The sequence below is a fragment of the Actinoplanes sp. NPDC049316 genome (assembly GCF_040677315.1).
Taxonomy (GTDB): Bacteria; Actinomycetota; Actinomycetes; order Mycobacteriales; family Micromonosporaceae; genus Actinoplanes.
Genome location: NZ_JBFAQM010000007.1, coordinates 1 through 113,468 on the forward strand (window position 1 = coordinate 1; position 113,468 = coordinate 113,468).

General features: G+C 73.3%; 104 protein-coding genes, 1 pseudogene and 2 riboswitches (1 of these 107 running past the window's edge). Of the genes and pseudogenes, 55 read left to right on the plus strand and 50 right to left on the minus strand.

Features of this window, described 5'->3' with window-relative positions; genetic code table 11:
* Positions 1-179: 179 nt before the first annotated feature.
* Both AB0K03_RS12865 and AB0K03_RS12870 read right to left on the minus strand, forming a co-directional pair.
* Positions 180-1,817, minus strand: a complete 1,638-nt coding sequence (locus AB0K03_RS12865; protein WP_364683752.1) for a PAS domain-containing protein — start codon at positions 1,815-1,817, stop codon at positions 180-182.
* A 78-nt stretch (positions 1,818-1,895) separates the two neighbouring features.
* Complete coding sequence (locus AB0K03_RS12870; protein WP_364683754.1) at positions 1,896-2,819, minus strand: hypothetical protein; 924 nt, start codon at positions 2,817-2,819, stop codon at positions 1,896-1,898.
* A gap of 208 nt (positions 2,820-3,027) precedes the next feature.
* Between AB0K03_RS12870 and AB0K03_RS12875 the strand changes: the two genes are divergently transcribed.
* A complete protein-coding gene (locus AB0K03_RS12875; RefSeq protein ID WP_364683756.1) occupies positions 3,028-4,131 on the plus strand; it encodes a hypothetical protein in 1,104 nt (367 codons plus the stop codon).
* On the opposite strand, the gene AB0K03_RS12880 is transcribed toward AB0K03_RS12875, so the two are convergent.
* Both AB0K03_RS12880 and AB0K03_RS12885 read right to left on the minus strand, forming a co-directional pair.
* The gene (locus tag AB0K03_RS12880; RefSeq protein WP_364683758.1) at positions 4,065-4,784 is read right to left on the minus strand and encodes a DinB family protein; all 720 of its coding nucleotides are present in this window, start codon (positions 4,782-4,784) and stop codon (positions 4,065-4,067) included. The two genes, AB0K03_RS12875 and AB0K03_RS12880, sit on opposite strands and share 67 nt — an antisense overlap.
* 90 nt (positions 4,785-4,874) lie before the next feature.
* On the minus strand, positions 4,875-6,545 hold the full coding sequence (locus tag AB0K03_RS12885) for a protein kinase domain-containing protein (RefSeq protein WP_364683759.1): 1,671 nt from the start codon (positions 6,543-6,545) through the stop codon (positions 4,875-4,877).
* A gap of 34 nt (positions 6,546-6,579) precedes the next feature.
* Between AB0K03_RS12885 and AB0K03_RS12890 the strand changes: the two genes are divergently transcribed.
* The 4 genes from AB0K03_RS12890 to AB0K03_RS12905 all read left to right on the plus strand — a co-directional run bounded on the left by AB0K03_RS12890 (position 6,580) and on the right by AB0K03_RS12905 (position 11,352).
* Positions 6,580-7,515 carry a DUF2332 domain-containing protein gene (locus AB0K03_RS12890; protein WP_364683761.1) on the plus strand — a complete coding sequence of 312 codons (936 nt, stop codon included), beginning with the start codon at positions 6,580-6,582 and terminating at the stop codon, positions 7,513-7,515.
* A 106-nt stretch (positions 7,516-7,621) separates the two neighbouring features.
* The gene (locus AB0K03_RS12895) at positions 7,622-8,662 is read left to right on the plus strand and encodes an ROK family protein (RefSeq protein ID WP_364683763.1); all 1,041 of its coding nucleotides are present in this window, start codon (positions 7,622-7,624) and stop codon (positions 8,660-8,662) included.
* 128 nt (positions 8,663-8,790) lie between these two features.
* Complete coding sequence (locus AB0K03_RS12900; protein WP_364683765.1) at positions 8,791-10,740, plus strand: PPC domain-containing protein; 1,950 nt, start codon at positions 8,791-8,793, stop codon at positions 10,738-10,740.
* A 237-nt stretch (positions 10,741-10,977) separates the two neighbouring features.
* A complete protein-coding gene (locus tag AB0K03_RS12905; protein WP_364683767.1) occupies positions 10,978-11,352 on the plus strand; it encodes a VOC family protein in 375 nt (124 codons plus the stop codon).
* Positions 11,353-11,382: 30 nt separating this feature from the next.
* On the opposite strand, the gene mraY is transcribed toward AB0K03_RS12905, so the two are convergent.
* The 3 genes from mraY to zwf all read right to left on the minus strand — a co-directional run bounded on the left by mraY (position 11,383) and on the right by zwf (position 14,569).
* Positions 11,383-12,486 carry a phospho-N-acetylmuramoyl-pentapeptide-transferase gene (mraY, locus tag AB0K03_RS12910; protein WP_364683769.1) on the minus strand — a complete coding sequence of 368 codons (1,104 nt, stop codon included), beginning with the start codon at positions 12,484-12,486 and terminating at the stop codon, positions 11,383-11,385.
* A 76-nt stretch (positions 12,487-12,562) separates the two neighbouring features.
* Positions 12,563-12,895 carry an STAS domain-containing protein gene (locus tag AB0K03_RS12915; protein WP_199512874.1) on the minus strand — a complete coding sequence of 111 codons (333 nt, stop codon included), beginning with the start codon at positions 12,893-12,895 and terminating at the stop codon, positions 12,563-12,565.
* 180 nt (positions 12,896-13,075) lie between these two features.
* Positions 13,076-14,569, minus strand: coding sequence for a glucose-6-phosphate dehydrogenase (gene zwf / locus AB0K03_RS12920; RefSeq protein ID WP_364683771.1), 1,494 nt, complete (start codon positions 14,567-14,569; stop codon positions 13,076-13,078).
* Between the two features lie 159 nt (positions 14,570-14,728).
* On the opposite strand from zwf, the gene AB0K03_RS12925 reads away from it, so the two are divergent.
* Complete coding sequence (locus AB0K03_RS12925) at positions 14,729-15,670, plus strand: exopolyphosphatase (protein ID WP_364683773.1); 942 nt, start codon at positions 14,729-14,731, stop codon at positions 15,668-15,670.
* Positions 15,671-15,818: 148 nt separating this feature from the next.
* On the opposite strand, the gene AB0K03_RS12930 is transcribed toward AB0K03_RS12925, so the two are convergent.
* Complete coding sequence (locus AB0K03_RS12930; protein WP_364683775.1) at positions 15,819-16,646, minus strand: DUF1775 domain-containing protein; 828 nt, start codon at positions 16,644-16,646, stop codon at positions 15,819-15,821.
* A gap of 81 nt (positions 16,647-16,727) precedes the next feature.
* On the opposite strand from AB0K03_RS12930, the gene AB0K03_RS12935 reads away from it, so the two are divergent.
* The 5 genes from AB0K03_RS12935 (at position 16,728) to AB0K03_RS12955 (ending at position 21,209) form a co-directional block, all read left to right on the plus strand.
* Positions 16,728-16,937, plus strand: a complete 210-nt coding sequence (locus tag AB0K03_RS12935; protein ID WP_364683777.1) for an RNA-binding S4 domain-containing protein — start codon at positions 16,728-16,730, stop codon at positions 16,935-16,937.
* Between the two features lie 116 nt (positions 16,938-17,053).
* The gene (locus AB0K03_RS12940; protein ID WP_364683779.1) at positions 17,054-18,418 is read left to right on the plus strand and encodes a sugar ABC transporter substrate-binding protein; all 1,365 of its coding nucleotides are present in this window, start codon (positions 17,054-17,056) and stop codon (positions 18,416-18,418) included.
* A gap of 9 nt (positions 18,419-18,427) precedes the next feature.
* Positions 18,428-19,387: a sugar ABC transporter permease gene (locus tag AB0K03_RS12945; protein WP_364683781.1), complete on the plus strand. Its 960-nt coding sequence runs from the start codon at positions 18,428-18,430 to the stop codon at positions 19,385-19,387.
* The gene (locus AB0K03_RS12950) at positions 19,384-20,268 is read left to right on the plus strand and encodes a carbohydrate ABC transporter permease (RefSeq protein WP_364683783.1); all 885 of its coding nucleotides are present in this window, start codon (positions 19,384-19,386) and stop codon (positions 20,266-20,268) included. The genes AB0K03_RS12945 and AB0K03_RS12950 overlap by 4 nt, the downstream gene beginning before the upstream one ends.
* A gap of 59 nt (positions 20,269-20,327) precedes the next feature.
* Positions 20,328-21,209: a hypothetical protein gene (locus tag AB0K03_RS12955; protein WP_364683785.1), complete on the plus strand. Its 882-nt coding sequence runs from the start codon at positions 20,328-20,330 to the stop codon at positions 21,207-21,209.
* A 120-nt stretch (positions 21,210-21,329) separates the two neighbouring features.
* Here AB0K03_RS12955 and AB0K03_RS12960 read toward each other — a convergent pair whose 3' ends face one another.
* Positions 21,330-21,698, minus strand: a complete 369-nt coding sequence (locus tag AB0K03_RS12960) for an FKBP-type peptidyl-prolyl cis-trans isomerase (RefSeq protein ID WP_364683787.1) — start codon at positions 21,696-21,698, stop codon at positions 21,330-21,332.
* Positions 21,699-21,854: 156 nt separating this feature from the next.
* On the opposite strand from AB0K03_RS12960, the gene AB0K03_RS12965 reads away from it, so the two are divergent.
* Positions 21,855-22,799: a lytic polysaccharide monooxygenase gene (locus AB0K03_RS12965; protein WP_364683789.1), complete on the plus strand. Its 945-nt coding sequence runs from the start codon at positions 21,855-21,857 to the stop codon at positions 22,797-22,799.
* Positions 22,800-22,811: 12 nt separating this feature from the next.
* Here AB0K03_RS12965 and AB0K03_RS12970 read toward each other — a convergent pair whose 3' ends face one another.
* Positions 22,812-23,720, minus strand: a complete 909-nt coding sequence (locus tag AB0K03_RS12970; protein WP_364683790.1) for a TIGR03619 family F420-dependent LLM class oxidoreductase — start codon at positions 23,718-23,720, stop codon at positions 22,812-22,814.
* A 200-nt stretch (positions 23,721-23,920) separates the two neighbouring features.
* Between AB0K03_RS12970 and AB0K03_RS12975 the strand changes: the two genes are divergently transcribed.
* Positions 23,921-24,532, plus strand: a complete 612-nt coding sequence (locus AB0K03_RS12975) for a sigma-70 family RNA polymerase sigma factor (RefSeq protein WP_364683792.1) — start codon at positions 23,921-23,923, stop codon at positions 24,530-24,532.
* On the opposite strand, the gene AB0K03_RS12980 is transcribed toward AB0K03_RS12975, so the two are convergent.
* Positions 24,529-27,249 carry an AAA family ATPase gene (locus tag AB0K03_RS12980; RefSeq protein WP_364683794.1) on the minus strand — a complete coding sequence of 907 codons (2,721 nt, stop codon included), beginning with the start codon at positions 27,247-27,249 and terminating at the stop codon, positions 24,529-24,531. The two genes, AB0K03_RS12975 and AB0K03_RS12980, sit on opposite strands and share 4 nt — an antisense overlap.
* 107 nt (positions 27,250-27,356) lie before the next feature.
* On the opposite strand from AB0K03_RS12980, the gene AB0K03_RS12985 reads away from it, so the two are divergent.
* Genes AB0K03_RS12985 through AB0K03_RS12995 form a run of 3 tightly spaced genes read left to right on the plus strand, consistent with a single transcriptional unit; the run spans position 27,357 to position 30,323 of the window.
* Positions 27,357-27,935 carry a hypothetical protein gene (locus tag AB0K03_RS12985; protein ID WP_364683796.1) on the plus strand — a complete coding sequence of 193 codons (579 nt, stop codon included), beginning with the start codon at positions 27,357-27,359 and terminating at the stop codon, positions 27,933-27,935.
* Entirely contained in the window at positions 27,919-29,763 is a 1,845-nt protein-coding gene (locus tag AB0K03_RS12990; protein ID WP_364683798.1) for a hypothetical protein, read from the plus strand. Before AB0K03_RS12985 ends, AB0K03_RS12990 begins: the two co-directional genes overlap by 17 nt.
* On the plus strand, positions 29,760-30,323 hold the full coding sequence (locus AB0K03_RS12995) for a hypothetical protein (protein WP_364683800.1): 564 nt from the start codon (positions 29,760-29,762) through the stop codon (positions 30,321-30,323). The genes AB0K03_RS12990 and AB0K03_RS12995 overlap by 4 nt, the downstream gene beginning before the upstream one ends.
* Positions 30,324-30,327: 4 nt before the next feature.
* On the opposite strand, the gene AB0K03_RS13000 is transcribed toward AB0K03_RS12995, so the two are convergent.
* Positions 30,328-30,621 carry a peptidoglycan-binding protein gene (locus AB0K03_RS13000; RefSeq protein ID WP_364683802.1) on the minus strand — a complete coding sequence of 98 codons (294 nt, stop codon included), beginning with the start codon at positions 30,619-30,621 and terminating at the stop codon, positions 30,328-30,330.
* Between the two features lie 131 nt (positions 30,622-30,752).
* Positions 30,753-31,160 carry a hypothetical protein gene (locus tag AB0K03_RS13005; protein WP_364683804.1) on the minus strand — a complete coding sequence of 136 codons (408 nt, stop codon included), beginning with the start codon at positions 31,158-31,160 and terminating at the stop codon, positions 30,753-30,755.
* A 187-nt stretch (positions 31,161-31,347) separates the two neighbouring features.
* Here AB0K03_RS13005 and AB0K03_RS13010 point away from each other — a divergent pair, with 187 nt between their 5' ends.
* Complete coding sequence (locus AB0K03_RS13010) at positions 31,348-32,223, plus strand: trypsin-like peptidase domain-containing protein (RefSeq protein WP_364683806.1); 876 nt, start codon at positions 31,348-31,350, stop codon at positions 32,221-32,223.
* Positions 32,224-32,318: 95 nt separating this feature from the next.
* Here the strand turns inward: AB0K03_RS13010 and AB0K03_RS13015 are convergent, their stop codons facing one another.
* A complete protein-coding gene (locus AB0K03_RS13015) occupies positions 32,319-35,819 on the minus strand; it encodes an ABC transporter ATP-binding protein/permease (protein ID WP_364683808.1) in 3,501 nt (1,166 codons plus the stop codon).
* Between the two features lie 160 nt (positions 35,820-35,979).
* Positions 35,980-36,234 (minus strand): annotated as a pseudogene (locus tag AB0K03_RS13020) (M1 family peptidase); the annotation flags it as partial.
* 186 nt (positions 36,235-36,420) lie between these two features.
* Here AB0K03_RS13020 and AB0K03_RS13025 point away from each other — a divergent pair.
* The 3 genes from AB0K03_RS13025 to AB0K03_RS13035 are packed head-to-tail and all read left to right on the plus strand — an operon-like array spanning position 36,421 to position 42,855.
* Entirely contained in the window at positions 36,421-40,893 is a 4,473-nt protein-coding gene (locus AB0K03_RS13025; RefSeq protein WP_364683810.1) for a glycoside hydrolase family 2 TIM barrel-domain containing protein, read from the plus strand.
* Positions 40,893-41,468 (plus strand): acetoacetate decarboxylase, encoded by a 576-nt coding sequence (locus AB0K03_RS13030; protein WP_364683812.1) that lies wholly within the window; start codon positions 40,893-40,895, stop codon positions 41,466-41,468. The genes AB0K03_RS13025 and AB0K03_RS13030 overlap by 1 nt, the downstream gene beginning before the upstream one ends.
* Before the next feature lie 40 nt (positions 41,469-41,508).
* Positions 41,509-42,855 carry a gluconolaconase gene (locus AB0K03_RS13035; protein WP_364683814.1) on the plus strand — a complete coding sequence of 449 codons (1,347 nt, stop codon included), beginning with the start codon at positions 41,509-41,511 and terminating at the stop codon, positions 42,853-42,855.
* On the opposite strand, the gene AB0K03_RS13040 is transcribed toward AB0K03_RS13035, so the two are convergent.
* Positions 42,834-43,751, minus strand: coding sequence for an SDR family oxidoreductase (locus AB0K03_RS13040; RefSeq protein ID WP_364683816.1), 918 nt, complete (start codon positions 43,749-43,751; stop codon positions 42,834-42,836). The genes AB0K03_RS13035 and AB0K03_RS13040 overlap by 22 nt on opposite strands.
* Positions 43,752-43,867: 116 nt before the next feature.
* On the opposite strand from AB0K03_RS13040, the gene AB0K03_RS13045 reads away from it, so the two are divergent.
* Complete coding sequence (locus tag AB0K03_RS13045) at positions 43,868-44,428, plus strand: TetR family transcriptional regulator (RefSeq protein ID WP_364683818.1); 561 nt, start codon at positions 43,868-43,870, stop codon at positions 44,426-44,428.
* A gap of 200 nt (positions 44,429-44,628) precedes the next feature.
* On the opposite strand, the gene AB0K03_RS13050 is transcribed toward AB0K03_RS13045, so the two are convergent.
* The 4 genes from AB0K03_RS13050 to AB0K03_RS13065 all read right to left on the minus strand — a co-directional run bounded on the left by AB0K03_RS13050 (position 44,629) and on the right by AB0K03_RS13065 (position 47,554).
* Entirely contained in the window at positions 44,629-45,810 is a 1,182-nt protein-coding gene (locus tag AB0K03_RS13050; protein WP_364683820.1) for a metallophosphoesterase, read from the minus strand.
* 23 nt (positions 45,811-45,833) lie between these two features.
* On the minus strand, positions 45,834-46,544 hold the full coding sequence (locus tag AB0K03_RS13055; RefSeq protein WP_364683822.1) for a nucleoside/nucleotide kinase family protein: 711 nt from the start codon (positions 46,542-46,544) through the stop codon (positions 45,834-45,836).
* A 44-nt stretch (positions 46,545-46,588) separates the two neighbouring features.
* Entirely contained in the window at positions 46,589-47,239 is a 651-nt protein-coding gene (locus AB0K03_RS13060) for a hypothetical protein (protein WP_364683824.1), read from the minus strand.
* Positions 47,240-47,305: 66 nt separating this feature from the next.
* Complete coding sequence (locus tag AB0K03_RS13065) at positions 47,306-47,554, minus strand: hypothetical protein (protein WP_364683826.1); 249 nt, start codon at positions 47,552-47,554, stop codon at positions 47,306-47,308.
* 194 nt (positions 47,555-47,748) lie between these two features.
* On the opposite strand from AB0K03_RS13065, the gene AB0K03_RS13070 reads away from it, so the two are divergent.
* The 3 genes from AB0K03_RS13070 (at position 47,749) to AB0K03_RS13080 (ending at position 50,019) form a co-directional block, all read left to right on the plus strand.
* Positions 47,749-47,979 (plus strand): hypothetical protein, encoded by a 231-nt coding sequence (locus AB0K03_RS13070; RefSeq protein WP_364683828.1) that lies wholly within the window; start codon positions 47,749-47,751, stop codon positions 47,977-47,979.
* Positions 47,980-48,100: 121 nt separating this feature from the next.
* Positions 48,101-48,913 carry a polysaccharide deacetylase family protein gene (locus tag AB0K03_RS13075; RefSeq protein WP_364683830.1) on the plus strand — a complete coding sequence of 271 codons (813 nt, stop codon included), beginning with the start codon at positions 48,101-48,103 and terminating at the stop codon, positions 48,911-48,913.
* Positions 48,910-50,019, plus strand: a complete 1,110-nt coding sequence (locus tag AB0K03_RS13080; RefSeq protein ID WP_364683832.1) for a glycosyl hydrolase — start codon at positions 48,910-48,912, stop codon at positions 50,017-50,019. The genes AB0K03_RS13075 and AB0K03_RS13080 overlap by 4 nt, the downstream gene beginning before the upstream one ends.
* Here AB0K03_RS13080 and AB0K03_RS13085 read toward each other — a convergent pair.
* A complete protein-coding gene (locus AB0K03_RS13085) occupies positions 50,009-50,893 on the minus strand; it encodes a tetrahydrofolate dehydrogenase/cyclohydrolase catalytic domain-containing protein (RefSeq protein WP_364683834.1) in 885 nt (294 codons plus the stop codon). The two genes, AB0K03_RS13080 and AB0K03_RS13085, sit on opposite strands and share 11 nt — an antisense overlap.
* Before the next feature lie 15 nt (positions 50,894-50,908).
* A riboswitch (ZMP/ZTP riboswitch) is annotated at positions 50,909-50,992 on the minus strand.
* Between the two features lie 140 nt (positions 50,993-51,132).
* Here AB0K03_RS13085 and AB0K03_RS13090 point away from each other — a divergent pair.
* From AB0K03_RS13090 to AB0K03_RS13100, 3 genes are read left to right on the plus strand one after another with little or no spacing between them, the layout of a single operon-like run.
* A complete protein-coding gene (locus AB0K03_RS13090; protein ID WP_364683836.1) occupies positions 51,133-51,774 on the plus strand; it encodes a TIM barrel protein in 642 nt (213 codons plus the stop codon).
* Positions 51,771-52,874, plus strand: a complete 1,104-nt coding sequence (locus tag AB0K03_RS13095) for a Gfo/Idh/MocA family oxidoreductase (RefSeq protein WP_364683838.1) — start codon at positions 51,771-51,773, stop codon at positions 52,872-52,874. Before AB0K03_RS13090 ends, AB0K03_RS13095 begins: the two co-directional genes overlap by 4 nt.
* Complete coding sequence (locus AB0K03_RS13100; RefSeq protein WP_364683840.1) at positions 52,871-53,449, plus strand: hypothetical protein; 579 nt, start codon at positions 52,871-52,873, stop codon at positions 53,447-53,449. The genes AB0K03_RS13095 and AB0K03_RS13100 overlap by 4 nt, the downstream gene beginning before the upstream one ends.
* 101 nt (positions 53,450-53,550) lie before the next feature.
* Here AB0K03_RS13100 and AB0K03_RS13105 read toward each other — a convergent pair whose 3' ends face one another.
* From AB0K03_RS13105 to AB0K03_RS13130, 6 genes are all read right to left on the minus strand, one after another.
* Positions 53,551-54,141: a TetR/AcrR family transcriptional regulator gene (locus tag AB0K03_RS13105; protein ID WP_364683842.1), complete on the minus strand. Its 591-nt coding sequence runs from the start codon at positions 54,139-54,141 to the stop codon at positions 53,551-53,553.
* Positions 54,142-54,156: 15 nt separating this feature from the next.
* Positions 54,157-55,059: a hypothetical protein gene (locus AB0K03_RS13110; RefSeq protein ID WP_364683844.1), complete on the minus strand. Its 903-nt coding sequence runs from the start codon at positions 55,057-55,059 to the stop codon at positions 54,157-54,159.
* Positions 55,056-57,629: a hypothetical protein gene (locus tag AB0K03_RS13115; protein ID WP_364683846.1), complete on the minus strand. Its 2,574-nt coding sequence runs from the start codon at positions 57,627-57,629 to the stop codon at positions 55,056-55,058. The genes AB0K03_RS13110 and AB0K03_RS13115 overlap by 4 nt, the downstream gene beginning before the upstream one ends.
* A gap of 112 nt (positions 57,630-57,741) precedes the next feature.
* Positions 57,742-59,133 (minus strand): glycosyltransferase, encoded by a 1,392-nt coding sequence (locus AB0K03_RS13120; RefSeq protein ID WP_364683848.1) that lies wholly within the window; start codon positions 59,131-59,133, stop codon positions 57,742-57,744.
* Entirely contained in the window at positions 59,130-60,095 is a 966-nt protein-coding gene (locus AB0K03_RS13125; RefSeq protein ID WP_364683850.1) for a glycosyltransferase, read from the minus strand. The genes AB0K03_RS13120 and AB0K03_RS13125 overlap by 4 nt, the downstream gene beginning before the upstream one ends.
* A gap of 81 nt (positions 60,096-60,176) precedes the next feature.
* Entirely contained in the window at positions 60,177-61,118 is a 942-nt protein-coding gene (locus AB0K03_RS13130) for a glycosyltransferase family 2 protein (protein WP_364683852.1), read from the minus strand.
* Positions 61,119-61,690: 572 nt separating this feature from the next.
* Between AB0K03_RS13130 and AB0K03_RS13135 the strand changes: the two genes are divergently transcribed.
* The 6 genes from AB0K03_RS13135 (at position 61,691) to AB0K03_RS13160 (ending at position 66,602) form a co-directional block, all read left to right on the plus strand.
* On the plus strand, positions 61,691-61,831 hold the full coding sequence (locus AB0K03_RS13135; protein WP_364683854.1) for a hypothetical protein: 141 nt from the start codon (positions 61,691-61,693) through the stop codon (positions 61,829-61,831).
* Between the two features lie 168 nt (positions 61,832-61,999).
* A complete protein-coding gene (locus tag AB0K03_RS13140) occupies positions 62,000-62,953 on the plus strand; it encodes a sulfotransferase (RefSeq protein ID WP_364683856.1) in 954 nt (317 codons plus the stop codon).
* Positions 62,954-63,014: 61 nt separating this feature from the next.
* Positions 63,015-63,929: a hypothetical protein gene (locus AB0K03_RS13145; RefSeq protein WP_364683858.1), complete on the plus strand. Its 915-nt coding sequence runs from the start codon at positions 63,015-63,017 to the stop codon at positions 63,927-63,929.
* Between the two features lie 446 nt (positions 63,930-64,375).
* Positions 64,376-64,726 carry an S-adenosylmethionine decarboxylase gene (locus AB0K03_RS13150; RefSeq protein WP_364683859.1) on the plus strand — a complete coding sequence of 117 codons (351 nt, stop codon included), beginning with the start codon at positions 64,376-64,378 and terminating at the stop codon, positions 64,724-64,726.
* A 4-nt stretch (positions 64,727-64,730) separates the two neighbouring features.
* Positions 64,731-65,519, plus strand: coding sequence for a hypothetical protein (locus AB0K03_RS13155; protein WP_364683861.1), 789 nt, complete (start codon positions 64,731-64,733; stop codon positions 65,517-65,519).
* 108 nt (positions 65,520-65,627) lie between these two features.
* Positions 65,628-66,602 carry a serine/threonine-protein kinase gene (locus AB0K03_RS13160; RefSeq protein ID WP_364683863.1) on the plus strand — a complete coding sequence of 325 codons (975 nt, stop codon included), beginning with the start codon at positions 65,628-65,630 and terminating at the stop codon, positions 66,600-66,602.
* Between the two features lie 63 nt (positions 66,603-66,665).
* Here AB0K03_RS13160 and AB0K03_RS13165 read toward each other — a convergent pair whose 3' ends face one another.
* Entirely contained in the window at positions 66,666-67,535 is an 870-nt protein-coding gene (locus AB0K03_RS13165; RefSeq protein WP_364683865.1) for a universal stress protein, read from the minus strand.
* Positions 67,532-68,992, minus strand: coding sequence for an amino acid permease (locus AB0K03_RS13170; RefSeq protein WP_364683867.1), 1,461 nt, complete (start codon positions 68,990-68,992; stop codon positions 67,532-67,534). The genes AB0K03_RS13165 and AB0K03_RS13170 overlap by 4 nt, the downstream gene beginning before the upstream one ends.
* Positions 68,993-69,234: 242 nt before the next feature.
* On the opposite strand from AB0K03_RS13170, the gene AB0K03_RS13175 reads away from it, so the two are divergent.
* The 6 genes from AB0K03_RS13175 to AB0K03_RS13200 are packed head-to-tail and all read left to right on the plus strand — an operon-like array spanning position 69,235 to position 76,341.
* A complete protein-coding gene (locus AB0K03_RS13175; protein ID WP_364683869.1) occupies positions 69,235-69,585 on the plus strand; it encodes an STAS domain-containing protein in 351 nt (116 codons plus the stop codon).
* A 17-nt stretch (positions 69,586-69,602) separates the two neighbouring features.
* Complete coding sequence (locus AB0K03_RS13180; protein WP_364683871.1) at positions 69,603-70,595, plus strand: alpha/beta hydrolase-fold protein; 993 nt, start codon at positions 69,603-69,605, stop codon at positions 70,593-70,595.
* Between the two features lie 12 nt (positions 70,596-70,607).
* Positions 70,608-71,843 (plus strand): hypothetical protein, encoded by a 1,236-nt coding sequence (locus tag AB0K03_RS13185; RefSeq protein ID WP_364683873.1) that lies wholly within the window; start codon positions 70,608-70,610, stop codon positions 71,841-71,843.
* A gap of 52 nt (positions 71,844-71,895) precedes the next feature.
* A complete protein-coding gene (locus AB0K03_RS13190; protein ID WP_364683875.1) occupies positions 71,896-72,393 on the plus strand; it encodes a DUF5990 family protein in 498 nt (165 codons plus the stop codon).
* Positions 72,390-75,596 carry a DEAD/DEAH box helicase gene (locus AB0K03_RS13195; protein ID WP_364683876.1) on the plus strand — a complete coding sequence of 1,069 codons (3,207 nt, stop codon included), beginning with the start codon at positions 72,390-72,392 and terminating at the stop codon, positions 75,594-75,596. The genes AB0K03_RS13190 and AB0K03_RS13195 overlap by 4 nt, the downstream gene beginning before the upstream one ends.
* Positions 75,589-76,341, plus strand: coding sequence for a hypothetical protein (locus AB0K03_RS13200; RefSeq protein ID WP_364683878.1), 753 nt, complete (start codon positions 75,589-75,591; stop codon positions 76,339-76,341). The genes AB0K03_RS13195 and AB0K03_RS13200 overlap by 8 nt, the downstream gene beginning before the upstream one ends.
* Positions 76,342-76,354: 13 nt before the next feature.
* Here AB0K03_RS13200 and AB0K03_RS13205 read toward each other — a convergent pair whose 3' ends face one another.
* The gene (locus tag AB0K03_RS13205; RefSeq protein ID WP_364683880.1) at positions 76,355-77,302 is read right to left on the minus strand and encodes an RICIN domain-containing protein; all 948 of its coding nucleotides are present in this window, start codon (positions 77,300-77,302) and stop codon (positions 76,355-76,357) included.
* A gap of 214 nt (positions 77,303-77,516) precedes the next feature.
* Here AB0K03_RS13205 and AB0K03_RS13210 point away from each other — a divergent pair, with 214 nt between their 5' ends.
* The gene (locus tag AB0K03_RS13210) at positions 77,517-79,355 is read left to right on the plus strand and encodes an alpha/beta fold hydrolase (protein WP_364683882.1); all 1,839 of its coding nucleotides are present in this window, start codon (positions 77,517-77,519) and stop codon (positions 79,353-79,355) included.
* Between the two features lie 45 nt (positions 79,356-79,400).
* Here the strand turns inward: AB0K03_RS13210 and AB0K03_RS13215 are convergent, their stop codons facing one another.
* Both AB0K03_RS13215 and AB0K03_RS13220 read right to left on the minus strand, forming a co-directional pair.
* Positions 79,401-81,725, minus strand: a complete 2,325-nt coding sequence (locus tag AB0K03_RS13215) for a VIT domain-containing protein (protein ID WP_364683884.1) — start codon at positions 81,723-81,725, stop codon at positions 79,401-79,403.
* Positions 81,722-82,363, minus strand: a complete 642-nt coding sequence (locus AB0K03_RS13220; protein WP_364683886.1) for a MerR family transcriptional regulator — start codon at positions 82,361-82,363, stop codon at positions 81,722-81,724. The genes AB0K03_RS13215 and AB0K03_RS13220 overlap by 4 nt, the downstream gene beginning before the upstream one ends.
* A 94-nt stretch (positions 82,364-82,457) precedes the next feature.
* Between AB0K03_RS13220 and AB0K03_RS13225 the strand changes: the two genes are divergently transcribed.
* Entirely contained in the window at positions 82,458-84,077 is a 1,620-nt protein-coding gene (locus AB0K03_RS13225) for a sensor domain-containing diguanylate cyclase (protein ID WP_364683888.1), read from the plus strand.
* A 33-nt stretch (positions 84,078-84,110) separates the two neighbouring features.
* On the opposite strand, the gene lexA is transcribed toward AB0K03_RS13225, so the two are convergent.
* The 4 genes from lexA to AB0K03_RS13245 all read right to left on the minus strand — a co-directional run bounded on the left by lexA (position 84,111) and on the right by AB0K03_RS13245 (position 86,128).
* The gene (gene lexA, locus AB0K03_RS13230; RefSeq protein ID WP_364683890.1) at positions 84,111-84,755 is read right to left on the minus strand and encodes a transcriptional repressor LexA; all 645 of its coding nucleotides are present in this window, start codon (positions 84,753-84,755) and stop codon (positions 84,111-84,113) included.
* A 241-nt stretch (positions 84,756-84,996) separates the two neighbouring features.
* Positions 84,997-85,353, minus strand: coding sequence for a nuclear transport factor 2 family protein (locus AB0K03_RS13235; protein WP_364683892.1), 357 nt, complete (start codon positions 85,351-85,353; stop codon positions 84,997-84,999).
* Positions 85,350-85,814, minus strand: coding sequence for an SRPBCC domain-containing protein (locus AB0K03_RS13240; protein WP_364683894.1), 465 nt, complete (start codon positions 85,812-85,814; stop codon positions 85,350-85,352). The genes AB0K03_RS13235 and AB0K03_RS13240 overlap by 4 nt, the downstream gene beginning before the upstream one ends.
* Complete coding sequence (locus tag AB0K03_RS13245; RefSeq protein ID WP_364683896.1) at positions 85,811-86,128, minus strand: metalloregulator ArsR/SmtB family transcription factor; 318 nt, start codon at positions 86,126-86,128, stop codon at positions 85,811-85,813. The genes AB0K03_RS13240 and AB0K03_RS13245 overlap by 4 nt, the downstream gene beginning before the upstream one ends.
* A 96-nt stretch (positions 86,129-86,224) precedes the next feature.
* Here AB0K03_RS13245 and AB0K03_RS13250 point away from each other — a divergent pair, with 96 nt between their 5' ends.
* The 4 genes from AB0K03_RS13250 (at position 86,225) to AB0K03_RS13265 (ending at position 89,239) form a co-directional block, all read left to right on the plus strand.
* On the plus strand, positions 86,225-86,716 hold the full coding sequence (locus AB0K03_RS13250; RefSeq protein ID WP_364683898.1) for a VOC family protein: 492 nt from the start codon (positions 86,225-86,227) through the stop codon (positions 86,714-86,716).
* Positions 86,717-86,740: 24 nt separating this feature from the next.
* Positions 86,741-86,808: riboswitch (guanidine-III (ykkC-III) riboswitch) on the plus strand.
* Positions 86,809-86,817: 9 nt separating this feature from the next.
* Entirely contained in the window at positions 86,818-87,132 is a 315-nt protein-coding gene (locus AB0K03_RS13255; RefSeq protein WP_364683900.1) for an SMR family transporter, read from the plus strand.
* 170 nt (positions 87,133-87,302) lie between these two features.
* Entirely contained in the window at positions 87,303-87,815 is a 513-nt protein-coding gene (locus tag AB0K03_RS13260) for a hypothetical protein (protein ID WP_364683902.1), read from the plus strand.
* 242 nt (positions 87,816-88,057) lie between these two features.
* Positions 88,058-89,239, plus strand: a complete 1,182-nt coding sequence (locus AB0K03_RS13265; RefSeq protein WP_364683904.1) for an MFS transporter — start codon at positions 88,058-88,060, stop codon at positions 89,237-89,239.
* Here AB0K03_RS13265 and AB0K03_RS13270 read toward each other — a convergent pair.
* The 4 genes from AB0K03_RS13270 to ngcE form a co-directional block, all read right to left on the minus strand.
* The gene (locus AB0K03_RS13270; RefSeq protein ID WP_364683906.1) at positions 89,232-90,320 is read right to left on the minus strand and encodes a Clp protease N-terminal domain-containing protein; all 1,089 of its coding nucleotides are present in this window, start codon (positions 90,318-90,320) and stop codon (positions 89,232-89,234) included. The two genes, AB0K03_RS13265 and AB0K03_RS13270, sit on opposite strands and share 8 nt — an antisense overlap.
* 91 nt (positions 90,321-90,411) lie before the next feature.
* Positions 90,412-91,263, minus strand: a complete 852-nt coding sequence (locus AB0K03_RS13275) for a carbohydrate ABC transporter permease (RefSeq protein WP_364683908.1) — start codon at positions 91,261-91,263, stop codon at positions 90,412-90,414.
* A complete protein-coding gene (locus tag AB0K03_RS13280; protein WP_364683910.1) occupies positions 91,264-92,169 on the minus strand; it encodes a sugar ABC transporter permease in 906 nt (301 codons plus the stop codon).
* A 2-nt stretch (positions 92,170-92,171) separates the two neighbouring features.
* Positions 92,172-93,581, minus strand: coding sequence for an N-acetylglucosamine/diacetylchitobiose ABC transporter substrate-binding protein (gene ngcE / locus AB0K03_RS13285; RefSeq protein WP_364683912.1), 1,410 nt, complete (start codon positions 93,579-93,581; stop codon positions 92,172-92,174).
* Positions 93,582-93,714: 133 nt separating this feature from the next.
* Between ngcE and AB0K03_RS13290 the strand changes: the two genes are divergently transcribed.
* A complete protein-coding gene (locus AB0K03_RS13290) occupies positions 93,715-95,517 on the plus strand; it encodes a glycoside hydrolase family 3 N-terminal domain-containing protein (RefSeq protein WP_364683914.1) in 1,803 nt (600 codons plus the stop codon).
* A 46-nt stretch (positions 95,518-95,563) separates the two neighbouring features.
* On the opposite strand, the gene AB0K03_RS13295 is transcribed toward AB0K03_RS13290, so the two are convergent.
* Positions 95,564-96,544, minus strand: a complete 981-nt coding sequence (locus tag AB0K03_RS13295) for a BadF/BadG/BcrA/BcrD ATPase family protein (protein ID WP_364683916.1) — start codon at positions 96,542-96,544, stop codon at positions 95,564-95,566.
* A 45-nt stretch (positions 96,545-96,589) separates the two neighbouring features.
* Between AB0K03_RS13295 and AB0K03_RS13300 the strand changes: the two genes are divergently transcribed.
* Positions 96,590-97,525 (plus strand): MurR/RpiR family transcriptional regulator, encoded by a 936-nt coding sequence (locus AB0K03_RS13300; protein ID WP_364683918.1) that lies wholly within the window; start codon positions 96,590-96,592, stop codon positions 97,523-97,525.
* Positions 97,522-98,451: an N-acetylmuramic acid 6-phosphate etherase gene (gene murQ / locus AB0K03_RS13305; RefSeq protein WP_364683919.1), complete on the plus strand. Its 930-nt coding sequence runs from the start codon at positions 97,522-97,524 to the stop codon at positions 98,449-98,451. Before AB0K03_RS13300 ends, murQ begins: the two co-directional genes overlap by 4 nt.
* Here murQ and AB0K03_RS13310 read toward each other — a convergent pair.
* From AB0K03_RS13310 to uxaC, 8 genes are all read right to left on the minus strand, one after another.
* Positions 98,444-99,235 (minus strand): isocitrate lyase/phosphoenolpyruvate mutase family protein, encoded by a 792-nt coding sequence (locus AB0K03_RS13310; protein ID WP_364683920.1) that lies wholly within the window; start codon positions 99,233-99,235, stop codon positions 98,444-98,446. The genes murQ and AB0K03_RS13310 overlap by 8 nt on opposite strands.
* A 38-nt stretch (positions 99,236-99,273) precedes the next feature.
* The gene (locus AB0K03_RS13315) at positions 99,274-100,311 is read right to left on the minus strand and encodes a hypothetical protein (protein WP_364683922.1); all 1,038 of its coding nucleotides are present in this window, start codon (positions 100,309-100,311) and stop codon (positions 99,274-99,276) included.
* A gap of 57 nt (positions 100,312-100,368) precedes the next feature.
* Entirely contained in the window at positions 100,369-100,542 is a 174-nt protein-coding gene (locus tag AB0K03_RS13320; RefSeq protein ID WP_364683924.1) for a hypothetical protein, read from the minus strand.
* A 111-nt stretch (positions 100,543-100,653) separates the two neighbouring features.
* Complete coding sequence (locus AB0K03_RS13325; protein WP_364683926.1) at positions 100,654-101,316, minus strand: STAS domain-containing protein; 663 nt, start codon at positions 101,314-101,316, stop codon at positions 100,654-100,656.
* The gene (locus AB0K03_RS13330; RefSeq protein WP_364683928.1) at positions 101,313-102,101 is read right to left on the minus strand and encodes an ATP-binding protein; all 789 of its coding nucleotides are present in this window, start codon (positions 102,099-102,101) and stop codon (positions 101,313-101,315) included. Before AB0K03_RS13330 ends, AB0K03_RS13325 begins: the two co-directional genes overlap by 4 nt.
* Before the next feature lie 116 nt (positions 102,102-102,217).
* Positions 102,218-102,892 carry a DedA family protein gene (locus AB0K03_RS13335; RefSeq protein WP_364683930.1) on the minus strand — a complete coding sequence of 225 codons (675 nt, stop codon included), beginning with the start codon at positions 102,890-102,892 and terminating at the stop codon, positions 102,218-102,220.
* 108 nt (positions 102,893-103,000) lie between these two features.
* Positions 103,001-104,299, minus strand: coding sequence for a mannitol dehydrogenase family protein (locus AB0K03_RS13340; protein WP_364683932.1), 1,299 nt, complete (start codon positions 104,297-104,299; stop codon positions 103,001-103,003).
* Complete coding sequence (gene uxaC / locus AB0K03_RS13345) at positions 104,296-105,693, minus strand: glucuronate isomerase (RefSeq protein ID WP_364683934.1); 1,398 nt, start codon at positions 105,691-105,693, stop codon at positions 104,296-104,298. The genes AB0K03_RS13340 and uxaC overlap by 4 nt, the downstream gene beginning before the upstream one ends.
* 159 nt (positions 105,694-105,852) lie before the next feature.
* Between uxaC and AB0K03_RS13350 the strand changes: the two genes are divergently transcribed.
* From AB0K03_RS13350 to AB0K03_RS13380, 7 genes are read left to right on the plus strand one after another with little or no spacing between them, the layout of a single operon-like run.
* Positions 105,853-107,187, plus strand: coding sequence for an extracellular solute-binding protein (locus AB0K03_RS13350; RefSeq protein WP_364683936.1), 1,335 nt, complete (start codon positions 105,853-105,855; stop codon positions 107,185-107,187).
* 12 nt (positions 107,188-107,199) lie between these two features.
* Positions 107,200-108,120, plus strand: coding sequence for a sugar ABC transporter permease (locus tag AB0K03_RS13355; RefSeq protein WP_364683938.1), 921 nt, complete (start codon positions 107,200-107,202; stop codon positions 108,118-108,120).
* Positions 108,117-109,052 carry a carbohydrate ABC transporter permease gene (locus AB0K03_RS13360; protein ID WP_364683940.1) on the plus strand — a complete coding sequence of 312 codons (936 nt, stop codon included), beginning with the start codon at positions 108,117-108,119 and terminating at the stop codon, positions 109,050-109,052. Before AB0K03_RS13355 ends, AB0K03_RS13360 begins: the two co-directional genes overlap by 4 nt.
* A gap of 11 nt (positions 109,053-109,063) precedes the next feature.
* Positions 109,064-110,038 carry a Gfo/Idh/MocA family oxidoreductase gene (locus AB0K03_RS13365; RefSeq protein ID WP_364684325.1) on the plus strand — a complete coding sequence of 325 codons (975 nt, stop codon included), beginning with the start codon at positions 109,064-109,066 and terminating at the stop codon, positions 110,036-110,038.
* Between the two features lies 1 nt (position 110,039).
* Positions 110,040-110,867 (plus strand): sugar phosphate isomerase/epimerase family protein, encoded by an 828-nt coding sequence (locus AB0K03_RS13370; RefSeq protein ID WP_364683942.1) that lies wholly within the window; start codon positions 110,040-110,042, stop codon positions 110,865-110,867.
* The gene (locus AB0K03_RS13375; RefSeq protein WP_364683944.1) at positions 110,864-111,874 is read left to right on the plus strand and encodes a Gfo/Idh/MocA family oxidoreductase; all 1,011 of its coding nucleotides are present in this window, start codon (positions 110,864-110,866) and stop codon (positions 111,872-111,874) included. Before AB0K03_RS13370 ends, AB0K03_RS13375 begins: the two co-directional genes overlap by 4 nt.
* A complete protein-coding gene (locus AB0K03_RS13380) occupies positions 111,871-112,725 on the plus strand; it encodes a sugar phosphate isomerase/epimerase (protein WP_364683946.1) in 855 nt (284 codons plus the stop codon). Before AB0K03_RS13375 ends, AB0K03_RS13380 begins: the two co-directional genes overlap by 4 nt.
* Positions 112,726-112,733: 8 nt before the next feature.
* Here the strand turns inward: AB0K03_RS13380 and AB0K03_RS13385 are convergent, their stop codons facing one another.
* On the minus strand, positions 112,734-113,468 hold the 3' portion of the coding sequence (locus tag AB0K03_RS13385) for a LacI family DNA-binding transcriptional regulator (RefSeq protein WP_364683948.1). The gene runs 267 nt beyond the window's last position; only the last 735 of its 1,002 coding nucleotides appear in the window; the start codon falls outside the window, past its right edge; it ends in the stop codon at positions 112,734-112,736.

Below are 113,468 nucleotides of genomic sequence, written 5' to 3' on the forward strand. Positions count from 1 at the left end.
CAGCACGACAGCGCTGACGGCGGAAAGGGAGATCAAAAGACGACGCATCGGAACTCCTTGCGACGAGGACGATGACGCAGGTCCGAAACTTTCGGAATTCTTCCGGAAGCAAGACAGGAATCTATGCATCATCGCTCCGGGCGGTCAAGAGACCCGGCCCCGGACGGGGCGAATGGAGGCTAGTAGCGGAATTTGTCCCGGACGCTGCGGCGGTTCACCCGGGCCGGCAGCTCGTCCAGATTGTCGCGTCGGGCCATCCGCTCGTCCGGCTCATGGCCCTGGGGGAAATTTCGCATCGTCACCACGAAGCCCTGGACCAGGCGGTCCGCGCGCAGATCGCGGTACGTGACTTCGACCAGCACCTGGCTGTCGTCGGGCCGCAGCAGCGCGCAGTACACCACCCCGTCGCCGGAGCCGCGGAAGGCCTGACGCAGCTGGACGCGGTCGTCCGGATGCACCAGGTCGTCGAGGGTGGCCAGCGGCGGAAGGTCGTCGACGCCGAGCAGCTCGCGCAGCGACGGGCTGGCGTACCGGATGCGCTGGTCCTCGTCGATCACCACCGTGATGTCCGCGCTGTTCCGGATCACCGCGCGCAGGTAGAGGTCGCTGTCGCGGCGGCCGACCGCCTCCACCAGCGAGATGCGGTCCAGCGCGAGCGCCGCCTGACCGGCGAGCACCTCGAGGGTGTCGCGGGTGGCGGTGAGGGTGTCGCGGCGGCCCACCAGGATCAGCGCTCCACCGCTGGGCCGGGCGACGGCGAGCGGTTCCAGCCGGAGCGGACAGACCAGGGTGGCGTAGTCGGGGTCCGGGTCGTCGATCCACCAGCTGCGATGCGCCGGGCCCGCCTCGGGTCCCGGCATCGCGCCGGGCGTGAGCTGGCCGTCGTCGACGGCGAAGACGGTGCTGCGGACGGCGTCCGGCGGCATGAGCTGGGCGACCGCGGCCCGGACGGCCTCGTCCACGGCCGCTGTGTCGGCGGCGGCGACCAGCGCGGCACTCGCCTGCCGCAGGGCGCGCTCACGCGTCAGCGCCTGGCCGTTGAGGGTCACCGAGTCGGTCAGCCGCGTGATGGTCAGGAGCAGGGTGATCGCGCCGGCCACGGCGATCACCACGCCGTCACCGACCGTGCCGTGGATCGCCTCGATCAGCAAGACGATCGGCGGGGTGGCGACGGAGACGCCCAGCAGCGCCGCCCAGCGCCCGCGCCACGGGCTCGGCCGCGGCGCCGCCGGATCGGTGAGCCGGACCATCGACGGGTGCAGCGCGGCGGCGCCCCAGGCCAGGTAGAGCACCACGAACCCGGACTCGCTTATCCGGCCCGGCCACAGCGGCTGCACGATGTCGCTGACCAGAACGCCCACCGCACCGATGACGAGCAGCACGGCCGAGAGGTTCCGGCCCACGGCGACCAGCAGGCGGGCGACGACCGCGAGAAGCAGCAGGGCCCCGATCACGTACGCCCCGGAGACGTCGCCTATCCGGCCCGCGTCGCCGATGACGAAGACCCAGACCACCAGCAACGTCGAGCACGCGAACGCGAGCAGGTCGATGAGCCGGGCCCGGTCGACGAGAATCGCACCGACCCGGGTCAGCTGCAGCAGGCTCCAGGCGATCAGCGCGATCATGACGTAGAAGCAGACGTCGGCCACGCCGGGCCGGTTCAACGCGGTCGTCACGTCGCCGGCGGCACTCGCCACGATGGCGCCGGCCAGCAGCAGCCAAGGGCCGGTCCGCGCGGGTCGGTGACGACGGACGCCGTAGACGATGGCGGCCGCGCTGCCGATTCCCAGCACGATCCATTCGAGGGCCCTCAGCACGCCCAACTTAGTACCAGCGGCGTTGCTGAGTGTCCATGTCGTTATATACGTACCGCTATGTTTTGCACCATCCCCGGCTCATCGCAGGTAGACGACCGGATGTCCGGGGCTGCCGTCGTCCGGGGTCGTCGTGCCGGCCAGGTCGCCGCGGTCGTTCAGCGCGTTGACACTGGTGACGCCGAACGAGGCCAGATGGGTCACCCGGCCGGCCCGCCACAGGAACGGACCCCCGTAGCCGTCGCTCAGCACCACGCCGCGGTTGTTGAGGTCGATGGCGTAGCTTCCGACGCCCAGGTCGGTCACCACGCCCGACCGCAACAGATAGCCGTGTTGCGTCATCGTCTCGTCGTAGCCGTTCCCGGCGATCCATCCGGCGTTGTTGATCGCCGCCGCCGACGGGAAGCCGAGCCTGGTCACCACGCCCCGGTCCCACAGCACGTCGTCGCCGACGACCTGGCCACGATCGTTGGCGTCGGCGACCCGGAACGGCCCGAGGTCGGTCATCACGCCGCGCTCCCAGCGGAACGCGTGATGCTCACCCGGGGCCACGCTGCTGCTGCCGAAGACCTGGCCACGATCATTGATGGCGAGGGCCACGCTGTCCTCGCCGCCGAGCGTGCCGAGGTCGGTCATCACCCCGTGATCCCACAGGAACGCATGGCTGTTCACGTCCTCGTCACCCCACGCGACAGCGCTGTCGCCGACCACCTGACCCCGGTTGTTGATGTCGCGGGCGTACGCGAACTCATTGGCCCCGGACCGCAGGGCGCCGAGATCGGTCAGGCGACCGTGCTCCCAGAGGAACGGGTGCCACTTCAAGTCCTCGTTGATGAAGCTGCCGGTCACCTGCCGCACATTGTTGATGTCCTCGGCCCAACCCTCCACATTCAGCTCGACGGCACGGTAGCCGCCGGCCGCCTGGACGGGCGACCCCACGAGTGCCGCGCCGGCAGCCAGCAGCGCGGTGGCGAGGATGACAGAACTTCGCGTGCGGATTCGCATGGTTTCCCTCCCCGGGTCAGCGGGCCTACCGCCGCACTTTCGGCGTACCGCGGAAAGGGGCGGGAACCGTAGGGCTGAACTTCCTCGGCGGAGGGTCGCAGGTCACCGGTCGGAGGCTGCCGCGTGCCCGTACGGAGGCTGCCCGAGCGGCGCAGAAGACTCGAACCGGCGATTGCGGCCGTGCGGTTCTGATGGTGTGGTGAGCGGCGTGCCCACGAACGACGCTCCGGAAGCAACTGACGTGACGTCCTCCTCGGCTGGTATGGCCGTACGCGTCTCCAGGCTCATCGCGATAGCGGTGAGTTTTCTCTCGGGTGTGACGGTGAACGTCGTCAGTGATGACCTCGGCTACCGATGGGCCGGTGTCCTGTGGATCGTCACGGCTCTCCTGGTCGGAGGGTGGCTACTGAGCCGCAACGTTCCCGAGTCCCGGGCCATCGGCTGGTTCAGGTGGGTCTGCTGCGCCGGCGCGCTTTCGACCGCCGTTGCTTCGTTGCTGCTGCCCGAGCGGTGGGTCGCGTACCTCTTGATCGCCGCAGTGGCGATGGGCTGTGCTGCCGCACTGGCCACCCCGGCCGATCTGCTGGCGCCGTCGACGATGGGCATGCTTCTGACGGCATCCGGTGTGGCCTTCTGCGCACATGGAGTCGGTGACCAAGGCACCGCGGCAGCAGTACGGAGCGCCTTCGGCGCCGGCGTCGCCGTAGCGGGCATCGCGCTCATTCTCGGACGGATGCGCCTGGCCGGATCGATAGTCACGGCCTTGGGAGCCGTGAGCTTCGCCGTAGCGATGCTGTTCGTCCAGCTCGGCGGCTCGGCGTTGCTTCTCGTGGTGGTTTTCGGAGCCATGGGCGCGAGCGGGATTCTCATCGGTACGGCTTTGATCAAACGTCCGGACAACGTCCAGGAGGTCACTCAGGCCGCGATTCGGCCGACGGCGGGCAGCCTGGCTCTGCTCTATCTGGCGCTGGGCGCCGTTGCGTTGCACGACAAGCGCATCTTGTTGGCCATAGCCGACATCGGAGGGGCGCTCGTGGTCGCCACAGCCATGGTCAGGTCGTACGTGCGACCGGACAGCGATATCTTCTCGGCACTCCTGGCTCTCGGGCCGGCCCTTGTCGTCGACGGCGCAGAGACCGCAATGAGGGGTCAGCAATTGAGTGGCGTGGTGGAATGTGTCGGCGGAGTCGTGGCGGTGGCGATTCTCGCCGTACGACTGAGAGGGATCGGCGCGACGCTGTGGCGTTACGCGATGGATTCGCCGATCGGAGACGCGCAGGCGTCACCGGCCCCCAGCGACGGAGACGGTTGAACCCTGGAAGTGTCCTGACGGGACAACTTGTCCAGGTCACGCCTGCAGAACCGGTGATGAGCCCATTCCTCGTTGAGCACAGTGCCGAGGCATTGCCGCACTGTCCGCCCCTTGGCGTACGGGGGCCATCTGTCGTCGTCCGGGACCGGCGCGGTCTTCGCGAGCTGATCAGGCGTGACCTCGGCCAGCCATGTCTCGATCTCCGAAGCCTGCCGGGCTCGTACGGCGAGCGCCTCGTCGAGGCTCGGCCGGGCGGACGGGTCGCGCCCGTCCTCCTGGTCCACGGTGAACGGTGGACCCAGTCCCATGGCCGTGAACGGCTCGGTGAGCCCGAGCACGCAGCGTCGGAACCACGAGTCGTGCACGAAGACGAGGTGGCGCAGGGTTTCGACCATCGACCACTCGCCGTCGACGCCGTGATGCTCGCTGTTCCGGGGCATCGACCGAACTCGCTCGGCGGTCGTCGCCCAATCGTCCTGCAGCTGCCGCCAGGCCTCTCGCAGGTCGTCCGGCTGATCCGAGCGGATCAGCAGCCGTACCGGGTGCCGACGGTCGAGCTCAGCCTCGACGTACGACATCACCTCGACCCCGTTGACCACGAGATGGGTGACCAGGCCGTCGATCTCGGCGTTCTGCATGACCACGCCGACCATCCGCGCTCTGCTCAGGTCGCATTCGCGGAATTCTGCGCCGGTGAGGTCTCATCGTGGAAGCGTCGCATGCAGACAGGTTAGGTGGTCGGGTCACCAGGCCACGGTGCCCTGTGGGCTCGGCTGGAGGGTGCCGAGCTGCAGCGAGCTCATCGTGATGTCGCTGTCGACGGCCGCCGGGAAGCCCTCCAGCGTGGCGACCACGCCGCGGCTCGACGGGTCGAGGCTGCCGCGGAGCGTGTTGCCGGTCGGGCAGTCCGCGTCGCTCTTGTCGCACGCCTGCCACTTGATGCCCTGGAACGCGCCGCCGCCGGGCCGCAGGACCATCTTCACGGCCTCGCCGGGCTCGTTCACGCCCCGCGTCGGGACCGGCACCGCCTCGTCCGCGGCGTTGTAGAGGCGGATCGTGAGCCGGCCGTCGACGCGGCAGGACGCGTCCGACGTGTTGGAGACCGAGACGAGCGCTTTCTGCGTACCCGAGGTCGTCGGGTTGTCGCTCTGCGCCGTGACCGTGACGCTGGTGTCGGCGTTGCGGCACGTCCGCACGGCCTTCGTGCGGGGCGGTGAAGGGATCACCACATCGTTCTCGTATTCGCCCGGGGCGGCCGAGGCGGTGGCGCTGCTGCGGGTGGGCCCGGCGCTGCGGCGCGGTGAGGTCTGCCTGCTGGGCGTCGCAGTAGTGCCCGATGGGGAAGCGACCACCGCCGGAACCTCCGCCGAACCGAACAGCACCTCCCGGGCCGGCGTCAGCGTGAGCAGCCCGGCCGCGGTCGCGACGACGGCCGCGGCCGCCAGCGCCGGTGCCGTACGGCCCCACCGCCGCGAACCGACGCCGGTGTTCCGCTCCCGGGCCGGCCGGGCGGCGGTCTGCTGGGCGGCCAGGGCCGCGCGCCGCAGCTCGGGACCGTTCGCGAGGGTCGTCGCGGCCGTGGCGTCCGGGGTCCCGGCGGCGAGCAGGAGGTCGAGCAGTTCGGCCGCGGTGGGCCGGCGCGCCGGGTCCTTCTCCAGGGTCATGGCGACCAGGTCGCGCAGCGGCGCCGGCAGCCCGTCCAGCCTCGGCGGCTGGGTGAGGATCGCGCCGGCCGTGGCGGCGGCCGAGTCGCCGCCGAAGGGCGTCCGGCCGGTGCCCGCGTACGCGACGACGACACCCCACGCGAAGACGTCCGCGGCCGGCCCCACGATCCGGGCGGAGTCCGCCTCGAACCGCTCCGGCGCCATGTACGCGACCGTGCCGACCATCTGATCCGTACGGGTGTGCCGGCTGGTGGCCTCGAACGCCCGGGCGATGCCGAAGTCGATCACCTTCGGGGCGCCCAGCGCGAACAGCACGTTGCCCGGCTTGAGGTCCCGGTGGATCACCCCGGCGCCGTGGATCGCGGCGAGCGCCGTCGCCACCCCGACCGCGACGCTGTACAGGTTGCCGCCGCTGAGGGGTCCCTGGTCGGCCACCACCTCGGCGAGGCTGGGGCCGTCGACGTACTCGACGACCAGGTACGGCGTCTCGTGGTCGGCGTCGGCGTCGAGCAGCTCGGCCGTGCAGAACGGCGGCACCTGCCGGGCCCGGTTGACCTCGCTGCGGAACCGGGCGCGGAACTCCTCCTCGTCCGCGTACTCGGGTTTGACGACCTTGATCGCCACCGGCCGCCCGTGGGGGTCGCGCCCCAGGTAGACGGTGCCCATGCCGCCCTGCCCGAGGCGGCTCTCGATGCGGTACGCGCCCAGCCGGCGCGGGTCGGTCGGCCGCAGCGGCCCTCGTGTCGCCATCGAGGCGGATCTTACAACCGGCATGATGGTCGGCGTGACGGTCGCCGACGTGTACGCCGCCTTCGCCACGCACGAGGCGCGCGGCGTCTCACCCGGTTACGAACGGCTCGCCCGTGCGGTGTCCGAGGACGACGGGCTGCTGCGCCTCATCGGCTCGCTGCCGCCGGACAAGTGGCAGCCGAACCTGCTGTTCGCCGTCGTACGCCTGCTCGGCGGCCCGGTGGAGGACCCGGCGGCGTTCCGGTCGTTCGTCCGGGATCGCTGGCCCGCCGTGTCCGCCGAGGTCCGGCGGCGGCTCACCCAGACCAACGAGGCCGGGCGCTGCGCCGTGCTGCTGCCCGTGCTGGCGGCGCTGCCGCAGCCGCTGGCGCTGCTGGAGGTCGGCGCGTCCGCGGGTCTGTGTCTCTACCCGGACCGGTACGCCTACCGCTACGGCGAGCACCGGGTCGGCGCCGGTTCGCCGGTCCTGGACTGCGCGGTCACAGCCACGCCCCTGCCGCGGATGCCTCCCGAGGTCGTGTGGCGCGCCGGCCTGGACGTCAACCCGCTGGACGTCACCGACCCCGCGGACGTGGCCTGGCTCGACGCGCTCATCTGGCCGGAGCACGCCCATCGCCGCGACCGGCTGCGCGCCGCGGCGGCGATCGCCGCGGCCGACCCGCCGGTGCTGGTCCGTGGTGACCTGCTCGACGACCTTCCCGCGCTGGCGGCCCGCGCCCCGGCCGGCGCCACCCTCGTCGTCTTCCACACCTCGGTGCTCTACCACGTGCCCGGGCCCCGCCGCGCCGCGTTCGCCGAGGTGGCGCGGGCCCTGCCGGGGCACTGGGTGGCCAACGAGGCCGCGGACGTGATCGGCTACGACGGCCTCCCCGGCCCCCCGGACGGGCCGCTGTGCAACGTGCTCGCCCTGGACGGCGTGCCGCTGGCCTGGACCCGGTCGCACGGGCAGGCCATGACCTGGTTCGGGTGAGCCGGCGGGCCCTCGGCCCGTCGCTGCCGGGGCAACAGGCCCGCAACGGCACGCAATCCGCCCGCACCCGTCGCGTCCGCGCCCGCGCGGACGTACGCTCGGCTTCGTGGATCACATCGATGCGGTACGGACCCCCGCGTCCTGGGTCGTCGTCGGGCTCGACAACGGCGGCACCTGCAACAACGCGACAGTGCTCGACGCGACGGGCCAGTTCCTCGTCGACCGGCTCGTGGAGAACCCGAGCCGGGTGCAGGACGGGCCGGAATCGGCGGTCGAGGCGCTCGCCGAGGCGTTCACCGGCATTCTCACGCTGACCAGCACCCCGTCCAGCCTGGTCCGCGCGGTCGGCCTGGACACCCCCGGCCCGGCCAGCGCGGACGGCGTCATCTCCTCGAAGGGCTCGACCAACTTCTCCCAGGTGTCGTGGCACGGCTTCGACATCCGGGGCGCGCTCGAGGCCCGCATCGGCCTGCCGGTGATCTACAACAACGACGCCAACGCGGCGGCCCTGTACGCCCACCACCGCCACTTCGGCGCGGACGCCGCCCACCGCTCCTCGGTCGCCGCGATCGTCGGCACCGGCCTGGGCGGCGGCGTGGTGGAGTGGGGCAAGGTCGTCAGCGGCGCGGCGGGCATGGCCGGCGAGCTCGGGCACGTGCAGATCCCGCTGCACGGCGTGCTCGAGGAGGACCAGCCGATCCCCGTGTGCAACTGCGGCTTCGAGGGTGACGTCGAGAGCGTCGCCTCGCTGACCGGCATCACCAAGAACCTGCTGCCGTACTGGCTGTCGCGCTACCCGGACCACCCGCTCGCGGCCGAGCCGATCGGCAAGGCGGCCAAGATGCTCCGCGGGTACGGCGAGAAGGACGACCCGATGGCGCTCGCGGTCTTCGGCCAGCAGGCGAAGGCCATCGGTAAGCTGTTCACCATCGCGGCCAACTTCACCGACCCGGCGGCGTACTTCCTCGGCGGGGGAGTGGTGGAGGCGGCGCCGCACTTCCGGCAGTGGTTCCTCAACACCGTCCGCGAGCACACCCAGCTCCGCCGCGAGCAGCAGGCGGCAGCCACCTTCGCGCTCGTGCCGGACCTCGACATGGCCGGCGCACGCGGCGCGGCCGTGGCGGCGCTGGAGACCGTCACGCCATGATGACTGCCCTAAAGGGACACACACCTGTTAAGGCTCATCGAGATCCCTAGATATTGATCACCCTCTTCAGTAGCGTCCCCCTTGCCGTTCGTGGCGGGGGCCCCGGACGCGCTGAAGGGGGATACCTGATGCGACGAAGCATCGCGACCGTCGGTGCGGTCGTGCTCGGCCTGGCAACCCTCCTGCCGGGCGTGGCGCACGCCGCTCCCAACCCGTCCGATCCGGGGCTCAGCCCCGCCGACCAGGCCTCGCTGGCCGCCGGCCTGCCGGTGGCTCCGAAGGCGGCCCCGGGCAAGAAGCCGGCCGGCCCGAACCCGTTCCTGTCCCTGCTGCCCGACGCGAGCAAGGCCGACTACAGCGGCTGGGCGGCGTACCTGAACAAGCAGGCCGTCGCGAAGGCCGCCGCCCGGCTCAAGGCGCAGGGGGCGCCCTCGGCCGCGGCGAAGGCGGCCGCCGCCGTCGTGGTGGACGAGGACGAGCCGGACGGCACGCTCGGCTCCAACGAGAACCCCGCGAACGCGCAGCGGATCTCCATCTTCGGCACCGGTGCCGGCCAGAACTCGGCGATCCGCATCCTCGGCTCGCTCGACAACGAGTCGGTCACGCCGGTCACCCGGGCCGCCACGCCCGAGGACGACGGCTCCATCCCGCTCGCCGGCGACACCGGCATCGGCCCGAGCCGCCGCGCGATCGTCACGTCGGCGCAGATCGGTGACGGCCCGCACGGCTCGGCGGGCACCGGCACCAACGACTTCGACTTCTACAAGGTCACCGCGGCCGCCGGGCAGACCATCACGGTGGCCACCGACACGCCGACCGGCGACCTCGACACGCTGGTCGCGCTCTACACCGCCGACGGTACGGTGGTCGCCTCCGACGACGACTCCGGCCCGGACTTCGACAGCCGCATGACGTATTCGGTGCCCGCGGCGGGCACGTACTACGCGGTCGTGGCGGCGTACAGCGGGCTGCCGGCCGACCCGTTCGACCCGGCCAGCGGCGACGGCGGGGCGGGCGAGGGCCCGTACACGGTGACGATCTCGGCGGCCGCGGCCGACCGGGACTTCTTCGCGGTCAAGCTCAAGCCGGGCGACGTGCTCGGCGCGTCGGTCAAGGGCGCGCCGTCCTACCTGACGGTGTACGACACCGTGCCGCGTGAGGTGCACGGCTCCAACCAGGACGCCACGTTCATCTACCCGGCGGACTCCAAGCTGCCGGGCGGCGGCAAGGCGGCCACCGACTACGTCGCCACCAAGGCGGGCTGGCACTACGTGGGCGTCGCCGAGGGCAGCGGCAGCTACGACATCACGGTGGAGGCCTACCGCCCGCCGCTGCAGGGCACCCGGCCCAACCAGACGCTGTTCCTCGACTTCGACGGCGCCCGGGTCAACACCGGCATCTTCGACGGTACGGGCAACGTCACGCTGAGCCCGTTCTCGGCGTTCCTGGCGCGCTGGGGCCTCACCCGGGCGCAGGAGGACGAGGTGATCGACGGCATCGTCGCCAGCGTCACCGAGAACATCAAGCAGGACCTCATCGCCAGCGGCCTCAACAACCGGTTCAAGCTGAAGATCCTCAACAGCAAGGACGACCCGGACCCGTGGGGTCAGAAGAACGTCAGCCGGATCATCATCGGCGGCACGATCGAGGAGTCGGGCGTCAGCACGATCGGCATCGCGCAGAGCATCGACCCGGGCAACTTCGAGACCGAGGAGACCGCCCTGGTCCTGCAGGACGTGCTGAGCGACCCGGCGGGCGGGCCGGCCTCGCTGAACACGTACCTGACCGACGCCAGTGACCGGGTCGCCTTCGTCAGCCAGGCGATCGGCAACGTGACCGCGCACGAGGCGGGCCACTTCTTCGGCGACTGGCACACCGACAACTCCGACGACGTGCCCAACCTGATGGACTCCGGCGGCGCCAACTTCGACGTGCTGTTCGGCGTCGGCCCCGACGGCGTCGGCGGCACGGCGGACGACACCGACGTCGACTTCGGCGACGACCGGTTCAGCCCGGCCGAGGGCTTCATCGGTACGGAGGACACGCTCGGCCGGATCGTCTTCGGCCTCACCAGCTGATCCTTCCCGCACGCAAGGAGGCGCCCCGGGGGTTCCCCGGGGTGCCTCCGCATCCGATAGGGTTTCCTCCGTGAACACCGGACCGGCGATACGCCATTCACGGACGGGTCATCCGGTGGACAGCTGACCCCACGCGGGGCGCGCCCGGCGCCCCCGGCCGTTTCGGCACGCGGACCTCCCAGTGCTTCGAGCACCGAGCGTCCATTCCCGTACCGAAGCGATCAGCGAGGTTCACCCGTGACAGTCACGTTCAACCACACCATCATCGCGTCCAAGGACCGGGCCGAGTCGGCCGGCTTCTTCCGGGAGCTCCTGGAGCTCCCCGAGGCCCCGTCCTGGGGCGTCTTCACCAACATCCAGCTCAGCGACGGCGTGCTGCTGCAGTTCGCCGAGCCGCCGGTGGAGATCCAGATGCAGCACTACGCCTTCCTGCTCGACGACGACCTGTTCGACCGGGCCCTGCAGCGGCTGCGGGACGGCGGCGTCGTGCACTGGGCGGATCCGCAGATGCGCCGCCCGGGCGAGATCAACCACGAGCACGGCGGCCGCGGCGTCTACTTCAAGGACCCGTCCGGCCACGCGATCGAGCTCATCACCCGGCCGTACCTCTGAGAGCGCCCGGGTAGGGCCACGGCCGTGGCCCTACCCGGCGGCCGCCAGGAAATCCGAGTAGAAGAGGCCGAGGCCGCCCGCCACGCAGACGCCGGCCACGGTCCAGAACCGGACCACGATGTTGACCTCGCTCCACCCGGCCAGCTCGAAATGGTGGTGCAGCGGCACCATCCGGAAGACCCGCCGGCCGGTGGTGCGGTACGAGACGATCTGGATCACCCAGGTGACCGTGATGATGAAGAACAGGCCGCCGATCAGGATCGAGAGCAGCGTGGTACGGGTCGCCACCGCGAGCCCGCCGATCAGCGCGCCGAGCCCGAGCGCGCCCACGTCGCCCATGAAGATCCGTGCCGGGGACGTGTTCCACCACAGGAAGCCCACGCAGGCGCCGGCGGCCGCCGCCGCGATCATGGCGATCTCGAGCGGATCGCGGGTCTGATAGCAGTAGTCGTGCGCGCGGGCGTACGTCTCGTCGGCGCACCAGTGCCGGTACTGCCAGTACCCGATCAGCGCGTACGCGCCGAGCACCAGCGTCGACGCCCCGGTGGCCAGGCCGTCGAGGCCGTCGGTGAGGTTCACGCCGTTCGACATGGCCGTGATCACGAAGACGAAGGCGATCACCGCGCCGACCTTGCCGACGTCCAGCCACCCGATGTCCCGGATGAACGAGATCTTCTCGCTGACCACGGTCTGGCCGTTGGTGCTCGCCACGGAGAGGGCGGCGATACCGAACCCGATGCCGATGACCGCCTGGCCGAGCAGTTTGCCCCGGGCCGACACGCCGTCGGAGTTGCGCTTGCGGACCTTGAGGAGGTCGTCGAGGAAGCCGACCGCGCCGCAGGAGACGAACAGGCCGAGCAGGACGAGGGCCGTCATCGTCGGCTTCTCCTGGACGATCTGGCGATCGGGCAGCGTGATCAACGCGACGTGCCCGGCCACGTACGCGACCAGGGTCGCCAGGATGAACACGACGCCCCCCATCGCCGGGGTGCCCGTCTTGCCCTCGTTCGAGGCCAGCCCGAGGGCGCGGATCGGCTGCCCGGCCTTGAGCGCGCTGAAGACCCGGATCGCCACCGGTGTGACGAACAGCGAGACGATGAACGCGACCGCGGCCGCGACGATGACCGCCCTCACAAGCGAGCCGCGACAGGATCGAGATCACTCATAGGGCACGATCTTGCCATCCGGCGCGAACCGGCGTCCTCGGCCCTCAGTCCTTGAGGGCGGTCTCCACATCGGCGTGCAGCGACAGGTAGTCGGTGAGGCCGAGGGTGTCGAGCAGCCGGCGCAGGAAGCCCGACGGCGCGGCCAGGCGGACCCAGCCGCCGCGTTCCATGGCCCGCCCGTGGGCGGTGACCAGCACGCCGACGCCCATGGAGTCGCAGAAGTCGAGGCCCGAGAGGTCCACGACGACGCGCGGCGTGGGGCGTTCGACGAGCCGGCCCAGGTTGGCCTTCAGCGAGGGCGCGGTGTCGATGTCGAGCGAGCCGCGCAGGGTCAGGACGGCGGTGTTCGGCGGGTGGTGCGCGACCGAGACCTGCATGGGGGTGTCGCTTTCGTCGTGGGGCGGGCAGGGGTCAGCCGTGGGTCTTCCGGGGTCGGACGGTGGTGTCTCCACCCTAGGCGAGGTCCCCGGCGCGGGCGAATTCGGCCGGGCGCGGGCGCCGCGCACAGCGGCCGGGCCTCGACGTGCGAGACCCGGCCGGTGTGGGGTGCTGTGATGTCAGAGCTCGTTGCGCCACTTGCGGCCGCTGCGGCCGATGAGGCGGTCGGCGTCCGTGGGGCCCCAGGAGGCCGCCTCGTACGTCGGGATGGGCGACGGGTCGTTGGACCAGTGCTCGATGATCGGGTCGACGATGCGCCAGCACTGCTCGACCTCGTCGGTACGGATGAACAGCGTCGGGTCGCCGAGCAGCGCGTCGAGCAGCAGCCGCTCGTACGCCTCGGGGGACTCCTCGCGGAACGTCTGCTCGTACGAGAAGTCCATGCTCGCCGTGCGCACCCGGAAGGAGTGGCCCGGGACCTTGGCGCCGAAGCGCAGCGAGATGCCCTCGTTGGGCTGGATCCGCAGGATCAGCGCGTCCGCCTCGAGCTCGGTGAGCTGGTTGGTCGGGATCGGCAGGTGCGGCGGCCGCTGGAACTGCAGCGCCACCTCGGTGACCCGGGCCGGCAGCCGCTTCCCGGTACGCACGTAGAACGGCACCCCGGCCCAGCGCCAGTTGTCGACGTTGAGTCGCATGGCCGCGTACGTCTCGGTGCGCGACAGCGGGTCGACGCCGGTCTCCTCGCGGTAGCCGGCCATGAGGTCCTCACGCGTGCCGCCCCGGGTGTACTGCCCGCGCACGGCCAGGTCGGCGATGTCGCGGTCGGTGGGCAGGCGGATGGCCTGCAGCAGCTTCACCTTCTCGTTGCGCAGCCCTTCGGCGTCGAACGAGGCCGGCGGCTCCATCAGCGCGAGCGCGAGGACCTGCAGCACGTGGTTCTGCACGATGTCGCGCATGGCGCCGGCGTGCTCGTAGAAGCCGCCCCGGGTGCCGACGCCGAGCGTCTCGGCGACGGTGATCTGCACGTGGTCGACCCACGACCGGTTCCAGATGGGCTGGAAGATGGCGTTGGCGAAGCGCAGCGCCAGCACGTTCTGGACGGTGTCCTTGCCCAGGTAGTGGTCGATGCGGAAGACCTGCGGCTCGTCGAACGCCGCGTGCACGATGCCGTCCAGCTCGCGGGCGGTCTGCAGGCTCTTGCCGTACGGCTTCTCGATGACCAGCCGGGCGAAGGCGCCCTCGCGGGCGTGGTTCAGCCCGGCGCCGGCCAGACCGTTGATGACCGGCTCGAACGCCTCGGCGGGCGTCGACAGGTAGAAGATCCGGTTGCCCGAGGTGCCGCGGGTGGCGTCCAGCTCGTCGAGCACCTCGGCGAGGCGCTTGTACGTCCCCGGGTCGTCGTAGCCGCCCGATACGTACCTGACTCCGCCCTGGAGCTGCGGTTTGTCCGCGAGGCTGCGGGTGCCGAGCGCGCTGTCGGCGAACTGGTGGTCCTCCATCGGCGTGCGGGCCACACCCACGAGCGCGAACTCGCCGGGGAGGCGGTTGTGCCGGGCCAGGCTCTCCACGGCCGGCAGCAGCTTGCGGCGGGTCAGGTCGCCGGACGCGCCGAAGATCACCAACGTGGCGGGCGGGGCGTTGCGGTCCTGTGCGAGCTGGGGAACGGTGTCCATCGTCTGGTCTTCCTCCGACCGCGTACGTGAGCTTCCGCCTGAACTTTACGCAGCGCGTGTGCCGGTCGGATCAAACCGGTACGCCGATGCCGCCAGGGCCATAGCCTCAAAAGTGGCAAACTGGGAAGTAAGCCGCCGTCGGCCCAGAGGGGGAAGCTCGTGAAGTACCGGCTCGTGACGCGCAGCGACATGGACGGCCTGGTCTGTGCCGTCCTGCTGAAGTTCATGAACGTCATCGACATCGACGACATCAAATTCGTGCACCCGAAGGACGTCCAGGACGGTACGGCCGACATCACGGACCGTGACATTCTGACCAACCTGCCGTATCACCCCAAGGCCCACCTGGTCTTCGACCACCACCACTCGGAGACCCTGCGTAACCAGGGTGACCGGCCGAATCACATCATCAACGCCGACGCGCCCTCGGCGGCCCGGGTGGTCTTCGAGTACTACGGCGGCGCGGAACGGTTCCCGGAGGTGCCCGACGACCTCATGCGGGCCGTCGATCAGGCGGACTCGGCCGACTACACGATCGACGACATCCTCAATCCCGGTGGCTGGACGCTGCTCAACTTCATCATGGACAGCCGCACCGGGCTGGGCCGCTTCCGGGAGTTCCGGGTCGCGAACTTCGACCTGATGCGGACGCTCATCGACGCGTGCATCCAGATGGGCATCGACGAGATCCTCAAGATGCCCGACGTAGCCGAGCGGGTCGACATGTACCGCGACTCCTCCGCCATGTTCGTCGAGCAGCTCCAGCGGGTCAGCCGGATGGACGGCGACGTCGTGATCGTGGACCTGCGCGACGAGGACACCATCTTCGCCGGCAACCGGTTCATGGTGTACGCGCTGTTCCCCGAGGCCCGGGTCTCCGTGCACGTCATCTGGGGTTTCAAGAAGCAGAACACCGTGTTCGCCTGCGGCAAGTCGATCCTCGACCGCACCTCGCCGGTCGACATCGGCGAGGTGATGCTGCGCTACGGCGGCGGGGGCCACCTCGCGGCCGGCACCTGTCAGGTGTCCCACGAGGACGCGCCCAGGGTCCTGGGCGAGATCGTCGAGGCCCTCAAGACCCCGCGCACGGTCTCGGTCTGAAGATGTGCTGGCGGGGCGGGAAGCCGAACCTTCCCGCCCCGCCCGACGCGAGTCGTGGGTCTTGCCCTGGACCCCACCCGCATGTCGTGGTCCGCGCCCCACGCGCATCGCCACGACAAGCCCGCGCCCACCTGCGCGGGACGTCTCGTCACTCCTGCGGGCCGTCCCGGTAGCTCCAGGCGGTCACCCGCGGCGCTCCCGCCGTCGCCAGCTCCTTCGCCTCGTGCTCGTCCTGCTCGCCGGTCTGCGGCTCGGCGGCGGGCCGGCGGCGCGACCGCAGGACGGCCACCGCGCCGGCCGCCAGGGCGAGGCCGGCGACGACCCATCCGCCGATCGTCCAGAAGCCCGGGCCGTCGTCGGCGGCCGCGGCCAGGGCCGCGAAGGTCGCGGCGTCGGCGTCGCTCGTACCCTCGGCGCCGGTCGTGCCGTGCGCGGAGTGACCGGCCGCTTCCTGGCCCGGCGCGGCCGGGGTCAGCGTCAGCGCGACCGGTGGCATCGGGACGCCCTTGGCCGGGTCGGCGTACGTGGGCTGCACTGTGAAGCTCATCCGGCTCCCGGTGGTGGGCATGGGGCCCATCGCGACCGTGAGGTCCGCGGACTCGCCCGGCGGCAGCGCCTTGCCCGGCATCGCGATCCAGGTGATGGACGCGGCGGTCTCGGTCACCGGGTCGCCGCCGTGGATCGGCGTCAGCGGGGCGTCGACCTTGCGGTTCTCGATCTGCGGCGCCCAGTCGTCCACCGACAGCGGGTACACCTCCGCGACCGGCAGGTCGGGCGGCAGGACGAGCTTGAGCCGGGTGATCGAGCTGGCGGCCGTGTTCGTCACCGTGAACGCGAGGTTCTGGCCACTGCCCTGCGGGACGCTGGGCGGGCTGACCGTCACGTCGGCGGCGGCGGGGGCCGCGAAGCCGAGCACACCAGCGGCGACGGTGGCGGCCAGTACGCCCGCCCGGCGGTGCTTCTCGAGTCGACTCACGCCCGGTAGTTCGGGCCGCGCGCCGGAATGGTTCAACGCCTCGGAGATTTTCTTCGCGGACCCGTGGCGCATGATGGTCGCATGCGTGAGGTGCCCATCGGCGGCGACATGATCAGACTCGGACAGTTCCTCAAGCTCGCGGATCTCATCGACACCGGGGGAGAGGCCAAGGTGCTGATCGCCGTCGGTGATGTGACGGTCAACGGAGAGGTGGACACCCGGCGGGGGCGGCAGCTGCATCCCGGCGACGTGGTGGCCGTACGGGGCCGGGCGGTACGCGTCATCGCGTAGCGCTGGGCGGGCAGACTTCGACACCTATTTATGCTGCACACTGTTACGAGCTGTTGACACCGCGTCGATCACAGGCATGTACTGGGTCCGATGTCCCGCCTCGCTGGGGAGGCCCCGTGTCACGTGCTCGTCTGCTCTCGGGAACGGCAACCGCGCTGCTGGCCGTGGCACTCGCCGGATGTGCGGGATGGGGTGGCGGCGGGGGCGGCTCGGGTGGGGCGAACAGCATCGACGTGCTGATGGTCAACAACCCGCAGATGATCGATCTGCAGCGGCTGACCGCGGACACCTTCACCAAGCAGACCGGGATCTCGGTCAACTTCACGGTGCTGCCGGAGAACGACGTCCGGGACAAAATCAGTCAGGAGTTCTCCAGCCAGGCCGGGCAGTACGACGTCGCGTCGCTGAGCAACTTCGAGATCCCGATCTACGCCCGGAGCAAGTGGATCGCGCCGCTCGACGACTACGTCCGCGCCGACACGGCGTTCGATCAGGCGGACATCCTCAAGCCGATGACGCAGTCGCTGACCGCCGACGACGGCAAGCTGTACGGCGAGCCCTTCTACGGCGAGTCGTCGTTCCTGATGTACCGCAAGGACGTGCTCGACGCCCAGGGCATCACGATGCCGGCGAAGCCGACCTGGCAGCAGGTGGCCGACATCGCCGCGCGGGTGGACGGCAAGCAGCCCGGCATGGCCGGGATCTGCCTGCGCGGCCAGCCCGGCTGGGGCCAGATCTTCGCCCCGCTCACCACGGTCGTGAACACCTTCGGGGGCACGTGGTTCGACGCCGACTGGACCGCCCGGGTGAACGCGCCGGAGTTCCGCCAGGCGACCCAGTTCTACGTGGACCTGGTCCGGGCCCACGGCGAGACCGGCGCCCCGCAGGCCGGCTTCACCGAGTGCCTCAACAACTTCATCCAGGGCAACGTCGCCATGTGGTACGACGCCACCAGCGCCGCCGGCTCGCTCGAGGCGGCCGACTCCCCGGTCAAGGGCAAGATCGGGTACGCCGCCGCCCCGGTCGTGCGTACGCCGAGCTCCGGCTGGCTGTACGCGTGGTCCTGGAGCATCCAGCAGGCCAGCGACAAGAAGGACAACGCCTGGAAGTTCATCTCCTGGGCCTCGTCCAAGCAGTACGAGCAGCTCGTCGGCGAACGTGTCGGCTGGTCCAGCGTCCCGGCCGGCAAGCGTTCCTCCACGTACGAGAACCCCGACTACCTCGAGGTGGCCTCGGCGTTCGCCGCGCCCACCCGGGACGCCATCGCGAGCGCCGACCCGCGCAACCCCGGCGTGCAGCCGCGCCCGGCGCTCGGCATCCAGTTCGTCGACATCCCGGAGTTCACCGACCTCGGCACCCAGGCCTCGCAGTACGTCAGCTCCGCGATCGCCGGGCAGATGAGCGTCACCGAGGCCCTCGACCGCGGCCAGCGGCTCGCCGAGGACGTCGCCGAACGCTACAAGTCGCGTGAGGAAGGCTGAGGTGCCGTCATGACGTCCGTCGCCGAACAGACCGGCACCTCGCCCCGCACCGCCGAGCCGCCGCCCGGCGGGGCCCGCCGCACGGCCGCGTGGATCCGGCGCGCGCCCCTGCTGCCGGCGCTCGTGTTCATGATCGTCGTGACCCAGCTGCCGTTCGTGGCCACGCTGGTCATCTCGTTCATGGACTGGAACGCGTACTACCCCGACGAGGTGGGCTTCGCCGGCTTCGACAACTTCCGGCGCGTGTTCACCGACGTCAACATGCGCGACGCCGTCTGGACCACGATCCTGCTCACCGCGGGCGTGGTGCTCATCAGCCTCGTGCTCGGCCTGGGCATCGCGCTGCTGCTGGACCGCAAGTTCCGGGGCCGGGGCGCGGTCCGGACCATGATGATCGCCCCGTTCCTCGTGGTGCCGGTCGCGGCCGCGCTGCTGTGGAAGCACGCGCTCTACAACCCCGAGTACGGCCTCTTCAACGGCGCGCTCACCTGGATCTGGAAGCTGTTCGGCTCCGACAACCCGCCGCAGCCGGACTGGATCAGCAACATGCCGCTGTGGTCGGTGATCTTCGCCCTGGTCTGGCAGTGGACGCCGTTCATGATGCTGATCCTGCTGGCCGGCCTGCAGGGACGCCCGCTCGACGTCATCGAGGCGGCCCGCATCGACGGGGCGAACAACTGGCAGATCTTCCGCAGCATGACGCTGCCCCACCTGCGCCAGTACCTCGAGCTCGGCGCGCTGCTCGGCTCGATCTACATCGTGCAGAACTTCGACGCGGTCTTCACGATCACGTCCGGCGGGCTCGGCACGGCCAACCTGCCGTACACGATCTACCAGATCTTCTACCAGGCCCACGACTACGGCCGGGCCTCCGCCGCCGCGGTCGTCGTGGTCGTCGGCACGATCATCATCGCGACGTTCGCACTGCGTACGGTTTCGTCGCTGTTCCGAGAGGACGCGGGACGATGAGTATCACCGACACTGCACCGGTGGCCGCCACGCGCGACGAGCGGGGACGGCCGGCCAAGAAGCGGCGCGAGGGGGCCAACGCCGGGCTGACCCTGCTGGCCTGGGTGGTCGGCATCCTGTTCGTGCTGCCCGTGGTGTGGATGGTGCTGACCTCGTTCCACTCCGAGGCCGAGGCCGCGCAGAACCCGCCCGCCGTGCTCGCCCCGCTCACCCTCGAGGGCTACCGGGAGTTCTTCTCCGGCGGCGCGAGCCCGTGGCCGCCGCTGCTCAACTCGCTGACCGCCAGCATCCTCTCCACCCTGCTGGTGCTGCTGCTGTCGTTCCCGGCCGCGTACGCCCTGTCGATCAAGCCGGTGAAGAAGTGGACCGACGTCCTGTTCTTCTTCCTGTCCACCAAGATGCTGCCCGTCGTAGCCGGCCTGCTCCCGCTGTACCTGTTCGCGCAGAACACCGGCCTGCTGGACAACATCTGGCTGCTCATCGTCTTCTACACCGCGATGAACCTGCCGATCGCGGTGTGGATGATGCGCTCGTTCCTGTCCGAGGTGCCGGTCGAGATGCTCGAGGCGGCGGCGATGGACGGCGCGGGGCTGAGCAAGACGCTGCGGTCGGTGATCGCGCCCGTGGTCATGCCCGGCATCGCCGCCACCGCGCTGATCTGCTTCATCTTCAGCTGGAACGAGCTGCTGTTCGCCCGGGTCCTGACCGCCACCGTGGCCGAGACCGCGCCCGTCTTCCTCACCAGCTTCGTGACCAGCCAGGGCCTCTTCCTGGCCCAGCTGTGCGCGGCCGCGTTCGTGGTCTCGCTGCCCGTGCTCGTGGCCGGCTTCGCCGCGCAGGACAAGCTCGTGCAGGGCCTGTCGCTGGGGTCGGTGAAGTAAGGGGCACGTTTTTCGCGCGGCGGTGGAACCGGGCGGTGACGGGGGTACGTCAGACGACCATGACGACACTTCGCGGCCTGGGGGCGGTCGCTGCCGCCGCCACGTTCCTCCTGATCAGCGCCTGTGCGCAGGCGGGCACCGACGGCGGGGCCGGTGCCGCGCCGTCCTCCTCGCCGCCCGGGTCCCCGGCGGGCGCGGACGGGCTCGTGCTGCGGGTCAGCCACTCCGGCGGGTTCGTCGGACCCGACGCGCTCGCCGGCCGGCTGCCCGACCTGAGCGTGTACGCCGACGGCCGGATGATCTTCGAGGGCCCGGTCACAGCGATCTACCCCGGCCCCGCGCTGCCCAACGTGCAGGTCCGCATGATCTCCCCGCAGCAGGTCCGCGACCTCGTCGAGCGCGCCGTCGCGGCCGGGGTGCGCTCCGGTGCCGACCTCGGCCAGCCCGGCGTCGCGGACGCCACCACCACCGAGGTCACCGTCGTCACGGCAGCCGGCGAGCAGACGGTCGCGGCCAACGCGCTGCGCGAGGCGCGCGATGACGACCCGCAGCTCACCCCCGCCCAGCGGCAGGCCCGCGCGAAGCTGCAGGGCTTCATCGACCAGGCCGACAAGCTCGCCGCCGGTCCCGGCGCGCAGCCGTACAAGCCCGAGGTCCTGGCCGCGATCGTGACGCCGTGGGTCGAACCCGGCGACGACCTGCCCGGCCGGCCGGCGGGCAAGGAGTGGCCCGGCCCCGCGCTGCCCGGGGAGCCGCTGACCCCGGCGCTCAAGCTCAGCTGCGTCACCGCCACCGGCGACCAGCTCGACGCGATCCTGGCCGCGGCGAAGGACGCCACCGCGCGGACGCCGTGGATCTCCGGCGGCAACGGGTGGACCGTCCGCTTCCGGCCGCTGCTGCCCGGCGAGACCGGCTGCGCCGACCTCAAGGCGGCGCGATGACCCCGATCGGCGAGCCGTTCGACCCCGCGCAGCTGTCCCGCGGCCCGGCCGGGGACCCGGACGGCGACGGGCCGGGACAGGCGACGCCCGTCCCGGCCCGCGCGGCCTGCCGGCCCTGGCTCAGCGCACGCCGAGCAGGTCCACCACAAAGATGAGCGTCTCGTTCGGCTTGATCACGCCGCCGGCGCCGCGGGCGCCGTACCCCAGGTGCGGGGGGATGGTCAGCTTGCGGCGGCCGCCGACGCGCATGCCGGCCACGCCCTGGTCCCAGCCGCTGATGACCTGACCGGCGCCGAGGCCGAACTCGAACGGCGCGCCCCGGTTGTAGGAGGCGTCGAACTCCTTGCCCGAGGAGAACGCGACGCCCACGTAGTGGACGCTGACCTGGTGCCCGGGCTTCGCCTCGTCGCCGTCGCCGACGACCAGGTCCTCCGCGACCAGCTCGGCGGGCGGCTCACCGGTGATGGGGCCGACGTCGGGCTTCTGCATGTGTCCTCCTGTGTCGATTGCGTGCAGGGCCATGCAACCACAGCTCGATGTGCTTTCGGGCAGCGCCACCCCTGCGAGGTGAACGATCCGCGGCGGATCTCCGTACTGTCCGCCGTGGGCCCGCTCCGCCCGCAGGTGTGCCGCCGAGGAGGTCGCATGAGGTCCGTCCGCCGTACCGCAGCTCTCGCCGTCGCCGGCGGGATCGCCGCGGCCGCGACCGTCCTGCCCGCCGCGCCGGCCCTGGCGCACGGCGCGCCGACCTCCCCGATCAGCCGGACGGCGGCCTGCGCGGCCGGCGGCGAGCAGACCGGCTCGGCCGCGTGCAAGGCGGCCCGGGCGGCGAACGGGCGGCCCTTCGGCTCCTTCGACAACCTGCGGGTGCCCAACGTCGGCGGCAAGGACCGGCAGTACATCCCCGACGGCAACCTCTGCAGCGGGGACCTGCCGGAGTTCCGCGGTCTGGACCTGCCGCGCGAAGACTGGCCGGCCACCAAGGTCACGGCGGGCAGCACGCTCCCCATCCGGTACGCCGGCACCATCCCGCACGAGGGCACCTTCCGGGTCTATCTCACCCGTTCGGGGTACGACCCCGCCCGGCCGCTCGGCTGGGGCGACCTCGGCGACCCGATCCTCACGGTCACCGATCCGCCGCTGCGGGGCGGCAGCTACCGGATGAGCGCCAAGCTGCCCAAGGACCGTACCGGGCGGCACGTGCTCTACACGGTGTGGCAGACGTCGAGCACGCCGGACACGTACTACTCCTGCTCCGACCTCGTGATCTCCGCGCCGGTCGCGGTGGCGGCCACCAAGCCCGCGAAGCGGGCCACCCCGAAGACGTCCCGGTCGGCCGAGCCGGGGGCGGTGGCCGTACCGCTGGACGCGCAGAGCCCGGCGAGCGCGGCGGCGCCCGCGGCCCAGGCCCACGAGTCGTGGCTCAGCCCCGCCGCGGAGGCCACCGACGACCGGGTCGAGCTCGGTCACCAGATCATCGTCGCGGCGCTCGTCGTCATCACCGGCGTCTCGGCGGGCGCGGGCTTCATGCGCCTTCGGTCCGCCCGCATGCAGGCACGCACCAACGAGTTCGCGCCGCCGCGCCGGTGAGCCCGCTGTGCCTCACCCGGCCTTCATGAGTTCCAGGAAGCGGGCGGCGATGTCGAGCATCTCGTCCCGGCGGGTCACGGTCAGCGTGAGGTCGACGAAGACCTCGTCCGCCGCCGCCTCCTTCGCATAGGCCGCGACCTGCTCGAGGGTGCCGGTCGCGGGGACCTGGGCCGGGTCGGCCGGGGACGCGGACAGCCTCGGGTTGAGCCGCTGCACCATGCGCAGCGCCGCCGGGTCCCGGCCGTACCCCTCGGCCTCGGTCTTGATCTTCTCCCACAGGGAGCGCAGGTACGGCAGCGGCAGGCCCACCGCCAGCCAGCCGTCCGCGCGGCGCGCGATGCGCGACGTGGCCTCCGGGCGCAGGCCCGCGAGCAGGATCGGCGGGCGCGGCCGCTGCACCGGCTTGGGCTCGATGCGGCTGTCCGGTACGCGGAACCGCGGCCCCTCGTGCCCCACGACGTCCGTGCCCCAGACCGCCTCCAGCACGTCGAGCATCTCGTCGAGGCGGGCTCCCCGGTCCCGCCACGGCACGCCGGCCGCGGTGTACTCGTCGCGCATCCAGCCCAGCCCCAGCCCGACGTCCAGGCGGCCGCGGCTGAGCACGTCGAGCGTGGTCAGCGTGCGGGCCAGCAGGACCGGGTTGTACCAGGGCGCGTTGAGGGTGCTCGTACCCAGGCGGATGCGGGAGGTGCCGGCCGCCGCGAAGGCCAGCGCGGTCAGCGGGTCCAGGTACGTGCCCATCTCGGCGGGCATCGTGCCGTCGCCGCCGGGGTAGCGGTCGCCCGGGGTCAGCGGGGACAGGAGGCGGTCGCCGGTCCAGAGGCTGTCGTACCCCAGGGTCTCCGCGGCGCGGCTGACCTCCGTGACGGCCTCGGGGCTGATGAGGGAGCCGTAGTGGGGGAGGTTGAGGCCGATACGCACGGATGGTCCTTCCACGGGAGCGCCTGCGGTGTGGACGGCCACCCTACGGGGGCCCCGGCGGCGGCTTGATACACCCCGGCGGCCCCGATCCGATCGGATGGTCGACACCGCAGGACGTACGCACCCCAGGGTGCCCCGGCCGCGACGGCTAGGGTGCCGCCCGGATCTCCCGGGGTGCCGGAATCCCTAGCGTCGGACGGGTGCTGACAAGCCTCCGGGAGGACGCGAGACCCATGACGACCAACGACTCCGACGGCATCCGTCAGACCATTCTCGACGCCCAGGCGGGGGACACCCGGGCCCGTGAGAACCTCATCCGTACGTTCGAGGCGCTCGTGTGGTGGACCGTCCGCTCGTTCCGGCTGTCCGAGGCCGACGCCGAGGACGCCGTCCAGAACACCTGGCTGCGGATGGTCGAACGGCTCGGCGACCTGCGCGACCCCGAGCGGGCCGGCTCGTGGCTCGCCACGGTGGCCCGCCGCGAATGCCTCCAGCTCCTGCGGCACGGCCGCCGCGAGATCGTCGGCCTGGACGCGCAGGCCGACCGCCCCGACGAGCGTGAGCCGCAGCCCGAGCGCGCCGCCGTCGAACGCAGCATGAACGACCTGCTCTGGCAGCACGTGAACCGGCTGCCGGCACCCGCGCGCGCCCTGCTGACGACGCTGAGCAGCAGCAACGCGCCCGGCTACGCCGAGTTCGCCCGGATCACCAACATGCCCGTCGGCAGCATCGGACCCACCCGCATGCGGTCGCTGCGCAAGCTGCGCAGCCAGCTCGAGGGCAGCGGGCTGGGCTCGTACGCATGGCATTAATCGCCCGCCGCGATGCCCGCCAGCTCGGTGCGGGAGCGGATGTTGGTCTTCCGGTAGATGTTGCTCAGGTGGTACTCGATGGTCTTCTGGCTGAGGAAGAGGGTGGCCGCCGCCTCGTGGTTGGTGGCCCCCCGGCCGACCACCAGCGCCACCTGCAGCTCCTGCGGGGTGAGGCCGGGCAGGCCGGCGTCGGAGCGGGTGACCGTGGTGCCGGTCGCGCGCAGCTCGGTGTGCGCCTTGTCCGCCCAGGGCTGGGCGCCGAGCCGCTCGAAGGTCTCCAGCGCCGCCTGCAGGTGCTCCCGGGCCTCGGCGCGCTGCCGCTGCCGGCGCAGGCGCTCGCCGAAGGCCAGCTGGGTGCGGGCCCGCTCGAACGGCATCACCGCGCACGCCTCGGCGGCCAGCGCGGCGGCGAAGGCCTCGCGCATCTCGCCGGGCTCGGCGAGCAGCGCCCGGCAGCGCAGCGCCGCGGCCCGCGCCCAGGCGCCGTCCCCGGCCGCCTCCGGCGCGTCCAGCAGCTCCCGGGCCTCGTCGGCGCGGCCCGCGCGGACGTACGCCTCGACGAGGTCGAACACCCACGGGACCACGGCCGGGTCGTGGATCTGACGCACCACCGGGAGCTCGCGTACGGCCTCGAGGCGGGTGATCGCCTCCGCGGCGTCGCCCTGGCTCAACGCCAGCAGGCCGAGCTCGTGGCCGGTGTACAGGGCCATGCAGGCGATGCCGAGCCGCTGCGCGACCTCCTCCGTACGCCCCACCCGGCGCTTACAGTCGTCCACCCGGCCCTGCACGGCGTCGAGACGGCCGGCGAAGAACAGCCCGTACAGGTTCGCCGAGCGGGTCTCGCTGGCCAGCCGCAGGCTCTCCGCCGCGCTGACCCGGGCGTCGTGCCACCGGCCGGTGCGGAACTGCAGCTCCGACTGGACGCCCAGCGCCTGCGGCAGCACGCCCAGCGCGCCGGTGGCCCGGGCGGCGTCGACGACCCGGTCCACCAGCTCGGCTGCCCGGTCGTAGCCGTCCAGCCAGATCCAGGTCAGCGCCGCGTGGCACATCTCCTGGGCGCGCAGGAGCGGGTCGGCGCGCAGCAGCTCGTCGTGGCAGTCGGTCAGCAGCCGGACGGCCTCGGCGCGCTCGCCCTGCAGGGCACGGCCGCCGGCGTACGCGACCGCGGCGACCAGCCGCGCCACGCCGCCGACCCGTACGCCCAGGTCGTGGCCGCGCCGGACCACCTCCTGCAGCTCGTCGATCCGGCCGATCATGAAGTACGGGATGCAGGCGTCGGAATACATCAGCGCCGCCCGGGCCGGGTCGGCCTGCTCCACGTCCTGCGCGCTGGTGGTGAGCCGCTCGAGGGCGCCGTCCGGGCGCTCGCGCCACATCCGCACGTACGCGTCCATGTGCTGGATGACCGCCCGCCGGCCCGGGTCGGTGGTCAGCGGCAGCGCCTCGGCGAGCAGCGGCAGCACCTGGTCGTTGCGCCCGGCCAGCTGCCAGCACCGGGCCGCGCGCAGCAGCCGGCGGGGCCGGTCGGGGCCCCGGCTCAGCCGTGCGGCGTGGCCGAAGGCGCGGGCGGCCGCCACGTACCCGGCGCGTCCGACGGCGCGCTGCGCGGCGCGTTCCAGCTCCGCGGCGACCCCGTCGTCGGCCTCCAGGGTGGCCGCGGCGAGGTGCCAGGCGCGGGCGTCGGCGGCGGCGTCGCCGGGCTCGTCGGCGAGCGCGGCGGCCAGCGCGGTGTGCGCGGCGCAGCGGTCGTCCATGGAGGCGCCGTAGTAGGCCAGCGAGCGCAGCATCGGATGGCAGAACTCGACCCGGCGCTCGTCGATCGCGACGATGTCGGCCTTCTCCGCCGGGGCGAAGTCGCGCAGCTGCAACCCGGTGGCGCGGGCCGCGGCGAGCAGCGTGCCGATGTCACCGCCGGCCGCCGCCGCGGCCAGCACCAGCGCGCGGCGGGTCGGCTCGGGCAGCTGCGCCAGCCGGGCGCCGAGCGAGCGCTCGAGCCGCGAGCCGGTCGGCAGCACCGGGGCGCCGATGGGGTCCCCGGCCGGGTCCGTCCACTCCCGGCACATCTCGAGCACGCCGAGCGGGTTCCCGGCGGTCGCGGCGTGCAGGCGGGCGGCCGTACCGGCCGGGGTGGCCGTCAGGGTCGCCCGGGCCAGGGTGTCGACCTCCTCCACGCTGAGGCCGCTCAGCGCGATGTGCGGCGCGCGCAGGTCGGCGGTGTCCGAGGCGTCGCGGGTGGCCAGCAGCAGCGCGATGCCGTCCGACTGCAGCCGCCGGCCGGCGAAGAGCACGGCCTCGCGCGAGGACGCGTCGAGCCACTGCAGATCGTCCACGACGACCAGCAGCGGCCCCGCCTGCGCGGCGGCGGAGAGCAGGCCCACGGTCGCGGCGCAGACCGAGAACCGGTCGCCGGCCACCGGCGGACCCAGCGCGAGCGCGCTGCGCAGCGCCGCGGCCTGCGGGGCGGGCAGGCCGTCCAGCTCGCCGAGCACCGGTCGCAAAAGGTCGGACAGACCGGCGAACGGGATCTCGGACTCCGCCTCGTAGCCGCGGGCGCTGAGCACCCGCATCCCCTCGGCGTGGTCGAGCGCGTACTTGATCAAGGTGGTCTTGCCGATGCCCGGCTCGCCGGTGAGCACCAGGGCGTCGCTGCGCCCGGCGCGGGCGTCTGTCAGAAGACCGTCGATCAATGCACGTTCGGCAGTCCGTCCGAGCATCATCGGCCGAGTGTATGCCGGTTGCCCGCATACGAGTTGTCCGCATACGAGGATGTCCGTACCGCGTCGGCATCGGCCGATCGGGCGGGCGTCGACCGGGGGTGTCAGCCATGACCGCGTCAGGGAGGTCCGGGCGGAGCACGGCGCTCACCGTGCTCAGCCCCATGCCGAGGCTGTGGGCGGGGCCGCTGCGCGCCATCCTGTACCTGCGCAAGCGCCTCGGGCCCAGCCGTGACCTGCAGGACATGTCGTTCATCCACTTCGCACACTGGAGCGTCATCACCGGGTTCCCGGGCCAGGAACGCCGCACACGGTACGCGTACCTGCTGTTCCGCAGCGACTTCAACGGCGACTGGGACGAGTACATCGACGCGTTCTCGATCGTCATCCCGCTGCGGATGGCGCTGATCTGGGGCTGGTCGTACGGCTTCCCCGGCGCGCTGCCCACCGAGCCGTTCCGCCGCTACATCCGGCACAACGACCTGCCCGTCGACCACTACTGGTCGGCGTACCCGGAGTCCTCGGTGAGCGAGATCGCCGCCGCGCTGCGGGTCCGCGACACGTACCGCGAACACCTCGGCGACACCGATCCCGCCGACGCGCCGGCCCACCCGGCGTGGCCGCGGTTCCTCGCCGACGTCCAGGGTGATCTGCACGCATGGGAGCGCGACGATGACACCGCAGTCTAGGGGCACCCGGTCCGTGACCGTCCTGGCCCGTATCGCCGACGATCGGGTGGAGGCGCTGCGCAAGACGCTCCGGGAGGCGGACGCGCCCTTCGCCCACGTGCCGGGCGCCCACGTCGTACGGCTCGTCGTCGTCGAGGACGTGGTGGCGCAGACCCGTCCGACGGTGTGGGGCTGGAAGGCGCGGCTGCTCGACCTCGTGGTGCACGCCGGGCGGGGACCGCAGCCCGATCGTCTGCCGCACCCGTACGTGCTGCTGACCGCGACGGTCGACGGGCCGCAGGAGCGCTTCTTCGCCGGCATGCGGGCTCTGGGGCCGCAGGCCGACGCGATCTGGGAGCACTGCGCGGGGTATCCCGGCAGCGAGCGCGCAGCCGACTTCGTCCGCTTCTTCACCCAGCGCAGCCTGCCCGCGGACTACACGTTCGCCGGCGCGCCGGAGGGCACCGTCCGCGAGCTGCGGGACGCGGTGGCGATGCGCCGCCGGCTCGCGTCGCTGGCCGCCGCCGGGAACGGTGGGCGCGTCCCTGCGCTGGCCACCTCCGGTCCGGCTCCCGTGCCGCAGCGGCCCCGCGCGGTGGTCTCCGAGGCGCTGTACCTCGGCGACATCCAGGGCATGGTGCTGCGCGGTTTCGGCCACCACCACGCGGCGGCCCACCTGTTCCTGCGCTTCGGTGACCCGGACGCGGCCCGCGCCTGGCTGGGCGGGCTGGCGCCGCGGGTGACGTCCGCCGCCCAGGTGCAGGAACGGCCCAACCGGGCCCTGCACCTGGGCCTGAGCCACGCCGGGCTCGGCGCGCTCGGCGTCTCCGCCGCCCAGCTGAGCGCCTTCCCCGAGGAGTTCCGCGCCGGCATGTACGCCCGCGAGCCCGCGCTGTCGCCGGGACGCGGTATCGAGCCGTGGTCGGCACCGTTCGACGGCACCGGCAGCGTCCACGCGGTGCTCATGGTCTCCGCGACGACGGCGGAGATCCTCGACGCGTGGCTGCGGGAGCTCCGCGCCGAGGCGGCGGGGCCGGGCGACGGCGTACGCGTCGTCGCGGAGATCCGGGGCGAGCGGCTGCTGGCCGACCCGGGCGGACGCCGGACGTTCGTGGAGCACTTCGGCTTCGCCGACGGGCTGTCCACGCCGCTGATCGACGGGTACGACGACGGCCCGCGCGAGGAGCTGCTGCCGCCCGGCGAGTTCGTGCTCGGCCTGCCCGATGTGGACGGCGACGAAGCCGGCCGGGGCGGGCCCGCCGGCCTGATCCGCAACGGCAGCTTCCTGGTCTACCGCAAGCTCGAGCAGGACGTCGCCGCGTTCCGCGAGACCACGTCGGCGGTGGCGGACCGGTTCGAGGGCGGCGCGGCCGACGTGGGCGCCGCGCTGGTGGGGCGTACGGCCGACGGCTCCTCGCTGGCCCGCTGCCCGGTCGCCTCGCACGTGCGCCGCGCCAACCCGCTGGACACGCTGCCGGGCGGGCTCCGGCTGTCGCGGCGCCACATGATGCTGCGCCGCGGGATCCCGTACGGTCCACCGCTGCCGGAGGGCGCCCCGGACGACGGACGGGAGCGGGGTCTGCTCTTCCTCGCCGTCATGGGCGACATCCACCGGCAGTTCGAGTTCGTGCAGACCCAGTGGATGGCCGACGGCAACGTGTTCGGCCGCGGCGGTGAGCAGGACGTCTTCACCACGGCGGGCGGTCCGCGGGCCCGCGTGCTGGTCGAGGGGGAGCCGCCGGCGTACGTGCCGGTCCCGCGGCCGCTGGTCACCTGCCGCGGCGGGGAGTACTTCCTGCTGCCGGGCCTCGCCGCCCTGGCTGCCCTGGCTCGTGGGGCGGGCCGGTGACCACCCCGCTGCCCGGCGACTGGTATCCGGGGCCCGCACCGCTTCCCCGCAGCGAGCCCGTGGGGGCCGCGCCGGTTTCCCGCAGCGAGGCCTCGGCGTCCGCGCCGGTCGTCCGCGGCGGCTATCCGGTGCTCGCCTTCGGTGACGATGCGCTGGTGGCGGTCGCGGTGCCCGGCGCCGGCGCCCGGCTGTCGGTGCGCCGCGACGTCGCGCCGCTGCTGGTGGCCCTGGCCGCGGCGTTCCACCGCGAGGTGCAGCCGCTGGACCCGCTGTCCTGCTGGGGGCATTGCCACGCGAGCGCGACGCGGGGATGGAACGGCCACGCGGCCGGAATCGCCGTGGACCTCAACGCGGCGGCGCACCCACCCGGAGCCTGCGGCACGTTCCGTCCCGAGCAGGTCCCGGCCGTACGCGGGCTGATCACCCGGTGGAAGTACCGGGGGCGGCCGGTGCTGACCTGGGGCGGTGGCGACCACCACGGCGGGGCGGCGGAGTCGCACTTCGAGATCGCGGTGCCGTACCCGGTGGCCCTCGCCGTCGCGGCCGGCCTCGCGACCTAGCGGATCAGGCCGCGGCCGCGTGCTCGAAACGGCGCAGCTCGCGGGCCTCCTTGGCGTACCGGGCCAGCAGGTGGATCGTGTGCGGCCCGGCGACGCCGTCGGGCTCCAGGCCGACCCGGTTCTGGAAGCGGCGTACGGCGGTGTCCAGGTCCTCCGGGGCCGTACCGACCGGCAGGCCGAGCTCGGCGAAGAGCTCGCGCACCGCCGCCGGGTCCGCGGACGGGCCCGGTTCGCCGTTCCAGCCGATCAGGCCGCCGACGGCGGTCCCGACCACACTGAGCATTCCTCGTGCCGACATCGTTACCTCCGCAGGATTCTCGTGGTGTGCCTGCAAGAATCCACCGGCGGCCTGTGCGTGACATCGGACAGCGGTCGTGACCTGCTGAGGGTCCGCTGCGACTTTCGGCCGACCGGCGCGGCAGCCGGGCTCTAGAATTCGTCGACGCGGCGGTCCTGGTCCGGGCAGACCGTGTCGATCGCCAGCTTGATCAGCTCCCGGGCGGTGGCCTGGTCGATCGCCTCGGCGTCGGCGGTGCCGAGGGTACGCGTCTGCGTGACGATCGCGTCGGCGTCGTCGCCCTTGCCCAGCCCGGTGCACGCGCGCGCCGCGACGGCGGCGATCTCGTCGTCCGGGCGGTCCTTCGCGACCTCGGGGAGGTTCCCGCGCACCCCCGCCACGAACGCGTCCGGGCCCGAGGCGGCCCGCGTCGTGGCCGCCGGCTCGGACGCGGGCGTGGTCGCGGCGGGCGCCGGAGCCGTCGCCTGCGGCGTCGTGGCGTCGTCGCACCCGCCCACAGCCAGCAGGAGCATCGCCGCTGCCAGCAGCCGCTTCGTCATCTCGTACACCCCCGGGTCGATGTTCGCCTGTGCCGCACACCTAACGGCCGGCGGCGGCAGCGGCCACGGATTCCGGCACGGCGTGCCCCGCACGGGTGACCCGCGGGCACTCAGCCGACCCACAGAGGGCTCACCGGAAGCTGACAAGTGACGGGGCGACAGTGGAGTCAACCGAGGAGGCTCAGCCATGACCGATCTGTCGACCCGTCCCGCGGACACCGGCGACCCGGCCGCCACCGCGCCGCCCGTCCCGCCGCTGCCGCCGATCGTCGCGGGTCACCGCGGCGGGGGCGAGCGGCGCCGGCCCCGTCGCGTCGCCGGGGGCGCGGCCCTGCTCGCCCTGATCGCCGGCGGAGGTACGGCCGGAGCCTTCGTCGCCGAGCGCTACGCCACCGCCGAACCGGCAGCCGCCACGGCCACCGCCACGACCGCCACCTCCACGCCGACCGGCGGCACCGGCCTGGCCGCCGTCGCCGCGAAGGTGTCGCCGAGCATCGTCACCGTCCTGGTCGACGGGCGCTCCGAGTCGGCGCTGGGCTCCGGGGTGGTCCTCGGCTCGGACGGTCTCGTGCTCACCAACAACCACGTCATCGCCTCCGGCGGCACGGTGAGCGTACGGCTGTCCGACGGGCGTACGGTCCCGGCCTCGGTGGTCGCGGCCGACACCACCCACGACCTCGCGCTGGTGCAGGCGAGCGGGCTGTCCGGGCTGACCCCGGTCACCTTCGGCACCGACGACAGCGTCGCGGTCGGCGACCCGGTCCTCGCCTTCGGCGCCCCGCTCGGCCTGGAGGGCACGGTGACCTCCGGCATCGTCTCGGCGCTCGACCGGCAGGTCGACACCGGGTCGGAGAAACTCACCGGGCTGCTGCAGACCGACGCGGCCATCAACGAGGGCAACTCGGGCGGCGCCCTGGTCGACACCTCCGGCAAGGTCATCGGCATCAACGTCGCGATCGCCACGGCGAGCGACCGGAGCACCGGCAGCGTCGGGGTGGGGTTCGCGATCCCGGCCGGCACGGTCACCCAGGTGGTCAGCCGGCTGGAGTCGCAGGCCCGCTGACCGCGGCCGGCCGGGCCCACCGTCCGCCGGGTGCGGCGACGAGCCGGCGCGGGGAGCGGTCCCGGACCGCTCCCCGCGCTTGACGCAGCCCCGGCTCACCCGGCCAGGTGGCCGTAGCGGTCCTCCAGCTCGCGCCACGTGCCCTGGGCCACCGCACGGCCGCCGATCAGCACGACCACCCGGTCGGCGCGGGACAGGGCGGCGCGTTTCGACGTCGAGCCGATCACCGTGACGCCGTGCTCGCGCAACGCCCGCCACAGGTCCAGCTCCGTGGTGACGTCCAGCGCCGACGACACGTCGTCGGCGATGAGCAGCTCGGTCCGTGGCGCCAGGGCCCGGGCCAGGGCGAGCCGCTGGAGCTGGCCGCCCGACAGGCGGGTGCCCTTGTGGCCGATGAGCAGCTGCAGGCCGCCGCCGGCCGCCGCCAGGTCGTGCTCCAGCTGCGCCGTCGTCACCGCGTCCGCGGCGTCGACCTCGTGCCCGAGCTCGATGTTGTCGGCGACCGTGCCGGAGAGCACCCGCGGCAGCTGGGCCACGTAGCCCACCTGGTTGGGCCGCAGGAACGTCTCCGGCTCGCGCACCGGGCGCCCGTTCCACGCCAGCGTGCCGGTGTGGTGCACGATGCCGGCCAGCGCCCGCAGCAGCGACGACTTCCCGGCGCCGACCGGGCCGACGACCAGCACCAGCTCGCCCCGCTCGACGGTCAGGTCGACGTCCTGCGCGCCGACCGTGCCGTTCTCGTGCACCGCGCTGAAGCCCGCGAGCTCGAGGCGCTGCAGCGGCACGCGCGGCGCCGCGGGCGGGGCGTCGGCCGTGCCGGCTGCGATGTCGACGCCGGGCACCGCGGAGGAGTACGCCGCCTCGCCGGCCATGGCCACCGTGCGCCGGGTCCAGACCCGGGCCGACGGGAAGTGCGACACCAGCGAGGCCGTGGTCCACGCGAACCAGCGGGCCGCGCCGAGCACCGCCACCGCGATCAGCGTCGCCGCCGCCGACAGCTCCCCGGCGAGATACAGCGCCCAGGCCGCGATCGGCAGCAGGCCGCTGAGCACCGACGGCGTGGACCGGGCCCACACCTGGATGGCGATCTCCTTGCGCTGCCGCTCGCTGCGGACCCCGTCCAGGCCGGCCAGATGCTTGAGGACCGGAACGGTCGCGCCGGCCAGCTTCACCGTGCGCGCCGCCGACAACGACGACACCAGCGCCGTCGCGAACGCCGCGCGGGCCGCCACCGTACGCCGTGCCGCCCGCTCGAGCCGCGGCCCGAACAGCGTGGCCATGAGGCCCGACACGACCATCGTCCCGACGAAGAATCCGGCCGGGACGAACGACTGCGCCGCCAGCGTCATCGTGACGATCATGACGATGCTGATCGACGTGTCGACGAGGTTGTCGGCGAGCATCACGACCCGCTCGGTGTCGCCGCCCTGGGCCACCACCTCGGCCGGGGTGTGCTTGCTGACCCGGCGCGGCCCGATCTGGCCGTGCACGAGCCGCAGGCTGATCCGCAGCATCTGGCGTACCCACCACTCGGGGAACCAGGCGCCGGTGTAGTACAGCGTCGGGATCGCCACGAGCAGCCCGGCCGCGATGCCCACGGCCGGCCACACCGGGTCGCCCACGCCGTCGACCACGTGCGACCAGAGCAGCGGCAGGATCGCGCCGTCCAGGCCGAGCAGCACCAGGATGACGAACAGCCCGACCGCGGCCAGGCCGTACCGGGCGTCGTTCGTGGTCAGCCGGAAGATCTCCCGCATCGTGTGCGCCGGCGGCTCGTCCGGCAGCGGCGGTGGTTCGGCCAGCGGCAGGCTGTTGCCGAGCTCGGCGCGGACCGGCCCGTCCGGCTCGCGTTCGAGCACCGCCACGCCGCCGCTGCCGCCCGGGTGCGGCTGCGCCACTACCCCGCCGCTGCCGGAACGGGCCGGCGCCGCGACGGCGGAGCTGGCCAGCAGCTCGGCGAAGCGCTGCGACGCGGCCAGCGGGCCGGCCTCGAGGACCTCGCCGTCGGCCAGCACGACGACCTCGTCGCAGCGCTGTACCGAGGAGAGCCGGTGCGCCACGATGACGCCGATGCGGCCCTGCAGCAGCCGGTCGGTGGCCCGCTGCACCCAGGTCTCGGTGACCGGGTCCATCCGTGCGGTCGCCTCGTCGAGGATCACCACGCGCGGGTCCCGTACGAGGATCCGCGCGAACGCCACCAGCTGCTCCTGCCCGGCGGAGAGCACGTAGCCGCCGTCGCCGAGCTTGGTGTCGATGCCGTCGGGCAGCCCCTGCGCCCAGCTGCTGAGCCCGAGCTCGGCCAGCGCGGTCGCGGCCCGCGGCAGCAGGTCCTCGTCGAACAGCGCGATGTTCTCGGCCAGCGAGCCGGCCAGGATCTCGGTGCGCTGCGGCACGATCGCGGTCCACCGGCGCAGGCCCTCGACGTCGAGGTCGTTGATGTCCGTACCGGCCAGGAAGACGGTGCCGCGGGGGACGTCCACCGCGCGGGTCAGGACCTTCGCGAGGGTCGACTTGCCGGAACCGGTGCGGCCGATGAGCGCGTACGACCGGCCGCGCCGGAAGGTCAGGCTGACGTCGCGCAGCGCGGGCGGCCGGGCGCTGTCCGACTCGCCGTACCGGAAGGTGAGGTCGCGGACCACCAGGTCGCCGTCGGCGGGGGGCTGCCCGCCGGCCGGTTCCTGCTCGACGCCGCGCAGCAGCTGCACCCGGCTCCAGGCGCCGAGCGCGTTCTGCAGCTCGGGGACCATCCGGGTGACGTGCTCCAGCGTGCCGCCGAAGCCGAGCGCCAGCAGCCAGACCGCGGTCAGCCGGGCGCCGTCGATGTGCCCGGCCGCCAGCGCCCACGCGCCGGCGACGACGAGAACGGCGATGAGCGTACGGGTGATCGCCCCCGCGCCCATCGTGATCCGCGACGACATCCGCCACACCAGGCGACCCCGGCGCAGCACCTCCTGTGCGCGCTGGGCGTAGAGGCGGCGCACGTACGGCGCGGCGAGGCTGGTCCGGACGTCGTCCTGCCCGTGGATCGCCTCCTCCATCACCGCGGCCAGGTCGGACCACGCCTCCTCCTCGCTGATGCGCGCGGGGGAGATGCGCTGGATCGGCTTGTTCATCACGACGACCAGCAGGACCGACACCAGCACCATGCCGAGCGCGGCGGGCCACCACGCGAAGAACGCGGTGACGACCGACAGGGCGGCCACGGCCAGCGACTGGGCCAGCCGTACGCCGCTGCCGCGCAGCTCGGACCCGACCTGGTAGACGTCGCTGTCGATGCGGTCCAGCAGCTCGCCGACCGGGGTGTTCTCCAGCGTGGGCACGTCCTGCCCGAAGGCCACCCGGCACAGCCCGCGGCGCACGGCGGCGGCCCAGTCGGCGGTCAGCCGGGCCGCGGCGAGGCCGACGAGCACGTCGCTGAGCACCGCCGTCACCAGGGCGGCGGCGAGCACCCCGAACAGCGGCACGGACCGGTTGACGAGCACCGCGCCGGCCAGTCCGAGGGCGCCGGCCTGACCGGCCGCGCCCAGCACGATGAGGACGGCGATGAAGGCGGTGCGACGGGGCGAAGTACCCCATAAGTCGCGGAGCAGGCGCATCGAACGTCCTCATTCGGCAGGGTGCGGCGGTGCCTCCATCCTGCGGCGGCCGGGGACGGGCCTCAACGCAATTACGGCTCCGGTGGATCGAGCGGCGCACGATCGCGGACGGCGGGCCCGCCGGGGCCGTGCGTGCCGCGGTGGCCGCCGCCGGGGAGTCCGGTCGGGTGGTGCCGTAGAGCCAGGCGGCGAAGAGGTCGTCCAGCTGCCGGCCGCAGATGCGTTCCGCGTGGGCGATGAAGTCGTCGGTCGTGACCGTGCCGCCGGCGTGCGTCTGCGGCCAGGTCCGCAGGATGCGGAAGAACGCCGCGTCGCCGACCGTCAGGCGCAGGGCGTGCGGGGTCATGGCGCCGCGGACGTACACCGGCGGGTCGAACAGGTGTTGCGGGCCGGGGTCGCCGATCGGCGGCGACCAGAACCGCGGGTCCCCGCGGAACAGCTCCGAGTGCCCAGTGCCCATTTCGGACAGTGGGCGTGTTGACAGGCCACCGGCGCCGGGAAAGTATCAGTGATGATCGATGTCTGCCGCCGATCGCGAGGAGTCCCGCGGATGCGCCGTTCCGCCGCTGTGGTGGTTGCCCTACTGGTATGCGCTTTCCCCGTGGCGCCGCCGGCCCGGGCCGCCGCGCCCGGTGCCGGGGCCGGGCCGCAGACCGCCGAGGACGTGTACCGCTATCTCGAGGATCCGGAGCTCACTGCCGAGGGGCAGGAGGAGCCGCACGCGGACCTGCGGCCGTACGGCTCGGTCGCGCAGGCCGCCGCGGACGTCACCGACCACGACGGGCCCAGCCCGTACGTGCGGAGCCTCGACGGCAGCTGGCGGCTGAAGCTGTTCGACAAGCCCGACGACGTCCCGGCCGCATTCCATCAGGCCGGGTTCGACGCCTCCGGCTGGCCGTCCGTCCGCGTCCCGCACACGTGGCAGTCGGACTTCATCGACCACCCGACGTTCCGCAACATCCCCAGCGAGATCGTGCCCGACGACCCGCCGCGGGTGCCGCGGGACGTGAACCCGACCGGCGCGTACGTGCGTACCGTCGATCTGCCCGCGTCCTGGCGCGGCGGCCGGGTGTTCCTGCGCTTCGAGGGCGTGACCAGCAACTACCTGGTGTGGGTGAACGGCGCGTACGTCGGTTACGACCAGGGCGGCTACACGCCCGCGGAGTACGACGTCACCGAGCGGCTGCATCCGGGCCGCAACACGATCGCCGTGCAGGTGCACCGCTGGGGCTCGGGCGCGTACCTCGAAGACTACGACCAGTGGCGCTACAGCGGGATCTTCCGGGACGTGTGGCTGTACCGCACGGAGCAGACGCGCCTGCGGGACGCGTACGTGACGACCGACCTCGACGCCTCCTACCGTGACGCGACGCTCTCGGCCCGGGTCGACGTGGCCGGCGCGGCCGGCGCCTTCACCGTGCGCGGCACCCTGCTGGACGGCCGCGGCCGGACCGTGACCACCGTCAGCGCCGCCACCGGCGTGGGACGGGTGACGCTGACCGCTCCCGTCACCGACCCGGCCAAGTGGAGCGCCGAGGACCCGAACCTCTACACGCTCGTCCTGCAGCTGCTCGACGCACGTGGCCGGGCGCTGCACACCACCGCGCAGGCGGTCGGCTTCCGGGAGATCGAGGTCCGCGACAAGCAGATTCTCGTCAACGGCAAGCGCATCCTCGTCAAGGGCACCAACCGCGCCGAGACCGATCCGGACACCGGCCGGCACGTGACCCGCGACAAGCAGCGCGCCGACGTCTTCCTGATGAAGAGCCTGCACCTCAACGCCGTCCGCACCTCGCACTACCCGTCGGACCCGTATCTGTACGACCTCGCCGACCGGCACGGGCTGTGGGTCGACGACGAGGTCGACATCGAGACGCACAACCACGAGAGCTGCCCGTCGGTCTGCCTCGCCGACCGACCCGAGTGGCAGAAGGCGTTCGCCGACCGGTTCCGGGCCATGGTGGAGCGGGACAAGAACCACCCCAGCGTCATCTTCTGGGACACCGGCAACGAGGCCGGGCTGGGCGCCGCGCACTTCGCGATGGCGGCGTGGGCGGACGCCAACGAGCCCACCCGGCTGCTCTACCACCAGTCCAACAACCCGGACGGGGACGCGCCGTACGCCGACGTGGACGGCCCCCGCTATCCGACGCCGGCGCGGCTGGAGGCCCGGACGCTCAGCAGCGCCAAGCCGATCGTCATGGGCGAGTACGCCCACGCCATGGGCAACGGCCTCGGCAACTTCGACCAGTTCTGGGCCCTCGCCCGCAGGTACCCGTCGATGCAGGGCGGCTTCATCTGGGACTGGGCCGAGCAGAACCTGCGCCAGCCGCTCGTGGTCACCCCGGACTCCTCGCCGAGCCGCATCCAGGCCTTCTTCGTCGGCAAGCCCGCTCTCGTGCCGGGCCGCCGCGGCCAGGCCGTCGGTCTGTCCAGTCTGGACGACTTCGTCGACGTGTTCCGCGACCCGCGGCTCGACCTGACCGGGCCGCTCACCCTCGACGCGTGGGTCAAGCCGGGGGAGTGGGCCGGCAGCTTCCCGATTCTCACCAAGGGCCGCGGGTACGCCCTGCAGATGCGCGACCGCGACACCCTCGAGTTCGGCGTGGACGCGGGCGGCTGGGCGACCGCCGCGGCCGACGTCCCGGCGGACTGGTACGGCGCCTGGCACCGCGTCACCGGCGTGTACGACGGCTCGGCGCTGCGCTTGTTCATCGACGGCGACCAGGTGGCCACGACGGCGCGTACGGGAGCCGTCGACCCGGGCCTGTTCGAGGTCAACATCGGGCACAACGCCGAGACCCAGCGCGACAACGACCTGCGCAACGCCCGGCTCGCCCGCGGTCTCGTCGATGACGTCCGCGTCTACGGGTCCGCCGTCACCCCCGACCGGGCGGCGGACGGGGAACCGGTGCTCGCGCTGGACTTCGACACGGCCCAGCGCCGCGGCGACTTCCTCAGCCTCGGCATCAGCCTGTCCGGCACCGACGGGCTCGTCGGCTCCGACCGGTACGTGCAGCCGGAGACCGCCGAGATGGCGTGGGCGCAGGCCCCGATCCGGATCAGCGCCGTCGACGCGGCAGCCGGGAGGATCCGCGTCCACAACGAACAGCAGGCCGGGTCGCTCGAGTTCCGGCTGCGGTGGGCGGTGACCGAGCAGGAGCGCACGCTGCGATCGGGGACGCGGACCGTGCGGCTCGGCCCGTCGGAGTCGGCGGACCTGGACCTCGGCGCGGCGCCGGCCGACCCCGAGGACCGCGAGCGGTTCCTCACCGTGGCCGCAGTCAGCACGCAGGACCGCGCGTGGGCCCGGCGCGGCTGGGTGCTCGGGCACGACCAGTTCGCCGTCGGCGGCAGCGCGGTGCCCGGCGTCCTGCCGGTTCCCGTACGCGGCGCGCCGACGCTCACGAGCCACGACGGCACGGTCACCGTGTCGGGCCGCGGGTTCACGTACCGGTTCGACGCCGGCGAGCTCGCCTCGATGCGGGCCGGCGGGCGCGAGCTGCTGCACGGCGGCCCGCGACTGGACGTGTACCGGCCGCCGACCAGCAACGAGACGTACGACTGGGGCACCGACGACCGCCGGGTGTGGCACGAGACCGGGCTGGACGCGCTGTCCACGAGCGTGACGGCGGTGCGGACGTCCACCGAGGCCGACGCCGCCGTCGTCGAGGTGCGCACCCGCTCGACGGGCACGGGCATCGCCTTCGACCAGACGCTGCGCTACCGCATCGACCGGCGCGGGACGATCAGCCTGCGGCAGGAGGTCGTGCCGTCCGGCCCGCGCCTCGGCGAGCTGCCGTACCTGCCGCGCGTGGGGCTGTCGATGCAGGTGCCCGACGAGATGCAGCGGTTCGCCTACTACGGGCGCGGGCCGCAGGAGTCGTACAACGACCGTCGCAGCGGCGCGCCGATGGGGGTGTACCGCAGCACCGTCGACCGCGAATACGTGCGCTACTCGCGGCCGCAGGCGTACGGCAACCACACCGACGCGCGCTGGGCCTCGCTCACCGACGGGCGCGACGGGCTGCTGGTCGGCGGCATGCGCGACGTCAGCGTCACCGCGTACGACCGGCTCGACCGGGCCGAGTACGACCACCAGCTGCCGCTCGTGCGCAACCCGGACTGGGTGACGCTGCACGCCGAGGCGGGGGAGACCGGCATGGGCGAGACGCCGAACTCGGTGCTGGCGCCGTACCGTCTCGCGCCGAACCGGCCGTACGCCCAGGACCTGGTGTTGCGGCCGCTGACGCGGCCGGAGGCGGCGGCCGGCGGCGTGCCGGACTCGGATGTCCCGGCGCCCTGCCCGCCGTCGCTGACGGCGGCCACCGACGGCGAGGTGCAGCCCGGCGTGCCGGAGGCGGTCACCGTCACGGCGACGGCCCGGTGCGCGGCCGGCCTGACCGACGCGAAGGTACGGCTGGCAGCGCCGGAAGGCTGGACCGTCGAGCCCGAGGTGGCCGAGCTGGGCCGGGTCGCGTACGGCACCCCGGCGCAGGCGGCCTTCCGCGTGACCGCCCCGGCCGGCACCGACGTCGGCACGTACGAGCTGACGGCCACCGCTGTGACGACCACCCCGACCGGGTTCACGTCCACGACGACCGCCACCGCCACCACGACCGCGCCGCTGCCGCCGGGCTGGTCGTGGCTCAGCGACCGGCCGTACACCGCGCAGGCCAACGGTTGGGGACCGGTCGAGAAGGACCGCAGCAACGGCGAACAGGCGGCGGGTGACGGCGGACCCCTGACCATCGCGGGTACGGCGTACCCGAAAGGCCTGGGGGTGCACGCCACCTCCAGCGTGACCGTCCCGCTCTCCGGCAGCTGTTCCCGGCTGCGCGCCGACGTCGGGGTGGACGACGAGACCGGCAGCGACGGCTCGGTGGTGTTCTCGGTGTGGCTGGACGGCGTACGCCGCTACGAGTCCGGTGTCCTCACCGGAGCGTCCGCGGCCACCCCGGTCACCGTCGACCTGACCGGCGCGCAGACCCTGGAGCTGCGGGTGGCCGACGCGGGCGACGGCAACGCCCACGATCATGCGGACTGGGCGGGGGCGCGGCTAGCCTGCAGCTGATGCATCCCCCTTCACCCTGGAACCTGCGCGGCCGCCTGTACCTGTCGGTGTTCGCGCTGCCGGCCGCCGCGCTGCCGCCGCTGCCCGCCGGCATCCGCCCGCTCACCGTCGCGGGCCGGGTGCTGCTCGGCGCCGCCTGGGTCCGCTACGAGCCCGGGGGCACCCTGCACTACCGCGAGCTGCTGACGGCCGTGCTGCTGCGCGACCTGCGGGTGTCGATCGTCGACATCTGGGTCGACAGCGAGGCCTCCCGCGACGGCGGCCGCGAGCTGTGGGCCATCCCGAAGGACCTGGCCACCCTGGCGATCGACCCGCCGGCGGCGTCCGCGGCCGGGATCGCGACGGCGGTGCTCCGGCCGGGCCGCCGGTGGCCGGGGCGCTGGCCCACCCCGATGTCCCTGCGCCAGGCGCGCGGCGACACGCTGGTGGAGACCCCGGTCCGAGGGCGTACGGCGATCAGGGGAGCCCGGATCGCGTGGACGGCTGAGCGGGACGGGCGGCTGGCGTACCTGACCGGTCGCAAGCCGATGCTGTCGCTGATGCTGGACGGCTTCCGGATGCGCTTCGGCCGCTGACGGTTGCATGCCGGCGGGCTCCGCGGGTAGAGATGCAGCGGTGAAGAGCCTCGCGCGTGGTCTCGTGGCCGGTGGAATGGTGTTCGTCCTGGCGGCGTGCTCGTCGGACGGTGACGCCGGGTCCGGCTCCGCGCCGCGGGCGACGGTGTCCGCCTCGGGTCAGGCCGACGTGCCGGCGCCGGTCGCCACGGCCGTACGCCCGCTCGCCGGCACCGGCGCCGCCCCGTTCGACCAGCCTCGAAGCCTACAGGCCCCGCCCGGGTGGACCGTCGAGGTGTGGGCCCGGGTGCCCGGCGCCCGGCTGTTGGCCTGGACCCCGGACCGGCGGCTGCTGGTGTCCCGGCCCAAGTTCGGTGACGTCGTCGCGCTGACCCCCGGCGCCGGCGATGCCGCGCCGGCGCAGAACACCCTGGTCGACGGGCTCAACCAGCCGCACGGGCTCGCGTTCGCCGGCGGCACGCTCTACCTGGCCGAGAGCGATCAGGTGGACGGGTTCACGTACGCCGCCGGAGCGCTGTCCGGCAGACGGGTCGTCGTCGGCGGCCTGCCCGACGCCAAGAGCCCGGAGCTGGGCGGCGCGTACGCCCACGCGCTCAAGAGCGTGGCGGTCGGACGCGACGGCGCGCTCTACGTCTCGATCGGCTCGACCGGCAACATCTCGGCCGAGGATCGCGACGCCGGCCCCGAACGCGCGTCGATCCTGCGGGTGCCGCCGGGCGGCGGGCCGGCCGCGGTGTTCGCGCGGGGCGTCCGCAACGGGACGGGACTGGCCGTGGACCCCGACGGCGGGGTGTGGACGGCGGTCAACAACCGGGACAACATCGCCTACCCGTACGACGGCGACGACCGCGGCGAGGTCCTCACGTGGTATGTCAACGACCACCCGATGGAGCCGCTGGCCCGGCTCACGCAGGGACGCGACCTCGGCTGGCCGTACTGCAACCCCGATCCCGACCTGCAGCCGGGCGCGAAGGACTCCGCGCTGAGCTACACCGGCCGCCCGTTCGTCCGCGACGTCGAGACGAACGCCGACGGTTCGAAGCTCGACTGCGCGGCGCTGCCCCCGGTCGAGCAGGGCATGGGCGCGCACTCGGCGCCGCTGGGGCTGAGCTTCGCCACGGCCCCCGGCCTGCCGGGCGGGTACGGCCCCGGAGCCCTGGCCGGCGTGCACGGCTCGTGGAACCGCAAGCCGCCCCGGGCGCCGGAGGTGTCGTTCTTCGCCTGGCGCGACGGCGCCCTCGGGCCGCAGCAGACCCTGCTGACCGGCTTCCAGGCCGAGGACGGCTCCCGCTGGGGCCGGCCCGTGATGGCCGTGCAGGGTCCCGACCGGGCGCTGTACGTCAGCGACGACCTCGCCGGGGCCGTCTACCGGGTGACCGCGCCGTAGCGCCCCTCGTCCAGATCGGCGAGCAGGCCGGGGTGTGCCGGTGTCCAGCCCAGCAGCTCGCGGGTGATCGCGGCGAACGCCGGGTTGTCCAGCTGTGCGAACGTGGCGAGGAAGCCGAAGTAGTCATCCGCCTCGCCGGGGCCGATGCTCCGGACCGGGAGGTCGAGGACGCGGCCCACGGCTGCGGCGATCTCCCGGAACGGGACGCCTTCCTCGGCTGCCCCGTGCAGGCGTGACCCGGCCGGCGCCTTCTCCAGGGCCAACCGGTAGAGCGTGGCCGCGTCGAGGGTGTGCACGGCCGGCCACCGGTTGGCGCCGTCACCGACGTACGCCGCGTACCCGTTCCTGCGGGCCGCGGCGATGATGACCGGGATGAAGCCGTGGCGGTCGAGCGAGCTGTGCACGGTCGGCGCCAGCCGGACGACGCTGGAGCGCACGCCGCGCGAGGCGAGCCCGGCGACGAAGTTCTCCGCGTCGATCCGGTAGCCGCCGTCGGGGAAGACGTCCTGCTCGGTGCCGGGCCGGCCGCTGACGCCACCGGTCACGAGCATGGCCGTCCCGCTCGTGCCGACCAGCGGCTTGCCGGAGCCGTCGAGTCCGTCGGCGAGGGCCCGGAGAGCGGCGAGGTCGGCCTCGGCGGCCCCGGCCAGGTCGCCGGTGACCATGAGGTCGTGGCGGAACGCCAGGTGGATGACGCCGTCGGCGGCGGCCGCCTCGCGCCGCAGCACGTCGAGCTCGGACAGGTCGCCCCGGATGGGCTCGCCGCCGAGCTTCTCGACGTCGGCGGCGGACGAGTCGGAGCGGGCCAGCCCGGCCACGTGATGTCCGGCGGCCCGCAGCTCGGGCACGACTGCCGAGCCGAGGTGACCGGAGGCGCCGGTGACGAATACGCGCATGGTGGTTCCTTCCCGAAGGTGGATGTCGCTTTGTGACATGACCGTACCCCCGGGATGTCACACCGCGACATGCCCGCAGCGGATGTCGCAGTGTGACATCGGATACCATCGGCGGCATGGCCCGCTGGCAACCCGACGCGCGTGGCCGCCTCGCGGCGGCGGCCCTCGAGCTGTTCGCCGAGCGTGGCTTCGACCAGACCACGGTCACCGACATCGCCGCCCGCGCCGGCCTGGACAAGCGCACCTTCTACCGGCTCTTCGGCGACAAGCGCGAGGCGCTCTTCAGCGGCAGCGACCAGCTCGAGACGATCCTGGTCAAGGCGATCGCGGAGGCCGGCGCCGCGCCGTTCGACACGGTCGTCGCCGCCTACCGGCGGGTGGCCGAGGAGGTCTTCGCCGGCCGCCTCGACTCGGTCCGGGTGCGTCAGACGATCATCGAGAGCAGCCCTGAGCTCCAGGAGCGCGAACTGCGCAAGACGGTCTCGCTGGCGGCCGCGGTCGCCGCCGCGCTGCGGGCCAAGGGCGTCGGCGAGACCGCGGCCACCCTTGCGGCCGAGTCCGGCTCGACCGTCTTCCGGGTGGCGTTCGCCCAGTGGGTCGCCCCGGGCAACGAGACCTCGCTCGCCGACCTGATCGCCGAGGCGGCCGCCGAGCTGCGCGCGGTCACATCCCCGTAGGCCCGTTGCTGACCCCAGGCTCGCCGGCCTGCCGTGCCGCCGGCCGGCTGGACCCACCCAGTCCGCCGCCTGACCCGGCGTTCCCCCGCCTTCAGCTCCTCGGCCGGTTCGTGAGACGGGTCCGGCGGCGCACGGGCAGCAGCGCGCCGGCCCACCAGGGCAGCGACGGAATCAGCAGGCCACCGAAGAGGACGCGCTCGTCAGTGGGAGTGCAGGGTGAGGAGGGTGATCTCGCTCGGTGCGAACACCCGGAACGGTGGTCCCCAGAAGCCCGTCCCCCGGGACGTGTACAGCTGGGTCCGCTCGCCGTGGCGGGTGAGGCCCTGCAGGACCGGCTGGTCGAGCCGGACCAGGTAGTGGAACGGCCAGATCTGGCCGCCGTGGGTGTGGCCGGAGATCTGCAGGTCGACGCCGTGCGCCACCGCGCCGGCGATCTGGTGGGGCTGGTGGGCCAGCAGCAGGACCGGGAGGTCCGGGTCGGCGCCGCGCAGGGCCGCCTCGTGGTCCATGTGGTGGCCGGGTACGCCGGAGCCCGCCGCCGTGCGGTCGTCGACGCCCGCGATGACGAGGCTGCTGCCGTCGCGGGTGACCACGACGTGGCGGTTGTGCAGCGCCTCCCAGCCGAGGGAGGCCATGTGTTCGACCCAGCGCTGGGCGCCGGAGAAGTACTCGTGATTGCCGGTGACGTAGACGCGGGCGAGGCGGGCCCGGACGTCGCCGAGCGGGGCCGCCTGCTCGCGGCGCTGGGCCACTTCGCCGTCCGCGATGTCGCCGGTGTGCGCGACGACGTCGGGGTGCAGCGAGTTGACGACCTCCGTGACGCCGCGCGACCAGCGGGTCCGGTCGATCGGCCCGTAGTGGGTGTCGGTCAGCAGCACCAGGCGCAGCTCGTCGAGGCCGGCGCCGAGGCGGGGGATCACCACGTCGATGCGGCGCACGCGGGGGACCCGCATGGCTTCCGCGTACCCCCAGAGCAGCAGGAACAGTGCGATGAGGGTGACCACCGCCGTGACGACGCGGGAACGGCCGGGGTCGGCGACGCCCGCGGCGGCCAGCACCAGGCGCAGGACGTTGCCCAGGAGCGACCAGACGAACAGCACCCAGACGACGCCGAGGAGGGTGTCGGCGATCCGGGCCGGGCCGTCGCGGTGGCGGCTGCCGTGACCGCTGAACATCAGCACGGGGAAGGCCGCGAGGGCCAGCGCGAAGACGGCCGTCAAGGCCGCGAAGACCGCGCCGGGCCAGCGGTTGCCGGCCCAGGTGAGCGTCCACCACGGTACGCCGAAGAGCAGCAGCAGGACGGCGGTGACGATCAGGCCGAAGCGTACGGCCCGCCCGGGCCGCCGCCGCGGCTCGGTCTCGACGGTCTCACCGGCAGACACGGGGAAAGTCTGCCACGCCGGGCTCACCCGATCGGTGGTGGCGGCGTCCCGATGGCGTGGATGAGCGTGGCGGGGACGATCAGGTCGGCGCGCTCGCGGGTCGCGGTGATCACCGCGGCGTTGCGTTCGTCCGTGCCGGTGGCCCAGGCGACCGCGGCCGATTCGTCCTTGCCGAAGCGGCGGTGCCGGTCGATCAGCCGGTGCAGGCGGGTCTCGTCGTCCAGGTCGGCGTACCAGACCTCGTCGAGCAGCGGCCGGACCCGGGACCACCGGTCGTCGTCGACGAGCAGGTAGTTGCCCTCCGAGACGATGAGCCGGGCCGCGCGCGGCACCGGGATGGCTCCGGCGATGGGCTGCTCGATGACCCGTTCGAAGCCCGGCGCGTAGATGATGTCGTCGGTGTCCTCGTGCAGCCGGCGGAGCAGCGCCGCGTACCCGAGCGCGTCGAAGGTGTCCGGCGCGCCCTTGCGGTCGCGGTTGCCGAGCCGTTCGAGCTCGGCGTCGGCGAGGTGGAAGCCGTCCATCGGCACGTGTGCCACCCAGTCCGCCGGACCGTCCGCGGCGATGGCGGCGACCAGCTCCTCGGCGAGGGTGGTCTTGCCGGCGGCCGGCGCGCCGACGATACCCAGCACCGCCCGGCGCCCGTCCCGGACCAGCCCGCGGGCCCGCTCGACCAGTGCGTCGAAGGTGAGCGGGCCGCCGGCCGCGGTCCCGGCAGGGGATTCGAGAGTCACCGTTCCGGTTTACCCGATCCCGGCCGCACTGGGGAAGGCTCGGGTCACAGTCCGAGTCGCAGGCCCGCGACGCCGGCGGGGGAGAGCGGCCGGGCGGTGGCACGGACGAGGTCGGCGTGGATGGCCGCCGGGAGCTGGGTGCCGAGCGCGCACAGCGCCGGATAGTGGTCCAGCACGTCCCGGTGGCTGAGCGCGCCGACGCCGATCAGCAAGCCGTTGACCGCGCCGGGGTTGCGGGTGAGCTCCGCGCACAGGTCCATGCGCCACACCGGGTCGTCGATGTGCGAGGCGAACTCCCGGGCGATGCGGTTGCCGGTCGACAGGGTCGACTCGGGGGCGGCGTGGCGGCCCGAGGGGGCCAGCACCGGCGCGAGCCGTACCGCCACACCCAGCCGCACCGCGAGCGCCGGCAGGGTGAGCACCTCCAGCCCGAACGAGCACGTGTCGCAGAGCCGCTGGAACGTCTCGGCGTGCACGACCACGGCGGGGCGCGGGCAGCCGGCCGCCGGCCCGCACACGGTGTCCATGATGATCTCCGCGAGCCGTCCCGACTCGTCGAAGCGGCCGACGCCGAAGAACATGGACGGTGTCTCTCGGTAACGGGCAAGCGCGGCCCGTTCGCTGCCGTAGCCGTCGGGGTCCACGCCGATGCGGGGTACGCCGTGCTGCGCTTGGAGCTGGATGAGTCGGAACATCCTGGTCACTCCCGGGGGTGTCGGAGGGCGGTGCATCCCCGGGTACGGGCGGGCGGCCTCGGCGGTTCATTCCTTACGCTGGGTGTACGAAAAGCTGCCCTTTTGCCGCTGTGCCGTGAGCCGGAGGCAGTCGAACGTCACAGCGTGCAACGCGTAGATCGCTGCGGTCAGCGCCCCGAGCATGCCTGCGAGGATCACGATGATGCGCCCGTCGAGGGCGCGCCACGCGGTCGGCAGCGCGGTCAGGCCGAGCACGAGCGCGGCCTCACACGCGGCCTCGGCAACGCGGCGCGCACGGTCTGATGTCATGGTCATCACCCTGCCGTCACGCAGGGTGCCCGCGCTTCCCTCCGCAGCCGGATCGGCGGCTATGACTTTCGGTGGAGGCCTCCGCGGCTCCGTCTCAGTGCAAAAACCCAGAAAACGCCCATCGGGTACGGCGAGCGCCTAGCGTGGACGTGTGGCCCCGTTCCGGTGCCGACGCCCCGCCGACGGCGAAAGGTGACCCCATGACCGTGCAGATCCCCGCAGCCCGGTACGACGACCTCGCCGAGAACCTCGCCGCCCGCATCGAACGGCGGCTGGCCGTGCTCGCCGACGAGCTGGAGCACGCCGACATCGTCGCGTACGAGGCGGACCGCGGCCTCGCCACCCGTGGAGGTGTCGTGAGAATGACCGTCGCCGATATGTCGGCGATCGTCGCCGCAGTCGTGCTGGACAGTGCGGAAAGCGCCCCGTAACGTGGCCTGAGCGGCGCAGACGTGGCGCCGCGCACCGGCCGGACGAGTTCAGCGAACCACGAAGCTTGCCGGGTCTCTGACCGATAAGGGTCATATCCAGCCGGCGAGTGGGAGGATCGGAGTGACCGTCGCGGCGTCCCCGGCGTGGCAGAGCCTGCCCGCGCTGATGTACCACTCCGTGTCCGCGGTCGCCGGTCCGCTGCGCGACCTCGCGGTGCCGCCGAAGCGCCTCGCCGAGCAGCTGCAGGCGCTGACCGCGGCCGGCTACCGGCTCGTCGGCCTGACCGAGGCGCTCGACCTGCTCGAGCACGGCTGCACCGACCGGCTGGTGGCGATCACCTTCGACGACGGCTACCGCGACTTCCTCACCGAGGCGGTCCCGGTGCTCGCCGAGGCCGGCGCCGGCGCCACCCTGTACGCCTCCGTCGGCCACCTCGGCCGGTACGCGGACTGGCTGGGCCGCTGGGCGCCGGACTTCGGCAAGCTGCTCACCTGGGACGAGCTGGCCGAGGTGGCCGACGCCGGCATCGAGATCGGCAACCACAGCCTCGTGCACCACCCCTTGGACGTGCTGCCCGCCGCGCAGCTGCGCGAGGAGACCGTCCGCAGCAAGGACGAGCTCGAGCAGCGGCTCGGGCGGCGGGTGCGCGGCTTCGCGTACCCGCACGGCTACAACGGCGCCAAGGTGCGAGCGGCGGTACTGGCGGCCGGGCACGACAACGCGACCGAGGTCGGACGGCGGCTGCACACCCCCGGCGAGCGCCGCTTCGCCGTGCCGCGCCTGCAACCGACCCCGGACGTGACCGGTGAGCAGCTCGTGGAGCTGGTGGCCGGCGGTGGGTCGCCGCTCGTGCCGCGCCTCAAGCAGCTCGCCCAGCCCGGCTGGCGGATGGTGCGCCGGGTCGCCCGCGCCGCCGGACGGAACCTGACATGAGCCGGGCCCATCGCGCGCCGGTCGAGGGCGTCCCCGACGCCGGCCGGGACCCGCGGACGAGCCCGGCCCACCGCGCGCCGCGGCGCAGGATCACCCGGCGGCATCTGCTCGGCATCGCGGCGGCCGCGGCGGCGGTGCCCGTGGCGACGGTCGGCCTGCAGCAGGTACGCACCAAGGACACCCCCGCCGAGGCGACGACCTCGCCCGGGCGTCCCGGGGTCAAGCCGTCGGCCGCCGCGCCGCCCACCGTCGTGACCAGGGGCGGGGGGACGGTGCCGTTCCGCAGCGGCAAGGCGATGCTGGGGGCGTACCTGGATCTGTCGGGCCGCACCGCGGCGCAGGCGCAGGCGCTGCGCCGGCAGCAGACCGGCCGCGACGAGCGGATCGTGCACGTCTTCTACGACTGGGGCGACCTGCTGCCCCGCACGATCGCCGGGCTGCCCGAGCACGCGTTCCCGATGGTCTCCTGGCGCGGCACCCGCTACACCGACATCACGTCGGGCTCCGCCGACGATCTCATCGCGCGTGCCGCCCGGCGGCTCAAGGCGCAGGGCCGGCCGCTGCTGCTGCGCTGGGCCTGGGAGATGAACGGCGACTGGTACGGCTGGGGCGCCGCCCGCAACGGCAAGGACCCGGCCGGCTTCATCGCGTCGTGGAAGCGGCTCCGCGGCATCTTCGCCGACGAGGGCGCGACCAACGTCTCGTGGGTGTGGGGCCCGAACTGGAACTCGTCCCCGGTCGCCGACTGGAACACCTACGCGGCGCTGTACCCGGGAGACAAGTACGTCGACTGGGTCGGCGTCTCGGGCTACAACCTGCACCACGAGACGCCCGAGACCCTGTTCGGACCGATCTACCGCTCGTACGCCGCCCGCAAACCCATCCTGATCAGCGAGGTGGGAGCGGTGGACCGCGGCGGCCGGACGAAGGCCGACTGGATCACGCTCTTCGCGAAGTGGGTCGAGGCGCACCCGGCGGTGGGCGGTGTCGTGTGGTTCGACACCGACACCCACCCCGGGTTCACCGAGAAGTGGCGCATCGACACGGGCCCGGAGTCGCTCGCGGCGTACGTGGCGATGGCCAAGAGCCCGCGCTTCAGCGGCTAGCCTTCTCCGCGGCCTCCACGGCGTTGCGGAACAGCATCGCCACGGTCGTCGGGCCGACCCCGCCCACCCGTGGCGTGAGCGCGCCGGCCACCGTCGCGACCTCCTCCGCCACGTCGGGCAGCAGCCGGCGGCCCTCGTAGCGCACGCCGGCGCCGATCACCGTCGCGCCCGGCTTGACGTGCTCGGGCTGGATGATTCCGGGCACGCCCGCGGCGGCCACGAGGATCTCCGCGCGGCGGGTGTAGCGCTGCCAGTCGGGCACGCCGGTGTGCACGACCGTGACCGCGGCGTTGGCGGTCGGGCGCTTCTGCGACAGCATCATCGCCAGGGGCCGGCCGATGGTCGCGCCCCGGCCGAGGATGACGACCTCGTGGCCGGCGACCGGGATCTCGTAGTGCGCCAGCAGCGCCTCGATGCCCGCCGGCGTGCACGGGCGCGGGCCGGGCAGCCCGACGGAGAGACGGCCGAGGTTGAGCGGGTGCATGCCGTCGACGTCCTTGTCGGGGTCGACGGTCATCAGCGCGGCGTCGTAGTCGATGTGCGCGGGCGGCGGGTACTGGATGAGCAGCGCGTGCACGGCCGGGTCGGCGTTCAGCCGGTCGATGACCCGGTGCAGGTCGTCCTGGGTGGCGGTGGCGGGCAGGTGCTCGTGCGGCGAGACGAAGCCCAGCTCGGCGGCCTGCCGCTGCTTGATGCGGATGTAGCCGGCGCTGGCGTCGTCGTCGCCGACGAGGATCGTCGCCAGCACGGGCTGCACGCCGGCTTCCTTGAGCTTCGCCACGCGCTGCGCGACGTCGGCGAGGACCGCGTCGGCGACGGGCTTTCCGGGCAGGAGCCGGGCCTCGTGGGCCGGCGTCTCCGGGCTGTCGGACATGCGCGTCTCCCTTGGTGTGGGCACCCAGGCGGACGGCGCCCACGACGTGCTCCCCGATGGTGGTCCCCATCCTCGATGCCGCCAGTCGCGTGTCGCCGACAAGTATGCCGTGCCCGTTCCGGGGCGGGCGACCGTGTCACCCGGGGGCGAAGGAGAGCGCTCTCTGGATCGAATTTTGACCACGTGGTAGAAATTTCGGTAGCGCTTCCATCGACATCTGTCGACGTCAGGAGGACACGATGAGCCCCGTCTCCGTCCAGCTCTACTCGGTGCGCGACGCGTTCGCCGCCGACCCCGCACGCACGATGCGCCGCCTCGCCGAGATCGGGTTCACGCAGGTGGAGCCGTACGGCGTGGTGGAGAACGCCGAGGCGCTGCGGGCCGGCCTGCTCGCCAACATCGAGCCCCACGTCGACGCGGCGCGCTGGCACGACGCGGACGGCGTCGCCGCCACCGCCCGGGCCCTCAACGAGGCGGCCGAGGTCGCAGCCGGGTACGGCATCACCGTCGGCTACCACAACCACTGGTGGGAGCCGGCCGCGCGCGTCGGCGGGCGCAGCGCCTTCGAGGTCTTCGCCGAACAGCTCGCCCCCGGGCTGGTGCTGGAGGTCGACACGTACTGGGCGACGGCCGCCGGGGAGCACGCACCCACGCTGCTGCGGAAGCTCGGCGAGCGGGTACGGGCCATCCACGTCAAGGACGGCGCCCTGGCCACCGACGGCAGCGGCCAGGTGCCCGCCGGGCAGGGCCGGGTGCCCGTGGCCGAGGTGCTGGCCGCCGCGCCGCACGCGCTGCGGGTCATCGAGTTCGACGCGTACGCCGGTGACATCTTCGACGGCCTCGCCGCCGGCCTGGCGTACGTGCGGGGGCAGGGCCGGTGACCGCGGGGCCGGTCGGCGTCGGCATCGTGGGCGCGGGCACGATCAGCGACACGTACCTGCGCAACCTCACCGCTTTCCCCGACGTGCGGGTGCTCATGGTCGCCGACCTCGACACCGGACGGGCGGCGGACCGGGCGGCCGAGCACGGCGTCCCCCGCTCCGGCACGGCCGCCGAGCTGCTCGCCGAGCCCGGCGTCGAGATCGTGGTGAACCTGACCGTGCCGGCGGCGCACGTCGACGTGGGCCTCGCCGCGCTCGACGCCGGCAAGCACGTGTGGACGGAGAAGCCGCTCGCCCTGGACCGGGGCTCCGCCCGTACGCTGCTCGACCGGGCCGCCCGGCAGGGCCTGCGCGTCGCGAGCGCGCCCGACACCGTGCTCGGCGCGGGTCTGCAGACCGCACGCCGGGCGCTGGACGACGGCCGCATCGGGCGGCCGGGCACCGCGCTCGCGCTGTTCCAGTCGCCGGGGCCGGAGAGCTGGCACCCGTCGCCGGAGTTCCTGTTCCGCGCGGGCGCAGGACCCCTGCTCGACATGGGCCCGTACTACCTGACCGCGTTGGTGCACCTGCTCGGCCCGGTCGAGCGGGTCACCGCGACCGGCGGGCGGCCGCGCGGGACGCGGACCATCGGCTCGGGTCCACGCGCCGGCACGGACTTCGCGGTCGACGTCGCCACCACGGTCGCCGCGCTCGTCGAATTCGCCGGCGGTGGCTCGGCGCAGCTGCTGACCACGTTCGACTCCGCGCTGGCCCGTACCGGCCTGGAGGTCACCGGTACGCTGGGCACCGCCGTGCTGCCCGACCCGAACCGGTTCGACGGCGTGACGACCCTGCACCTGCTCGAGGCGCAGAAGCCGGAGGATCTGGCGGCCGAGGGGCATGCGGCGACCCGCGGCACCGGGGTGCTCGAGCTGGCCCGGGCCATCCGCGCGGGACGGCCGGAACGGGCGCCGGGCGAGCTGGCGTACCACGTCCTCGACGTCATGCTCGCCATCGAGGAGTCGATCGAGCGGAGGGAGACGGTGCCGGTGACCAGCACCGCCCGCACGCCGCCCGCATTGCCGGCCGGCTGGGACCCGTACGAGCGGACGCTGTGGTGAGGCTCCGTTTCTGCCCGGACACCGCCGCCGCGGACTGGCTCGCCGGCTCCGGGACGCCGTTCGAGCAGCTGGTCACGTTCGGGCCGGCCGGCTTCCCGGCGTACGCCCGGCTCCGGTTCATCCCCGACCCGCAGCTGCCCGGCCAGGCCGAGACCGACGCCCTCCTGCCCGGCGACCACCCATCGGATCTCGCCCAGGCCCGCAGCGCGCTGCACGTGCTCGCGGGCTTCACCTCGACGCCGGAGGACTGCTACTTCTGCGTGTGGGAGGGCTATTCGGACATCCCGCTGCCGCCCGGGGTGCCGCTGGTCGAGGTGCCGCACCGGCGCTACGCCCTGCTGCGCGGCGCGGTGTCCGACATCGACGGCTGGGCGGACGACCTCGGCGGCGGGCAGCCGGTCGCGCCACCGGCGTTCGTGTGGCCGGCCGACCACCGCTGGGTGTTCGCCGGCGACGTCGACCCGCATTGGGCGGGGATCGGTGCGGCCCGGGAGGCGGTCGACGCGCTGATCGGCACTCCCGGTCTGGACGTCGTGCCGGCCCGGCCCACGCAGGCGCAGCCCGCGTACCGCTGACCGGCCTCAGGGGACGACGGGGACCGCGATCCGGCCGGAGTGGACCGGCCGCAGAGCTTCGTCGAGCATCGCCGCCGCCACGGTGGCCCGGCTGATCGCGCTCACTCCAGCGGAACCGTGACCACGCTGCGCAGGTAGAACCGCATCGCGGCGACCAGGTCGACGCGCTCCGGGCCGGTCAGCCACTGCACCTGCAGGCCGTCCATCAGCGCCACGAAACACAGCGCCGCCTGGGCCGGATCGACACCCTCGCGCAGGCCGCCCTCCTCGGCGAGAGCCCGGAACGACAATTCGGCGTGCTCCCGGGCGACCGCGTAGTGCCGGGCGAAGTAGTCGTGCGCGGGGTGGCTCGGCGCGACGGCCTCGGCGGCCAGCCGCGAGTACAGGTCCACCATCCCGCGGTGGCGCACGTTGTGCCCGGCCAGCGCCAGCATGTGCCGCAGGAAGTCCGCGCCGGGCGGGATCGTGAGCCGCTCGCGCTGCGCGTCCTCGGCGTCGCGGCGCTCCAGCACCGCGGCCAGCAACGCCTCCTTGGTGGGGAAGTAGTACAGCAGCCCCGCGTGCGTGATGCCGGCGCGCTTGGCGATCTCGCGCAGCGACGAGCCGTGATAGCCGGCCTCCGCGTACACCGCCGCGGCCGCCGCGATGATGTCCTCCCGGCGGATCCGACCCTTCAGATAGCCACCGGTCATGCGGCCATCATGCCGCTACTCCGCGGCGCTGATGTACAGGGTCCGGTAGGCCGTGGCGTCGCCGGCCCGGAAGAGGTTCACCGCCAGCCGCTGCTCCGCGGGCAGCGACAGGGTCTCGGACCAGGAGCCGTCGCCGGTCACCGAGATCGTGCGCCGGGCGACGCTCGCGCCTCCCGGACCGGTCACCGCCAGGGTGTACGGGCCGTCCGCGCGCACCAGGCCCGAGGCGGAGACGGCGACCGTACGGTTGCCCGCCGAGTCCACCGGTCCCGAGGGCGCGGCCGACAGCGCGGTGACCGTCGTCTCGAACGTCTCGCGCGAGGTGCCGAACGACAGCCAGCTGGCCCCGCCCAGCACCGCCATCACGAGCACGAGGGGGAGCAGCTGCCGTACCAGCCGGCCGCGGCGCGCCTTCTCCTCGGCGGCCACGTGTTCCTCGTCCTCCGGCGGCACCACCGACATGACGACGGTGCGCGCCTCGGTGATGACGGCCACGTCGGGTGGGGCGAGCTGGATGCGGGACAGCCGCTCGCCCACCGGCCTCGGCTCCTCCTCGGCGGCCGGCGCCCCGGCGGGCACGCCCCGCGGCAGCACGGCCGGGACGATCAGCGCGAGCAGCGTCACCCCGGCGGTGGCCACCGTCCAGGAGAGCCGGTCCAGGGCGAGCCCGCACACGTGAACGGCCAGGCCGGAGACGACCAGCGCCGCCATGCTGAGCGCCGGGGCCAGGGTGGTGCGCTCGACGGCGGTGAGCTCACGGCCGCGGAACAGCACCCCGGTCAGCGCCATCCCCGGCAGCACGAAGCCCAGCAACAGGCCGCCGGCGACGCTCAGCGGCAGCGGTCCGAGCAGCACCGCGGCGCCGGCGGCCACGGTCACGGCCGCCAGGATCCGGGGGAGCAGCGCGTTGGCGTTCACTGGGCCCCCATGCGGTAGACGCGGACGGTGCCGTTGTCGTACAGGCGGTCGACCTCGGTCAGCGAGTCGAACTTGGAGATCTGCGCCGCGGTCAGCGGCCGGGTGATCGAGCCGGCGTTCGGGTCGTTCTCGAAGTACGCCTCGCCCTCGGGCAGCTGCTCGGACAGCCGCCGGTCCACGACGAGGTACTGGATGGCGAGGTCGGCGATCATCCGGTCCTGGTCCAGGCCCCACTCGTCGGCGTAGTAGAGCGGGCCGACCTCGCGTACCGGGTCCTGCCGGCCGTACGTGGAGGCCAGCGAGACCGACGTGACGTCCCCGCCGACGCGGTTGCCCGGGCCGAGTGCGCGGCGTTCCCAGTCGGCGGCGTCCACCCCGTACGCGTCGACCGACCGCTCGAAACCCCCGGCCAGGTACGGTCCCGGCAGGATCGACCCCAGCGGCGGCCACCCACCGGCCCGGGCGCCGATCATCAGCAGCGTGATCATCGCGGAGCCGGCGGCGACGCGGCTGTAGAGGTTCCAGCCGCCCGGCGCGATCACGTCGATCGCGGGCGGCGCGGCCCGCCAGCGGTGCCCCTCGGCGTCCTTGGCCGGGATGATCTGCACGCCGCGCACCAGCGCGATCGCGGCCAGGATCGAGATCGGCACGTACGTGAACGTGGACAGCCGCCCGGCGATCTCGGGGCCGTTCTGGCCCAGGAAGCGCACCCCGTTGCCGGCGAAGAAGATCGCCCCGCCGACCACCGCGGCCCAGCGCCAGGTGTCCCGGTCGTGCCGCTGGATCATGTCGCGGACCAGCGCGACGTAGAGCACGAAGAGCCCGAGCAGGCCGGTGCCCTGCACGACCAGCTGCCCGACGCTGACCGCCGCCGTCGTCGACGCGGCCTGGTCGCGGCCGTTGATCAGGTCGGAGATCGTGCGGCCCACCTGCTCGATCGGCGCCTCGAGATACCCGACGACGTCGCGTGCCACGGTCAGCAGCCAGAGCGCGACCACGGCGGCCGCCACCGCGGGCATGATCAGGGCGCTCCACCGCCGCGGCTTCTGCACGACCAGCTCGGCGACCGCCAGCAGCGTCAGCGTCAGCACCAGCGCGAACGCCGTGACGTGGTGGCTGACCGTGGTGAGCGCGGCGCAGCAGACGGCCAGCGTGAGGAGCGGCCAGCCGCCCTCGGTCCGCCACCGCCGCGTCGCCCAGATCGCCAGCATGAAGAAGGGCAGCGCCGCGGTCTGGTAGAGGAACATCGAGTTGAAGAACAGATAGTGCAGGGCCGTCGCGTACGTCGCACAGCACACGCCGGCCACCGCCGGTGAGTTGCTGGCGCGCAGCACCGCGGAGAACAGCACCGCCACGAAGACGAGGTGCGCCACCCCGGCGACGATGACCCCGGCGGCCGTCACGGGCAGCCCGGTCATCGAGGTGACCGCCGCGCCCATCTCGGCCAGGCCGGGGAAGTGCACGGCCGGTGGCAGCGCCGGGTTCGGCTGGAACAGCTCCCCCGACTGCACGATGATCGTCGTGGCGAGCCAGTGCTGCAGCTCGTCGGGGAAGCGGAACTGGTCGGGGCTGTACATCCACTTCAGCAGGTACTGGTTGAGCGCCAGCCCCATGACCAGCACGAACGACTCCGCCGCGCCGGCCATGCGGCGGCTCAGCAGGCGGACGACCACGGGGGTGAAGACGACGACCTGCCCGGCCCAGTACGCGAACGGCGCGTTGCCGGTGTCGACGCGGCCGCCGGCGTACGCGAGCGCCACCATGAGCACGCCCAGCGCGGAGATGGTGAGCACCGCCGGGGCGTGACCCAGGTCGAGGGGTTCCCGGCGGGGCCGGGCCGGCTTCGGCTTGCGGCCCGGGTCGGGCGGGGCGGCGGCCTCGGTGCGCTTGCCGTCCTTGCGGCCGGGCACCACCGGGATGAGCGCGGTGACGACCTCGGTGGGCGGCGCGACGGTGCCGGCGGGCAGCACGACGGTCTCGTCGGGGGGACGGTTCAGGATCACGGCGGTCTCGTCGGGCGACGGCGTCCTGATGACGACCGTGTCCTCGCCCGGGTTGCCGGCGGGGGCCGCGGGAAGCTCGATGACCATGGTCTCCTCGGGCGAGGGGACCGTGATGACGGCCGTCTTCTCCGGATCACTGCCGGCGTTCTCGTCCTCGGGCAGCGCGATGACCGCGGTCGCCTCCGGATCGGTGGTCTCACCCTCGACCTCAGGTCGAGACTCCGCGGTCTCACCCTTCACCTCAGGTTGAGGGTCTTCCTTCCCCTCCCCGGGGATGGGCTTCTTCGGCACACCCGACGTCGTCTGGATGTCGGCGGCCGCTTTGTCGTCGCCCGCGGGCGCGCCGGGACGCACCCGGGGCTGCGCCGGCCGGGCCTGGGCGTCCTCGCTCGTCTGCGCGGGCTCGGCCGCACGCTGCTCAGCCATCGGTTCGGCCTCCGCGGCGTCGTCGGGGGTCCCGGCGGGTTCGGTGTCCTCGCTCGGGGCCTCGTACTGCTGGATCGAGGTCATGGGTGCGGCGGGGCGCCGCGCCGGCTCATCCGGCCGGGGATCGGGCGCGGTCAGCATCCGGCGGCCGCCCCTGCACGGGCGGCGCGCCGGATGCCCACCTTCTGCCACATATGCACCGAGAATGCCCCGTGCGCGGGCGGCTGTCCGGGGAACGGCGGAGTCAGCACGATCAGCGGCCGCTCCGGACCTTCGCCCGGGCGGCGCGACGGCCTTTGAGGTAGGCGCGCGGTCCCGCCAGCATGCCGCGCCGGTTGGCGGTCAGCAGCTCCCGGGGGAAGTCCTCGCGCAGGGTCGACACCCGCAGGCTGTCCTTGCTCGTCAGGTCGCGCAGCGCGCCCGGCGCCAGCCGCAGCAGTGGCCACAGCAGGCCGGGGCGCTTCATCAGCAGGCTCGTGTACGCGGCGGTGAGGCCGGCGCCGTACCCGACCATCTGCTTGTGCAGGCCCTCGAAGTCACGCCGGTGGTAGTGGTGCGTCACCGCGGTGGGCTGGTAGACGATCGTGCCACCACCGACCAGCACCTGGGTGAACGCGAGCGTGTCCTCGGAGCCCATGGCCGGGGTGCCGGCGCCCAGCGCGGTGTCCCAGCCGCCGATCCGCTCGATGACACCCGGGCGGAACGTCATGTTGGCGCCCGTGCCGAACGGCGGCAGCGGGTACAGCGGGCTCTGCCGGTGCGCGGTGGCCGGGCTGAACACGTCCGGCGTGAAGCCGCGGCCCTTGCTGTGCCCGCCGAACTGCTCGAACCACAGCTGCGCCTGCGTCTCCAGCTCGGCCGGGACGATCACGCCGGAGACCACGTCGGCCTCCGGGTGGTCGGCCAGCGCGCGGGCGATCTCGGCGAGCCAGTTCGGGTCGGCGTACTCGTCGTCGTCGATCCAGGCCAGGATCTCGCCGGGCGCCGCGGCCACGGCCGCGTTGCGGGCGAAGGAGAGGCCGGCCTTGGGCTCCATCAGGTAGGTGACCGGGCCGCGGCGGGCCGCCGAGCGGACCACCTCGGCGGTCGCGTCGGTCGCCGGGGCGTTGTCCACGACCAGCACGCGGAAGTCCGGGTACGCCTGCGCGAGCAGGCTGTCGAGGCAGCGGGCGAGCGCGCCGGGCCGCTCCCGGGTGCAGATCACCACGGTGATCGGCGGGGCGTCGGCGAGCACCTCGCGGCGGCGGGCCAGGAACGCCGGCTCGGCCGCCGGCGTGATGCCGTCGATCGGCAGCGCGGACAGGCCCAGCCCGGCCAGACGCGGCGCCAGCACGGCGCCCAGCTCGGCCCCGATCGCCGCCGCCAGGTCGGCGGGGCGCAGGCCCTGCTCCGGTACGTCGGTCAGCACGGTGCCCAGCGGCTCGGTGAAGAGACGGACGAGCACCCACGCCTGCTGGACGCGCCGGCCGTCCGGGGCCACGGCGGCCACCGCGGGCAGCGCCTCGGCGAGGTCGACGTCGAGCACGGTGGCGGGCAGCACCGCGCCGCTGGGCTCGAAGGCCGGGGCGGTGATCAGCTCGTCGGCCCGCGGGGCCGGCTCCCACACCTTGCCGTTCACGCCGGCTCCGTTCACTCCTGCGGTCATCGGGTCGCTCCCACCGTCTCGGGGCGGCGCTCCGTGCGCCGCGCGGCCACCGTCTCCACGACGCCGCCCCATCCGGCGGCGGCGACGCCGGCGAGCACGCCGCCGGCCTTGAGGGCGTGCTGCAGGCCCCGGCCGCGGCTCGCGGCGGCGAGGTTGCGGACCACGGCCTTCGGCAGCGAGCGCAGGTAGTCGCGCTCGGAACCGAGGCTCTGCGAGCCGTCGAGCAGGCCGGCCATCGCGACCTTGCCGCGGCCCTCGGCGTAGCAGCGGCGCAGGAACCAGCCGAAGGTCGACCGGATCCGGGGTACCTCGTGGCGGATGACGGCCTCGGGCACGTACATCCAGTGGCCGCCGGCGAGGGCGCTCATCCGCAGGCACAGCTCGGTGTCCTCGGGCCGGTTCTGGCTGCCGAGCTTGCCGAAGCCGGTCCGGAAGCCGCCCACCGCGAGGAACGTGTCGCGCCGGACCACCATGCCGGCGGACCACACGTTGCGGACCCGGCTCGTCGTGGTGGGCAGGCCGGCGTACGAACCGCCGACGGCCCACAGGAATTCCTCGGGCATCCACCGGGGCTCCGGGCCCTCCCACGCCGGCGCGATGCCGCCGCCGGCGCCGACCACCTTCGGGTCCGCGAAGGGCGCGACGACGCTGCCGAGCCAGTCCGGGCCCATCACCACGTCGTCGTCGAGGAACGCGATCAGCGACGTGGAGGTGTGGAAGGCGCCGGTGTTGCGGTTGCCGGAGACGCCCTGGTCGTACAGGTTCTCCAGGACGGTCACGCCGCCGAGGTCACGGCGGGCGCGCCGGTACAGCGCGGGGTTGTGGTCGACCACGACGACGATCTCGGCGGGGGTGTAGGTCTGCGACCTGGCCGCCGCGACGGTCCGGACGAGCGACGCCCAGCGCTGCTCGGTGTGGGTCGGGATGACGATGCTGACGGCGGGACGGGGGGTGGGTTCCACGGGGGTGCTCCTGGGGCGGGGTGGGGCGGCGGGGCCGTACGGTCGGGGCCGGCGGGCGGGAGTGGTCCCGCCGGGGGAGCGTCAGTCCTCGCCGACGGTGCGGGCCCGCAGCGCCTTGACGTCCTCGGTGCGCCGGGCGCCGGACTCGTCGCGGCGCAGGCCGCGGTTGAGGTGGGCGACGTGCTGGCGCGGGTCGGTGGCCGGGGACACGGCGGCGGCCGGGGCCCGGTTGACGACCTTGTTCAGCGCGTGCGCCGGCGCGGTGTTCGCAGCCGGGCGCTGGTGGACGATCACGCCGGACGCGCCGGCGGGGTTGCGGCGCTGACGGCGCATCCGCCCGTACTCGCTGAAGATGGTGCGCAGCACGCGGAAGCCGTCGCGGAACGTGTTGAGGTTGCTCTGGCCGTGGATGCGGGCGTGCTCGACGCTGCCGACCTCGCCGACCCGCATGCCGTCCGCGGCGGCCCGGATGTTGATCATCGTCTCGATCTCGAACCCGTCGCCCCACAGCTTGGAGCCGTCGGTCGGGCGCGGCAGCGTGGTGTCCGGCAGGTCGAGCACCGGCACGACCCGGCGCCAGAAGGCGTTGTAGCCGTAGCACAGGTCGGTGAACCGGGTCCCGAACAACACGTTGACCACCAGGTTGAGCCCGTCGTTGCCGAGCTTGCGCAGCTTGGTGATGTCGTGGCTGTGCCCGCCCTTGGAAAACCGCGAGCCCTTGACGAAGTCGGCGCCGGCCGTCAGCTGGGCGACGAAGAGCGGGATCTCGGCCGGGTCGGTCGAGCCGTCCGCGTCGATCATCACGATGATGTCGCCGGTGCAGGCCGCGAAGCCGCAGGCCAGCGCGTTGCCCTTGCCGGTACGCGTCTGCTGCACGATCACCACGTCCGAGCGCAGCGACCGGGCCACCTCGACGGTGCGGTCCACGGAGCCGCCGTCCACCACGATCACCTCGTCGATCCCGTCCGGGAGCTTGGCGAAGACGTGCGGCAGATTCCGCTCCTCGTTCAGGGTGGGAATCACGACGCTTACGGTCGGTGACGACTCGCCGTTACTCGGCGTGTTGCCGGGGGTCGCGGAATGCTGCATGTCGGTCCCTTCAGGGTGGCGGAGGCGACTGTCATCGTCGATTTCCGGGGGCAGAAATGCGGGTCGCTCGCTACTGCCGACAAATCTAGCAACACGCTACGTAGCGTCAACTAACCAAAGGGCCAGGGTGACGATATCCATGCGGTGAACCCCGGCCAGACGTATGAACAGGCACTATGCACTCGGGTAACAAGATCGCCCATCCGCCCCACCCGTCACAGCTGGTAACGGACAGTAAGGCATGTGGAGGCGGAGAAAGGCCGAGGCGGCGCAATTCGGCGGTCCGGAACCGTCGGTGACAGGAACATGGCGAAATTCGAGATGTCCGACTTATCGCAGTGATCCACCTCACTCAGCGTAGTTTCACGCAGCGTGATGGCCGGGTTGCAGGATGGTTGTTTCGGCGTGGCGGCGGCCGGCCGGGGCGTCGATGCCTACGCTGATCGGCATGACCAGCCGCCGGCCCGTCCACCGTCCCGCACGTCATCGGCACGGTGCGTGATTCGGTGACAACCCAGAAAGCGGTGTGTGTCTGCGGCCATGACCGCGGCGCCCACGAGCACTACCGCGGCGGCACGGAGTGCGCGCTGTGCGGCCCCGAGGTCTGCCCGCGCTTCCGTCGCCGTACGTGGTGGCGCCGCCGCTGAGCGCGCGTCCGGCCGGGCTGCCGGCGGTATGGGTCGCGCCGAGGTGGGTACAGCGAGTCCGCAGGGTGGACGACAGGTCGCGAATACCTACTAGATCTGTAGGCTAAGTTCCACTTCGCGGGGCGCCGCGCCGGGCACGGGGCCCCGGCTCCGTACGAGGAGGACACCATGCCGCTCCCCGACTTCCTGATCGCCGGCGTGCCCAAGGCCGGGACGACTGCGCTGCACGCCGCGCTGGTCCGGCATCCCGGGCTCTTCCTGCCCGCGGTCAAGGAACCCAAGTACTTCCTCACCGACGGCCGCCCGCCCGCCGCGGGCGGACCGGGCGACGTGCAGACCTATCAGGAGCACGTCTGGCGCCGCGCCGACTACGAGGCCCTGTTCGACCCGGCGCCGCCCGGCGCGCTGCTGGGCGAGGCCACGCCCTTCTACCTGTACGACCCCGCCACCCACGAGCGCATCCACGCGCTGATCCCGGACGTCCGCCTCATCCTGCTGCTGCGCGACCCCGTCGACCGGGCCCACTCGAACTGGACCCACCTGTGGAACGCCAGGCTCGAGCCGGAGGCCGACTTCCTCACCGCCTGCCGCGCCGAGGAGGAGCGCAAGACGGCCGGGTGGGCGGATTTCTGGCACTACATCAGCCTCGGCCGGTACGGCCGCCAGGTGCAGCGCCTCTTCAAGGTGTTCGCGCGCGAGCAGGTGCTGCTGCTGCGCTACCGCGAGCTGAAGGACTCGCCCGCGGCCGCCCTCGACCGGGTCTGCGACTTCCTCGGTGTGCGGACCGGCGTGGTGAGCAGCATCCCCCGGGAGAACGTGAGCCGCCACGTGGTCGAGGACACGCGGGTCAACGCGGTGCTCCGCGGGCTGCTGCGCGCCGGCGGCGCGTTCGGGCACCGGTTCCCCGTACCGCTGCGGCGGGCGGCCCGCGGGCCGTTGCTCACCATGCTGCACCGCAAGCGGGGTGCCCGGCCGGTCACCACTCCCGCCGAGCGGGCCGCGCTGCTGCCGCTCTTCGCCGACGACATCGCCCTGTTGCAGGACGTGACGGGGGAGCGCTACGACGACTGGCTGTCGGTGGACCGACACGCCAAGACCTCCCAATCCCTATCCGGCCCATAGGTGGAGCAAACTTGGGCGGACACCCTTCGCTGTGCCGCCGTCGCCACGAAACGGAGCCGCCTTGTCCATCGGAACTCAGACGCTGCCGCTGCCACGCTGGGAGGAGTCGGTCGTGGTGGTCGAGCCGCCCGGTGACGAACCGGGAGCATGGGCCGGCGCGCCCTCCACGATCGTCGCCGACGGTGACATCTATCTCGCCTACCGCCTGCGCCTGCCGATCGGCGAGGGCCGCGGCATCTCCAACGTCGTGGCCCGCTCCCACGACGGCGTGACCTTCACCGTGGTGGCCACCGTGGACAAGGACCGGTTCGGCGCCGAGTCGCTGGAGCGGCCGGCGCTCGTGCGCACGCCCGAGGGCCGGTGGCGTCTCTACGTCAGCGCCGCCACCCCGGGCACCAAGCACTGGCGGGTCGATCTGCTCGAGGCCGACACCCCGGAGGGGCTCGCCACCGCGCCCGCCCGCACGGTGCTCGCCGGCGACGAGACCGCCGGCGTCAAGGACCCGGTCCTGCACCACGACGAGCACGGCTGGCACCTGTGGGCCTCCGTACACCCGCTGGAGTCTTGGGACGACGCGGACCGGATGACCACGGAGTACGCAACCAGCCCCGACGGCATCCACTGGACCTGGCGCGGCACCGCCCTCGCCGGCCGCCCCGGCGCCTGGGACGCCCGCGGGGTCCGGATCTCGTCGGTGTCGGTCGAGGGCGACACGATCCTGGCGGCGTACGACGGGCGTGCCACGGCGGGGGAGAACTGGGAGGAGCGCACCGGGGTGGCCCACGGCGCGCGCCTGCCCGACGGCAGCTTCGGCGAGCTCACCGCCGAGGAGGGCGAGCCGCTGGGCAGCCCGCACCCGCCGTACGGCCTGCGCTACCTGAGCCTGGTCGCCCTGCCGGACGGCCGGCGCCGGCTGTACTACGAGGCGACCCGGGCGGACGGCGCCCACGACCTGCGCACCGAGGTCGCGTACTGACGCCGCGGGCGGCGCCGGCCGGGTGAGAGCGGTCACCCGGTGTACCCCCGGGCGCCGCACGGTGATCGACTTCCCCTAGCGTCGACAGCGAAACGCCCGGTCCTCCGGTGCCGCCCGCACAAACGGCGATGCAGAGCGAGTGACCGCCCATGGCGGAGCCCGTCCCACAAGGATGAGCTCCGCCATGTTTGCTTTCCGGCCCTCCCTAGACACTCTCTGTGATGTGACACGTCAGTACGCTCTGTGCTGGACGCGTGGAGTGACCCAGTCCACAATGCCGGTTTTGCGCCATGGTCTGGGGGTCGATGCCCGAATTCCTGGGGCCGCTGGGTCGGATGGGACGGCGCCGGGCGAGCTCGCAAAACGGCCGGATTGACGCTGAGTTAGCAATAGCTACATTTGGGGCACAGCACCGCTGACTCCCCGTGTTCGTCGAAAGGCTCCCGATGCTCGACTTCAAGGACCTCGCCCCGACCATCACCCGCCAGCGCATGGTCGTCGAGGGGTACCCCACGTTCGTGATCACCGACGAGCACATCAAGGACTACCTGCGCCGGCTCTCCGACGTGACGGACATGATCACGCTCATCGAGCCGGTGACCCACGTGAGCGAGCTGTACGGCTGGGCCGGCTGGATCCACTGGGAGACCTCGGGCGCCCACTTCTACTCGTGGGAGCGTCCGCTGTCCTTCTTCAGCGTCGACATCTACACCTGCAAGCCGTTCGACCCGCAGACGGTCCTCGACTTCACCCGGGAGTACTTCCGGACCACCGAGATCGTCGCGAAGGAGTTCTGAGCAGATGGCGCGCTACGACCTCGGCCCCGGCGCCGCCGCCCGGTCCGTCGCCGGCTTCCTCGCCGGCCTCCCCGCGGACCGGCTGCCGCGGGACGGCCGCTTCCTGGCCGTGTTCGTGCCGGACGGCGACCCGCTCGCCGACGTCGCCCGGCACGTCGAGCGGACCGTCTTCGAGGCGGCGTTCGGCAACGACGAGGCCGTGATGACCGCCGAGTACGCGCCGTACGAGCGGGACAGCCTCTTCGTCCTCGTGATCGACCGGGAGCGGGCCGTCCCCGCCGGCGCCGCCCGGATCATCGACGGCCGCGGCAAGACGCTGGACGACGCTCCCCGCTTCATCGGCGTGGACGCGGCCGGGATCGCTGCCGCGCACGGGCTCGGCACCGGCCGCATCTGGGACTGCGCGGTGGCGGCCGTGCTGCCGGAATACCGCGGGGACCGCTCGGGGCTCGAGGTCAGCAGCCTGCTCTACCGCACGTACCTGATCGGCGGGGCGCAGGCCGGCGTCGTGCACTCGACCTCCATGCTGGACCGGGGGGCGTACCGCAACCTCGCGATGCTCGGCGTGCCGATGCTCCCGCTGGCCGGCTCGCAGCCGTTCCCGTACCTCGGTTCGCCCGAGAACTACGCCGTGTACCTGCACTTCCCGGACATCGTCGCGTCGGTCGCGGCGCGGGCCCGCGAGCTGGCCGGCGTCGACACGCCGCAGGCCCGCGCGGGCGCGCTGGCGTCGCACATGGTGGCCACCGGCGAGGGCATCGACGACCGCATCCTGCTCGCCGTCCGGCTCTGAGCCGCGCGGCGATACCGAACCGTGGCGTTTTGGCTGCCGGAGGCCGGGGTACCGCCCTGGAACCGAAGCGCGGGCAGCGCTGGTGCGAGCAACGACTGGGGGTGACCGATGCGGACACTGGGCGGGCGCTACCAGCTCGAACAGCGCATCGGAATCGGCGGCATGTCGGAGGTCTGGCGCGGGCACGACCGCGTGCTCGACCGGCCGGTCGCCGTCAAGATCATGGCGCCGGCCCTCGAGGGCACGCTCGGCGACAGCAGCGTCGACCTGGTCCGCACCGAGGCCCGGTCCGCGGCGCGGCTCGCCCACCCCAACGTCGCCGGGGTGCACGACTTCGGCACGTCACCCTCGCCCGGGCGCGAGGTCCCGTACATCGTCATGGAGCTGGTGAACGGGCAGACGCTCAGCGAGCACCTCGCCGCGGGCGAACTCGACTGGCGCATCGCCGTACGCGTCTGCGCCGAGGTCGCGGCCGCCCTGGCCGCCGCCCACGCCGAGCAGGTCGTGCACCGCGACATCAAGCCGGCCAACATCATGCTGACGCCCTCGGGGGCGAAGGTCCTCGACTTCGGCATCGCGGCCGCCGCCGGCAGCCACGACCCGGACCCCGACGGCCCGGTCATGGGTACGCCCGCCTACGTCGCCCCGGAACGGTTCGAGGGCCTGCCCGCGACCCCGGCGTCCGACATGTACTCCCTCGGCGTGCTGCTCTACCACTGCCTCTCGGGCCGCCTGCCGTGGCGCGCCGAGTCGGGCACCGCCCTCGTGCACGCCCAGCGCTACGACCACCCCGACCCGCTGCCCGAGATCCCCGGCCTGGCCCCCGAGGTCCTCGACCTCTGCTCCCGCTGCCTCGACCGCGACCCCGCCGAACGCCCGACCGCGCTGGTCGCGGCGCTGCTGCTGGCCGAGGCCGTGGACGCCCGCGTCTACGTCCCGCTGATGGACCTCGGCATGCGCACACCGCGGCCGTCGGCGGTCTCACCCTGGGACGAACGCGCCGCCGAGGCGCCGACGGACGTGGCGATGCCGTTCGAGGACGACACCTACCAGGACGTCCCCGGCGGCCGTCACCGCGCCTGATCACGCTCAGCCGCGACGAGATCGTGCGCTTCGCGGCCGGGGTGCACGTGGCCGGCTGACCGGTCAGCCGCTGCGGGGGACCACGATGACCGGGCGGCGGGCGCGGCGCACCAGGCGGGCCGAGACGCCGCCGAGCAGGACGCGCCGGGCCGGGCCGTAGCCGCGGGAGCCGCAGAACAGTACGTCCACGCCGGTCAGTTCGCTCAGCTGGTCGACCACGTCGCCGGTGAGGATCTCCCAGTCCACGCCGGTGTCCTTGACCGAGTCCGCCGCACGGGAGAGGGCCTGCTCGTACGTCTCCCGGGCCGTGTCGAGGAAGGCGTGTTCGGAATCCTGCCCGACCAGGAACGGCAGCGTCGCGTCGGCGTCGGCCACGACCGTGTAGAGCCGCAGCGGGGTGCCCGTACGGGCGCCGAGCCGGGCCGCCGTCTCGAGGGCGGCCCGGCCGTCCGGGGTGTCGACGTACGCGACGCCGATGCGGCCCAGGGCGCCCGGTGGGATCTCCATGCCGGAGGGCGCCACGGCGACCGGGCACATGCTGCCGGCCAGGAGCCGGTCGGCGGTGCTGCCCGCGAAGAGCCGGTGCCGCGGGCCGGAGCGGCCCGAGCCGACCACGATGGTCTCGGCGCTCAGCTCCTCGGCGAGGTCGTGCAGGCCGTGCGCGGCCGACGTGGACGACACCATGCGGTAGTGCACGTCGGCGTCCGAGCCGGCCAGGACCGCGCGGGCGTCGTCGAGGACCGCCTCGGCCGCGTGGTGCCGGTCCGCCACCCATTCGGCGTCCACCCGGCCCGACCCGAGGGCGGAAGGTGCCGGGTGCACCACCGTCACGACCAGCGGCGCGCCGAGCACCGACGCGGCCCACCGGCCCAGCACGAGGGCGTCGTGGCCCGACTCGCCGCCGTCCACGCCCACGATCACCGGCGCGGTCACGGCTGCTCACCGTCCTTGACCCAGCTGGGCGTGCCGGAGCCGTCGCCCCGGCGCAGCCGCGAGTTGCGGTAGCCGTACAGGAAATAGATCGCCATGCCGATGATCAGCCAGACCACGAACCGGATCCAGGTGTCGACCGGCAGGTCGGACATCAGGTAGACCGCGAAGGCGACGCCGATGATCGGCAGCACCGGCGACCACGGCACCCGGTACGGCCGGGGCATCTCCGGCCGGGTCCGGCGCAGGATGACCACGCCGATGTTGACCAGCACGAACGCGAACAGCGTGCCGATGTTGACGAGCTTCACGATCTCGGAGAGCGGCACCAGCGCCGCCAGGATCGCGATGAGTACGCCCAGGATGATGGTGAGCCGGGCCGGGGTGCCGTACCGCTGGTTCACCGAGGCCAGGCGGCGCGGTAGCAGGCCGTCGCGGCACATGGCGAAGAAGATGCGGGTCTGGCCGTACATGATGACCAGGACGACGCTGGTGATGGCGACGACCGCGCCGAGCGCGAGCACCGCCGCGGCCCAGCCGATGCCGGCGCCCTGGTCCAGGGCCGCCGCGAGCGGGGCGTCGCTGCTCTCCAGTTGCTGCGGGTTGGCGACGCCGATCGCGCCGACCGCGGTCAGCACGTAGAAGAGCGTGCAGATCAGCAGCGACCCGATGATCGCCAGCGGCAGGTCCTTCGCCGGGTTGCGGGCCTCCTCGCTGCCGGTCGAGACCGCGTCGAAGCCGATGTACGCGAAGAAGATGATCGCCGCCGCCGCGGTCACCCCGTCGATGCCGTCCGGGGCGAACGGCTGGAAGTTGCCGGTGCCGAAGTTGATGAACGCCACCACGATGAAGAACAGCAGGACGCTCAGCTTCACGGCCACCATGACGAGGTTGACCCGGGCGCTCTCGGTGACGCCGCGGCACAGCAGCAGGGTGATCGCCAGGACGATGAAGACCGCCGGCAGGTTGAAGACGCCGCCGTCCTCGGGGGACTTGGCGATCGCGTCCGGCAGCGTGTAGCCGAACGCCGCGTCCAGGAACGCGTTGAGGTTTCCGCCCCAGCCGACCGCGATCGCGGCCACCGAGACGCCGTACTCCAGGATCAGGTCCCACCCGATGATCCACGCGACGATCTCGCCGAGCGTGGCGTACGTGTAGGTGTAGGCGCTGCCCGAGACCGGGATCGACGACGCCAGCTCGGCGTAGGACAGCGCCGAGAACGCGCAGGCCACGGCGGCCATGACGAACGACAGGATCACCGCCGGCCCGGCCACCCCGGCGCCCTCGCCGATGACGACGAAGATACCGGTGCCGATGATGGCCCCGACGCCCATCGCGGTCAGCTGGAGCGGGCCGACCGCCTTCTTCAGCCCGTGCCCCTCCTCGGCCGTCTCGGTGATGAGGGACCGGACGTCCCGGATGGCGAAGACCCCCGGTCGCTGACTGGAACTGGTTGCCATGAATCGCCCCCTCCACGTGCCGACCACCGCTGCCACACTCGCGTTCACCTGCGCCGGGCCGCAAGATGATCTGCGTTATCTGGCGAGTTTGGTCGCTGCGGTTGCCGAACCGGCGTGGCGATGGGTGATCGTCACCGGACTGTGTGTCCGCCCTGCGTCGGCTTTGGTGCGGCAACCTGCGAGGTGGGCCCACGGCGATGTACCGTGAGGCCGACGGGCAGCGACTTGTACAGGCGGTAGGCATGGGCGAGGCCGTGATGACCACCCGGCGCCAGGCGGACGGCGCCATGGTGGTCGACGTGCGCGGAACGCTGGACGCCGCCACCGTCGACGCGCTGCGCGAGGCGCTGGTGAGCACGCTGCACGGCAGCCGGCCGGTCACCATGATCGTCGACCTGACCTTCGTCACCTTCATGGACTCCATGGGCGTCGGCGCGCTGGTCGCCGGGTACAACGCGGCCCGCGAGACCGGCACCCGCTTCGTGCTGCGCAACCCCAGCGAGTTCGTGCACCGCCAGCTGCGCGTCACCGGTCTCGCCGACATGTTCGGCCTGCCGGCCGCGGCGCCGGGACCGCAGACGTACACCCCCTGAGCGGTTATGGTTCCGGCATGGAACCGTCCGCCGGGTCGTGGTGCGGGACCACCGAGGTCTGCTTCCGGCTGCGCGACCCCGACCACCGGCTGACATCCGTACGGCTGGAGTCCGGCGTCGTGCACGGCGACCTCGGCTACCGCGAGGACACGCGCACGTGGGAGCTGCGGCTGCCCCGCCCGCCGGTGCACCGCATCGAGTACAAACTCGCGCTCGGCCACCCCGACGGCAGCGCCGAGACCGGCGCCGACTCGGTGCTGTGCTGCCCCGGCTACACCGAGCCGGAATGGTCGCACCTGCCGGCCGCCGAGGGGCAGTGGCGCGACCTCTACCTGCCGCTGCCGGCCGTGCGCGGCGAGATGGCCGCCCGCATCTGGTCGCCGGCCGAGCCCACGGACCGGGTCCTGGTCGCGCACGACGGACCCGACTTCCACCGGTACGGCGAGCTCGGCCACTACACCGCCGCGATGATCGAAGCGGGGCGGGTCCCGCCGTACCACCTGGTGCTGCTGCCCGCGGGTGACCGGCTCGAGTGGTATTCGGCGAGCCCCGCGTACGCCCGGACCCTCACCCACGACGTGCTCCCGGCGCTCGCCGCCGAGCTGGGCACCGACCGGCCCGTGATCGGCGCCGGCGCCAGCCTCGGCGCGCTGGCCATGCTGCACGCCCAGCGCCGGCATCCGGCGGGCTTCGCCGGCCTGCTCCTGCACTCCGGCAGCTTCTTCCGGCCGCGGCACGACCGCCAGGAGTCGGGCTTCCGCCGCTACCTGCGCATCGTGCGCTTCACCGGCCGGGTCGTGCGCGACCGCGAAGGCCCCGGCGTGCCGATCGCCATGACCTGCGGCACCGTGGAGGAGAACCTCGCCAACAACCGCGAGATGGCGCGTGCATTGGCGGATCAAGGGTATGCCGTGGACTTCGCCGAGGTACTGGACGCGCACAACTGGACCGCCTGGCGGGACGCCCTCGATCCGCATCTGACCGCGCTGCTGCAGAAGGTGTTCAACTAGGAGGAGGCGCCAATGGCCGACGTCGAGCACACCATCGGACTTCTGCTGGGAACCGAGGACGACTGGCCGCGGGCGTACGAGGCGCTGCTGCGCCGCGTCGGCGTGCTCACCGACGACGCCGGGCGCACCCACCGCACCCGCAGCGTGCGGGTCACCATCGAACCCTTCAACCTGCGCTACCGCCCGCAGCACGACCTGGTCATCGACCGGCTCGCGTACTGGTACTACCACCCGCGCGAATGGCTCAAGAAGGCCGCGCTGATGGACGACGTGTACCTGCTGAACAGCCCGTTCACCTTCCAGTCGATGGAGAAGCACGCCGCGTACTGCGCGATGATCCGCCTCGGGCTCAAGGTGCCGGAGACGGTCCTCGTGCCGTTCAAGAACCCCCTCGACAACTCGCGGTACGCCTACACCTCGTCGCGCTACAACCAGCCGTTCGACCTCGAGGCGCTGGCCGAGAGCATCGGCTACCCCATCTTCATGAAGCCGTACGACGGCGGCGCCTGGGTCGGCGTTTCCAAGATCCGCAACGCGGCCGAGCTGCACGCGGCGTACGACGCCTCCGGCGAGCGGCTCATGCACCTGCAGGCGGCGGTCGAGGACTACGACGTCTTCGCCCGGTCGCTGACCATCGGCCCGGAGACGATGGTCATGAAGTTCCGGCCCGAGCTGCCCATGCACGAGCGCTACGCGGTCGACCACAACTTCCTCGGCGAACGCGTCGGCGACGAGGTCGTGACCATCTCCCGCCTGGTCAACGCCTTCTTCCGCTGGGAGTTCAACTCCTGCGAGTCGCTGGTCAAGGGCGACGACGTACACCCCATCGACTACGCCAACGCGTGCCCCGACGTCGCCGTGACCTCGCTGCACTACTACTTCCCGTGGGCGATGGCGGCCCTGCTGCGCTGGACGGTCTTCTGCGTGGTCGCCGACCGCAAACCCCGCCTCGACATGGACTCGGCCGCATACTTCGCCATCGGCGACGACGCCGCCATACCGTACGAGGAGAAGCTGCGGCTCTACCGCGGTCTCGCCGACGACTACTTCGAGACGGAGAAGTACGAGGAATTCTGCGAGAAGCACCTGTCACACATCGACGAGATGGTGCACGGGTGGATCGGGTCGCCGGAGTTCCGGTCGCTGCTGACCGAGACGGTGCGCTCGATGTACCCGCCGCACGAGCACGAGAAGTTCCTCGGGCACTTCGGGGGCCTCATCGACGCCTGGCTCCGCGACAACGCCTGAGCCCCGGCGGCGCGCGGCGGAAAGTGTCGGGGGGTCGGCCTAGAGTTCAGGCGTGCAGATCCGGATCGAGGGCAGCGACCTGCCCGGGCGGCGCGGCGGGGCCGAGGCCGACGCCCTGCGGCGCGGCAACGTGCACGTCGGCGTCCAGCGCCGCGCCGGGGCCGGCCTCCGGCGGCGCGGCACCGTGGACGTCGGCGTGCAGCGCCGCGCCGAGGTCGTCGACCGGTTCCCCGCCGACGCGGCCCGCGCGACGTGGGAGTTCGAGGTGGCCGGCCGTGAGGTCGACGGCCTGCTCGACGTCGGCGGGCCGTATGTGCACGGCCGTCCCGGCGCCCGCTTCCTCTACCTGAGCTGGGGCGCGGTCGACGGCGAGACGTTCGCCGTGTTCCGGCGCGCCAAGCTGCTCTTCGGCGACGTGCCGACGGAGGTGCTGCGCGCCGCGTACGAGGGCGCGGGTCCGCTGGTCGGACAGCTCGGCCTGACCGGCGCCGACGGTGGGCCGCGGTGTGCGCGGGTGCGGCCTCCCGACATCGCCTGGCAGGTCGGATGACCGTCCTGCACGGCTTCGTCACACGCGACGGCAGCCTCGCGCTGTGGGGCGAGACCGACCAGCCCGGCGCGGCGGGCTCCGGCGTGGCGGCCAGTGACCCGCCGAGGGCCGGCGGCGCGGGCTCCGGTTCGGGGGGCCGCGGTTCCGGCCGACGTGACCCGGTAAACCGCGGGGCTCACCCGTTCGCCTTCGCACCGGCCGGGGAACCGCGCGCCTCGGCTCTGCTGCTGCCGTCGACCTCCGCCGGGCCGCTGCCGTCGCCGGCGCTGGGACTGCCGCCTCGGCGTGGCACCCCCAAGCTCCAGCCGTGGGTGGTGCCCGCGGTGGTCGTGCCGTGGGTGACGACCGACCTCGCCGACGAGATCGGTGCCCGGGCGGCGCCCTCGCTGACGTACCTCGCCGAGCTCTGCGCGTTCGCCGCCGACCTGGTCGCGCGCGGGCGGGTGCTGCCCGCGGTGCTCACCGAGGGGCCGCGGCCGCGTGCCGTCTGGCGGCCGGTGCTCAGCGGAATGGACGGCGCCCGCCATGCGGAGCTGCTCGCGCGCATGCCGCCGGCGTGCCGGGCCGAACGCGCGCGCCCCGGGGAGGTCGACGGTCTGCCGGCCGCGGACACCCTGCACGCGGCGCTCCACCACCTGGTCGACGGGCTGGTCCGCACCCGGCTGGCCGAGTCGGGGGTCACCCTCGGCGGGGCGCTCTGGCTGACCGCCCTCACCGCCGACGGTCCGGTTCCGGACCTCGGTGCCGATGCCGGCGCCGACCCCGCCGCGGGTCCGGATGGCGCCGGCCGCGATCCGGGCGTCCGTGCCGGCGGATCACCTCGGGGATCGCGGCATCCATCAGCGCGTCCGCGTCTCGCCGGCCGAGGGGTCCCCGCCGACGGCCGTCCGGGGGAGTTCGCCGCGCGCCCCGGTGAGCTGGACGTGCTCGCCGAGGCCCTCGACTCCTGGCACGCCGACGCCACCAGCGGGACCGCCGTGCGGGTCGTGTTCCGGCTCAGCCACCTGCACGAGGTCGAGCCGGACGAGCCCGACGCCACCGGCGACCCCGAGCCGGTCGATCAGCCGCAGGACGCCTGGCTGCTGGAGTTTCTCCTGCAACCGCTCGACGAACCCAGCCTGCTCGTCCCCGCCGCCGACGTCTGGCGGGACGCCGCCGCGCCGTTGCGGCGGTGGACGCACCGGCCGCAGGAGCGGCTCATCGCCGGGCTGGGGCGGGCCGCCCGGTTGTTCGGCGACCTGGAGGCCGCGTTGCGGGTCGCGCGGCCCGCCGACCTCGTGCTCGGCACCGAGGCGGCGCACCGCTTCCTCAGCCATGCCGCACTGCTCGAGCAGGCCGGGTACGGCGTTCTCCTCCCGGCCTGGTGGCGGGAGCCGCAGCGGCTCGGGCTCGCCTTGGACGTGCGCAGCTCCGAGGCCGCCGCGCCCGTCCTGCGGGACGAGGCGGCCGACTTGAATACGATCGTGTCGTACAACTGGGGGCTGGCGCTGGGCGGGCGGGTGCTCACCGAGGACGAGCTGGCCGTGCTGGCGCGGGTGAAGGTGCCGCTGGTGCGGATGCGGGGACGCTGGGTGCATCTCGATCCGGAGCGGTTGCGGGCCGGGCTGGAGTTCCTCCGGCGCGGCGGCGGGACGATGACCGCCGGGGACGCGCTGCGGCTGGTGCGGTTGCTGCCGCCCGAGGAGATGCCCCTGCCGGTCGCCGAGGTCCGGGGCCACGGGTGGGTGGCGGAGCTGCTGTCCGGCCGGCTGGGGGAGCGGCTGGAACTGCGGGAACCACCCGCGGACCTTCTCGCTGTGCTGCGGCCGTACCAGAAAAGGGGTTTCTCCTGGCTGGCCTTCCTCGACGGCCTGGGGCTGGGCGCCTGCCTGGCCGACGACATGGGTCTCGGCAAGACCGTGCAGCTGCTCGCCCTGCTGGCGCACTGGCGGAGCGGGCCGACGCTGCTCGTCTGTCCGCTGTCCGTGCTGGGGAACTGGCAGCGGGAGGCCGCGCGGTTCGCGCCGGCGTTGCGGGTGCGGGTGCTGCACGGCGCCGACCGGCCCGATCCGGCCGGGCTCGCCGACGGGGCCGACGTCGTGCTGACCACGTACGCGACGGCCACGCGGGATGCGGACGCGCTCGCGGCCGTGCAGTGGGACCGGGTGGTGCTCGACGAGGCGCAGCACATCAAGAACAGCGCGAGCGGGGCCGCGCGGGCGGTGCGGCGGTTCCCGGCGCGGAACCGGTTCGCGCTCACCGGTACGCCCGTGGAGAACCGGCTCGCCGAGCTGTGGTCCATCCTCGACTTCCTCAACCCGGGCCTGCTGGGCAGCGCCCACACGTTCCGCAACCGGTACGCCGTGCCGATCGAGCGGTACGGCGACGAGGACGCCGCCGCCCGGCTGCGCCACGCCACCCGGCCGTTCCTGCTGCGCCGGGTCAAGGCCGACCCGGCCGTGATCAGCGACCTGCCCGACAAGCGGCACGTGCGGCACCTGTGCGGGCTTACCGCCGAGCAGGCCACCCTGTACCGGGCCGTGCTGGACGACATGATGCTGCGGCTGAAGGAGACCACGGAGACCCGCCGCAAGGGCATCGTGCTGGCCGGCATGACCAAGCTCAAACAGGTGTGCAACCATCCCGCCCAGCTGCTGGGCGACGGGTCGCCGCTGCCCGGGCGCTCCGGGAAGCTGGAACGGCTGGAGGAGATCCTCGACGCCGCCCTGGCCGGCGGGGAGAGCGCGCTGTGCTTCACGCAGTTCACGCGGTTCGCTTCGGTGCTGGTGCCGCACCTGGCCGCGCGGTTCGGCGTACCGGTGCGGTATCTGCACGGCGGCACGCCGCGCGGGGCGCGTGACGAGATGGTGGCGTCGTTCCAGGCCGACCGCCGGCCCGGGATCTTCGTCCTCTCGCTCAAGGCCGGAGGGACCGGGCTCAACCTGACCGCCGCCAGCCACGTCGTGCACGTCGACCGGTGGTGGAACCCGGCGACCGAGGCGCAGGCCACCGACCGGGCGTTCCGCATCGGCCAGCGTCGCGACGTCAGCGTGCACACGCTGGTCTGCCTGGGCACGCTCGAGGAACGCATCGACCGGCTGATCGCGGACAAGGGCGTGCTCGCCGAACGGGTCGTCGGCAACGGCGAGGGCTGGCTGACCACGCTGAGCACCGACGAGCTGCGCGACCTCACCCGCCTGGACCCGGAGGCCGTCGGTGACTGACCGGTTCTCCACCCCGTTCGTGGCGATGTTCGAGGCGCTGCGCATGGCCCCCACGTTCGCCCGGGGCCGCCGCGACGCCCGCGCGGGGCACGTCCGCAGCCTGTCGATCTCCAGCAGCCTGGTCACCGCGCACGTCCGCGGCCCCGACGACACCCACGCGTTCCGCTCCCGCATCGCGGTCCGCGCGTTCGGTGCCGCCGAATGGTCGCGGGTCGAGGACGACCTCGCCGCCCAGGCCCGCTACGTCGCGGACCTGCTCGCCGGGCGCATGCCCGACGACATCGAGGAGGTCTTCCGGCGGGCCGGGCTCACGCTGCTGCCGCTCGCCCTCGACGAGGTCGCGATGGACTGCACCTGCGAACGCTGGCCGATGCCCTGCATCCACCTCGCCGCGACCTGTTACGCGCTCGCCGACTCGTTCGAGACCGACCCGTTCGGCGTCTTCGCCTGGCGCGGCCGCGGCCGCGACGAGCTCCTGACCCGCCTCAGCCGGCTCCGCGGCGCCGCGGCGCACGAGGCCCCCGCGGCCGAGGTGCCACCCGAGCACCGTTCGGCGGCGCTCGGCGAGATCGACGACTTCTGGGGAACGGGTACGCCGGGAGCACCGCCTCCGCCGCAACCGGTGGGCCGGCCGGATCTGCTGCTCGACCAGCTGGACACGCCACCGCTGCGGTACGGCGGGGTGTCGCTCACCGAGATCCTGCGGCCGGCCTATCTGGCGTTGCCACCGGATGAAGGGCGCTGAGGCCGCGGCTGGGTCAGGGAAGGCGCCAGTGCTGGCCGGTCGTACCCGTGCAGCCGGTGGCCTCCGACCACGCGCCCGGGCGACTGCCGTTCTCCGGGTCGGTGAGGCAGTGCCCGGTGGCGAGGTTGACCAGGGTCTGGCCGGGCCCGGCCCGCCACTGCGCCGCCCGCCGCCCGTCGCATTCCGTGACGTGCACCCCGCCGTCCGCCACGGCCTGCGCGCACATCCCCATGACGCGCAGCGTGCCGTCGGTGGCGAGCGTCCACACCTGCGCGGCGGTGCGGTTGCACTCGTACACCTGGATGTGGTTGCCCTCGATCGGGATGGCGCCGTTGAGGTCGAGGCAGAGGCCGCCGGCGCCGGTGACCGTGCCGGTGCGGGCGCTGCCGGGCGCGGGTGACAGCGTCGCCGCCGGGCTGGACACGAGCGGGTTCGGTGCCGGCTCGGCGGGTGCGGAGGCGACCGGCGGGCTTGTCGCCGCGGTCGCGGCGCTGCTCGGGGCCGCCGCCGGGCGGCCGGCGGCGGCGGACGTGCGCCGGGCGGGACCGGCGGGCGCCTCGCCGCGGGTCGGCGGGCTGCTCACCGTGGGGGACGCCGCAGCCGCAGCCGACGCCGGGTACGGCGGCAGGCTCACGTCGACGATCGCCTGCGGGGTCGCGCCCGGCCGCGGGCGCAGCACCGAGTACAGACCGAACGCCGCCACGGCGACGACGAGGAGCGCGACGGCGGCGACCAGGCCGATCACCCGGCGGCGGCGTCGAGGAGCACCGGGGGTGGCCGGCGCCGGCGCGCCCGGACCAGGGACGGGGCCGATGCGAGGTGCCGGCTCGGCCGCGGTCTCCGGCCAGGTCTCGGCCGAGGCGTGCGGGTCCGGCGCGGCGGGACCGCCGAGGATGTACGGGCGGACCAGCAGCGGCTCGCCGTCCCTAGCCTGCCGCGCGCTGTCGTCCGTGTCCGCCATTCCCGCCCAACTGCCCCGTGCCGACGATGATCTCCCGGCACGGTACCCGCTGCGTGGCCCCGGCACTCCACCCACCGACCCGGGCGGCGGGTGGCCTGTCTTCGAAAGGACCCGGGCCTGCCTCCGGGAGTAATCGGGGTGCGGACCCGGGTGCTCCTTGGGCGGACGTCCGGATTGCCGACTTGCAGGGCACCTGCCCTCGGAAGGCTCTCGAATGCCGCTTCCTCTTCGCCTGTTCACCGCCGGCGCCGCCGGACTCGCCCTCGCCACCTGCGCTGTGGTCCCGGCGTCGGCAGCCGTCCCGCGCCGTGCGGCGGCGACCGGATCCGCCTCGGCCGCGCTGCGCCGGACGGCCGCGACCGCGCCGGCGTCCGCGGCCGCGCGCCGGGCTACGACCGCGCCGGCTTCAGCGGCCGCGCGCCCGGCCACGACCGGGTCCGCCGAGGCGCGCCGGGTCGGTCGTGTCGCGACGCCGAAACTGCGCTGGTACGCCTGCTACGGCTGGGCCCAGTGCGCCACCGCCGAGGTCCCGCTCGACTACGACCACCCGTACGGCGAACAGACCACGCTCGCGCTGCTCCGGGTCCGGGCCAAGGACCGCAAGCACCGGATCGGCAGCCTGTTCGTCAACCCGGGCGGCCCCGGCGCGTCCGCCACCTCGTTCGCGCTGATGTCGCCCATGGTGCTCAGCGACTCGCTGCTGCGGCGCTTCGACATCGTGGGCATGGACCCGCGGGGGATCGGCGCCAGCGACCCGGTCAGCTGCTTCACCGACCCGGGCCGGCAGGCCGCCGCGCTCAAGGGCATGAACGTCGCGTTCCCGGTGGGGGCGAAGGAGACGGCCGCGTACCTGCGGAGCGCGCGGAAGCTGGCGACCGGGTGCTCGACCACCGGCCGGTCCCTGGCCGGGGCGATGTCGACCGCCGAGGTCGCGCGCGACATGGACGTGATGCGCCGGGCCGTGGGCGACAAGAAGCTCAGCTACCTCGGCTTCAGCTACGGAACCGCGCTCGGTCAGTACTACGCGGCCATGTTCCCGGACCGGTTCCGGGCCATCGCGGTCGACGGCGTGATCAACCCGCGGTCGTGGGCGGGCACGGCGCAGACCCAGCACGTCATCCAGGACGAGCGGCTGCACTCGGCCGAGGGCGCGGAGCGGGCGCTGCACCGGATCCTCACCCTCTGCGACCGGGCCGGCGAGACGAAGTGCGAGTTCGCCGCCGGCGACCCCGTGCGGCGGTTCGGGATCCTGACGCGGCGCCTGCAGGCGAAGCCGGTCACGGTCGAGGGCACGAAGATCACGTACGCGGCCCTGATCGGCGAGGTGCTCGGCGCGCTCTACGGCGACGACGCCGCGGAGCAGGTGACCGCCATGGCGAGCGACCTGTGGACGCTGACGTCGGCGCATCCGTCCGGCGGGGCCGCGGCCGCCGCCACGTCCTCGCTGCTGCGGCGGTTCGGCCGGGGCTTCCCGTACGACAACTCGGTCGACGCGTACGCCTCCGTCATGTGCACCGACGGCCTGCACCCCGCGCACGCCGGGTCCTGGCCGGCGAAGGTCGCGAAGGCCACGAAGCGCGCGCCGTACTTCGGCCCGGCCTGGGCGTGGGCGAGCGCGCCGTGCGCCCGTGACACCTGGACCGTGCGCGACGAGGACGCGTGGACCGGCCCGTTCGACCGGCCGACGCGGAACACCGTGCTGGTGGTCGGCAGCTACTGGGATCCGGCCACGAACTACTACCAGGCGGTGAGCTCCTCCCGGCTGCTCGGCAACGCCCGCCTGCTCAGCAGCGACAACTTCGGGCACACCGCGTACGGGACCTCGGCCTGCGTGACCGCGGCGACGGACCGGTACCTGCTGGCGAAGACCCTGCCCGCGGCCGGGACGGTGTGCCGGGCGGAGCAGCCGTTCACCGGGCCGCTGACCGACGTCACCGAAGCGGCCGCGGGGTTCGACCTCGCCACCGCCACGAAGGCGGAGATCGTCGAGCATGGCCTGCCCGCCGAGGGGGCCGTCAAGCAGCGGCCGCCCGTGGGACACGGGCCGTTCTGATCGGATGTCCCGCCCCTCGTCCGCGAGGGGCGGGACATCGCCGGATCAGCGCTTCCAGAACGGCTTGCGCTCCGGCGTGGACCCTCCGAACTCCTCGAGGACCCGTCGCGCGTCCGACCACTGCGCGCCGAGATCACCCGGCTCGCGCAGCCGGGTCACGAGCTCCAGCAGCGGCTTGACGTCGTCCGCCGGGAGGCCCTCCAGCACCGCGGCGAGCCGCGTCGCCAGGTCGGCCAGCAGGTCGCGGCGCTCGGCCGCCGGCCGCCCCTCGGCGTCGCGCAGCCGGCGCGCCTCCACCGCCACCAGCGCGGCGAGGTCCTTCATGGTGAGCCCGGAACTGGTCGGCGCCGCCATCTTGCGGTTGCTGCCGCGCAGCATCATCCCGGACGGTACGGCGGCGAACGGCTGCGGACCGGTGCGCGCCTGGGCCCGTACCGGCGCGAACGACGGCCGGCCCGGTGCGGCGGCCGCGGCCGGTGGCATCGGCGCCGCCCCGGCGGCGAGGAACTGCGGCGGCTGCGCGGCACCGAACATGTCCCAGCCCGACGGCGACTCGACGGGCTGGGTCACGCGCCGGCGCTGCCCGCCCTCGTTGACCACGCGGCTGTCCACCGCCACGAAAGCGGTGAAGCGGCACAGCACCCCGTACCGCAGCGAGGTGGCGACGATCTCCTGCTCGAGGCTGTGATCGCCGGCCGCGTACCGGTCCTCGAGCTCGCGCAGCCGGGTCCGCGCCCACTGCGCGGTGACCGCCGGCTCGTCGCGCCGCTCGACCGGCACCTCGGCGGTGAACTCGGCGTCGTCGCGGGTGCGTCCCCGGACGGTCACCGAGGACGGAACCGTCCCGCTCCAACGGCCGAACATCACCAGCGGCACGCCGGGGAAGATCGACTGTGCCCGGCCCGGCTCGACGCCGCTCACCGTCACGCCGGTGACCAGCGGCGCGCCGATGCGGCGGTGGATCTGCTCCATCGCCTCGTCGAGGCGGTCCTCGCTCTCCACCAGCTCGCACCGGCCGGCGCCCAGCGCGGCCAGGCGGCCCAGGAAGCCCGCGTTCACCGCCCGGTCGATGCCGACCGTGTGCAGGCGCGTCGGGCCGATCAGCGACGTGACCTCGGCGAGGATCTGGTCCTCGTTGCCCACCTGGCCGTCGGTGACGAGCACGAGCACCCGGTCGCGGCCCTCCGACCCCGCCAGCAGCGTCAACCCCTGGCGGAGCGGGGCGAGCAGCTCGGTGCCGCCCCGCGCGTCGGCGCGGGCGAGGTGCTCGACCGCGCGGAAGCGATTCCGGTCGGTCGCCTCGGACAGCCCCTCGCCGAGGTCGGCCGGGTGGTCGATCTGGTGGTCGAAGGTCAGCACGGCGAACCGGTCGGCCGTGGTCAGCGTGTCCACCACCCGGGCGGCGGCGCGCCGGGCGGCGACCATCTTCCAGCCGCCCATGCTGCCCGAGCGGTCCAGCAGCAGCACGACGTCCTTCGGCCGCGGCGCACCGTCGCGCGGCTCCGGCGGCACCACGACCAGCTGGTACGTCACCCCGTCGGCGTCCGCACCGCCGTCCGGCACGAACACCGCGCCCGAGCCGTCGCCCTCGTACGGCAGCCGCAGCACGAAGTCCCGGTCGGCGCGCTCACCCGGCGCGATCTCCACGTGCCCCTCGCGGCTGGTGACGGTGTGCAGGCTCGAGCGGACACCGGCGAGCGGCAGCCCGGCCGTGTCGATGTCGACCCCGATGGACAGCCGCAGCGGGTTGGGGAACCCGGGCAGCAGCACCGGGGGAGTGATCCGGGAGGCGTCGGGCACGGCGTCGGTGTCACGGGCCTGCCCGTCGCCGGCCGGGGTGCCGGGCAGCGGCGTACCCGGGATGTAGCGGGGCGCGACCACCAGCGGGAACCGGAACGTCGCCGCGCCGTCCTCCCAGGGCAGCGGGCCGGCCAGGGAGAGCTCCACGACGACCCGCTCGCCGGGCGGGATGTTGCCCACCCGCATGGTGAAGACGTCGGGACGTTCCTCCTCGGCGATGGAGGCCCGCTGCCCGGCCTCGATCGCGCGGTCGTACGCCTCCCGGGCCGCCGCGCGCTCCTGCAGCTCCGCCTCGACCGTCCGGCCGCCCGCGGTCATGGTCATCGCGGTGACGGCGGCCCGGTCGGGCAGCGGGAAGACGTACGTGGCCTCGAGCGCGGTGTCGTGCGCGTTGACGAACTCGGTGGTCACGGTGGTCCGGGCGACGAGGCCGCTGATGCGCGCACGCACGTCGAGCCGGTCCAGGGGCAGGTTGCCGCGGTCGGTGTGCAGCGCTCCCACGCCGGCGTCGGGCAGGATGCGGATGCGGCCGAGCTCCGCCGGCTCCATCGGGGTGACGGACAGGGTCATGACGGGCTCCCATCATCGGTGTGCGGCAGGGGTGCGGGCTCGGGACGGCGGACCGGGTCGTCGCCGGCGGGTTGCTCGAGAAGGCCCCGGACGGCCAGAAGGCTCAGCAGGGGCTGCGCGGCGGCGGCGACGGCTGCGTGGTCGGCCGCTGACGGGCGTACCGGAAGGACCAGGATCGCGCCGCCGCCCAGCGCGACCGCGCCGATCTCCCGGGCCGGCGCGGCGGTCCGATCGGCGGCCGGGATCGCCGCCGGAGCCGCCGGCGCGGGCGCAGGCGCGGCGGTCCAGAAGCGGGGCCGGGCCGGCGCCTGCGGTCCGGGCGTTTCGTCGGCCAGCAGGTCCTGCGGCACCCGCGCGACCGCGGCGAGCACGTCGTCCGGCGCGCCCGCAAGCTCGGCCTGGATGGCGGCGAGCGAATGGCCCTGGGCCTGGCGCCGCTTGAGGGCGACGAGCTGCAGGAGGTGGCGGTTGCCGTAGAGCGCGGTGCGGCCGCGCATCGCCGCCGGCCGGTCGACCAGGCCGGTCGTCGTGTACCACCGCACGGCCCGGCGGTCGGGCACGTCGCGGACCCGGCCGTTGGGCGCGCCGGGGTATTCGGCGGTCAGCGCGCCGCGTACCCGCTCGAGAAGCTCGTCCATCGTCCACACACTGTTATATTGACACTGTCATCGTGACAGTGTCAAACGCCGGTAGTTTTCTTCACTTCGCCCAAGGACGGCCGATCGGGGCGGTATGACCGACGCGAAGATCGACGAGGCGGAGCGCGACGCGGCGTTCGCGGCCACGGTGGCGCGCCACCCCGACGCGTTCGTCTGCGCGGTGAGCCCGGCCGGTCTCTTCGCCGACCTGCCGGAGACGTTCGACCCGGGACGCCTGCGCCCGGTCACCGGCCCGCGCTCCGCGCTCGACCTCGTCGTGCTGGAGGACCAGCCGGAGGTCATCGACGCCTGGCACGCGTTCCTCGCCCGCGGTCTGGCGCAGTGCCGGGTGCACCCGCTCTCCGCGCCGGGCCAGCTGGTCGACCTGCACATGATCGATCTGACCCACCGGTACGGCGTGCAGATCGTGCTGTTCGCGGGGCTGGACGGCCACCCCGCCCACCTGCCGCTGGAACACCAGGTGATCAAGCCGCGTCTGGTCACGGTCCGCAAGAACTCGAACGCGATCATCGTCGGCGCCGACCCCGAGATCGTGCGCGTCCTCGGCTGGACCGCCGACGAGCTGCTCGGCACGCGCGCGGTCGACCTCGTGCACCCCGACGACCGGGTCCGGGCCATCTCCAGCTGGATGGACATGCTCGCCTCGCCGAACGGCGAGGCCCGCCGGGTACGCCTGCGCCACCTGCACCGCGACGGCTCCGTCGTCTGGTTCGAGGTCACCAACCACAACCAGCTCACCGCCCCGGGCGTCGGCGAGGTGGTGGCCGAGATGCTCGACATCTCCGACGAGATGGCCGCCCAGGAGGCCCTGCGCGCGGGTGAGCAGCTGATGCGGCGCCTGACCGAGACCATCCCGATGGGCATCGTGCAGATCGGCACCGACCGGCGGATCGCGTACCAGAACGAGCGGGCGGCCCGGGCCATCGGCGCCGGGGTCGGCGACGTGCTCGGCGGCGCGCTGCTGGACCGCATCCTGCCCGGCGACCGGCCGGCGATCGACGCCGCGATCGACACCGTCCTGCGCGAGGACCGCGACGTGGAGGCCGAGTACGGCTATCGCAACGTGGAACGCGGCCCGCGCCGCGTCCGGGCCACCCTGCGCGCCCTCACCGGGCCGGACGGCGAGGTCACCGGCGCCATCATCTGCCTCACCGACGTGACCGACGACGTACGCCTGCGCGACGAGCTCAAGCAGCGCGCCACGTACGACGCCCTCACCGGGTGCCGCAACCGCGCCTCGACCCTGACCGCGCTGCAGGAGGCGCTCGACGCCCCCGGCCGTACCCGCGGCACCGCGGTGATCTTCATCGACCTCAACAAGTTCAAGCAGGTCAACGACGCGTACGGGCACGCCGCCGGGGACCGCCTCCTCACCCACGTGGCGTCCCGCCTGCGCGGTGCCGTCCGCGACGGCGACGTGGTCGGCCGCTTCGGCGGCGACGAGTTCGTGGTCATCTGCCCGGACGTGCCGAGCGCGACCGACGCGCGGCACATCGGGCAGAGCCTGGTCGCGGCGCTGGTCACCGGCGGCCTGGACCTGGCGGGGGAGCGGCTGCTGCCGCAGGCCAGCATCGGGGTCGCCTGGGCCGGGACGCAGACGTGCGCGGACACGCTGATCGCCCGGGCCGACGCGGCGATGTACGAGGCGAAGAAGTCCCGCACCGGCCGCCTGGCCCTCGCCCTGGCCGACTGACCGAGCCGTCGGCGGCCGTCGCGGGCCGGCAGGTCAGGTGCGGCGCAGGACCGACACCACGCGGCCGAGGACGGTGGCCCGGTCGCCGTCGATCGGCTCGTACGCCGCGTTGCGCGGCTCGAGCAGCACGTGGCCGCCGCGCCGCCGGAACACCTTGACCGTCGCCTCCTCGTCGATCATCGCGGCCACGATGTCGCCGTTGTACGCCTCGGGCTGCCGGCGGACCACGACGATGTCCCCGTCGCAGATCGCAGCGTCGATCATGGAATCGCCCTGCACCCTGAGGCAGAACAGGGTGCCGCGTCCGACCAGGTCACGCGGCAGCGTCAGGGTCTCCTCGGCCGCCTCCTCCGCGAGGATGGGGGTGCCGGCGGCGATGGTGCCCAGCAGCGGCACGCCCACCGTCGCCGGGTCGCGCACGTCGCGGACGGCCGGCTCCAGGAACATGCGTACGTCGACCGGCCGGGTCACGTTGCGGCCGCGGCGCAGGAAGCCGTACTCCTCCAGGGCGCGCAGGTGCCGGCTCACCGACGAGGTCGACGCCAGCCCGATCGCGTCCGCGATGTCGCGCGTGGACGGTGAGTAGCCGTAGCGCACCGCCCAGTCCCGGATGACCCCGAGGATCTCTCGCTGCCGAGTGGTCAGCATGGACGTGTCGAAATCCTCGCTCAGAAGCATTCCACGATCTTCGCCGACGGGTGCGGCGCCGGGCGATCAGGCACGCCGTCACGGCTCGGCCGGCTGTTTCACCCCTTCGGGTGGAAGCCGGGTGCGGCCGGGATAGCCGTGATCTTCGGCGGGCACTGAGCGCAGCCAAGACGGTCCGGCCGCCGCGCCCGGGACGCCGACCCCCGTACCCGGTGAGCGGTCCGTCTTGCCGGGGGTGTGCCGGCCTTCCCCCGCCGGCGCGCCCCCGCCCTCAGGGCAGCGGCACGACGTACGAGTCGACGCGGGCTATCAGCCCGCCGCGGAACGTGAACAGGTCGTTGAACGCGAACCGGAACGGTCCGTGCTCGACGCTCTCGCCGCGGCCCTCGCCCGTGGTGACGACGACCGGGCCGTCCTCGTACACCCTGCGCACCTCGAGCTGCGGGCTGCCGGTGAAGGCGGGATTCTCGATCTCGCCGTCGAACTCCGCCTTGCCGCGGGTGGTGCGGTGGCCGTGGATGACCCACTCGACGTCATCGGTGAGCGTCGCGAGGACCCGCGGGTGGTCGCTGCTGCGGAAACCCTCGAAGTATTCGGCGACGAGGTCGCGCTGAGCATGCGATGTCACAGTCCGCTCCTTCCCGGTCCGGTGTCGCCTTCCAGATGCTTCGCCAGGGCGTCGAGGATGGACGCCAGCCCGTCGGCCGCCTGGGCCGTCCGCAGCTCCGGGGGCAACCGGCGCTGGTGGACGGTCAGGTCCGTGCCGTCCCCGGCGGGCTGCAGGCGTACGGTCGTCCGCAGGCCGGTGACAGGCTCGTCGAACACCAGCTCGTGCGGCGCGGCGACGAGCACGTACACGAACCGCAGCCGGCGGGTCGCGCCGCCCGGCGCCCGTGTGTCCAGCGTGAACTCGCCGCCCGGACGCACATCGGCGGTGACCGAGCCCGCCGGAACGGTGGCGTGCGAGCCGCCCCAGAACGCCGCGATGCTCGCCGGTGACGTGAACGCGGCCCACACCCGTACGGGATCCGCTCGCAGATGCCGGCGCGCGACCAGCTCGTCGCCGTGCAGCTCGGCCCGCGCGGTCACCGGGTCTCCTCATCCAGGTGCCGCTCCAGGGCGTCGAGCCGGTCGTGCCAGGCGCGGCGCTGGTCGTCGATCCACGAGCCGAGCAACCCGAGCTGATCGGCGCGCAGCCGGCAGGGACGTCTCGTACCCTCGCGGCGCTGCTCGACCAGGCCGCACCGGCGCAGCACGCCGACGTGATGGGAGATCGCCTGCGGGGTGAGGTCGAACGGTTCGGCGAGTTCTCCCACCGTGGCGTCGCCGTGCGCGAGGCGGCTCACCAGGGCGCGGCGCACGGGATCACCCAGGGCCGCGAAGGCCGCGTCGAGATCGGGCATGGCCTCACCCTAATGCAAATATCTGTTTGCGCAAAGAGTCATTTGCTGAAGCGCATGCGGCCGTGGACTGACCGGAATCGCCGCCACACTCACGCCATGACCAGCGACATCCTGCTTCCGGACCAGTCCGTCCCCACCGCCGGCGCGGTGCTGAACCCGTTCGTGATCGTCGACGACGCGGCCGGCTTCGTAACGTTCGTGACCGAGGTCTTCGGCGTACCCGAGACCGCCGAGGCCCGCACCCCGATGCCGGACGGCAAGCTCATCCACGCCCAGCTGCGGCTCGGCACGGTCGACCTGATGGTCGCGGACCGGCTCGACGACTGGCCGGCCCGGCCGGGCCTGCTGCAAGTCTGGGTACGCGACGTCGCCACGGTGCTGCGGCGCGCGGCCGGCCGCGGCGCCACGACGGTCACCCAACCGACCCCGTTCTACGGCGAGTGCACGCTCGGCAGGATGCTCGACCCGTGGAACACCGTCTGGTGGCTGTGGGCGCCGGCGCCCGGCCAGCCGGACCCGGCGCCGAGCCGGGAGGGCGTGGTCTTCGCCACTCTGGACCGCACGCTGCGGTCGTTGGCGGGCCGGTGAGTCTGCTGCGCGTGCCATGCTGGGCGTGAGTCCGTGCTCACGGACTCCCGGACGAGGGGTGCCGTACCCGGCTCGCGACAAGACGGCCCGTGGAGGTCGTCATGTCCTGGCTCGTCCTGGTCCTCTCCGGCATGCTCGAGGCCGTCTGGGCCGCCGCGCTCGACCGGTCGCAGGGCTTCAGCCGGATCGTCCCGTCGGCGGTCTTCGCCGTCGCGTTGGTCGCCAGCATGGCGGGCCTCGCCTACGCGATGCGCGACCTTCCGGTCGGCACCGCCTACGCGGTCTGGGTGGGCATCGGAGCGGTCCTCACCATCGTGTACGCGATGAGCACCGGCCAGGAGCCGATCTCGGCCCTGAAGCTGCTGTTCCTCGCCATGATCGTGGCCGGGGTCGTGGGGTTGAAGCTGGTCCACTGAGCCTGCCGCGTTCGTGAGGGCCGGCGCTGCGGTTGCCGGGTTTGACGTCGGCGGGCTTTGACGTCGGCGGGCTTTGACGTCGGCGGGCTTTGACGTCGGCCGGCTTTGACGTCGGCCGGCTTTGACGTCGGCGCGCGGAAAGTGTCGTACCCCGGGGGCATCATGTCGGCATGGCTGAACCCGCTGCTCCGATTCCACGGCCCCGTCTGGAATTGTCGCTGCTGGAGGCACGCACGCGATTCGTGCAGCTGGCGCGGCTGGCCAACCTGACCCGGCAGAGCACGGTCATCACCGACGGCGGCCGTCCGATCGCGGCGATCGTGCCCGCCGATTCCGTGCCGGACGCCGCTCCCGCTCCCGCTCCCGCTCCCGCTCCCGCGCCGGACGCCGCTCCCGCTCCCGCGCCGGACGCCGCTCCCGGTCCCGTGCCGGGCGCCGTTCCCGGTCCCGGTCCCGTGCCGGACGCCGTTCCCGGGCCCGCGCCGGTGGCCGGCTCCGGTGGGTCGGCGGCGGGATGGCTGCGGCGGATCGAGACGCTCCGCGCGGATCTCCACCGTCAGCACCGGGCGCTGGAGGTCGCCCTGGACGAGGCGTGGCGCGAGCTCGACCGGGTCCGGCCGGCCGGCTCCGATCCCGGCATCGACGCGTTGCGGCTGTCCCATGCCGATATCCGCCGCCGGTGAGAAAGAAGCGTCATCCATGGTGAAGGCGATCGACGCCGGTGTCCTGGCGGTCGGCTGTCTCGATGACGGGCGCCCTCCGCGAGTGGCTCAGCGATGCCCGGTGACGGGTTGATGCCGGACCTCGGGGCGGCGGGACCCGCGACGGCGTCCCGCTGCCAGCCGGTTCCGGGACCGTCGCAGCTCATGGTTTCCGTGTTCGTGCCGCGTTGCTGTGCCGTGATCGATGATCGAACCGGGACGCCGTGAATGACACGGTCCGGCGGGGGCGGGTCGCCACGTCGCTGACGTTTCTGCTCTTCGGCACGGCGCTCGGTGTCTGGACCTCGCGCATCCCCGCGGTGAAGCACAACCTCGGGCTGAGCGACGGCCGGCTCAGCTACGCCCTGCTGGCGTTCGCGGCCGGGTGCATCGTCGGCATGGCGGTATCGGGGCGGCTCACCGATCGGTTCGGCAGTTCGCGGGTGCTCGTGCCGGCCGCGGTTCTCGAAGGGGTGTTGCTGGTGCCGCCGGGGTTCAGCGGCGGGCTGGTGGCGCTCTGCTCGTTCCTCTTCCTGTTCGGCGCGGCGCACGGGACGCTCAACATCGCGATGAACGCGAACGCCATCGAGGTGCAGCGGGCGTGGGGACGGCCGATCATGTCGTCGTTCCATGCGATCTACAGCGTCGGCGGGTTTCTCGGGGCTGTCGCGGGAAGCCTGTTCGCGCGCGGCGGGGCCGGGGTGGGGGTCACGTTCGCCGCCGTCGGGAGCGGGGTGCTCGCACTGGCCGTGTGGGCCGCGCTGTGGGTGTTCTCCGACGGGTCGGGCGCGAGGCCGGGCGGCGAGTCCCCGGGTGAGGGCGAGCCGGCGCGCCGGTCGTGGCTCCTCGCCTTTCTCGGCGTGCTGGTGTTGTGCACGCTGGTCGGCGAGGGGGCGGCGGCCGATTGGAGTGCCGTCTACCTGCGGGACAACTTGGGGGCGAGCGCCGGCTCCGCCGCGTACGGGTTCGCCGCTTTCTCGATCATGATGACCGTGGGCCGGGTGTTCGGCGACCGGCTGGCGCTCGCCCTGGGTCCCGTCGCACTGGTGCGGCTCAGCGGCGGCCTGGCCGCGGTCGGTCTCGGCGCGGCGCTGCTGGTGAGCCACCCGGTCGCCGGGGTGGCCGGGTTCGGGCTGCTGGGCGCAGGGCTGTCGGGCATCGCTCCGCAGGTGTACTCGGCCGCGGGCAACCTCGACCCCCGGCGCGCCGGCCGGGCGCTGTCCACGGTGGTCAGCATCGGGTACGTCGGCTTCCTGCTCGGCCCGATTCTGATCGGCGCGGCGGCGACCGTGGTGGGGCTGCCGTCGGCGCTGTGGATCCCGGTCGTCCTGGCCCTGTTCGTAGCGGCCGGCGCCCGGGCGATGGCGTCCCCGAGACACCGCGCCGAGACCGCCGGGGTCAGCTGAGCGTGCGCCGCAGGGACGCGACGTCGAAGCCCGCGACGGCGAGCAGCCCGGCCGCGTGCGACGCGTCGTCGGCGATGAGGTCGCGGACCAGGGCGAGCGTGTCCGGGTAGCGCACCGTGAGCATCCGCCGCGGGAGCCGTTCCCCGGTGGCGTCTCGGTGACCACCCGGCCCGGCGGCTCGGAGACGTTCGTACGTGACCCCGGCGGCCTGGAGCAACGCAGCACCCCGGAAACGCGGGTCCGCAGGGTCGACGAGGTACGGCAGCCGCTGCGCGACCTCGTACGTGGCGGCCACGGCGAGCAGGATGTCCGAGCTGTCCGGACCGCCGTGCCGGCGCCGCGCGGAGTCGGCGCTGCCCTGCCCGGGCCGCGCGGATTCGGCACCGTCGTGCCGGGGCGGCGCGGATCCGGCGCCGCCGTGCCGGCGGTGGGCCTGTTCCGCCGCCTCCAGCCTGATCCACTGCATCGGGTGGCGACCGTAATTGATCCGTACGGCGATCGCGAACGCCGTCATCGGCCGCCGCCAGCCCGGCGAGCGGAAGCCGGACCGGCCGATCAACCGGTCCCGGACGTGGCGCAGCGCCGGTTCCACGTCGTCGCGTACGGCCGGGGTCCTGCCCGCCGCGAGGTCCGCGTGCAGGTCCGTGGCCGGGATGCCGCAGATCGCGAGCAGTTCCGTCGCGCGGTTGCCCGGGTCCTCGAGGAGCGCGAGCAGGACGTCGGCGGGGGTGCAGACCGTCCGCACGGTGGCCGCGCGGTGCAGGGCCTCCGCCGCTGCCGCGGTGAAGGGTACGGGGGTGCCGCCGTCGGCGATCACGATGTCGTGCGGGCCGTCCGGGCCCACGCCGGCTGCGTCCGCGGAGGTCCAGCGGCCGAGCCGGCCGTCGTCGACCGTGAGCGCGACCGTGCGGGTGAGCCCGGCCGCCGCGAGCGGGCCGCGGGTGGCGTCCAGGTTGGTCAGGGCGATCAGCAGATGATTCGTGCCGAGCGCCTCGTCGTCGCCGCCGCGCAGGAACGCGGCGGCGACCATCAGGCGAACGCCCGGGTCGCCGGGGAACACGTCGGTGCGGGATGTGGACACCCGCTCATTCTGCGAACGCCGCGGCCGGCGGCACATCCGGCTGCGGTCGGGGCTTGCCGGACGCAGGGTTCAACCTTCGGTATACCGCCGCTCAGCGAGGATGCCCGGCCGCCAGGCCGCTCTGCACCTGCCGGTGCAACGCCAGGTATCCGACGAGGACCGGCAGCATCGCGATCGTCATCCCGGCGAACAGGCCGCTGTAGTCGCCGCGATATCCCTCGTTGACCGCCAGCGCCGTGAGTCCCTGTGCCAGGACCCAGCGCCGTTCCGCGCCTTCGCCCTGCATGAGCACGATGGGCAGGACGTACTGGTTCCATTGGAACAGGAAGACGAAGATCCCGACGCTGACCAGGCCGGGGCGGGCCATCGGCAGCATGACGCGGAAGAACAGGCGGTAGTGCCCGCACCCGTCGACCATCGCGGCCTCGGCGACCGTGGCGGGCAGCGTACGGAAGAAGGCGGTGAGGAAGAAGACCGTGAACGGCAGCGAGTAGGCCGCGTACACCAGGATCAGACCGGGAAGCGTGCCCAGCAGTCCCAGATCGCGTACGACGAAGAACAGCGGCACGAGGGCCAGGAAGACCGGGAACATCATGCCGCCTGCGAACGCGAAGTAGACGAGCCGGTGGCCTCGGAAACGGTAGCGGGCCAGGACGTACGCGGCCATCGCGCCGAGGGTCATCGTCAGCGCCAACGCACCCGTCACGACGATCGCGCTGTTGAGGAAGTAGCGGCCGATGTGCGCGTCGTCCCACGCCCGTGCCCAGTTCTCCCAGCGTGGCCGCGACGGCAGGCCCCACGGGTCGGTGAGGATCTCGTTGTCGCTCTTGAGCGAGCTGAGCACCGCCCACAGCAGCGGCAGCGTGGTCAGCAGCGCCCAGCCGGCCAGGAAGCCGTGGGAGAGCACGGGGACGACGCGCCCGGGCCGGGGCGGCAGGGTCATCTACAGCTCCACCCGGTCGCGGCGGGTCACGCGCAGGAAGAGGGCGGCGACCGACAGCGTCAGGAAGAACATCGCCACGCCCATCGTCGACGCGTAGCCGAACTGGGCGTCGGTGAAGGCCGTCTTGTAGAGGCGCAGCCCCACGACATCGGAGGAGAAGCCGGGGCCGCCGTCGGTGACGATCTGCACGACGGCGAACGCGTCGATCGCGACGATCGCCAGGTACACCCAGGCGACCTGGATGGTGTCCCACAGCAGCGGTACGGTCACCCGGAACACGGTGGTGGCGCGGCTCGCGCCGTCCAGCATGGCCGCCTCGTAGATGTCGCGGGGGATCGCCTGCATGGCGGCGCCGAACAGCACGACGTAGAAGCCGGCATTGCTCCAGAGCAGCACGAAGGCCACACACCAGAAGGAGAACCGCGGGTCGCCGAGCCAGGGGCGGGCCAGCGCCTCCAGCCCCGCCGCGCGCAGGGCGCCGTTGAGCAGGCCGCTGTTCGGCGCGTAGATCTGCTTCCACAGCACGCCGATGACGGCCACGGACAGCACCTGGGGGAAGAAGTAGACGATCCGGTAGAGGGCGGCGCCGCGTACGCCGTGCACACCGGCCCGGTCACCGCGGCCGCCGACGCTGATCATCGAGGCCAGGAAGAGGCCGAGCGCGATCGTCGCCACCGGTAGCAGGACCAGCAGCAGGGCGTTGTGCCACAGGGCGTTCCAGAACAGGCCGTCGCCGCCCAGCCGCCGGACGTTGGCCAGGCCGACGAACTCGTACCGCGGGGTCAGGCCGCGCCAGTCGGTGGCCGCGATCGGGAAGGCCTGCGCGTACGGCGACAGCACGAAGACGCCGTACAGCAGCAGCGGCGGGGCCAGGAACGTGGCGACGAACCGCCGCTTGCCGCGCACCGTCAGGCCCGCTTGTACTTCTTGATCGACGGGTCCCTGGCGATGTCGTCGGCCGCCTTCTGACACCGGTTCACCCAGCCGGCCGCGTCGATGCGCCGGGCGAACAGGTCGGCGGTCGCGGCGTTGACGAAGGTGCGCTCCAGCTTGCGGTAGTACGACGGGTAGAGCCAGGTGAACGTCTGTGCGCCGGGCGCGGCCATCATCCGGGTGACCGAGGTGAGGCCGGGCGGCAGGTCGATGCCGGCGGCGGCCCCGGCGACGCAGGTGAGGCTGCCGGCCTTGCGGGTGAAGTCCGCCGCGGCGGCGCGGGACAGCATGATCCGCAGGTATTCGAGGCCGCCGCGGACGTTCTTCGCCTTGGCGGGCACGACGAACGCCTCGCTGCCGGCGCCGCGGAACGCCGCGTACGGAAGCTTGTCGCCGGAGGTGAGGCTCGGCGTGGGCGCGACCGTCATCCGGAAGCCGGGCGGGGTGACGGCCTTCTGCTCGTTCTCCAGCCAGGAACCGCAGGAGATGAGGGCGGCCCGGCCCCGGCACCACTCCGTCTGGGCCTGGATGTGGTCCATGCCCTCGGCGCCGGCCTGCACGAACCCGTCGACGGCCAGCTGGCGGTACGCGTCCACGGCCGTGCGGACCGCGTCGTGGCGCCACGCGCCGGGCTCGAGGTTGTCGATCGCCGTGAGCACGTCCACCCCGCCGAGCTTGGCCGCGGCCGCGAGGATCGGCCAGCTCATGTAGCGGGCGTGCACCCCGGTGTACGTCCACGGCGCGATGCCCGCCGCCTTGATCCGCCGGCACAGCGCGATCATGCCGTCCCAGGTGGCCGGGTACTGCCAGCCGCGGTCGGCGAAGAGCTTCTCCGAATACCAGACCCCGTACGCCGAGTACGCATAGTTCAGGGCGAGGAACGTGCCGTCGTACGACCCGGCGTCCACGATGCCCGGCAGCAGCGTGTCCTTCACCCTCACGGCGGGGTCGTCGAGGCTCGGCGCGTCGAGCAGCTCCCCGAGGTTCGCCAGCGCGCCCTGGGAGACCAGCGCGTTGAAGTCGATCTGGCTGCCGCCGGAGTTGTCCACCACGTCGGGCGGGGTGCCCGCCACGAACCGGGGTTGCAGCGTCTCGGCGATCTGCTGGGTGGCCGAGTGCTCGACCCGCGCGCCGGGGTGACGCTCGCGGTACATCGCCTCGTGGTCCTTGGCGTACTCCTCCCCGAATCCGCCGTTGAAGACGACGACCTCGAGCGGGGCGTCCTCTTCGACCCCGAGCGGGTTCGCCGCGCTCTTCTCGCCTTTGGCGTCGTGGTCGTCGCTGTCGCCACCTAGTGCGCAGCCGGTGAGCGCTCCCGTGCCGGTGAGGACACCAACCGCCGCGGTGCCCTGCAGCAACCGGCGCCGGCTGATCGTCTGTGCCATGTCGTACCCCTGACTCGAGGGAATATCAACATTTCTCCATGTGTCGCACAGTAGGATGAATGTTTCCTTCGGCGCATTCAAGTGTCATGAAACTTATTGCCATGGCCGGAGGCCGCGAGTACTTTCGGTCGTCATGCGGATGCGTCCGGTCGCCTCGTTCGTCACGCTGGCCCTCGCCGTCCTCGGCTCGGCGGTGCCCGCCGATCCCGCCGCCGCGCGACCCGGACCGTCCGAGGTGGACCGGATCCTGGCCCGCATGACGCTGCCGGAGAAGGTCGGGCAGCTGTTCACCACGTACGCGTACGGCGCCGACGCGACCGCACCCTCCGCATCGGACGCCGCCGCCAACCGCCGGCTCTACGGAGTGGACACCCCCGCCGAGGTCGTCGCCAAATACCACCTCGGCGGCGTCATCTACTTCACCTGGACGAACAGCCTCCAGTCGCCGCGTCAGCTCGCGTCCCTCGCGAACAGCCTGCAGGCCGCGGCGACCGGCACCGGCGCCCGCGTCCCGGTTATGATCTCCACCGACCAGGAGCACGGCGTCGTGTCGCGGATGCCGGCGCCCGCCACGCAGTTCCCCGGCGGCATGGCGCTGGGCGCCGGACGCTCGGTGCGCGACGCCTACCGCACCGGCCGGGTCACCGGCGCCGAGCTCGCCGCGGTCGGCATCGGCCAGGACTGGGCCCCGGTCGCCGACGTCAACGTCAACCCCGCCAACCCGGTCATCGGCGTACGGTCCTTCGGCAGCGACCCGGCGCTGGCGGCCGCCCTCACCGCCGCGCAGATCGAGGGGTTCCAGCGCGGCGCGAACACCTCCGCGGCGGCCAAGCACTTCCCGGGCCACGGCGACACGGCCACCGACAGCCACACCGGGCTGCCCGTCATCACCCACACCCGCGAGCAGTGGTCGCGCATCGACGCCCCGCCGTTCCGGGCCGCCGTCGCCGCGGGCGTCGACGCCGTGATGACCGCGCACATCGTGGTGCCCGCCCTCGACCCCTCCGGCGACCCGGCCACGCTGTCCCGGCCGATCATCACCGGGCTGCTGCGCGGCGAGCTCGGCTATCGCGGCGTGGTCGTGACCGATTCGCTGGAGATGGCCGGCGTCCGCGAGAAGTACGGCGACGAGCGCGTCCCGGTGCTCGCCCTCAAGGCCGGTGCCGACATGCTGCTGATGCCGCCGAACCTCGACGTGGCGGTCGGCGCGGTGCTGGGCGCCGTCGCCTCCGGCGAGCTCACCGAGGACCGCATCGACCAGTCCGTCCGCCGCATCCTCACCCTCAAGCACAAGCGCGGCCTGCTGTCGTGGACGCCCCTCGATCCGGCCGCCGCCGAGCGCGTCGTCGGCCGCCCCGCGCACCTGCGGGTGGCCCGCGACGTCACCGACCGTACGGTCACGGCGATCCGCAACGACGCGGGTCTGCTGCCGCTGCGCGGCGCCGGGTCCGTGCTGGTCACCGGGTGGAGCTCGGCCGCCCAGCGCACCGTGCCGGTCCTCGCCGACTCGCTGGCCGCTCGGGGGGTCAGCGCGACGGCGCTCGTCACCGGCCTGCCCACCGACGCGCAGATCGCGGACGCGGTCGCCGCGGCGGGCCGGCACGATGTGACCGTGGTGCTCACCTCCCGCGCCTGGGACACCACGGCCGCCGATCCCGGAGGCCGCCAGCAGGCGCTCGTCCGGGCGCTGGTGACCGCGGGCCGCCCGGTCGTGGTGGTCGCCGTGCGGGATCCGTACGACATCGCGTACCTGCCGGGGGTCACCACGTACCTGGCCACGTACAGCTACGCCGGGGTGGCCATGGAATCGCTGGCGCGGGTGCTCGTCGGCGAGCTCTCGCCGCGCGGCCGGTTGCCGGTGGCGATCCCGGTGGCCGGCGACCCGTCGCGGAACCTGTATCCGTTCGGCTACGGGTTGACGTGGAGGACGCGGTGAGCGGCGTGCGCCGGAGCGGGCTGCCGACGGCGACGGGGGAGCGTCGTCACCCGCTCCGGCGCCGGCCGGGCTCGTGACCGGTCAGCCGGGCGTGCACGGCGGCCGGCACGGTCCCGGTGAGCCGGGCGAGGGCGAGCGCAGCCGCGCCGGCCGCCCCGTCGGCCGCCTCGCGAGGTTCCGCCCCGGTGCGCCGGGCGACGCCCTCGTGCACGGCCCGCGCCACCGGGCCGGGAGAGAGCAACACGGATCCGGCCAGCACCACGTCCCCGGCGGGCGGCCCGACGACGTCGAAGGTGTGCAGCAGCTTCGCGGCCGCGGCGGCGCAGATCCGCAGCGCCACGGCGTCCCCGGCGTCCGCGGCCTCGCTCACCGCCGGCGCCAGCCCGCCCAGCTCCGCAGGCGGCCGGGCGAAACCCGCGGCGACCAGCGCCTGGGCGAGATCGTCCCCGGCGGCCCGGTCCGCACCGGCCCACCGGAGGGCCGCCTCCAGCAGCACGGTCGGTTCGCCCCGGCCGTCCACCGCGGCCACGGCCGCCCGCATGGCCCGCAGCCCCATCCAGACCGCCGAGCCCTCGTCGCCGAGCAGCCATCCGTAGCCGTCGCAGCGGCGCTCCAGGGCGCCGCCGGCGAAGCGGGCCGCCAGCGCGCCGGTGCCGGACAGCAGCAGCACACCGCCGGGCTGCGGGGTGCCGGCCGTGAACGCGACCTCCAGGTCCGTCACGGTCCGCACCTCACCGGCCGGCCCGGCCGCGGCCCAGGCCCGCCCCGCGGCGGAGCGGAACGCCTCCCGCGCCGCGCCCGCCGAGCCCGCGCCGCCCACCACGCCGGCCCGGACCCGCGCCGGATCCACGGTGGACAGCGCGGCGCGCAGGGCGGCGGCGAGCTCCCCGGCCACATCGCCGCCGCTGCTGTTGAGGTTGGCGCCACCCGCCACGCCGCGGCCGACCACCGCGCCGTCGAGCGTCGCGACCACGCAGCGGGTGGACGTGGCGCCCGCGTCCACCCCCACCACCAGACCCCGGTCCATAGTCCGGTGACCGTACCCCCATCCCCGTGAAGGACACCCCGCTCCATGACAGGCACCAGGCGCACGCCGCCACCGACCGCGCCGCGGGCGGCCGACCGCTCACCCACCACCGTGCGGGCCCGCGGCCTGCTGCCCTCGCTGTCCCCGGCCGAGCAGCGGGTCGCCCGAGTGATCATCGACGAGGCGGCGACCGCCGCCGGGCTGACCATCAGCGACCTCGCCGCCCGCGCCCGCGCCTCGGAGACCACGGTCATCCGGTTCTGCCGCGCGATGGGCTTCGGCGGCTACTCCGAGCTGCGGCTCACCCTCGCCGCCGAGGCGGGCCGCGCGGCCGGGGCGGCCACCACCGGCGGCGAGCTGATCGACAGCGACATCAGCGAGACCGACGAGCTCGTCCAGGTCGTCAAGAAGATCGCCTTCGCGGACGCCCGGGCCGTCGAGGACACCGCCCTGCAGATCGACGTCGCGGTGCTGCAGCAGGTCGTGGATCTCATCGCGGGTGCCCGCCGGGTCGACATCTACGGCGTCGGCGCCAGCGCCTTCGTCGCCGCGGACTTCCAGCACAAGCTGCACCGCATCGGGCGCATCTCGTACGCGTGGAGCGACCTGCACGTGGCGCTCACCAGCGCCGCGCTGCTCGACGAGCGGGACGTCGCCTTCGGCATCTCGCACACCGGGGCGACCGCCGACACCGTCGAGGCGTTCGCGGAGGCGGGCCGGCACGGCGCCCGGCTCGTCGCGCTGACGAACTTCCCGAAGTCGCCGATCACCCGGATCGCCCACCACGTGCTGACCACGGCGGCGCGGGAGACGACGTTCCGGTCCGGCGCGATGGCCAGCCGGCTCGCCCAGCTGACGGTCATCGACTGCGTGTTCGTCGGCGTCGCGCAGCGGACGTACCCGCAGACCCGGCGTGCGCTCGAGGTGACGTACGAGGCCGTCCGCGGGCGGCGGGTGGACTCCGGCCGGGGGCGCGCGTGAGGCCCGTGGAGCAGGCGCCGCTGGCCCGTACCGAGCAGCGCAACCCGCGGACCGCGGCGATCGACCGGATGTCCAGCCTGGAGCTGCTGCACGTCATCAACGACGAGGACCGTACGGTGCCCGGCGCGGTGGCCTGCGTCCTGCCCGTGCTCGCCGCCGCCGTGGACCTCGCCGTCGAGGCGCTGTCCGGCGGCTGCCGCGTCCACTACGTCGGCGCGGGCACGTCCGGGCGCCTCGCCGTGCTGGACGCCGCCGAGCTCGGTCCCACGTTCGGGATGGAACCGGGGCGGGTGGTGGCCCACCTCGCCGGGGGGCCGGCCGCGCTCACCGACGCCTCGGAGGGCGCGGAGGACGACGAGCAGGCGGGCGCGGCGGCGATGGCCGGGGTGAGCCCCGGGGACCTGGTGGTCGGCGTGACGGCCAGCGGGCGTACGCCGTACGTCCGCGGCGCGCTGACCGCGGCTCGCTCCCGCGGCGCACACACCGTGCTGGTGTCGGCCAACCCGGCGGCGCCGCTCGCCCGACACGCGGATCTGCACGTCGCGCCGGACACCGGGCCGGAGGTGGTCACCGGATCCACCCGGATGAAGGCGGGCACGGCGCAGAAACTCGTGCTGAACGCGTTCTCCACGGCCACGATGGTGCGGCTCGGGCGCACGTACTCGAACCTGATGACCGACATGCTGCCCCGCAACGACAAGCTCCGCGACCGGCAGCTGCGGATCCTGGCCGACGCGACCGGGGCCGACGCCGCCCGGTGCCGGGGCGCCCTGCGTGACGCGCACGGCGATGCGCGGGTGGCGGTCGTGATGCTGCTCGCGCAGGCCGCGGCCGAACCGGCGCGGCGGGCCCTGGACGAGGCCCGCGGGCACGTCCACGCCGCGCTGGCCGCGCTCGAGCGCGGTCCCGCCGGCGGGTTCAGCTGAAGGCCGCGGCCGCCTCGTCGCCGGTCAGCGCTTGCTCGCGGAACGTGGTGGTGCCCGCGGTCAGCAGCTCCCGGGCGGCGTCCCGCAGCGCGCCGTACGCCGCCCACGCCAGCGCCCCGCCCGTCGACACGCGGCGGACCCCCAGCTCCGCGAGCTCGGCGACGGACGGCGCGCCGGCCACGGCGAGCACGTTCACGGGCGCGGCCACCGACCGGACCAGCCGCCCGATGTCGGCCGGTGAGCGCAGGCCGGGCGCGTAGACGACGTCCGCCCCCGCCTCCCGGTATGCGAGCAGCCGGCGGATCGTGTCGTCGAGGTCGTCGTGCCCGTACAGGTGGTTCTCGGCGCGCGCGGTGAGCACGAGGCCGTGCCGCCGGCAGGCCTGCGCCGCCGCGGCGACCCGCTCGGCACCCACCTCCCCGGGCACGACTTGCCCGGCCGCCGGGTCGTAGTCCTCGATGGAGATGCCCGCCGCGCCGGCCACGGCCAGCAGATCCACGGTCTCCGTGATGCCCGCCGCGGTGTCGGAGAAGCACCATTCGGCGTCCACGCTCACCGGCACGGCCACTGCCGCGGTGAGCGCACGGACGTGCGCGACGAGCTCGTCCCGGGTGACCTGCTGATCGAGCCGGCCGAGGCTCGCCGCGAACCCGGACGAGGTGGTGGCCAGCGCGGGGAAACCGAGGTGCTCGAGCAGCCGCGCCGAGCCGGCGTCCCAGGGGTTCGGCATCACGAACGTCCCGGCGTCGTGCAGCGCGCGGAACCGGTCCTGGACGGAAGTCATGCGGCCATCCTGCCAAACCCGGCGCCGCTTTCCTGCGGTCAGCCCGTCTGGGTGAGGACGTCGTTGAAGATCTTCTGGATGTCCGCCTTCTTCTCCGGCGGGGTGAACGCCCCGATTCCCACCTGCCACATGTGCGCGCCGGTGGCGTCCGGGAAGAAGTGGCTCATGTCGAGGGTGTAGCGGCCGTTCGCGTTGCGGGCCGTCTCGACGTAGAACGTGCGGTCGTCGTGCGCCCGGGACGTCACCCCGGGGTCGAACCACTCGGTGCTCAGCCGGCTGCGGTCGGCCGCGCCGCACGGGTCCGGGCAGGGCCGCAGCATGATCTGCACCTTCTGCCCGTTGCCCGGGTTGCCCTCGTCGATGCAGACCCACGCCTTGGCCTGCGGCAGGTCCACCCGGCCGGCGATACACCCCCAGGTCTTCGGCGTACGGAAGGCGAACGGCCACCCGGTGAAGGCCATCGTGTACGTGGCGTCCGTCGCGCTGTAGCTCGGCCCGACCAGGGTGCGCGCCGGCGCCGAGCGCAGCACCGGCTTACCGGCCGAGGGTGCCGGGACGGGCGGATCGAGGTCCGTCCGGCGCGGCAGCGTCGGGACCGGCCGTACGGCGGTGGGCCGCGCCACCGGCCGGTCGGGGCCGTCGCTGCCGCTGACCACCGCGGCGATGCCGAACCCGCCGCACACGCAGAGCAGCAGCACCAGCGGGACCACCATCAGCGCGATCGCGGCCGGCATGGCACGGTGCTTCTGCGGCGCCGGACCGATCGCCCCGTCGACGAAGCCGATCGCCGGCGCCCGGTACTCGAGCTCGACCACCTGGCCCGGGTGCACGGCCACGACCGTTTCCGCGGTGCCCACCTTCGGGGGCAGCAGGTACGGCACGTGCACGTGCACCTGGTACTGCCCGGGCGGCACCGGCACGACCGTGCGCCCCCAGCCCGCCGGGACCGGCCGCCCGTTGATCGCCAGGTACGGCTTGAAGAGGGCGAACATGAACGTCGCCCACCAGTACTTCGCGGTGATCGCGATGGCCGTCGTGCCGGGCTGCTGCCACGGCGTCTGCTGCTGGTCGTACACGCTGGTCCTTCCCCCGAGACGAACCCGGGGAGCATAGACGGCCGCGGGGAGCGGGGGTCAGAGCGGGTCGACGGTGATGCTGCCGTCGGTGTGCCCGACCGCGAGCCGGCGCCCACCGGTGAGCGCGCAGCTCGCGGCGCCCGCGAGGTCGCCGAGGTGCCGGCCGGTGACGACGTCCCAGCAGCGCAGCACGTCGTTCCGGGCGACCGCGAGAAGTCGTTCCGGCGCCATCCCGTGAGGCGCGGTGGGACCGGCCCCGCCGCCCGCCGACAGCACCGCGCCGACCGGTTCACCGGTCGCCGCGTTCCAGCGCCGGGGGCGGCGGCCACCGAACGATATCGGTCACCCCTCGTGCTCGCGACGTTCGAGGTCGTCCTCGCGGGCATCGGCGAGGTCCTCGCGGATGTCCGCCCACCGCTGATGGTCACGAATGCGTCGCTGGCGGTCGTCGAGGAGCCGGTCCCGTTCGGCGGCGAGCCGGTCCCGATCGTCGGCCTGCTCCTCGCGCTCGTCGGCGCGCTGGTCCCGCGCGTTCGCGAGCCGGTCCCGCTCGTCGGCGCGCTGATCCCGCTCGTCGGCGCGCCGGTCCCGCTCGTCGCGGAGATCCGCCACCGGTCCGGTCCTGAACGACGACGAGCCCGGGGGCCGCACCATCGCTGCGGCGGTGGGGGCGCTGTCGTCCAGGAGCAGGCCGGTCGCGTCGAGGGTGCTGATCAGCCACCGTACGTGCGGCTGCGGGTCGTGCGCAGTCAGCACGACACCGCGATCGGCGGCGAGCCGGCGGGCGTGCAGCAGCAGCCGCACCCCGGCGACGTCGATGAAGCCGAGCTGCGCCATCCGTAGGTCCAGGTGTGCGGAGGTGCCGTCCGCGGCCAGGTCCAGCAACCGTGCCAGGGGCGGCCCGCTGATCCGGTCCAGCTCGCCGGTCAGCGTCACGATCGTGTGGTCGCCGTCGCAGTGCACCGCGGCGTGCAGCCGGCTTCCATCGTTGGTGAACGAGGTCATGACGCCGTCGGTGACGCGGTGGCGAGGGTCGCCCACACCACTTTCCCGGGCTGACACCGCATCGCGCCCCACGCGGTCGCGGTGGCGGCGACGATTCTCAGTCCCATTCCGCGCTTCCGCAGGGCGGCCGGGTCTTCGCCGAGATCCAGCAGCCGGGGAAGATCGCGGCTGCGGTCCTGGACGGCCAGATGCAGGAGCGCGCCGCGCAGCGACACCCGTACGTCCATGTCCGTGCCGCTGTGCTCCACCGCGTTGGCGACCAGCTCCGACACGATGAGGCGGGCCGGGTGCAGCAGATGCGCCACGCCATAGGCCAGGCACGCCTCGCCGGCCATCGTCCGTGCCAACGCGCTTGCGCCCGGATGTGGCGGGAGAACCATGTGCTGCTGCCGGACCAGGCCGTCGGGGGCCGGTGCCGCCGCCAGCGCCGCGTCGACGGTGTCCGCCAGCTGCACCTCCCGGCGGCCGCTCCTGACGGAGACCCGCTGCCGCACCGTCGGCCCGGCGGCGCAGAGCACCACGGCGACGTGCGGATCGGACTCGGCGGCGTACCTCGCCATGGTCTGCCAGGTCGATGCCGAATCGCCGGCCGGGTCCGTCAAGCCGGCGAGATCGATCAGCAGCAGGGCGGGCGCTTCCGCCACGCACGCCCGCAGCACGCGTGCGGTCTCCTGGCGGAGCCAGTCGTCCCAGGGCCCTCGCACCACGACCTGCGTCACCACCTGGCCGGGCTCGATGACGCAGCTGATCCGAGGGCTGTCCATGACGAGGTACGGGCCGTTCATGAAACCGAGATCTTTCGTCTACGGGATGGGCACTGCTACCGTGCCGAGTCTTCTCCCTTCGAGGCCGTCACGCCAGGGCGTCACCCTCCTTTCGCACAGGAGGTCCGACGGGACGCTCAGGACTGCGCGAGCACCGCCGGGCGTCCCGTCGCGGGCACGCGGGTCCCGGTGACATGCCGGCGGGCACCCATCGCGCGCCGCGCCAGCCGGGCGGCGAAGGGGACCGCGCCCAGGCAGGTCGCCCCGACCGCGGTCAGCAGGAGCGCGATGCCGCCGGACGACCCCGCGCCCGTGGTGGCCGCGCCGACGCCGGCGAACGCGCCCACCCACACCGTCGTGCCCAGCGCCGACCAGCCGAGGAAGCGGCGGAACGGCATGCGGACGGTGCCCGCGACGATCGGGACGACCGCGTGGATGACCGCCACGAAGCGCACCGCGGCCAGCGCCGGCCCGCCGTGCGAGCTCAGGTACGTCTCGGCGCGGTCGAAGCGTTCGGCGCCGATGCGGCGGCCCAGCCGGGTGCCACGCAGCCGGGGACCGAACGCGCGACCCACCGCGTACCCGGCGATCTGGCCGCTGAGCGCGCCCGCCGTGCCGACCGCGACCACGAGGGCGAACCCGGCCGGGCCGCCGGGCAGCGCGCCGGCCAGCATGACCACCGATTCGCCGGGGATGAGCAGCCCGAGCAGGAACGTCATCTCGACGGCGCTGGACAGGAACGTGAACAGCAGAACGGCGGTCTCGTTCAGGGTGGTCAGCCAGTGGACGAAGGCGTTCGCGGCGTTCAGCATGTGCTCAGCTTCGTCGCCGGGCCACGGCTGCGGCTATCGGGTTTTCCCATGGCATCCTCCTGACGCGTCCCCTACGGGTAGCAAGACGCGGCAGAGCCGGATCCGGTTTCAGCCCAGGTCGCGGCCGACGGCGGAGATCAGGGTCGCGTCGCCGGCCAGGTCCGGCGCGAGCAGCGCGATGACGTCCCGGACCGACCCGGCGCGGTCGGCGTACGGGGCCGCGCCCGCGTCGTTCACGGGGGCGCCGGCGCCGCGCAGGTGCCCGATCCAGGAGGCCAGGATGCGGACGGCTCCGGCGGGCATGCGCCCGGCGGCCCGTTCCGCGCGCAGCACCGGCAGCACCCGGATCGGCACCTTCTGGGAGCCGTCGGCCGCGATCTGCGCGAGCGTGTGCCGGATCCGCGGGTTCGCGAACCGGACCAGCAGGGCCTCCCGGTACGCGGCCACCTCGGCGGCCGGCAGCGGCACCTGCGCCGCCGCCTCGTCCCACCACTGATTCAGCCATCCGCGGCAGACCGGGTCCGCGACCGCCTCGGCGACGGTCTCGTGACCGCGCGCGCTCCCCGCGTACGCCAGCAGGCTGTGACCGCCGTTGAGCAGCAGCAGCTTGCGCGTCTCGTGCGGGTGTACGTCGTCGACGAAGCGGGCGCCTGCGGCGTCCCAGGCGGGCCGGCCGGCCGGGAAGGCGCCGCTGAGCACCCATTCGGTGAACGGCTCGGTGACCACCGGCACCGCGTCCGCCCAGCCGGTCCGCTCGGCGACCGCCCGGACGTCGTCCGCCGTGGTCCGCGGGGTGATGCGGTCGACCATCGTGGTAACGAACGACACGTGCTCGCCGATCCACCGGCCGAGCGCCGGGTCCGCGGCGGCGGCCAGTTCGGTGACGACCCGCCGGGTCACCTCGCCGTTGCCGGGCAGGTTGTCGCAGGAGACCACGGCGAGCGGCCCGGCGCCGGCGGCCCGCCGGGTGGCCAGCCCGGCCACGAGGCGGCCGGGGACCGTGCCGATCCCGCCGCCGTCCTTCAGGGCCGTCAGGTCGGCGCCGACGTCCGCGGCGGCCAGGTCGATCCCGCCGTCGCGGCCCCGCCGGTACGCCGCCTCGGTGACGGTCAGGGTGACGACCGAGACCTGCGGCCGGGCGAGGAGGTCGAGCCAGGTGGTGAGGTCGGTGCCGGGGTGGGCCGCGACCACGGCGTGCTGCACCGCCATCTCGTCGTGCTCCGGCCCTCGCACGATGAGCGTGTACCGCCCCTCCTGACGGTTCAGCCGGTCGGTGAGCTCCCGGGAGCGGCCGGTGAAGGCGGCGATGCCCCACCCCTCGGCGTCCGGGGCGGCGCCGGTGTACCAGGCCTGGTGCGCGCGGAAGAAGCCACCCAGTCCCAGGTGGACGATCCGTACGGGCCTCACAGCTTGAACACCGCCTGCGGCTGGTCGGCGACGAGGGTGGTGAGTGTGTCCAGGGCCTCGTCCTCGTCGAGGCGGTGCGCCGCCACCAGTTCGGCGAGGAAGCCGGCGTCCAGGCGGCGGGACATGTCGTGGCGCGCCGGGATCGAGCAGAAGGCGCGGGTGTCGTCGATGAACCCGGACAGGCGGCTGAACCCGGCGGTCTCCGTGACGGCGTGCTGGAAGCGCCGGATCTCCGCGGGGTTGTCGAGGAACCACCAGGGCGCTCCGGCGTACACGGCCGGGTAGAACCCCGCCAGCGGCGCGATCTCCCGGCTGTAGACGTCCGGGTCGACCGTGAACAGCACGAGGTGGAACCCGGGGTGGGTGCCGAACCGCTCGAGCAGCGGCTGCAGGGCCCGGGTGAACTCGACGGCCACCGGGATGTCGTGACCGGTGTCGGGGCCGTACCGCCGCCCGGTGGGCGGGTGGTGGTTGCGGTGCACGCCCGGGTGCAGGGTCATCACCAGGCCGTCGTCGCAGGCCATGCGGGCCATCTCGAACGTCATGTGGCGCCGGAAGGCGGTGGTCTCGGCGGCCGTGGCCTGCCCGGCCAGCGCGGCCCGGTAGATGCGCTCCGCGTCGTGGCGTTCCAGGGGCTCGGTACCGGCGTCGAGGTGACCGTGATCGGTGGAGACCGCGCCGTGCGCGATGAAGTACCGCCGGCGGTCCTCGAGGGCGGCGATGAAGCCCGCGTAGTCACCGGTGTCGCCGCCGAGGTCCTTGACGAGCCGGGGCCAGTCCGGGCGGCCGGCCTCCAGGTAGCGGTCGGGCCGGAAGGTGGGCGCCACGGTCGTGGCCACGTCCGGGTCGGCGCGCAGCGCGTCGTGGGTGGACAGGTCGTCGGCCGGGTCGTCGGTGGTGGCCATGAACCGGATCCCGAAGCGGCGCAGCAGGGCCCGCGGCCGGTGGCTCGGCTGCCGCAGCTGCTCGGCGATCAGGTCGTACAGCCGGTCGGCGTTGTCCGCGTCCGGCCGCTCGGTGACGCCGAAGATGCCGGCGAGCTCGCTGTCGAACCAGTACCGCACCGGGGTGCCGCGCAGCAGGTGCCAGTGGCCGCACAGGGCCCGCCAGGCCGCCCGGGACCGGTCCTCGGGCAGCGGCCCCTCGCCCACGCCGAGCGCGTCCAGCCCGACGCCGCCGGAGTGCAGCAGGCGGGTCACGTAGTGGTCGGGCTGGATGAAGAGCGCGGCGGGATCGGCGAACGGCCGGTCGTCCAGCAGCAGCCGGGGATCGACGTGCCCGTGCGGCGAGATGATCGGCAGGTCCCGGACCGCGGCGTAGAGCCGGCGGGCGATGCCGCGCACCCCCGGTTCGGTGGGTAGCAGCCGATCGGGGTGCACCGTCAGGGAGGCCATGAGGGCCAGCGTCCCGGTGCGGGCGAGGGCCCGGCAAGCAGTTGCCATTTGTTGCCCCGAACGGAAGGCAACAAGTGGCAACTCGTTGATTCGACCGGCCGCGGAGGCGAAACCTGCTCGTGACCGGAGGACTGCGGGGCCACACCGAGGGAGAAGACGATGAGTCGGAGCAGGATGCGTGCGGTCGTGGCGCTCGCCGGGGCGATGACGCTCGCGGCCGGGCTCGCCGCGTGCGGTGACGGCGACGAGGGCGGCGGCGGGTCCGGCAAGACCCTCGACGTGTTGATCGGGGCGAACACCCAGTACCCGCAGGAGTTCCGGGCCTGGCAGGCGTCGATCAGCGACAAGTTCAAGGCGCAGACCGGCGCCACGGTCAAGTTCGAGGAGTTCGCCACCGCCAACGACGAGCTGACGAAGATCCAGACCTCGGTCGTCTCCGGCACCGGCCCCGACGTGTACGCGGTCGGCACCACCCTCACCCCGACCGCGTACTCCACCGGCGCTTTCGTGAAGCTCGACGACGAGCGGTGGCAGAAGGTGGGTGGCCGGGACAAGTTCGTCCCCGCGACGCTCGGCATCTCCGGCCCGGACGAGCAGAACCAGGTGGGCATCCCGTTCGTGAGCCGGCCGTTCGTCATGGTCTACAACACCGAGCTGCTCAAGGCGGCCGGCATCAGCAAGCCCGCGACCACGTGGGACGAGCTGCGCCGGCACGCCAAGCAGCTGACCAAGGGCGATCAGTACGGCCTCGCGGTCGCGTACAAGGACAACTTCGACCCGTGGAAGTTCGTGTGGGGCATGTCGGTGCAGGCCGGCAACCCGCTGGTGGACGGCAGGACGGCCCGCATCCAGGACCCGATCGTCAAGCAGGCGTACCAGACGTACTTCGGCTGGCTGACCACCGACAAGGTGGTCGATCCCGCGGCGATCGGCTGGACGAACGCGCAGGCGGTCGCCGCATTCGCCGAGGGCAAGACGGGCTACATGGCGCTCACCTCGACGACCGCCGCCAAGGCGCTCGACGCCGGCAAGGTCAAGCGCAAGTGGGCGTTCGCGCTGCTGCCCACCGTGCCGCCCGGCGCCACCGCCCGGCCGGCGAACGGCGTGGAGGCGGCCAGCATCCTCTCCGGCGACAACCTGCTGGTGGCCGACTACTCGAAGAACCAGGATCTGGCGTTCCAGTTCGTCAAGCTGATCACCGACCAGGAAGCCCAGACGGACTACTACAAGGCCGTCGGGAACCTGCCCGCCAACGCCGCGGCGCTGGGGGACGTGCAGTCCGACCAGAGCCTCGCGCCGGTGGCCCAGGCGGCGCAGAAGTCGGTGGCGACCCCGTTCACCGGCGCGTGGGCCGACATCCAACTGGCCCTGACCAACGTGGTGGTGCAGTCGATCCCCGACCTGGCGAAGGGCTCGGTCGGCGACGCGCAGCTGGACGGCCGGCTGGCGGACGCGCAGAAGGCCGCGCAGTCGGCGCTGGACCGGGCGAAGTAGGACGCACCGGCCATGACCGATGACAGCACGGCGACCGGCCGCCGCCGCGGCGTGAGCGCACGACAGCGCCCGCTGTGGCTGCTGACCCCCGGCGGGGTCCTGATGACGCTGATCATCGTCATCCCGCTGCTGCTCGCCTTCTACATCTCACTGATCGACCTCGACCAGTACACGTTGCGCCGCTGGCTCGACGCGCCGTTCATCGGCCTGCGCAACTTCACCGAGGCGTTCGGCTCCGGCCTGCCGCACTCCATCTGGATCAGCGTGTCGTTCGCGGTGATCGCCACCGCCGCCACCGTCCCGTTCGGCATCGCCGCCGCCGTCGCCACGCAGAACGCGTACCGGGGCCGGGCGCTGGTCCGCGCGGTGTTCCTGATTCCGTACGTGCTGCCGTCGTTCGTCGTGGCCACGGTGTGGCGCACGATGCTGCAGCCCGACGGCATCGTCAACACCGTGCTGGCGAAGGCGGGGGTGGACGGCGGGCTGTGGCTGAGCGGGCCGAAGTCGTACTGGACGCTGGTGCTGGTGGAGATCTGGGCGGCCTGGCCGTTCATCTACCTGATGGCGCTGGCGGGGCTGCAGAGCGTCGACCACGAGGTGTACGAGGCCTCCGCGATCGACGGCGCGGACTGGTGGCCCAAGCTCACCCGGGTGGTGCTGCCGTATCTGCGCGGGCCGGTGCTGCTGGCGTGCCTGCTCGCCACACTCAACCACATCAACAACTTCACGCTGCCGTACGTGCTGTTCGGGGCGCCCGCGCCGGACGACGTCAACGTGATGCCGATGATCGTCTACGTCACCAGCTTCCAGGGCCTGCGTTTCGGGCTCAGCGCGGCGATGGCGATCGTGTCGCTGGTGCTCGTCGCCATCCCCCTGTTCGCCTACCTGCGTGCGCTCCGGCTGGACGTGCACGAGGACGGAGACCGGACATGACCGCCTCCGCGACGCCGCGGCTCGCTCCCGCTCCCGCGCCCGTGCTGCCGGCCCGGCGGGTGCGGGGGCGTACGGCCACCGGCGAGGCCCACCGGCTGCTGCCCCGCCCGCTGCTGGCGACCGTGACCGTCGTCCTGTGCGCGATGGTGCTGGTGCCGACCCTCTACATCGTGCTGGCCTCGCTGAACACCGACCTCGGCGTGGCCTCCGGCGAGTTCTGGCCGGGTACCTTCTCGCTGGACAGCTACAGCCGCATCTGGACCACGGCCGACCTGGCGACCGGCCTGCTCAACAGCATCGTGGTGTGCGGGCTCGTGGCGGTCGCCTCGGCGCTGCTGGGCACGATGACCGCGTACGTGCTGGTCCGCTACACGTTCACCGGACGGCTGACGATCCTGCGCGGGCTCGTCGGGTTGCAGAGCGTCCCCGGCACGCTGATGCTGTTGCCGGTGTTCGTGCTGTTCTCCTCGGCGGGCAACTACCTCGGCGTCACGGTGGTCGGGACGCGGTGGGGGCTCTTCCTCGCGTACCTGACGTTCGCGCTGCCCTTCTCCACCTGGGTGATGGTCACCTACCTGCGCGGCCTGCCGCGCGAGCTGGAGGAGGCCGGCCGGATGGACGGCGCCTCCACGCTGCGGATCCTGTTCCGCATCATCGTCCCGCTGAGCCTGCCCGCCATCGTCGTCTCCGGCATCTTCGCGTTCCTGCTCGGCTGGAACGACGTGCTGTTCGCCTCGGTGCTGACCCGGCCCGAGACGCACACGGCGGCGGTCGCGCTGTCCGCGTTCGGCGCCACCCAGGAGGGCGGCGCGCTGCCGGTCTACTCGCAGGTGATGGCCGCCGCGCTGATCTCCGCGGCCCCGGTGGTGCTGCTCTACCTGCTGTTCCAGCGCTACCTGGTCGGCGGCCTCACCGCCGGCGGCGTCAAGTGACCCGCGCCGCGGTGATCGGGTGCGGCGACGTGTCCGTCGTGCACCTGCAGGCGCTCGCCAAGCTGGACGGCGTGGAGCTGGCCGGTGTCTGCGACACCGACGCGAGCCGGGCCGCGGAGGCGGCCGAACGCTACGGCGTTCCCGCGTTCCCCGGCCACCGCGAGCTCCTGCGGACGGTACGGCCGGACGTCGTGCACGTGTGCACCCCGCACGACCGGCACACCCCGGTGGCGATCGACTGCCTGGACGCCGGTGTCGCCGTCCTGCTGGAGAAACCGGTGGCGCACACGGTCGCCGAGGCGGACCGGCTGATCGCCGCGGCGCGGCGGCGCCCGGAGGTCAAGATCGGCATCTGCCTGCAGAACCGCTACAACGCCACCAGCCGGGCGGTCCGCGAGCTGCTCGGCTCGGGCGACCTCGGCCCGGTCCTCGGCGGCTCGGCGACCGTGCTGTGGCACCGCGACCCGGCGTACTACCGGGCCCGGCCGTGGCGCGGCATCCGGGCCCGCAGCGGCGGGGGAGTGCTCATCAACCAGGCGATCCACACGCTCGACCTGATGGAGTGGTTCCTCGGCGACGTCACGCGGGTCCGCGGCGACGCCGGCCGGTACGCCCACGACGACATCGACGTGGAGGACACCGCGAGCGTGATCCTGGACCACGCCGGCGGCGCGCGCAGCGTGGTGCTCGCCACCGTGGCCAACGTCGCCGACTCGCCGGTGACCATCGAGATCGTCACCGGGCGGGCGGTGCTGCTCATCCGCGGCGACCTGAGCGTCCGGCACGCCGACGGGCGCGTCGAGACGGTCGCCGAGCCGGTGGCCGGCCCGGGCGGGCGTGGCTACTGGGGCGCCTCGCACGAACTGCTCATCGCCGACTTCTACCGGACGCTGCCCGACCCGGAACCGTTCTGGATCTCACCGCGCGCGGGCGCCCGGTCGCTGCGGCTGATCCAGCAGGTGTACGACCTGGCGAAAGGACGCTGACATGTGGACCCTCTCCGGCTTCGTGGACGAGATCTCGCCGGACTTCACCGAGCAGTGCCGGGTGGCCGCCGGGCTCGGCCTGCGCTATGTGGAGTTGCGCAGCGCGTGGGACGTCAACATCCTCGATCTGGAACCCGTCCAGCTCGCCGCCATGAGAACCACGCTCGCCGCGCACGACCTCGAGGTGTCCAGCATCGGGTCGCCGATCGGGAAGATCTTCATCGACGAGGACTTCGGGCCGCACCTGGCGCGGATGCGGCACGCCGCTGAGGTCGCGCACGGCTTCGGCGCGCCGTACGTGCGGATCTTCTCGTTCTTCCTGCGGCCCGGCGCCGGCCCGGCCGCGCACCGCGACGAGGTGATCGACCGGATGCGCGAGCTGGCCCGGGTGGCCGAGGAGGCGGATCTGGTCCTGCTGCACGAGAACGAGAAGCAGATCTACGGCGACGTGCCGGCCCGGTGCCTCGACATCGTGCGGTCCGTCGGCTCGCCGCACCTGCGGCTGGCCTGGGACGCGGCGAACTTCGTCCAGGTCGGCGTGCGGCCGTACAGCGAGGGGTACGAGATCCTCCGGCCGCACCTCGCGTACGTGCAGATCAAGGACGCGCTGGCCGCGGACGGCACGGTCGTCCCGGCCGGCGAGGGCGACGGCGAGGTCGCCGAGACCCTGCGCGCCCTGCACCACGACGGTTTCGACGGGTTCTTCTCGCTCGAGCCGCACCTGGCCACCGGTCACGCCACCGGGGGTTTCTCCGGGCCGGAGCAGTTCCGGCGGGCCTGGCAGGCCTTCACCGACCTTCTGAAGACCGAGGGGATCGAGTACGCGTGAGCACACCCAAGTTCGCCCTGGTGGGAGCCGGAGTGATCGGCCGGCACCACGGTCTCGTGATGAGCCGGCTCGCCGGCCGGCTGGAGCTGGTGGCCGTCGCCGACGTGGACAAGGACCGGGCCGGGCAGCTCGCCGCCGAGCGGGGCGGGCGCCCGTACGGGTCGCTGACCGAGGCCCTGGCCGCCGAGGACGTCGACGTGGTCGTCGTGTGCACGCCGACCGGCCGGCACGGCGAGATCGCGATCGAGGCGCTGGCGGCCGGTAGGCATGTCATCGTCGAGAAGCCCGCAGAGATCACCGTCGCGCGTACCGACGAGATCATCGCGGCCCGGCGGCGGGCCGGCACGCTCGTCACGGTCATCTCCCAGCACCGGTTCGACCCGTCCACGGAAGCCGCGCTGGCGGCCGTCGCGCGCGGCGAGCTGGGCCGGATCACCTCCGGCATCGCGTCGATCGACTGGTGGCGTACGCAGGACTACTACGACTCCGGCGACTGGCGGGGCACCTGGGAGCTGGACGGCGGCGGGGCGCTCATGAACCAGGGCGTGCACACTGTGGACCTGCTCGTCGCGGCGCTGGGCCGGCCCGTCGAGGTGTTCGCGTACACCGGGACGCTGGCGCACGAGCGGATCGAGGTCGAGGACGTCGCCGCCGGCGTCGTGCGCTTCGAGAGCGGGGCGCTGGGGGTGCTGCACGCGACGACGTCGGCGTACCCGGGGCTCAGCGCACGGCTGCAGGTGCACGGCGACCGCGGCTCGGCGGTCATCGACGACGACCAGCTGGTGTTCCTGGGCGACAGCCGGGAGGCCGCCGGGGCCGTGCCGACCGCGGGCAGCAACCCGGGCACGCTGTCCGACGCGCACCGGCTGCAGTACCTCAACTTCCTGGCCGCCCTGGACGGCACCGAGGAGATCCGCGTGGATCTGGAGACCAACCGCCAGTCGATCGCCGTCATCACCGGCGCGTACGAGTCGGCCCGCACCGGCAGGCCGGTGAGTCTCCGATGACGCGCATCGCCGCGAACCCGATCCCGTACTGGAGCACCGCGGGCAAGACGCGGGAGGTGTTCGAGGAGGCGTTCCGCGACTTCCAGGCGATCGGCTTCACCGCGGTCAAGGCCGACGTGCCGGACGGCATGACCGCCGCGGAGTACGCCGCCTGGATCGCCGGATACGGCCTCGCGCCCTCGCTGAGCCTGTTCAGCTCGCCGTTCGACGAAACCGTGGACCTGGGACAGGAGGTGGAACGGGCCAAGCGGTTCGCGGCGGACCAGACCGCGCTCGGGCTCGACCGTACGATGATCTCCTCCATGGCCGTGCCCGCCCGGATGGCCCGGCCGGCGGTCGGCGCCGGGTACGACGAGGGCCGGCTGACCCGGGCGATCGACGACTGCGGCACGGTGTGCCGGGTGCTGGCGGCCGAAGGGCTGCGCCCGCTGCACCACTCCCACGTCGGCGGCGTCTTCGAGACCGAGGCGGAGATCGTCCGGCTCCTCGACGAGCTGGGCCCGGACATCATCGGCTTCGGGCCGGACACCGGGCACCTGCGGTGGGCCGGCATCGAGCCGGCGGCGTTCATCCGGCGCTACGCCGACCGGCTGGGCGGCATCCACATCAAGGACTGCTACGCCGACTACCTCGCGCCGGAGAGCCGAGCCGGGCTGAGCTATCACGAGGTGCAGCGGACGAAGCGGCTGTGGGCCGAGCCGGGCCGGGGCGTCATCGACTTCGGCGCGGTGCTCGCCGCGATCCCGGACGGCTACGACGGCGACTTCATGATCGAGGTGGACGAGCCGAGCGTGGACAGCAAGCGCGAGTCGCACCGCATCTCGTACGAGTGGGCCCGGGCCACGCTGTGAACGGCCGGCTACGCCGCCGCCCGGCACCGGGCGGTCGACTTCCGGACGACGAGCCGGACCGGCAGCACCAGCGTGGTGCTCGTCATCGGGGCGCCCTGGGCCATCCCGATGCAGGTGTGCACGCCGGTCAGCCCCATCCGGTACAGCGGCGCCGCGACGGTGGTCAGCGCCGGCTCGACCAGCTCGTCGAGCAGGATGTTGTCGAAGCCCACCACGCTGATGTCGCCGGGCACGGCGATGCCCAGCTTGCGCAGCCCCTTCATCACGCCGATGGCCAGCGCGTCGTTGTACGCCAGCACCGCCGTGGCGTCGGTGCGCGCGACCCGGCGGGCGGCGCTCAGCCCGGCCAGCACGGTGGGCTCGTGCGGGCCGATGCGGCGTACGTCGAGATCCAGCTCCGCCGCGGCCTCGCGCAACGCCCGCCAGCGCGTGCCGTCGGACCAGCTGTTCTCCGGGCCGGCCAGGTAGAGGATCCGCTCGTGGCCGAGGGTGCCGAGGTGCTCGGTGGCGCGCCGGATCCCGCGCGCGTTGTCGTTCACCAGGCAGCACGCCTCCGGCAGCATCCGGTTGAGCAGCACCACCGGCCGCTGCTTGGCCATCGTCCGCAGCGCCGAGTCGCTCATCCGCGAGCTCGCGATCACGATGCCGTCCACATGGGCCAGCTCGCGCTCGATGGTGCGGCGCTCCTCCTCCGGGGACTCGTTGGTGTGCGAGAGGATCAACCGGTAGCCGGCGCGGCGGGT

Bases quoted from the DNA above. Each gene is read 5' to 3' on its own strand.
- AB0K03_RS13120 (WP_364683848.1), bottom strand. From the start codon at position 59,133: ATGACCGCAGGAGTGAACGGAGCCGGCGTGAACGGCAAGGTGTGGGAG.
- AB0K03_RS13175 (WP_364683869.1), top strand. From the start codon at position 69,235: ATGGGCGAGGCCGTGATGACCACCCGGCGCCAGGCGGACGGCGCCATG.
- AB0K03_RS13080 (WP_364683832.1), top strand. From the start codon at position 48,910: ATGAGCCGGGCCCATCGCGCGCCGGTCGAGGGCGTCCCCGACGCCGGC.
- AB0K03_RS13160 (WP_364683863.1), top strand. From the start codon at position 65,628: ATGCGGACACTGGGCGGGCGCTACCAGCTCGAACAGCGCATCGGAATC.
- AB0K03_RS12880 (WP_364683758.1), bottom strand. From the start codon at position 4,784: ATGGTCGGCGTGGTCATGCAGAACGCCGAGATCGACGGCCTGGTCACC.
- AB0K03_RS13185 (WP_364683873.1), top strand. From the start codon at position 70,608: ATGGCCGACGTCGAGCACACCATCGGACTTCTGCTGGGAACCGAGGAC.
- AB0K03_RS13040 (WP_364683816.1), bottom strand. From the start codon at position 43,751: ATGCGCGTATTCGTCACCGGCGCCTCCGGTCACCTCGGCTCGGCAGTC.
- AB0K03_RS12980 (WP_364683794.1), bottom strand. From the start codon at position 27,249: ATGATGCTCGGACGGACTGCCGAACGTGCATTGATCGACGGTCTTCTG.
- AB0K03_RS13030 (WP_364683812.1), top strand. From the start codon at position 40,893: ATGCATCCCCCTTCACCCTGGAACCTGCGCGGCCGCCTGTACCTGTCG.
- uxaC (WP_364683934.1), bottom strand. From the start codon at position 105,693: ATGGCCTCCCTGACGGTGCACCCCGATCGGCTGCTACCCACCGAACCG.
- AB0K03_RS13205 (WP_364683880.1), bottom strand. From the start codon at position 77,302: ATGGCGGACACGGACGACAGCGCGCGGCAGGCTAGGGACGGCGAGCCG.
- AB0K03_RS13115 (WP_364683846.1), bottom strand. From the start codon at position 57,629: ATGCTGACCGCGCCCGATCCCCGGCCGGATGAGCCGGCGCGGCGCCCC.
- AB0K03_RS13015 (WP_364683808.1), bottom strand. From the start codon at position 35,819: ATGCGCCTGCTCCGCGACTTATGGGGTACTTCGCCCCGTCGCACCGCC.
- lexA (WP_364683890.1), bottom strand. From the start codon at position 84,755: ATGCTTCTGAGCGAGGATTTCGACACGTCCATGCTGACCACTCGGCAG.
- AB0K03_RS12990 (WP_364683798.1), top strand. From the start codon at position 27,919: ATGACACCGCAGTCTAGGGGCACCCGGTCCGTGACCGTCCTGGCCCGT.
- AB0K03_RS13360 (WP_364683940.1), top strand. From the start codon at position 108,117: ATGACCGCCTCCGCGACGCCGCGGCTCGCTCCCGCTCCCGCGCCCGTG.
- AB0K03_RS13300 (WP_364683918.1), top strand. From the start codon at position 96,590: ATGACAGGCACCAGGCGCACGCCGCCACCGACCGCGCCGCGGGCGGCC.
- AB0K03_RS13225 (WP_364683888.1), top strand. From the start codon at position 82,458: ATGACCGACGCGAAGATCGACGAGGCGGAGCGCGACGCGGCGTTCGCG.
- AB0K03_RS13000 (WP_364683802.1), bottom strand. From the start codon at position 30,621: ATGTCGGCACGAGGAATGCTCAGTGTGGTCGGGACCGCCGTCGGCGGC.
- AB0K03_RS13335 (WP_364683930.1), bottom strand. From the start codon at position 102,892: ATGCTGAACGCCGCGAACGCCTTCGTCCACTGGCTGACCACCCTGAAC.
- AB0K03_RS13215 (WP_364683884.1), bottom strand. From the start codon at position 81,725: ATGACCCTGTCCGTCACCCCGATGGAGCCGGCGGAGCTCGGCCGCATC.
- AB0K03_RS12900 (WP_364683765.1), top strand. From the start codon at position 8,791: ATGCGACGAAGCATCGCGACCGTCGGTGCGGTCGTGCTCGGCCTGGCA.
- AB0K03_RS13355 (WP_364683938.1), top strand. From the start codon at position 107,200: ATGACCGATGACAGCACGGCGACCGGCCGCCGCCGCGGCGTGAGCGCA.
- AB0K03_RS13310 (WP_364683920.1), bottom strand. From the start codon at position 99,235: ATGACTTCCGTCCAGGACCGGTTCCGCGCGCTGCACGACGCCGGGACG.
- AB0K03_RS13350 (WP_364683936.1), top strand. From the start codon at position 105,853: ATGAGTCGGAGCAGGATGCGTGCGGTCGTGGCGCTCGCCGGGGCGATG.
- AB0K03_RS12935 (WP_364683777.1), top strand. From the start codon at position 16,728: ATGCGTGAGGTGCCCATCGGCGGCGACATGATCAGACTCGGACAGTTC.
- AB0K03_RS13330 (WP_364683928.1), bottom strand. From the start codon at position 102,101: ATGAACGGCCCGTACCTCGTCATGGACAGCCCTCGGATCAGCTGCGTC.
- AB0K03_RS13105 (WP_364683842.1), bottom strand. From the start codon at position 54,141: ATGACCGGTGGCTATCTGAAGGGTCGGATCCGCCGGGAGGACATCATC.
- AB0K03_RS13060 (WP_364683824.1), bottom strand. From the start codon at position 47,239: ATGTTCCGACTCATCCAGCTCCAAGCGCAGCACGGCGTACCCCGCATC.
- AB0K03_RS12950 (WP_364683783.1), top strand. From the start codon at position 19,384: ATGAGTATCACCGACACTGCACCGGTGGCCGCCACGCGCGACGAGCGG.
- AB0K03_RS12945 (WP_364683781.1), top strand. From the start codon at position 18,428: ATGACGTCCGTCGCCGAACAGACCGGCACCTCGCCCCGCACCGCCGAG.
- AB0K03_RS13010 (WP_364683806.1), top strand. From the start codon at position 31,348: ATGACCGATCTGTCGACCCGTCCCGCGGACACCGGCGACCCGGCCGCC.
- AB0K03_RS13275 (WP_364683908.1), bottom strand. From the start codon at position 91,263: ATGACCCTGCCGCCCCGGCCCGGGCGCGTCGTCCCCGTGCTCTCCCAC.
- AB0K03_RS13195 (WP_364683876.1), top strand. From the start codon at position 72,390: ATGACCGTCCTGCACGGCTTCGTCACACGCGACGGCAGCCTCGCGCTG.
- AB0K03_RS12870 (WP_364683754.1), bottom strand. From the start codon at position 2,819: ATGCGAATCCGCACGCGAAGTTCTGTCATCCTCGCCACCGCGCTGCTG.
- AB0K03_RS13370 (WP_364683942.1), top strand. From the start codon at position 110,040: ATGTGGACCCTCTCCGGCTTCGTGGACGAGATCTCGCCGGACTTCACC.
- AB0K03_RS13245 (WP_364683896.1), bottom strand. From the start codon at position 86,128: ATGCCCGATCTCGACGCGGCCTTCGCGGCCCTGGGTGATCCCGTGCGC.
- AB0K03_RS12960 (WP_364683787.1), bottom strand. From the start codon at position 21,698: ATGCAGAAGCCCGACGTCGGCCCCATCACCGGTGAGCCGCCCGCCGAG.
- AB0K03_RS13255 (WP_364683900.1), top strand. From the start codon at position 86,818: ATGTCCTGGCTCGTCCTGGTCCTCTCCGGCATGCTCGAGGCCGTCTGG.
- AB0K03_RS13140 (WP_364683856.1), top strand. From the start codon at position 62,000: ATGCCGCTCCCCGACTTCCTGATCGCCGGCGTGCCCAAGGCCGGGACG.
- AB0K03_RS12915 (WP_199512874.1), bottom strand. From the start codon at position 12,895: ATGCAGGTCTCGGTCGCGCACCACCCGCCGAACACCGCCGTCCTGACC.
- AB0K03_RS13085 (WP_364683834.1), bottom strand. From the start codon at position 50,893: ATGTCCGACAGCCCGGAGACGCCGGCCCACGAGGCCCGGCTCCTGCCC.
- AB0K03_RS13070 (WP_364683828.1), top strand. From the start codon at position 47,749: ATGACCGTGCAGATCCCCGCAGCCCGGTACGACGACCTCGCCGAGAAC.
- AB0K03_RS13260 (WP_364683902.1), top strand. From the start codon at position 87,303: ATGGCTGAACCCGCTGCTCCGATTCCACGGCCCCGTCTGGAATTGTCG.
- AB0K03_RS12885 (WP_364683759.1), bottom strand. From the start codon at position 6,545: ATGGCGACACGAGGGCCGCTGCGGCCGACCGACCCGCGCCGGCTGGGC.
- AB0K03_RS13290 (WP_364683914.1), top strand. From the start codon at position 93,715: ATGCGGATGCGTCCGGTCGCCTCGTTCGTCACGCTGGCCCTCGCCGTC.
- AB0K03_RS12965 (WP_364683789.1), top strand. From the start codon at position 21,855: ATGAGGTCCGTCCGCCGTACCGCAGCTCTCGCCGTCGCCGGCGGGATC.
- AB0K03_RS13295 (WP_364683916.1), bottom strand. From the start codon at position 96,544: ATGGACCGGGGTCTGGTGGTGGGGGTGGACGCGGGCGCCACGTCCACC.
- AB0K03_RS13065 (WP_364683826.1), bottom strand. From the start codon at position 47,554: ATGACCATGACATCAGACCGTGCGCGCCGCGTTGCCGAGGCCGCGTGT.
- AB0K03_RS13090 (WP_364683836.1), top strand. From the start codon at position 51,133: ATGAGCCCCGTCTCCGTCCAGCTCTACTCGGTGCGCGACGCGTTCGCC.
- AB0K03_RS12985 (WP_364683796.1), top strand. From the start codon at position 27,357: ATGACCGCGTCAGGGAGGTCCGGGCGGAGCACGGCGCTCACCGTGCTC.
- AB0K03_RS13325 (WP_364683926.1), bottom strand. From the start codon at position 101,316: ATGACCTCGTTCACCAACGATGGAAGCCGGCTGCACGCCGCGGTGCAC.
- AB0K03_RS13005 (WP_364683804.1), bottom strand. From the start codon at position 31,160: ATGACGAAGCGGCTGCTGGCAGCGGCGATGCTCCTGCTGGCTGTGGGC.
- AB0K03_RS13320 (WP_364683924.1), bottom strand. From the start codon at position 100,542: ATGGCGCCGGAACGACTTCTCGCGGTCGCCCGGAACGACGTGCTGCGC.
- AB0K03_RS13170 (WP_364683867.1), bottom strand. From the start codon at position 68,992: ATGGCAACCAGTTCCAGTCAGCGACCGGGGGTCTTCGCCATCCGGGAC.
- zwf (WP_364683771.1), bottom strand. From the start codon at position 14,569: ATGGACACCGTTCCCCAGCTCGCACAGGACCGCAACGCCCCGCCCGCC.
- AB0K03_RS13210 (WP_364683882.1), top strand. From the start codon at position 77,517: ATGCCGCTTCCTCTTCGCCTGTTCACCGCCGGCGCCGCCGGACTCGCC.
- AB0K03_RS13250 (WP_364683898.1), top strand. From the start codon at position 86,225: ATGACCAGCGACATCCTGCTTCCGGACCAGTCCGTCCCCACCGCCGGC.
- AB0K03_RS13155 (WP_364683861.1), top strand. From the start codon at position 64,731: ATGGCGCGCTACGACCTCGGCCCCGGCGCCGCCGCCCGGTCCGTCGCC.
- AB0K03_RS12955 (WP_364683785.1), top strand. From the start codon at position 20,328: ATGACGACACTTCGCGGCCTGGGGGCGGTCGCTGCCGCCGCCACGTTC.
- AB0K03_RS13180 (WP_364683871.1), top strand. From the start codon at position 69,603: ATGGAACCGTCCGCCGGGTCGTGGTGCGGGACCACCGAGGTCTGCTTC.
- AB0K03_RS13380 (WP_364683946.1), top strand. From the start codon at position 111,871: ATGACGCGCATCGCCGCGAACCCGATCCCGTACTGGAGCACCGCGGGC.
- ngcE (WP_364683912.1), bottom strand. From the start codon at position 93,581: ATGGCACAGACGATCAGCCGGCGCCGGTTGCTGCAGGGCACCGCGGCG.
- AB0K03_RS13045 (WP_364683818.1), top strand. From the start codon at position 43,868: ATGGCCCGCTGGCAACCCGACGCGCGTGGCCGCCTCGCGGCGGCGGCC.
- AB0K03_RS13150 (WP_364683859.1), top strand. From the start codon at position 64,376: ATGCTCGACTTCAAGGACCTCGCCCCGACCATCACCCGCCAGCGCATG.
- AB0K03_RS13220 (WP_364683886.1), bottom strand. From the start codon at position 82,363: ATGGACGAGCTTCTCGAGCGGGTACGCGGCGCGCTGACCGCCGAATAC.